Annotated in this window: 103 protein-coding genes and 2 tRNA genes (1 of these 105 running past the window's edge); 34 read left to right on the forward strand and 71 right to left on the reverse strand. The window is 29.9% G+C overall.

Annotated elements, in window-relative coordinates; genetic code table 11:
* Window positions 1-70 precede the first annotated feature (70 nt).
* The gene (locus ACY2RW_RS10810; protein ID WP_490122745.1) at window positions 71-634 is read right to left on the reverse strand and encodes a DNA-3-methyladenine glycosylase I; all 564 of its coding nucleotides are present in this window, start codon (window positions 632-634) and stop codon (window positions 71-73) included.
* On the reverse strand, window positions 635-1,978 hold the full coding sequence (locus ACY2RW_RS10815) for a M24 family metallopeptidase (RefSeq protein ID WP_490122746.1): 1,344 nt from the start codon (window positions 1,976-1,978) through the stop codon (window positions 635-637).
* 190 nt (window positions 1,979-2,168) lie between these two features.
* Between ACY2RW_RS10815 and ACY2RW_RS10820 the strand changes: the two genes are divergently transcribed.
* Complete coding sequence (locus ACY2RW_RS10820; RefSeq protein WP_490122747.1) at window positions 2,169-2,603, forward strand: DUF6146 family protein; 435 nt, start codon at window positions 2,169-2,171, stop codon at window positions 2,601-2,603.
* Here ACY2RW_RS10820 and ACY2RW_RS10825 read toward each other — a convergent pair.
* On the reverse strand, window positions 2,600-3,088 hold the full coding sequence (locus ACY2RW_RS10825) for a dihydrofolate reductase (RefSeq protein WP_490122748.1): 489 nt from the start codon (window positions 3,086-3,088) through the stop codon (window positions 2,600-2,602). The genes ACY2RW_RS10820 and ACY2RW_RS10825 overlap by 4 nt on opposite strands.
* A 302-nt stretch (window positions 3,089-3,390) precedes the next feature.
* Here ACY2RW_RS10825 and ACY2RW_RS10830 point away from each other — a divergent pair, with 302 nt between their 5' ends.
* The gene (locus tag ACY2RW_RS10830) at window positions 3,391-3,687 is read left to right on the forward strand and encodes an isoamylase early set domain-containing protein (RefSeq protein WP_490122749.1); all 297 of its coding nucleotides are present in this window, start codon (window positions 3,391-3,393) and stop codon (window positions 3,685-3,687) included.
* 61 nt (window positions 3,688-3,748) lie between these two features.
* Here the strand turns inward: ACY2RW_RS10830 and ACY2RW_RS10835 are convergent, their stop codons facing one another.
* The 6 genes from ACY2RW_RS10835 to ACY2RW_RS10860 all read right to left on the reverse strand — a co-directional run bounded on the left by ACY2RW_RS10835 (window position 3,749) and on the right by ACY2RW_RS10860 (window position 12,000).
* Window positions 3,749-4,573, reverse strand: coding sequence for a thymidylate synthase (locus ACY2RW_RS10835; protein WP_490122750.1), 825 nt, complete (start codon window positions 4,571-4,573; stop codon window positions 3,749-3,751).
* Window positions 4,574-4,717: 144 nt separating this feature from the next.
* Window positions 4,718-7,906, reverse strand: a complete 3,189-nt coding sequence (locus ACY2RW_RS10840) for a DUF2135 domain-containing protein (protein ID WP_490122751.1) — start codon at window positions 7,904-7,906, stop codon at window positions 4,718-4,720.
* Window positions 7,907-7,983: 77 nt separating this feature from the next.
* The gene (locus ACY2RW_RS10845) at window positions 7,984-9,414 is read right to left on the reverse strand and encodes a NupC/NupG family nucleoside CNT transporter (RefSeq protein WP_490122752.1); all 1,431 of its coding nucleotides are present in this window, start codon (window positions 9,412-9,414) and stop codon (window positions 7,984-7,986) included.
* 13 nt (window positions 9,415-9,427) lie between these two features.
* Window positions 9,428-10,039, reverse strand: coding sequence for a bifunctional nuclease family protein (locus ACY2RW_RS10850; protein ID WP_490122753.1), 612 nt, complete (start codon window positions 10,037-10,039; stop codon window positions 9,428-9,430).
* A gap of 146 nt (window positions 10,040-10,185) precedes the next feature.
* Window positions 10,186-11,142, reverse strand: a complete 957-nt coding sequence (locus ACY2RW_RS10855; protein WP_490122754.1) for an electron transfer flavoprotein subunit alpha/FixB family protein — start codon at window positions 11,140-11,142, stop codon at window positions 10,186-10,188.
* Between the two features lie 111 nt (window positions 11,143-11,253).
* A complete protein-coding gene (locus tag ACY2RW_RS10860; RefSeq protein WP_490122755.1) occupies window positions 11,254-12,000 on the reverse strand; it encodes an electron transfer flavoprotein subunit beta/FixA family protein in 747 nt (248 codons plus the stop codon).
* Between the two features lie 217 nt (window positions 12,001-12,217).
* Between ACY2RW_RS10860 and ACY2RW_RS10865 the strand changes: the two genes are divergently transcribed.
* From ACY2RW_RS10865 to ACY2RW_RS10880, 4 genes are all read left to right on the forward strand, one after another.
* Window positions 12,218-13,195 (forward strand): pyruvate dehydrogenase complex E1 component subunit beta, encoded by a 978-nt coding sequence (locus tag ACY2RW_RS10865; RefSeq protein ID WP_490122756.1) that lies wholly within the window; start codon window positions 12,218-12,220, stop codon window positions 13,193-13,195.
* 157 nt (window positions 13,196-13,352) lie between these two features.
* Complete coding sequence (locus tag ACY2RW_RS10870) at window positions 13,353-13,880, forward strand: inorganic diphosphatase (RefSeq protein ID WP_490122757.1); 528 nt, start codon at window positions 13,353-13,355, stop codon at window positions 13,878-13,880.
* Between the two features lie 285 nt (window positions 13,881-14,165).
* A complete protein-coding gene (locus ACY2RW_RS10875) occupies window positions 14,166-16,553 on the forward strand; it encodes a sodium-translocating pyrophosphatase (protein ID WP_490122758.1) in 2,388 nt (795 codons plus the stop codon).
* A 79-nt stretch (window positions 16,554-16,632) separates the two neighbouring features.
* Window positions 16,633-17,637 (forward strand): App1 family protein phosphatidate phosphatase, encoded by a 1,005-nt coding sequence (locus tag ACY2RW_RS10880; protein WP_490122759.1) that lies wholly within the window; start codon window positions 16,633-16,635, stop codon window positions 17,635-17,637.
* 79 nt (window positions 17,638-17,716) lie between these two features.
* Here the strand turns inward: ACY2RW_RS10880 and ACY2RW_RS10885 are convergent, their stop codons facing one another.
* From ACY2RW_RS10885 to ACY2RW_RS10930, 10 genes are all read right to left on the reverse strand, one after another.
* Window positions 17,717-17,881 carry a DUF1328 family protein gene (locus ACY2RW_RS10885; protein ID WP_490122760.1) on the reverse strand — a complete coding sequence of 55 codons (165 nt, stop codon included), beginning with the start codon at window positions 17,879-17,881 and terminating at the stop codon, window positions 17,717-17,719.
* Window positions 17,882-18,117: 236 nt separating this feature from the next.
* Window positions 18,118-18,318, reverse strand: coding sequence for a hypothetical protein (locus ACY2RW_RS10890; RefSeq protein WP_490122761.1), 201 nt, complete (start codon window positions 18,316-18,318; stop codon window positions 18,118-18,120).
* A gap of 1 nt (window position 18,319) precedes the next feature.
* A complete protein-coding gene (locus ACY2RW_RS10895; protein ID WP_490122762.1) occupies window positions 18,320-18,682 on the reverse strand; it encodes a hypothetical protein in 363 nt (120 codons plus the stop codon).
* Window positions 18,683-18,685: 3 nt separating this feature from the next.
* The gene (locus ACY2RW_RS10900) at window positions 18,686-19,039 is read right to left on the reverse strand and encodes a YtxH domain-containing protein (protein WP_490122763.1); all 354 of its coding nucleotides are present in this window, start codon (window positions 19,037-19,039) and stop codon (window positions 18,686-18,688) included.
* A 115-nt stretch (window positions 19,040-19,154) separates the two neighbouring features.
* Entirely contained in the window at window positions 19,155-20,003 is an 849-nt protein-coding gene (locus ACY2RW_RS10905; RefSeq protein ID WP_490122764.1) for a 5-oxoprolinase subunit C family protein, read from the reverse strand.
* Window positions 19,996-20,727, reverse strand: a complete 732-nt coding sequence (gene pxpB / locus ACY2RW_RS10910) for a 5-oxoprolinase subunit PxpB (RefSeq protein ID WP_490122765.1) — start codon at window positions 20,725-20,727, stop codon at window positions 19,996-19,998. Before pxpB ends, ACY2RW_RS10905 begins: the two co-directional genes overlap by 8 nt.
* The gene (gene pxpA, locus ACY2RW_RS10915) at window positions 20,720-21,451 is read right to left on the reverse strand and encodes a 5-oxoprolinase subunit PxpA (protein ID WP_490122766.1); all 732 of its coding nucleotides are present in this window, start codon (window positions 21,449-21,451) and stop codon (window positions 20,720-20,722) included. Before pxpA ends, pxpB begins: the two co-directional genes overlap by 8 nt.
* A gap of 1 nt (window position 21,452) precedes the next feature.
* On the reverse strand, window positions 21,453-22,679 hold the full coding sequence (locus ACY2RW_RS10920; protein WP_490122767.1) for an Nramp family divalent metal transporter: 1,227 nt from the start codon (window positions 22,677-22,679) through the stop codon (window positions 21,453-21,455).
* A 93-nt stretch (window positions 22,680-22,772) separates the two neighbouring features.
* Window positions 22,773-24,383: a phosphoenolpyruvate carboxykinase (ATP) gene (gene pckA, locus ACY2RW_RS10925; RefSeq protein WP_490122768.1), complete on the reverse strand. Its 1,611-nt coding sequence runs from the start codon at window positions 24,381-24,383 to the stop codon at window positions 22,773-22,775.
* Window positions 24,384-24,468: 85 nt separating this feature from the next.
* On the reverse strand, window positions 24,469-24,849 hold the full coding sequence (locus tag ACY2RW_RS10930; RefSeq protein WP_490122769.1) for a DUF423 domain-containing protein: 381 nt from the start codon (window positions 24,847-24,849) through the stop codon (window positions 24,469-24,471).
* Between the two features lie 71 nt (window positions 24,850-24,920).
* On the opposite strand from ACY2RW_RS10930, the gene ACY2RW_RS10935 reads away from it, so the two are divergent.
* Window positions 24,921-26,291: a saccharopine dehydrogenase family protein gene (locus ACY2RW_RS10935; RefSeq protein ID WP_490122770.1), complete on the forward strand. Its 1,371-nt coding sequence runs from the start codon at window positions 24,921-24,923 to the stop codon at window positions 26,289-26,291.
* Between the two features lie 16 nt (window positions 26,292-26,307).
* Here ACY2RW_RS10935 and ACY2RW_RS10940 read toward each other — a convergent pair whose 3' ends face one another.
* A complete protein-coding gene (locus ACY2RW_RS10940) occupies window positions 26,308-27,030 on the reverse strand; it encodes a tRNA1(Val) (adenine(37)-N6)-methyltransferase (RefSeq protein WP_490122771.1) in 723 nt (240 codons plus the stop codon).
* A 113-nt stretch (window positions 27,031-27,143) separates the two neighbouring features.
* Between ACY2RW_RS10940 and ACY2RW_RS10945 the strand changes: the two genes are divergently transcribed.
* On the forward strand, window positions 27,144-28,709 hold the full coding sequence (locus ACY2RW_RS10945) for a family 16 glycosylhydrolase (RefSeq protein WP_490122772.1): 1,566 nt from the start codon (window positions 27,144-27,146) through the stop codon (window positions 28,707-28,709).
* A 140-nt stretch (window positions 28,710-28,849) separates the two neighbouring features.
* Here ACY2RW_RS10945 and ACY2RW_RS10950 read toward each other — a convergent pair whose 3' ends face one another.
* The 15 genes from ACY2RW_RS10950 to ACY2RW_RS11020 all read right to left on the reverse strand — a co-directional run bounded on the left by ACY2RW_RS10950 (window position 28,850) and on the right by ACY2RW_RS11020 (window position 46,295).
* Complete coding sequence (locus ACY2RW_RS10950; RefSeq protein WP_490122773.1) at window positions 28,850-29,248, reverse strand: heavy-metal-associated domain-containing protein; 399 nt, start codon at window positions 29,246-29,248, stop codon at window positions 28,850-28,852.
* Between the two features lie 34 nt (window positions 29,249-29,282).
* A complete protein-coding gene (locus ACY2RW_RS10955) occupies window positions 29,283-31,055 on the reverse strand; it encodes an efflux RND transporter periplasmic adaptor subunit (RefSeq protein ID WP_490122774.1) in 1,773 nt (590 codons plus the stop codon).
* 61 nt (window positions 31,056-31,116) lie between these two features.
* Complete coding sequence (locus tag ACY2RW_RS10960) at window positions 31,117-31,284, reverse strand: hypothetical protein (RefSeq protein WP_490122874.1); 168 nt, start codon at window positions 31,282-31,284, stop codon at window positions 31,117-31,119.
* A gap of 58 nt (window positions 31,285-31,342) precedes the next feature.
* A complete protein-coding gene (locus ACY2RW_RS10965) occupies window positions 31,343-33,838 on the reverse strand; it encodes a heavy metal translocating P-type ATPase (RefSeq protein ID WP_490122775.1) in 2,496 nt (831 codons plus the stop codon).
* 77 nt (window positions 33,839-33,915) lie between these two features.
* Entirely contained in the window at window positions 33,916-34,503 is a 588-nt protein-coding gene (locus tag ACY2RW_RS10970; RefSeq protein ID WP_490122776.1) for a transposase, read from the reverse strand.
* A gap of 58 nt (window positions 34,504-34,561) precedes the next feature.
* Window positions 34,562-34,774, reverse strand: coding sequence for a hypothetical protein (locus ACY2RW_RS10975; protein ID WP_490122777.1), 213 nt, complete (start codon window positions 34,772-34,774; stop codon window positions 34,562-34,564).
* A gap of 192 nt (window positions 34,775-34,966) precedes the next feature.
* Window positions 34,967-36,319: a TolC family protein gene (locus ACY2RW_RS10980; protein ID WP_490122778.1), complete on the reverse strand. Its 1,353-nt coding sequence runs from the start codon at window positions 36,317-36,319 to the stop codon at window positions 34,967-34,969.
* A gap of 20 nt (window positions 36,320-36,339) precedes the next feature.
* Window positions 36,340-36,693, reverse strand: a complete 354-nt coding sequence (locus ACY2RW_RS10985; RefSeq protein WP_490122779.1) for a four helix bundle protein — start codon at window positions 36,691-36,693, stop codon at window positions 36,340-36,342.
* A gap of 11 nt (window positions 36,694-36,704) precedes the next feature.
* Window positions 36,705-40,508: an efflux RND transporter permease subunit gene (locus tag ACY2RW_RS10990; protein ID WP_490122780.1), complete on the reverse strand. Its 3,804-nt coding sequence runs from the start codon at window positions 40,506-40,508 to the stop codon at window positions 36,705-36,707.
* Between the two features lie 107 nt (window positions 40,509-40,615).
* On the reverse strand, window positions 40,616-41,038 hold the full coding sequence (locus ACY2RW_RS10995) for an HYC_CC_PP family protein (RefSeq protein ID WP_490122781.1): 423 nt from the start codon (window positions 41,036-41,038) through the stop codon (window positions 40,616-40,618).
* 113 nt (window positions 41,039-41,151) lie between these two features.
* Window positions 41,152-41,238: transfer RNA gene (locus ACY2RW_RS11000), tRNA-Ser, on the reverse strand.
* 2 nt (window positions 41,239-41,240) lie between these two features.
* The gene (rimM, locus tag ACY2RW_RS11005; protein ID WP_490122782.1) at window positions 41,241-41,765 is read right to left on the reverse strand and encodes a ribosome maturation factor RimM; all 525 of its coding nucleotides are present in this window, start codon (window positions 41,763-41,765) and stop codon (window positions 41,241-41,243) included.
* A 16-nt stretch (window positions 41,766-41,781) separates the two neighbouring features.
* Window positions 41,782-42,309, reverse strand: a complete 528-nt coding sequence (locus ACY2RW_RS11010) for a 30S ribosomal protein S16 (protein ID WP_490122783.1) — start codon at window positions 42,307-42,309, stop codon at window positions 41,782-41,784.
* A gap of 141 nt (window positions 42,310-42,450) precedes the next feature.
* A complete protein-coding gene (locus tag ACY2RW_RS11015; protein WP_490122784.1) occupies window positions 42,451-45,474 on the reverse strand; it encodes a WD40/YVTN/BNR-like repeat-containing protein in 3,024 nt (1,007 codons plus the stop codon).
* Window positions 45,475-45,542: 68 nt separating this feature from the next.
* Window positions 45,543-46,295 (reverse strand): outer membrane lipoprotein-sorting protein, encoded by a 753-nt coding sequence (locus tag ACY2RW_RS11020; RefSeq protein ID WP_490122785.1) that lies wholly within the window; start codon window positions 46,293-46,295, stop codon window positions 45,543-45,545.
* Window positions 46,296-46,548: 253 nt separating this feature from the next.
* Here ACY2RW_RS11020 and ACY2RW_RS11025 point away from each other — a divergent pair, with 253 nt between their 5' ends.
* Window positions 46,549-46,995: a ferritin-like domain-containing protein gene (locus tag ACY2RW_RS11025; protein ID WP_490122786.1), complete on the forward strand. Its 447-nt coding sequence runs from the start codon at window positions 46,549-46,551 to the stop codon at window positions 46,993-46,995.
* Window positions 46,996-47,154: 159 nt separating this feature from the next.
* Window positions 47,155-51,492: a DNA polymerase III subunit alpha gene (gene dnaE, locus ACY2RW_RS11030; RefSeq protein WP_490122787.1), complete on the forward strand. Its 4,338-nt coding sequence runs from the start codon at window positions 47,155-47,157 to the stop codon at window positions 51,490-51,492.
* A gap of 46 nt (window positions 51,493-51,538) precedes the next feature.
* Here the strand turns inward: dnaE and gldA are convergent, their stop codons facing one another.
* From gldA to ACY2RW_RS11055, 5 genes are all read right to left on the reverse strand, one after another.
* Window positions 51,539-52,432, reverse strand: a complete 894-nt coding sequence (gene gldA, locus ACY2RW_RS11035) for a gliding motility-associated ABC transporter ATP-binding subunit GldA (RefSeq protein WP_490122788.1) — start codon at window positions 52,430-52,432, stop codon at window positions 51,539-51,541.
* A 212-nt stretch (window positions 52,433-52,644) separates the two neighbouring features.
* Window positions 52,645-55,416 carry a carboxypeptidase-like regulatory domain-containing protein gene (locus tag ACY2RW_RS11040; RefSeq protein WP_490122789.1) on the reverse strand — a complete coding sequence of 924 codons (2,772 nt, stop codon included), beginning with the start codon at window positions 55,414-55,416 and terminating at the stop codon, window positions 52,645-52,647.
* Window positions 55,417-55,453: 37 nt separating this feature from the next.
* Window positions 55,454-56,287, reverse strand: coding sequence for a GLPGLI family protein (locus ACY2RW_RS11045; RefSeq protein WP_490122790.1), 834 nt, complete (start codon window positions 56,285-56,287; stop codon window positions 55,454-55,456).
* A 117-nt stretch (window positions 56,288-56,404) separates the two neighbouring features.
* A complete protein-coding gene (locus tag ACY2RW_RS11050) occupies window positions 56,405-57,253 on the reverse strand; it encodes a GLPGLI family protein (protein ID WP_490122791.1) in 849 nt (282 codons plus the stop codon).
* Between the two features lie 4 nt (window positions 57,254-57,257).
* Window positions 57,258-57,623 carry a hypothetical protein gene (locus ACY2RW_RS11055; protein WP_490122792.1) on the reverse strand — a complete coding sequence of 122 codons (366 nt, stop codon included), beginning with the start codon at window positions 57,621-57,623 and terminating at the stop codon, window positions 57,258-57,260.
* Window positions 57,624-57,743: 120 nt separating this feature from the next.
* Here ACY2RW_RS11055 and ACY2RW_RS11060 point away from each other — a divergent pair, with 120 nt between their 5' ends.
* From ACY2RW_RS11060 to ACY2RW_RS11070, 3 genes are all read left to right on the forward strand, one after another.
* Complete coding sequence (locus tag ACY2RW_RS11060; RefSeq protein ID WP_490122793.1) at window positions 57,744-59,333, forward strand: sensor histidine kinase; 1,590 nt, start codon at window positions 57,744-57,746, stop codon at window positions 59,331-59,333.
* Window positions 59,326-60,003, forward strand: coding sequence for a response regulator transcription factor (locus ACY2RW_RS11065; RefSeq protein ID WP_490122794.1), 678 nt, complete (start codon window positions 59,326-59,328; stop codon window positions 60,001-60,003). The genes ACY2RW_RS11060 and ACY2RW_RS11065 overlap by 8 nt, the downstream gene beginning before the upstream one ends.
* Window positions 60,004-60,068: 65 nt before the next feature.
* A complete protein-coding gene (locus ACY2RW_RS11070; protein ID WP_490122795.1) occupies window positions 60,069-60,683 on the forward strand; it encodes a deoxynucleoside kinase in 615 nt (204 codons plus the stop codon).
* A 171-nt stretch (window positions 60,684-60,854) separates the two neighbouring features.
* Here ACY2RW_RS11070 and ACY2RW_RS11075 read toward each other — a convergent pair whose 3' ends face one another.
* Both ACY2RW_RS11075 and ACY2RW_RS11080 read right to left on the reverse strand, forming a co-directional pair.
* On the reverse strand, window positions 60,855-61,694 hold the full coding sequence (locus tag ACY2RW_RS11075) for a mechanosensitive ion channel family protein (protein WP_490122796.1): 840 nt from the start codon (window positions 61,692-61,694) through the stop codon (window positions 60,855-60,857).
* A gap of 190 nt (window positions 61,695-61,884) precedes the next feature.
* Window positions 61,885-62,454 carry an RNA polymerase sigma factor gene (locus ACY2RW_RS11080; RefSeq protein ID WP_490122797.1) on the reverse strand — a complete coding sequence of 190 codons (570 nt, stop codon included), beginning with the start codon at window positions 62,452-62,454 and terminating at the stop codon, window positions 61,885-61,887.
* A gap of 198 nt (window positions 62,455-62,652) precedes the next feature.
* Here ACY2RW_RS11080 and ACY2RW_RS11085 point away from each other — a divergent pair, with 198 nt between their 5' ends.
* From ACY2RW_RS11085 to ACY2RW_RS11110, 6 genes are all read left to right on the forward strand, one after another.
* The gene (locus ACY2RW_RS11085; RefSeq protein WP_018942691.1) at window positions 62,653-63,516 is read left to right on the forward strand and encodes a sigma-70 family RNA polymerase sigma factor; all 864 of its coding nucleotides are present in this window, start codon (window positions 62,653-62,655) and stop codon (window positions 63,514-63,516) included.
* A 254-nt stretch (window positions 63,517-63,770) separates the two neighbouring features.
* Window positions 63,771-64,346: a hypothetical protein gene (locus ACY2RW_RS11090; protein WP_490122798.1), complete on the forward strand. Its 576-nt coding sequence runs from the start codon at window positions 63,771-63,773 to the stop codon at window positions 64,344-64,346.
* Window positions 64,347-65,226: 880 nt separating this feature from the next.
* Window positions 65,227-65,724, forward strand: a complete 498-nt coding sequence (locus ACY2RW_RS11095; RefSeq protein ID WP_490122799.1) for a hypothetical protein — start codon at window positions 65,227-65,229, stop codon at window positions 65,722-65,724.
* Between the two features lie 199 nt (window positions 65,725-65,923).
* Entirely contained in the window at window positions 65,924-66,580 is a 657-nt protein-coding gene (gene rpe, locus ACY2RW_RS11100; RefSeq protein ID WP_490122800.1) for a ribulose-phosphate 3-epimerase, read from the forward strand.
* Complete coding sequence (locus ACY2RW_RS11105) at window positions 66,581-67,966, forward strand: exonuclease domain-containing protein (RefSeq protein ID WP_490122801.1); 1,386 nt, start codon at window positions 66,581-66,583, stop codon at window positions 67,964-67,966. It begins immediately after the preceding gene.
* Window positions 67,947-69,227 carry an FAD-dependent oxidoreductase gene (locus ACY2RW_RS11110; protein WP_490122802.1) on the forward strand — a complete coding sequence of 427 codons (1,281 nt, stop codon included), beginning with the start codon at window positions 67,947-67,949 and terminating at the stop codon, window positions 69,225-69,227. Before ACY2RW_RS11105 ends, ACY2RW_RS11110 begins: the two co-directional genes overlap by 20 nt.
* A gap of 211 nt (window positions 69,228-69,438) precedes the next feature.
* Here the strand turns inward: ACY2RW_RS11110 and ACY2RW_RS11115 are convergent, their stop codons facing one another.
* From ACY2RW_RS11115 to ACY2RW_RS11140, 6 genes are all read right to left on the reverse strand, one after another.
* A complete protein-coding gene (locus ACY2RW_RS11115; RefSeq protein WP_490122803.1) occupies window positions 69,439-69,855 on the reverse strand; it encodes a CBS domain-containing protein in 417 nt (138 codons plus the stop codon).
* 269 nt (window positions 69,856-70,124) lie between these two features.
* Window positions 70,125-70,198: transfer RNA gene (locus tag ACY2RW_RS11120), tRNA-Arg, on the reverse strand.
* Window positions 70,199-70,269: 71 nt separating this feature from the next.
* Window positions 70,270-70,719: a GatB/YqeY domain-containing protein gene (locus tag ACY2RW_RS11125; protein WP_490122804.1), complete on the reverse strand. Its 450-nt coding sequence runs from the start codon at window positions 70,717-70,719 to the stop codon at window positions 70,270-70,272.
* Window positions 70,720-70,739: 20 nt separating this feature from the next.
* Entirely contained in the window at window positions 70,740-71,189 is a 450-nt protein-coding gene (locus tag ACY2RW_RS11130; RefSeq protein WP_490122805.1) for a retropepsin-like aspartic protease, read from the reverse strand.
* Window positions 71,190-71,239: 50 nt separating this feature from the next.
* On the reverse strand, window positions 71,240-71,986 hold the full coding sequence (locus ACY2RW_RS11135) for an alpha/beta hydrolase (RefSeq protein WP_490122806.1): 747 nt from the start codon (window positions 71,984-71,986) through the stop codon (window positions 71,240-71,242).
* A gap of 44 nt (window positions 71,987-72,030) precedes the next feature.
* Window positions 72,031-72,900, reverse strand: a complete 870-nt coding sequence (locus ACY2RW_RS11140; protein WP_490122807.1) for an alpha/beta hydrolase — start codon at window positions 72,898-72,900, stop codon at window positions 72,031-72,033.
* Window positions 72,901-73,001: 101 nt separating this feature from the next.
* Between ACY2RW_RS11140 and ACY2RW_RS11145 the strand changes: the two genes are divergently transcribed.
* Window positions 73,002-73,463, forward strand: coding sequence for a Na(+)-translocating NADH-quinone reductase subunit F (locus ACY2RW_RS11145; RefSeq protein ID WP_490122808.1), 462 nt, complete (start codon window positions 73,002-73,004; stop codon window positions 73,461-73,463).
* Between the two features lie 81 nt (window positions 73,464-73,544).
* On the opposite strand, the gene nqrF is transcribed toward ACY2RW_RS11145, so the two are convergent.
* The 6 genes from nqrF to ACY2RW_RS11175 all read right to left on the reverse strand — a co-directional run bounded on the left by nqrF (window position 73,545) and on the right by ACY2RW_RS11175 (window position 79,633).
* Window positions 73,545-74,852 (reverse strand): NADH:ubiquinone reductase (Na(+)-transporting) subunit F, encoded by a 1,308-nt coding sequence (nqrF, locus tag ACY2RW_RS11150; protein WP_490122809.1) that lies wholly within the window; start codon window positions 74,850-74,852, stop codon window positions 73,545-73,547.
* Window positions 74,853-74,856: 4 nt separating this feature from the next.
* Window positions 74,857-75,582 (reverse strand): NADH:ubiquinone reductase (Na(+)-transporting) subunit E, encoded by a 726-nt coding sequence (gene nqrE / locus ACY2RW_RS11155; protein WP_490122810.1) that lies wholly within the window; start codon window positions 75,580-75,582, stop codon window positions 74,857-74,859.
* Window positions 75,583-75,664: 82 nt separating this feature from the next.
* Window positions 75,665-76,312: an NADH:ubiquinone reductase (Na(+)-transporting) subunit D gene (locus tag ACY2RW_RS11160; RefSeq protein WP_490122811.1), complete on the reverse strand. Its 648-nt coding sequence runs from the start codon at window positions 76,310-76,312 to the stop codon at window positions 75,665-75,667.
* Between the two features lie 3 nt (window positions 76,313-76,315).
* Entirely contained in the window at window positions 76,316-77,062 is a 747-nt protein-coding gene (locus tag ACY2RW_RS11165; protein ID WP_490122812.1) for a Na(+)-translocating NADH-quinone reductase subunit C, read from the reverse strand.
* Between the two features lie 2 nt (window positions 77,063-77,064).
* Complete coding sequence (locus tag ACY2RW_RS11170) at window positions 77,065-78,279, reverse strand: NADH:ubiquinone reductase (Na(+)-transporting) subunit B (protein WP_490122813.1); 1,215 nt, start codon at window positions 78,277-78,279, stop codon at window positions 77,065-77,067.
* Window positions 78,280-78,283: 4 nt separating this feature from the next.
* Complete coding sequence (locus tag ACY2RW_RS11175; RefSeq protein ID WP_490122814.1) at window positions 78,284-79,633, reverse strand: Na(+)-translocating NADH-quinone reductase subunit A; 1,350 nt, start codon at window positions 79,631-79,633, stop codon at window positions 78,284-78,286.
* A gap of 197 nt (window positions 79,634-79,830) precedes the next feature.
* Between ACY2RW_RS11175 and ACY2RW_RS11180 the strand changes: the two genes are divergently transcribed.
* From ACY2RW_RS11180 to ACY2RW_RS11205, 6 genes are all read left to right on the forward strand, one after another.
* Window positions 79,831-81,048, forward strand: a complete 1,218-nt coding sequence (locus ACY2RW_RS11180) for a type IX secretion system plug protein (RefSeq protein WP_490122815.1) — start codon at window positions 79,831-79,833, stop codon at window positions 81,046-81,048.
* Between the two features lie 55 nt (window positions 81,049-81,103).
* Entirely contained in the window at window positions 81,104-82,573 is a 1,470-nt protein-coding gene (locus tag ACY2RW_RS11185) for a tetratricopeptide repeat protein (RefSeq protein ID WP_490122816.1), read from the forward strand.
* Window positions 82,574-82,723: 150 nt separating this feature from the next.
* Window positions 82,724-85,306: a T9SS type A sorting domain-containing protein gene (locus ACY2RW_RS11190; RefSeq protein ID WP_490122817.1), complete on the forward strand. Its 2,583-nt coding sequence runs from the start codon at window positions 82,724-82,726 to the stop codon at window positions 85,304-85,306.
* A gap of 8 nt (window positions 85,307-85,314) precedes the next feature.
* Window positions 85,315-85,734: a hypothetical protein gene (locus ACY2RW_RS11195; RefSeq protein WP_490122818.1), complete on the forward strand. Its 420-nt coding sequence runs from the start codon at window positions 85,315-85,317 to the stop codon at window positions 85,732-85,734.
* 109 nt (window positions 85,735-85,843) lie between these two features.
* Entirely contained in the window at window positions 85,844-86,230 is a 387-nt protein-coding gene (gene apaG, locus ACY2RW_RS11200; RefSeq protein WP_490122819.1) for a Co2+/Mg2+ efflux protein ApaG, read from the forward strand.
* Between the two features lie 137 nt (window positions 86,231-86,367).
* The gene (locus ACY2RW_RS11205) at window positions 86,368-87,351 is read left to right on the forward strand and encodes a DUF3667 domain-containing protein (protein WP_490122869.1); all 984 of its coding nucleotides are present in this window, start codon (window positions 86,368-86,370) and stop codon (window positions 87,349-87,351) included.
* Here the strand turns inward: ACY2RW_RS11205 and ACY2RW_RS11210 are convergent.
* The gene (locus tag ACY2RW_RS11210; protein WP_490122820.1) at window positions 87,317-88,033 is read right to left on the reverse strand and encodes an NRDE family protein; all 717 of its coding nucleotides are present in this window, start codon (window positions 88,031-88,033) and stop codon (window positions 87,317-87,319) included. The genes ACY2RW_RS11205 and ACY2RW_RS11210 overlap by 35 nt on opposite strands.
* 105 nt (window positions 88,034-88,138) lie before the next feature.
* Between ACY2RW_RS11210 and pruA the strand changes: the two genes are divergently transcribed.
* Window positions 88,139-89,764 carry an L-glutamate gamma-semialdehyde dehydrogenase gene (gene pruA, locus ACY2RW_RS11215; RefSeq protein ID WP_490122821.1) on the forward strand — a complete coding sequence of 542 codons (1,626 nt, stop codon included), beginning with the start codon at window positions 88,139-88,141 and terminating at the stop codon, window positions 89,762-89,764.
* Between the two features lie 174 nt (window positions 89,765-89,938).
* Here the strand turns inward: pruA and ACY2RW_RS11220 are convergent, their stop codons facing one another.
* Window positions 89,939-93,262, reverse strand: a complete 3,324-nt coding sequence (locus ACY2RW_RS11220) for a zinc-dependent metalloprotease (protein ID WP_490122822.1) — start codon at window positions 93,260-93,262, stop codon at window positions 89,939-89,941.
* A 70-nt stretch (window positions 93,263-93,332) separates the two neighbouring features.
* Between ACY2RW_RS11220 and lipB the strand changes: the two genes are divergently transcribed.
* Window positions 93,333-94,034, forward strand: a complete 702-nt coding sequence (gene lipB, locus ACY2RW_RS11225) for a lipoyl(octanoyl) transferase LipB (RefSeq protein ID WP_490122823.1) — start codon at window positions 93,333-93,335, stop codon at window positions 94,032-94,034.
* Between the two features lie 53 nt (window positions 94,035-94,087).
* Here lipB and ACY2RW_RS11230 read toward each other — a convergent pair whose 3' ends face one another.
* Together ACY2RW_RS11230 and rnhB are read right to left on the reverse strand one after the other, a co-directional pair.
* A complete protein-coding gene (locus ACY2RW_RS11230; protein WP_490122870.1) occupies window positions 94,088-95,140 on the reverse strand; it encodes a nucleoid-associated protein in 1,053 nt (350 codons plus the stop codon).
* A gap of 214 nt (window positions 95,141-95,354) precedes the next feature.
* Window positions 95,355-95,954: a ribonuclease HII gene (gene rnhB / locus ACY2RW_RS11235; protein ID WP_490122824.1), complete on the reverse strand. Its 600-nt coding sequence runs from the start codon at window positions 95,952-95,954 to the stop codon at window positions 95,355-95,357.
* Between the two features lie 127 nt (window positions 95,955-96,081).
* Here rnhB and ACY2RW_RS11240 point away from each other — a divergent pair, with 127 nt between their 5' ends.
* Both ACY2RW_RS11240 and ACY2RW_RS11245 read left to right on the forward strand, forming a co-directional pair.
* On the forward strand, window positions 96,082-98,040 hold the full coding sequence (locus ACY2RW_RS11240; protein WP_490122825.1) for a putative porin: 1,959 nt from the start codon (window positions 96,082-96,084) through the stop codon (window positions 98,038-98,040).
* 45 nt (window positions 98,041-98,085) lie between these two features.
* Window positions 98,086-98,331, forward strand: a complete 246-nt coding sequence (locus tag ACY2RW_RS11245) for a hypothetical protein (protein WP_490122826.1) — start codon at window positions 98,086-98,088, stop codon at window positions 98,329-98,331.
* Window positions 98,332-98,355: 24 nt separating this feature from the next.
* Here the strand turns inward: ACY2RW_RS11245 and ACY2RW_RS11250 are convergent, their stop codons facing one another.
* The 3 genes from ACY2RW_RS11250 to ACY2RW_RS11260 all read right to left on the reverse strand — a co-directional run bounded on the left by ACY2RW_RS11250 (window position 98,356) and on the right by ACY2RW_RS11260 (window position 101,079).
* Window positions 98,356-99,084, reverse strand: a complete 729-nt coding sequence (locus ACY2RW_RS11250) for a phosphatase PAP2 family protein (protein WP_490122827.1) — start codon at window positions 99,082-99,084, stop codon at window positions 98,356-98,358.
* Window positions 99,085-99,154: 70 nt separating this feature from the next.
* Window positions 99,155-99,613 (reverse strand): GNAT family N-acetyltransferase, encoded by a 459-nt coding sequence (locus tag ACY2RW_RS11255; RefSeq protein ID WP_490122828.1) that lies wholly within the window; start codon window positions 99,611-99,613, stop codon window positions 99,155-99,157.
* Window positions 99,613-101,079 (reverse strand): Na+/H+ antiporter NhaC family protein, encoded by a 1,467-nt coding sequence (locus ACY2RW_RS11260; RefSeq protein WP_490122829.1) that lies wholly within the window; start codon window positions 101,077-101,079, stop codon window positions 99,613-99,615. Before ACY2RW_RS11260 ends, ACY2RW_RS11255 begins: the two co-directional genes overlap by 1 nt.
* A gap of 79 nt (window positions 101,080-101,158) precedes the next feature.
* On the opposite strand from ACY2RW_RS11260, the gene ACY2RW_RS11265 reads away from it, so the two are divergent.
* Window positions 101,159-102,181 (forward strand): metal-dependent hydrolase, encoded by a 1,023-nt coding sequence (locus tag ACY2RW_RS11265; RefSeq protein ID WP_490122830.1) that lies wholly within the window; start codon window positions 101,159-101,161, stop codon window positions 102,179-102,181.
* A 102-nt stretch (window positions 102,182-102,283) separates the two neighbouring features.
* Here ACY2RW_RS11265 and ACY2RW_RS11270 read toward each other — a convergent pair whose 3' ends face one another.
* Window positions 102,284-103,483 carry an aminotransferase class I/II-fold pyridoxal phosphate-dependent enzyme gene (locus ACY2RW_RS11270; protein ID WP_490122831.1) on the reverse strand — a complete coding sequence of 400 codons (1,200 nt, stop codon included), beginning with the start codon at window positions 103,481-103,483 and terminating at the stop codon, window positions 102,284-102,286.
* A gap of 154 nt (window positions 103,484-103,637) precedes the next feature.
* Between ACY2RW_RS11270 and ACY2RW_RS11275 the strand changes: the two genes are divergently transcribed.
* Together ACY2RW_RS11275 and ACY2RW_RS11280 are read left to right on the forward strand one after the other, a co-directional pair.
* Window positions 103,638-104,096 (forward strand): Lrp/AsnC family transcriptional regulator, encoded by a 459-nt coding sequence (locus tag ACY2RW_RS11275; protein WP_490122832.1) that lies wholly within the window; start codon window positions 103,638-103,640, stop codon window positions 104,094-104,096.
* 2 nt (window positions 104,097-104,098) lie between these two features.
* Window positions 104,099-104,725 carry a CPBP family intramembrane glutamic endopeptidase gene (locus ACY2RW_RS11280; protein WP_490122833.1) on the forward strand — a complete coding sequence of 209 codons (627 nt, stop codon included), beginning with the start codon at window positions 104,099-104,101 and terminating at the stop codon, window positions 104,723-104,725.
* Window positions 104,726-104,920: 195 nt separating this feature from the next.
* On the opposite strand, the gene ACY2RW_RS11285 is transcribed toward ACY2RW_RS11280, so the two are convergent.
* The 5 genes from ACY2RW_RS11285 to rsgA form a co-directional block, all read right to left on the reverse strand.
* On the reverse strand, window positions 104,921-106,885 hold the full coding sequence (locus ACY2RW_RS11285; RefSeq protein WP_490122834.1) for a DUF3858 domain-containing protein: 1,965 nt from the start codon (window positions 106,883-106,885) through the stop codon (window positions 104,921-104,923).
* 5 nt (window positions 106,886-106,890) lie between these two features.
* Window positions 106,891-108,804 carry a DUF3857 domain-containing protein gene (locus ACY2RW_RS11290; protein ID WP_490122835.1) on the reverse strand — a complete coding sequence of 638 codons (1,914 nt, stop codon included), beginning with the start codon at window positions 108,802-108,804 and terminating at the stop codon, window positions 106,891-106,893.
* Window positions 108,805-108,889: 85 nt separating this feature from the next.
* Window positions 108,890-109,525, reverse strand: a complete 636-nt coding sequence (locus ACY2RW_RS11295) for a YceI family protein (protein WP_490122836.1) — start codon at window positions 109,523-109,525, stop codon at window positions 108,890-108,892.
* A gap of 100 nt (window positions 109,526-109,625) precedes the next feature.
* Entirely contained in the window at window positions 109,626-110,078 is a 453-nt protein-coding gene (dtd, locus tag ACY2RW_RS11300) for a D-aminoacyl-tRNA deacylase (protein WP_490122837.1), read from the reverse strand.
* 3 nt (window positions 110,079-110,081) lie between these two features.
* Window positions 110,082-111,047 (reverse strand): ribosome small subunit-dependent GTPase A, encoded by a 966-nt coding sequence (rsgA, locus tag ACY2RW_RS11305; protein WP_490122838.1) that lies wholly within the window; start codon window positions 111,045-111,047, stop codon window positions 110,082-110,084.
* Between the two features lie 164 nt (window positions 111,048-111,211).
* On the opposite strand from rsgA, the gene ACY2RW_RS11310 reads away from it, so the two are divergent.
* A complete protein-coding gene (locus ACY2RW_RS11310) occupies window positions 111,212-111,625 on the forward strand; it encodes a hypothetical protein (RefSeq protein ID WP_490122839.1) in 414 nt (137 codons plus the stop codon).
* Between the two features lie 90 nt (window positions 111,626-111,715).
* Here the strand turns inward: ACY2RW_RS11310 and ACY2RW_RS11315 are convergent, their stop codons facing one another.
* The 4 genes from ACY2RW_RS11315 to ACY2RW_RS11330 all read right to left on the reverse strand — a co-directional run.
* Window positions 111,716-112,798: a chorismate mutase gene (locus ACY2RW_RS11315; protein WP_490122840.1), complete on the reverse strand. Its 1,083-nt coding sequence runs from the start codon at window positions 112,796-112,798 to the stop codon at window positions 111,716-111,718.
* Between the two features lie 86 nt (window positions 112,799-112,884).
* A complete protein-coding gene (locus ACY2RW_RS11320; protein WP_490122841.1) occupies window positions 112,885-113,736 on the reverse strand; it encodes a prephenate dehydrogenase in 852 nt (283 codons plus the stop codon).
* 161 nt (window positions 113,737-113,897) lie between these two features.
* The gene (locus ACY2RW_RS11325; RefSeq protein WP_490122842.1) at window positions 113,898-115,040 is read right to left on the reverse strand and encodes a pyridoxal phosphate-dependent aminotransferase; all 1,143 of its coding nucleotides are present in this window, start codon (window positions 115,038-115,040) and stop codon (window positions 113,898-113,900) included.
* A gap of 160 nt (window positions 115,041-115,200) precedes the next feature.
* Window positions 115,201-115,343: the final stretch of a prephenate dehydratase gene (locus ACY2RW_RS11330; RefSeq protein ID WP_490122843.1), read on the reverse strand. It continues 685 nt past the right edge of the window; the window shows 143 of its 828 coding nt (coding positions 686-828); its start codon lies beyond the right edge, outside the window; its stop codon occupies window positions 115,201-115,203.

Genomic DNA, 115,343 nt, shown 5'->3' on the forward strand with positions numbered 1-115,343 from the left:
GTCCTGTTCAAATTAACTTTGGGAATATAACAAATCTTGATGTAAAAATTACCAACCATTTTTTGCCACATTACCAGTTTACAGGATATTTAAAACAATCTGTTGTATGGTCATTTACCAAACCAACAGCTTGCATATAAGCATATATTACTGTTGAACCAACAAACTTAAATCCTCGCTTTTTTAAATCTTTAGAAATTTTATCAGACAAAGGTGTAGTTGCTGGCACTTCTTCTCTTTTATGAAATTGATTTACAATTGGTGTACCATCAACATAACTCCATATAAATTTAGAGAAAGAGCCGAATTCTTTTTGAACTTCTATAAATAATTGTGCGTTGGTAATGGCACTTCTAATCTTTAATTTATTTCTAATAATTCCAGCATCTTGCAATAGAGATTCGTATTTTTTTTCTGGATATTTTGCAATTTTTTTATAGTCGAAATCATCAAAAGCTTTTCTAAAATTTTCTCTTTTATTGAGTATGGTAATCCAACTTAAACCTGCTTGAAAAGTTTCTAAAATTAAAAATTCGAATAAAGTTTTATCATCATAAACTGGTTCTCCCCATTCTTTATCATGATAATCTTGGTATAATTTACTGTCTGTAACCCAAAAACATCTTGTTTTCATTTATTTAATTTGAATTGGTTTTATACTAGTTTGCCTTTCATTTACATATTTAAAAGTTCCATCTCCATAAAAACCTGCCTCTTCTAACATAATTCTAATGTCTTTGTCCCATTCTTTTATATGTACTGTGGTATTTAATTCTATGGCATAAGCTGTATTTTTCTGTAAAGGGTAATCTCCATTAAAAGGAACGCCATTTTGGGAATCCCACATACCAATAGTGGCACCTGCACTGTGCCCATATTTTCCTAAAGGATGTGTGTAAATTGATGGTCTTAAACCTTCAGCTTTTCCTTGTTTTAAAGATGCTGCTAAAATTTGATTTCCTGTATTACCCAATTTCATGTTGGCTGTTAATATATCTTGTACCCTATTTCCTTTTTTGAAAGCATCTTTTAAAAATTTTGGAACTTCGGTTTCATCCTTTTTTAAAACATACGCATGTTGCTGACAGTCTGTATTTAAACCTATGTATGTAATCCCAAAATCGCAATGCAATAAATCTCCAGGCTGAATGACAACTTCTTTTTTAGCTTTCGAAAATGATTCGATATGAGATTTTAACTTTTCTTTACTTCTTTGCACATCAATTGTTGGATGAAACCATGTTTCTAAACCTAAATCTGTAACTTTTTGACGCATAAACCACACTAAATCATCTGTAGTTGTTTTATTTGGAGTAATTGTTTTTTCTGAGAAAGTTTCATCTATAATATCGTGTGTTATTTTTACGAGTTTTTTAAAAAGTTGCATTTCTTTTTCAGTTCTCGTCTCAATCCATTGGATTGCTAACTTTTCTGCGGATACAATTTTTGTTTTCAAATTTTCTGGCAAAGCTTTTAAAAAAGCCTCATAATCTGTTTTTACCAAACCGTCTGCTAATGCAAAATGATCAGAATAATTTAGCCCAATTTTATCTGGGTTTCTTTCTTTAATCAAATCTACTAAGGCTTTCCATTGGTTGGGTTCTTTTTCTTTATTCCAAGCAGATTTTATACTTTTTCCTATATCATATCTTGCTACAGCTAATCTTTCTAAAGTGTTTTTTTCTTTATTTCTATAAAAAACAATAATGGTTCTTCTCCTTGCATTTAACCAAGTTGCTGGTAACATTGTTTTTAAAACTGGGTCTTCATTGTATTCTCTAGAAATAAGAATCCACATATCAATCGTAGATTTATCCATTAATTCTGGTAAAAGATTTGCAAATCTATCTTCTAATAAATTGTCTTTTAATTGGGCTCTATCCTTTTCATCTAAAATAGCATACGTATTATTTTTGATGTTTTCATTGCAGGAAATCAACAAAAAAAGGGACAAAACAAACAATATTTTTTTTGACATAAAAAGTATTTTAACGATTTAAAATTAATGTTAAAAGTGCAAACAATCTATCTATTTTAAAATAATTTTTGTATTTTCTCACTGTTTGCTCATCAAAAGTATGCATTCACTCATTATCTATTTTTAAATTCAGAGAACTGAACTACATTTGATTAGAAATTAAATGAGAAACAAATTAAAATATATAAAGATGAAATTTTTAAAATATACATTGTCAATTACTCTAATTAGCTTTTTTTTATGGGCTTGTGGTTCATCAAAAATACAAAAAGATGATACAGGAAAAGAAGAACCTGTAGTTATTGCTAATGATAGCTTAGAGTATGAAATTATAATAATAGACCCAGGTTTTAATGCTTTTTTGAGTTCTGTGGCACAACCAAGAAATTTTTACTCTCAGAATTATTTAGAGGCAAGAAATAGAATTTGGGTAATCAACTGGAACCAAAGAGTACTAAACCCTAGTCAATTTGATCCTAATATTTATGAAAATAACATTGATTATCAACAAAATATAGACTATGGCTATGAAGTAAACTATATGCTATTTAACTATTTTTTGTTTGCTCAAAGAAAATATAGGATGAATTTAGGTGGTGGTTTTAGAGCCAATAGAATTAATTAAATTTTCTGGTAGCTTAAAAAACTATAATCATAATTATTTTTTTCGTCTGCCTTAAAATCTTCTCTAGCTACTTCTTGCCAAACATTAGCATCTATTTTAGGGAAAAATGCGTCTGCTTCAAACTCTTTATGCACTACAGTAATGTCTAATTGGTCTGCTAAATCTTTTGCTAAAGTTTCTTTATAGATTTGAGCTCCGCCAATTATAAATATTTTATCATCGTTTTCTACTAAATCTATTGCTTCTTCTATGCTATGAGCAATTAAGCAGCCATCTTTAAAATAATTTTTATTTCTAGTAATAATAATTGTAGTTCTATTTGGTAAAGGTTTTCCTATAGATTCAAAAGTATTTCTACCCATTAATATGTGATGACCAGAAGTTATCTTTTTAAATCTTTTTAAATCTGCAGGTAAATGCCATATTAAATCATTATTCTTTCCTAAAGCATTATTTTTTGATATTGCTGCAATAATTGTAATCATAAAACTTCTAAAATTTCTGACAAAATTAAAGCAATTCTTTAGAGATTTGCTTTTTTTAACAACTTTTAAGTATAAAAACACATTAACGAATACGTTTTCGGACTAAAAACACTGAAAATCAAGCCATAAAGAAAAACCATTATTTTTATCTATACCATAATTTTGTACATTCTTTTTTTTGAAATACCAATAATTTTAATACACAAATTATTAAACTCACAATTCTTTAAAATTCTTTAAAAACATTGCTTGTTATCTAATAATTCTTATATAATTTTACCGAAAATTTGAATTAAATAATTATGGCAATTAAAAAACAATTTTTGAAAAGCAAACCAGTTTGTAAAGTAACATTTACTGTACCAGCTGAAGAAGCTAAAAAAGTAGCAGTTGTTGGAAGTTTTAATGAGTGGAATGAAAAAGCTACTCCATTAAAAAAATTAAAAAACGGCTCTTTTAAAGGTACTGTAGACTTAGAGTCTGGAAATTCTTATGAATTTAGATACTTAGTTGATGGTGCATACGTAAATGAACAAGAAGCAGATAGTTTTGCTTGGAACGATTTTGCAGGAGCAGAAAATAGCGTTTTAAGTTTATAAAAAAAAACGCTATTGAAAAAGAAAAAAGCTTTCAAAAAAAATATTTTTTGAAAGCTTTTTTTTACACTGCAACCACTCCTTTAATATGAGGATGTGGATTGTAATCTGTTAACTCAAAATCATCAAAAGTAAAATTGAAAATACTTTTTATTTCTGGGTTAATTTTCATTTTAGGTAAAGGTCTAATTTCTCTAGACAATTGTAATTCTAACTGCTCTTTGTGGTTGTTATAAATATGGGCATCTCCAAAAGTATGGATAAACTCTCCTGCTTCATAACCACAAACCTGTGCAATCATCATTGTAAATAACGCATAAGAAGCAATATTAAAAGGCACTCCTAAAAAAATATCTGCACTTCTTTGATAAAGTTGACAAGACAACTTCCCATCTGCTACATAAAACTGAAAAAAAGCATGGCAAGGAGGTAAAGCCGCTTTTCCGTTAGCAACATTGTCTGAAAAAGATTTTGATGTGTCTGGTAAAACTGAAGGGTTCCAAGCAGAAACTAGCATTCTTCTTGAATTTGGATTGTTTTTAAGAGATTTGATTACTTCTTCTAATTGATCAATTTCATCGCTATTCCAATTACGCCATTGATGCCCATAAACGGGTCCTAAATCTCCATTTTCATCTGCCCATTCATTCCAAATTCTGACACCATTTTCTTGCAAATATTTTACATTTGTATCTCCTTTTATAAACCAAAGTAATTCGTAAACAATCGATTTTAAGTGTAATTTTTTAGTAGTTACCATAGGAAAACCCTCACTCAAATCAAATCTCATTTGATATCCAAAAACACTTTTAGTTCCTGTACCTGTCCTATCTCCTTTTTCATTTCCGTTTTCTAAAACGTGTTTTACTAAATCGTGATATTGTTTCATAAGCCTATCTTCTGTCTTCCAAAAAGGAAGAAACTTTGTCTATTAATTATTTGTAAATTTAAAGAATGAAATTGATTACTTAAAAACCAATTGCATATTTTATTAATAGGTTATTAACTATTTTAAAAATACAAACCATTTCTTTTAAATTTTAATTTTTGAAATAATATCTTCATTATCATTTTTGGTTAATCTAATTACTCTTACTATTTTCTCTTCGTTTTTTCTCCCTTGATTTTTAAAAATAGTTACCTTCATAAATGTTGGTGTTTCTATCTTTTGCTTATTATCTCCAAAATATTTAATTTTTATATAGTAAAATCCTTTTTTAGCTTTTTTTAATACAAAAGATTCTGGTCCAAAACCTTGTGTCATATCATTAGACATTTCTCCACCTTGTTGTGTTCTATTATGGCTGTAATAGCATTCTTCTAAATTAGGATCAATAATATGTAAATCTATGTCTGTGTCATTATGATTCCAATCTACCACAACTCTAAAATCTAAAGGTTCTACTTTTGATAAAAAGTACTCTTTTGGTATTTTTTCTTTGTCTAAATCATCTTTATATTTATGATATAAAAACTTTATTTCTTTTTCTGCTATTTTTTGTAATCCTTCAAAAACACGTCTATGTTTATTTTTTTTATATATATTTTTATTAATAATGTCTAAAAATAAATCGAAGGCTTTTTGGCATAAACCTCTATTTTGATAAGCTAATGCCAAATCTCTATAAGATTGTGCATCTTCTGGGCGTAATTCTAAAATTTTCTTGTATACAAATAATGCTAAATCGCCTCTGTTTCTTTCTTCCAGTTTATATGCAAAAGCTTTTAAAAGCTCATAATTGTCTGCATCTAATTCTGCAACATTAGATAAAATACGGTTTGCATATTTTTCAGATTTAAATTTTCTATAAAAATAATCTGAAACATCAATATAATAATGAAGTACTTCTTTATAACTATTTCTCTGTTTTAAGTAAAATAAATAAGCAGATTCTTCATCTTTAAAAAAGTCTAATGAATTTAAATATGCAGTTTTTGGAATTCTATTATATAATTTTAAGTTTCCCTTGTATGGAGTAAATGATTTTGTCTTTCTTGGTGTTCTTTGGGTGTAATTATTTCTACTATCAAATGTAGTATCAATTTGACCAGATGTATTTATGTTTATAATTATTGGAATTGTATATTTTACGTCTACTGGTTTTCCACTTTGTTTCCCTGGAAGCATTTGTGGTAATAAGTTTATAACCCTTATAATTTCATTTTTTATGGTTTCATGAGGAGCTCTAACATTTACATCTTCTATAAATCCATTCTTTGAAATTTTAAATAGTACAAGAATTCTTTTTCTTCCTGATAATAAACCAAGTTGGTTGATTATCTCAAAGTTTAAATTATTTTGGATATGTTTTTTTATTTCTGAGTTAAAACATTCTTTTTTTTCTTGATTACTTCCTGTACAATATGGGAAAGTTGGCACTTCTTCAATACTCATAAAACTTACATCTTCAGAAATTTCTTCGACATCTTCCAGTTCAACAATTTCATCTACGCTTATAAATTCAGATTCATCTGTTTCTGTAGATTCAATAATTGTCTCTTCTATTTCTTTTTCATCTTCAATAATTTCTATTTTTTCTGCCACAGGAGAAGTTAAAGAATTAGTATTTGAATTAAAAAAAACTAGATTATTTGATTTACTTTTTAAACGATTATACTCTTCTTGCAATTCTTTTGGTGGATTAATATTGTACTTAATATAATCCTTAACATCTTCCAAAACAATTAAAGAAGTAAACTCAGTTACCAAACCATATAAAGTTGCTAAATCAACAATTTGCTCCTTGTTTTCTTTTTTATTTTCGATGAGTGTTTGTAATTTATTTTTTGCCCAAATTCTACCAATCGATTTATCTGTATTTAAGTTTTTTGCTTTTAAAGTAATAGAAACCTCTTCTGTAATTTTATTTCCAAAACCAAAAAAGAACTTTATCTTTTGTCCTTTTTGATAATTTTTACCAGCAACTGAAAAATTAATTACACTTTTTGAAAATTGAGAAGCATAAACTTCTATATTTTTAGTGGTTGATTCATATCCTAAATATTCAAAAGGAATGGTATTAAAATTTTTTAATGATTCTGAGATACTACTGCTATTTAAGTTAACATAAGTTCCTTTTGTCTTTTTTGCAATTTTAAATAAATTGGAATGATTAGCTGTTGTTTTACTATTGATAATAAAAACAGGTTTTTGTAAATTAAAAAAAGTTTCACTTATTGTGGTAATTCCATCAGAAGAAAGAATAACCACATCAGGTTTTTCTTTTATTTTTTTAAAAAAAGAATATGATGTTGCACCATCATAAACAGTATTTTTTAAAATTGCTTTTAAATTTGACCAATTTCCTTTTTTAATTATAAATTTTTCTTTTTTCAAAATCACATTACTAAATGAAATTAGTTGAATGTTTACATCTCTAAGTTCTTTAAAATAAGTATCCAACAATTCAATTTCCTTATCTAAATCTCTGTTTATCATTGATAAAGACGCATCCCATAATAATATTATATTCTTAGGTTTTTTACGTTTTCTAGTGGTCCGTTTTAAAATTTTATTGAAATAAAAATATCCAGGAGAAACAATTAATTTTTCTTCCTTTAATTGAAAAGGTATTTTTACTTGAATACTCTTGTTAGGTATATAATTTTCCTTTTTAAAACTTGTTTTAAAACTATTTTTCCAGTTCGAAAAAGACATTGTTTCTTCTCCTTCAATTAATAAAGGTTCTTTATTTTGATTAACAATCTCTATGCTTACATTAAATTTATCTACCTCTTGCTTAAAACCTAATGGTAAATGATAATAATGTGCATCATCTTTATAAAATAACTCCTGCTCATAAGCTATTACTACTCTTTTATACCCTTTTGCAGGAATAGGATAAACTCTTACTTTGTAAGTTCCATTTCCTTTTTCTAGTAATGCAGGATCTACTCCTTTCCTAACAATTCCTTCAAAAGCAATTCTACCCAATTCTTTTTCTACAACAACTCCTTCTCTCAATTTCCCATTCATTTCTAAAGCTAGTCTAGAAATTTCTTGATTTTCTTCTAATGGAAACCTTAATTCACCTTCCAAAATTTTAAAAGTTGAATTATAAAATATCATATCATAAGTAGTAGTAGCAATTGTACCAACAACATTTGCTTTAATACTTAAAGAAGAAAGTTTTAATTGATTTTTACCAGCAAATAATTCTGGTATTTTTTGACTATACCCAATAGTAGAAATAATGAATATAAATAGTAGTATTTTTTTCATTTTAAGGTTTTCTTAACAAAACCAAAAAGTATGCCACAAAGATTATTTGAGTACCTTAAATCAAAAGCGATATTTCTTTAACCTATAATCATCCCTGCAATGGTTGCAGACATTAAAGAAGCAATTGTACCTCCTATTAAGGCTTTCATTCCAAATTCTGATAAAACTTTACGTTGGCCAGGTGCTAAAGAACCAATACCACCAATTTGGATACCAATAGACGCAAAATTTGCAAAACCACACAACATGTATGTGGCCATAATAACAGATTTATTAAACGTTAAATGCGTTGCATTGGCTACGTTTTTAAGCTCTGCAAGTTGAATATATCCTACAAATTCACTAGCAGCTAATTTAATTCCTAGCAATTGTCCCATCATAGAAATATCTACAGAAGGCACCCCAATTAACCACATTAAAGGTGCAAAAACCGACCCTAAAATAAACTCTAAAGACAATGCTTTATATGAAGTGTTTGATGCGATAGTTTCGTTTAAAGAAGTAAAGTTCCAACCAAAATAATCAATCCCATCAAAACCTCCAATTCCACCCAAAATACCATTTAACATAGCAATAACTGCTACAAAAACTAATAACATTGCTCCTACATTTACTGCTAAACGTAAACCTTCTGTAGTACCATTTGCAATTGCATCTAATATGTTTGAACCTATTTTTTCTTGAGACACAGTTACATCTGTATTTACCTTTTCTGTTTGTGGATACAAAATTTTAGAAATAACAATAGCACCTGGTGCTGCCATAACTGATGCTGCTAAAAGGTGTTTTGCAAATACTAGTTCTAAAACCTTATCTCCACCTCCTAAGAAACCAATATATGCTGCTAATACTGCACCAGCAACTGTTGCCATTCCTCCAATCATTACCAACAGCATTTCTGACTTATTCATTTTTTCTAAATAAGCTTTTATCAAAAGTGGGGCTTCTGTTTGACCTAAAAAAATATTCCCTGCTACAGATAAACTTTCCATACCAGAAATACCTAAAAATTTAGACAAAACAATAGCCAATAACTTTACAATTTTTTGAATAATACCCAGATAAAAGAACAAAGATGTTAGTGCAGAAAAGAAAATAATTGTTGGTAGCACTTGAAATGCAAATATGTATGGAAACTTAGTTAAATCTACCATGTGCCCGAATAAAAAACCACTTCCAGCTTTTGTATACTCTAAAATTTCTATAAAAACTCCCCCTATAAATTCAAATGCTTTTTCAACAAAAGGTACTTTTAAAACACTTATAGCAATTAGTAACTGTAATGCTAGACCAATTCCAATTTTCTTCCAGTCTATTGCTTTTTTGTTTGCACTAAATAAAAAAGCAATAACAATTAAAGAAAACATCCCTAAAACTCCTCTCCATAAACTTCCAAAAGAAAAACCTTGGCTTGGTAAAATTTCTACTGAGGCATTTATATTCTCTGGGTTTTGAGAAAACAAAGAAATAGATAATAGGCAAAAAATAGCAATAAGTACTTTTTTCATAATGGAAATAATTTTAAGAGCGTTTACTTATTTCGTCTCTAATTTTTGCTGCTAATTCGTAGTTCTCGTTAGCAACTGCATTGTTAAGTTGGTTGTTTAGTTCTTTTAATGACAACCCAGAAAAAGCAGTTTTTTCTTTTGTAGATAATTCTTCTAATTCTAAGTTTATTTCTTCTGGTTCTGAAGTTTCTGTAATAGAAAGTTCTTCTTCTATTTTAAGAAAAATGCCAGCTTTTTCTAAAATATTTTCATAGGTATATATAGGTGCCTTAAAACGTACTGCAATTGCTATAGCATCTGAAGTTCTAGTATCTATAGTTTCTTCTATACCATCTCTTTCGCAAATTAAACTCGAAAAGAAAACTCCATCAACCAATTTATGAATTATCACTTCTTTTATCGTAATTAAAAAACGATCAGAAAATGTTTTAAACAAGTCATGTGTTAATGGTCTTGGAGGCTTAATCTCTGTCTCTAAAGCAATTGCTATAGATTGTGCTTCAAAAGCACCAATAATAATAGGTAATGTTCTTGTACCTTCCATTTCACTTAAAACTAAAGCGTAAGCACCACTTTGAGTTTGACTGTAAGAAATACCTTTTATAGTTAATTGTATTAAACTCATAAATTTATTTACATAAGCTAAAAAGTTGTTTGTAAAATTTTGAAGTTATCTTTTAAAACTTTTTAGAGGGCACAATTTAATAAAAATAAAAAACCTATCGACTCTCATTGATAGGTTTTTGTATTCATTTTTTATTGTAGTGGTTTTTAAGAAGCTTTAAAAACTTTTAATTTTTCAATTAATTTTGGTACAACTTCAAAAGCATCACCAACAATTCCGTAATCTGCAGCCTTAAAAAAAGGTGCTTCTGGATCTGTATTAATAACCACTTTTACTTTTGATGCGTTGATACCAGCTAAATGTTGGATGGCTCCAGAAATACCTATAGCAATATACAAATTAGACGCAACTGGTTTTCCTGTTTGCCCAACGTGTTCTGAGTGTGGACGCCAACCTAAATCAGATACTGGCTTAGAACAAGCAGTTGCAGCACCTAAAACATCTGCCAATTCCTCAACCATCCCCCAGTTTTCTGGTCCTTTTAAACCTCTACCAGCAGAAACTACAATATCTGCATCTGCAATTGTAACTTTACCTGTAACTCTTTCTATTTTTTCTGATGAAACTCCAGCATCTAAAATTGTTGCATTAAAACTTTCTGTTGTTCCAGAAACTGGATTTTCGTGAATTCCAAAAGAGTTTTTTGCCAAACCAATTACTTTATGCTCTGTAGAAATTACAGTGTTTGAAAATGCTTTGTTTGAAAATGCTTTTCTTTTTACTGTAAAAGGGTTTGTAGTTGATGGCACATCTACAACGTTTGTAGCACAACCAGCTTCTAAGTTTACAGCAACCAATGGTGTTAAGTATAAACCATCTATACTAGAATCAATAACCACAACATTTGCATTTTCTGCTTTAGCAACTTCTGTAACTACTGCTGCATATTGTTTTGCATTAAAAGTATTTAAAGAATCGTTAGATACCGAAACTACTTTTTCTGCTCCATAAGTATATAATTCTGAAGAATTGTTTGCGTTTATGGTTAGTGCAACAACATTTGTACCTAATTGTTCTGCAACTTTTTTTCCGTATGAAACTACTTCATAAGCAGTTTTTTTAAATTTTCCTTCTGATGAATCAGCAAAAACTAAAACAGACATATTATATAAGTTTTTAGTTGTTAGTAGATGGTTCTTAATATCATCATACTAACAAAATTATTTTATTTTTTTTTATATATTCTGAAACAAGTTCAGAATGATTTAGCTTTGCTAAATCACTTTTGCTTCATTATGCAATAAGCTAATTAGCTCATCTACATTATCTGCATCTACTAATTTTACAGCTCCTTTTGGTGCTGGTTTTTCAAATGATTTAATGTTTGTTGATGCTTCTCCACCAACAGCATCTAAAACTTGTAAAGGTTTTTTACGAGCCATCATAATTCCACGCATATTAGGTATACGTAAATCTTTTTCTTCTACAATTCCTTTTTGTCCACCAACAACTAAAGGTAGACTTGAAGATAGCATTTCATTACCACCATCAATTTCTCTTGTTGCAGAAACACTTGTCCCATCAACTTCTAAACCAACACAACCATTTATAAAATTAAAATCAGTTAATGTTGCCAACATTCCAGGAACCATTTGTCCATTATAATCTGCAGATTCTTTACCAGCTAAAACCAAATCATATCCTCCATTTTTAACTACTGCTGCCAATTCTTTTGCTACCTGAAAACCATCTGTAGGGTTTGCATTTACACGAACTGCATCATCTGCACCAATGGCTAAAGCTTTTCTTAAAGTAGGTTCTGTTTCTGCACCACCAACATTTACAACTGTTACAGAAGCCCCTTGCTTTTCTTTAAACCACATGGCTCTTGTTAAGCAAAATTCATCATAAGGATTAATTACAAACTGAACTCCACTTGTATCAAACTTTGTATCGTTTTCTGTAAAATTAATTTTTGAAGTGGTATCAGGAACGTGACTAATACATACCAATATTTTCATAAATTTTATTTTTATACTTTATTATCTGAGGACGAAATTACGTCTTTTTTTTAAAAAATACTATGCATGCATAATAAATTTTAAATAATTTAACATTTTACGAAATCGATTAAGTGTTTCATCTAAAAAAATAAGGTAGTTTATAGGTATGTTTAAAGAAAATGATAATTATTTCCTTATTTTTGCTTTTCAAAAAATTAACAACAATTAATTATAGATGAAAACAGTTCAATTTAGAGAAGCAATTTGTGAAGCTATGAGTGAAGAAATGCGCAGAGATGAAAGCATTTACTTAATGGGTGAAGAAGTTGCAGAATATAATGGTGCTTACAAAGCATCTAAAGGTATGTTAGATGAATTTGGTGAGAAAAGAGTTATTGACACTCCTATTGCTGAATTGGGTTTTGCTGGTGTTGCAGTAGGTTCTGCAATGAATGGAAATAGACCAATTGTTGAGTATATGACCTTTAACTTCTCTTTAGTTGGAATTGATCAAATTATAAATAATGCTGCAAAAATCAGACAAATGTCTGGTGGTCAATTTAATTGCCCTATTGTATTTAGAGGGCCAACAGCCTCTGCAGGTCAATTAGGTGCAACCCACTCACAAGCTTTCGAAAACTGGTTTGCAAACACTCCTGGTTTAAAAGTTATTGTACCATCTAATCCTTATGACGCAAAAGGCTTATTAAAAGCAGCCATTAGAGATGATGATCCCGTAATTTTTATGGAGTCTGAGCAAATGTATGGTGACAAAATGGAAATTCCTGAAGGAGAATACATCATACCAATTGGAGTTGCAGACATTAAAAGAGAAGGAACAGATGTAACAATCGTTTCTTTTGGTAAAATTATAAAAGAAGCTTACAAAGCTGCTGATGAATTGGCAAAAGAAAATATTTCTGTAGAAATTATTGATTTAAGAACTGTACGTCCAATGGATCATGCAGCTATTATAGAGTCTGTAAAAAAGACCAATAGATTAGTCGTTTTAGAAGAAGCTTGGCCATTTGCAAGTGTTGCTTCAGAAATTACATACAGAATTCAAGATGAAGCTTTTGATTATTTAGATGCTCCAATTAAAAGAATAACTACTGCAGATACTCCTGCACCTTATTCTCCTGTATTGTTAGAGAAATGGATACCTAACCATAAAGATGTTATTAAAGCTGTTAAAGAAGTACTCTATATATAATACTTTTTTAAAATAAACTTTTAAAAATCCTTTTCTAAATATGAAAAGGATTTTTTTTAGTTAGAAAATACTCGAAAACAATTGCGTAATTTTTTATAAAAAACAATTCATAAACTTTATTAAAAACCTATTTTTGCAGCCTAATTTAAAGAGAGAAATGAGTAAAAAAGAAAAATTAACATTTGACGTTTTAATAGAGATTCCTAAAGGGAGTAGAAATAAGTATGAGTACGATTTTACATTAAATAAAATTCGTTTTGACAGAACTCTATTTTCTTCAATGATGTACCCTGGAGATTATGGTTTTATACCAGAAACTTTAGCTTTAGACAAAGACCCTTTAGATGTTTTAGTTTTATCTATAGAACCTACTTACCCAATGGTTGTTATGGAAGTAAGACCAATTGGTGTGTTTCACATGACTGATGAAAAGGGACCAGATGAAAAAATTATATGTGTACCTGTTACAGATCCAGTTTGGAGTAAAAGAAGTGATATTTCCGATTTAAATCCTCATAGACTAAAAGAAATCGAACATTTTTTTCAAGTATATAAAGATTTAGAAAAGAAAAAAGTAGATGTAGGTGGTTGGGGTAATGCAGAAGAAGCTATAAAAATTTACCACGAATGTGTAACACGTTATAATAATAGTGAGCATAAAAAGAAAAGAACATTTACAATATAATTAGTATTGTTACTATAAAAAACATCTTATTTCTAAGATGTTTTTTTTTGGCTTAAAAAGATATATAGTTCCTATTATCAAACATAATTATATCAACATAAATTACCATACTAAAAAACAATAGAACTATTAGATAAAACTGACTTTAGTCATAGTATTAAAAATATAATAATATAAGAGACTTTGAATATAGAATCTTTAATTTATGTATGCTTTTTTTATCACTTTAATTTTACTACTTTTAGCACCGTTTAAAATAATTAATTTAAAATTAACTAACTAAATATGGAATTAATAGTAAAATTTTTACCTCTTTTTGGAGTAGTCGCTTTAATCTTTGTTTTTCTTAAAAGCGGATGGGTTTCAAAACAAGCTGTAGGTAATGAAAAAATGTCTAGAATTGCTAAAAACATTGCAGATGGTGCAATGGCATTTTTAAAAGCTGAATATAAAGTGTTAGCAATTTTTGTAATTGCTGTTGCAATTTTATTATTCTTTAAAGGATCTAATGAAGTAGGTTCTAATGGAATGGTAGCTGCATCTTTTATAATTGGTGCAATCTGTTCTGCTTTAGCAGGCTTTATTGGTATGAAAGTAGCAACCAAAGCTAATGTTAGAACAACAGAAGCAGCTAGAACCTCTTTAGGTAGAGCTTTAGAAGTAGCTTTTGCAGGTGGTGCTGTAATGGGGCTAGGTGTTGTTGGTTTAGGTATTTTAGGTTTAAGTGGTTTATTTGTTTTATATCAAAACATTTGGCCAGGAGCAGAAAATTTATCTATGGTACTTAATGTTCTTTCAGGTTTTTCTTTAGGAGCTTCATCTATTGCATTGTTTGCAAGAGTTGGTGGTGGTATTTATACAAAAGCTGCAGATGTTGGTGCAGATTTGGTAGGTAAAGTAGAAGCAGGTATTCCAGAAGATCATCCTTTAAACCCTGCAACAATTGCAGATAACGTGGGTGATAATGTTGGTGATGTTGCTGGTATGGGAGCAGATTTATTTGAATCTTATGTAGGTTCTATTATTGGTACAATGGTTTTAGGAGCATTTATCTTAACACCAAATTTTGATGGTTTAGGAGCAGTATATTTACCTTTAGTTCTTGGAGCTGTAGGTATTGTAATGTCTATCTTAGGAAGCTTTTTTGTTAAAGTAAAAGATGGTGGAAACCCACAAACAGCATTAAATATTGGTGAGTTTGGTTCTGCAGGTTTAATGGTAGTTGCTTCTTACTTTATTATTAATGCTTTAATCCCAGAATCTGTAGAAGGTTTACCTTATGGAGCTATGGGTGTATTTTGGGCAACAATTGCTGGTTTAGTTGCTGGTTTAGGTGTTGGTAAAATAACAGAATATTATACTGCTACTGGTAAAAAACCTGTAATGTCTATAGTAAAACAATCAGAAACTGGTTCTGCAACAAATATTATTGCTGGTTTAGGTGTTGGTATGATGTCTACAGCAATTCCAATTTTATTAATTGCTGCTGCTATTATTATTTCGCATCATTATGCAGGTTTATATGGTATTGCTATTGCTGCTGTTGGAATGTTGGCAAATACAGGAATCCAGTTAGCTGTAGATGCTTATGGACCAATTTGTGACAATGCTGGTGGTATTGCAGAAATGGCAGAATTACCAAGTGAAGTTAGAGAACGTACAGACAAATTAGATGCTGTAGGTAACACTACTGCAGCTGTTGGTAAAGGTTTTGCAATTGCATCTGCTGCATTAACAGCTTTAGCTTTATTTGCTGCTTTTATGAAAACTGCTGGTGTAATTGCTATTGATGTTTCTCAGCCTAAAATTATGGCTGGTTTATTACTTGGTGGTATGTTGCCATTTGTATTTTCTGCATTATCTATGAATGCTGTAGGTAAAGCTGCAATGGCTATGATAGAAGAAGTTCGTCGTCAATTTAGAGATATCCCTCAATTAAAAGCGGCTTTAGAAGTAATGAGAGCTGTAGATTCTGACATGACAAAAGCAACCAAAGAGCAAAGAGCTATTTTTGATGCTGCTGATGGTATTGCAGAATATGATAAATGTGTAGATATTTCTACAAAAGCATCTATTAGAGAAATGGTATTACCAGGTTTATTGGCTATTGCTGTTCCTGTTGCTGTTGGTTTTTTAGGTGGAGCAGAAATGTTAGGAGGGCTTCTTGCAGGTGTTACAACTTGTGGTGTTTTAATGGCAATTTTCCAATCTAATGCAGGTGGTGCTTGGGATAACGCAAAGAAAACAATTGAAGAAGAAGGAAGAAAAGGTACTGAAGCTCATAAAGCAGCAGTTGTAGGTGATACAGTTGGAGATCCTTTTAAAGATACTTCTGGACCTTCTTTAAACATTTTATTAAAATTAATGTCTGTAGTTGCTCTTGTAATTGCACCAAGTATTGCTATGAATAGTGCTGATGTTTCTGACTACAACACTAAAAAAGAAGTTAAAGTTGAAATTAAACAAACTTCTGGAGAATTAGCAATGGCAACTATTACAACTACTAAAACTATTAATGGTGAAGTTGTAACTGATATCCAGAAGATTGAAGGAACTGTTGCAGAAATAGAGCAAAAAGCTAAAGAAGCTGGAAAAATTATTTCTGTAAAAGCTGGTAAAAATAATGAGACAATAACGGAAAATGTTGAAGTTATTTTAGAAAAAAAGGAGTAATTTTTATATATAATTACTACATCAAAAAACCACACTTTGTGTGGTTTTTTTTGTCTAATGTGTAACTAAAAAAACATATATGGGAATATTTTCAAAAGACTCTTTACAGATTATCACCTTTCAAAGTTATAGCACCAACAATTGTTTTTATGTTAGAGGCAGGGCTTTAGAAGATGAAAAGATAAATTTAGAACGCAAAAACTTTTTTAGTCTCTTAATAAACTCTTGGAAACGTTTTGAAAGTGATGAAATAAGAAACACAGAACTTACAGTAACACTACCAAATAATTACAAAATAAAAACAATTACAGATAATGATGGGTATTTTGTTATTGATGAAAAAATAGATAATTTAAAAGAATTAACAAACGAAGAAGGTTGGTTGCAATACGAAATTGCATATAGCAATGCACACGTAAATAGGACTATAAATAATGGAAATAGATTTCCTGGAGAAGTTTTAATCCCTTCTGAAGATGTTGAGTATGGAGTTGTAAGTGATATTGATGATACTATTTTACATACTGGTGTAGTTTCTAAATTAAAATGGCGAGTTTTGATAAATACTTTTTTTAAATCACCCATAAAAAGAAAAGCTTTAGTAGGGGCTTCAGAATTTTATAGCCTATTGCATTTGGGTATTTCTGGTAAAAATGCAAACCCTATATTTTATGTAAGCCATAGTCCATGGAATTTATATAGATATTTAGAACTATTTTTAAAAAAGAATAATTTTCCTAAAGGTGCTATTTTGCTTAGAAGTGTAAACAATATACTACACAAGAAAAAAGGTGAAAAAGTACAAAAACATAAAGAAATTCTAAATATTTTAAAAACCTATCCAACCATGCAATTTATTTTAATTGGTGATGCTGGTGAATATGATACAGATATTTACATGAATATTACAGAAAATAATCCAAATCGTATAAAAGCAATTTATATTAGAGATGTAAATCATCAAAAAAAATCAAATCGGATTTTAAACTTGATGAAAAATTATAAAACCACACCTGTTTTAATGGTAAAAACCAGTAAAGAAGCTATAAAACATGCCAAAGAAAATGGATTTATAAAAAAATAGTTCTTAGGTTTTTAACCAAAGAACTATTTAGATTTTTCTTTTTAATAACTTTTTTAGTTATATTTTAATTATTTGCAAATTATATTTTTTTTGCTCCACCTTTTATTAAAGAAAGTACAAATAATACTAAAAATACAAAGAAGATTATTTTAGCGATTCCTGCAGCAGCTCCAGCAATTCCTCCGAATCCTAAAACAGCAGCTATTAATGCGATTATAACAAATGTAATTGTCCAACGTAACATAATTTAAAATTTTTAAGGTTAGTGTTGAAATAGTCTTTCTATCTCATAACACTTCAAAGGTAAAAGTATTTAAAGAGTTAACTTAACGCAGACAAAACTGTTATTAACTCAAATAAAAAAGGCTGCCTTAAAAAGACAGCCTCAAATCAACCAACCTAAAAATCTTTAGCAAATATTTTCTAAAGATTTTATTTTTATAACATGTTTCAATTACTTAAATTAAATTACTTCTAATTTTATTTAAATATTTTTTTTACAAGAAGTAGTAAACCGTATTTAGATGCAAATTTTGCAATACTAGCTACTAAACTTAATGGTTTTAACCCTTCTTCAAAATTATTTTTCACAACTTTTAATTCTTCTAAAGCTATTTTTCTTTCAAGATTTAACATTTTTAAATCTTGTTCTATTTGACTAAAGTTTTCATATTTTCTCATCTTAAAAGGGTTTAGAATTTGTGAAAAATTTTTCTGAAAAACTTTTTATAATTTTAGTATCAATATTTTTTCTTATCAAAAACATTATCAATCCAAAAAAGACAAATACAAGTCCTATCAAAAGAAAACCTAATGGCAAACTTTGTAAATATTCTCCTAATAGAATTGCAGAAGAAATTGATAAAAACACAACTCCTAAACTTATCAAACCTCCAACAACTATCAATTTAACAATTGTACTCGTAGACTGTGTTAATAAATGGAAAGCTTTTAGCTTGTAATAATCGTAAGATGTCTTAGCTATTTTCTTACCAACATCTGCAGCGTTTTCAGAAGAATTATTTATGTTATCTATAATGCTCATAAATTATGCAGTTACAGAACCCGCTTTTGAAGATCCACTGTGTTTTTTCTGAAATTCTTTGTTTTTTGCTTTCAACTCGTTTAATTTTTTTTCTAAAGAAGTTATAACATCCTCTGCTTTATAACTAACATTTGTCATTACATTTTCTAACTGAGCATCAAAACTTTCTTTTTTAGAACTTACTGTAGAAGCTATTTTTTCTTTGATTTCTGTTGCGCTTTCGGCAACTTTATCTCTTGCTCCTAATGCTTCTGTTCTAAGTTTTTTTCTTGTATTTTCTCCTTTATCTGGAGCAAATAATATTCCTAATGCAGCTCCTACTGCTGTTCCTAATAATACTGATGATAAATTACTCATTTTATTTATTTTTTATAATTAGACTTAATTTTAATGGTATTTTAAACAAATACACCTCAAAGATAAAGGTATTACAGAGTTTACCTTACCTCAAATAACTTTAAAGTTGACTCTTTTAAGAAAAAACAGAAAAACGAAGTGAGTTATTGGTTGTTTTTTGTGATAATATGGCCATTGCACTTTCTTTGAGTTGCAAAATTCTTGGATAACCACCAGTAACTTGACAATCTCTCATTAAAATAATCATTTTTCCTGATGGTGTTAATTGCAATGTACCAGGTAAAACTGCTGATGTTAGTATTGATGGAAGGTCATTTTCTAAAACTTCATTCAATCGATAACCCATCCTATTATTATCTTTTGAAATTGTAAATAATTGATTAAAAATTTGTTCTTTTTGATAAACGTTTAACAAATCAAATTCAGGTCCTTTAGTACATTCTAAAACATTTGACGTAAAATGGTTTTTATCTAATTTGATTGATGTATTCGAAATTTCTAACCCTTTAAAAGATTGTTTTACAGGTAAAATATCATCTTTATTAATTCGAAAATCTTTAGTAATGTTTAGATATTGACTTCTACTTCCTACTATTTTTGGGGTTTGAAAACCGCCTTTAACAGCCATATAAGATCTTACTCCAAAATTAACTTTCCCAAAAGACAAAACGTCATTTTTAAAAACTTGAATTCTAGTATTTTGTTTTGCGATTTTATTATTAATGCGAATAGTAAAATCTGCACCAGAAATCGCTATAAATGTATCATTTAAAAACTCCAGTTCTGTTCCACCAAAAGTAATTTCTAAAACTGCATCCTCTAAAGAATTCCCTAAAATACTATTCGCAATATTTACAGAATATGAGTCCATAACACCAGAAATAGGAATACCAATTTCTGCGTAACCTGCTCTACCTCTATCTTGAATTGTTGTATAAAAACCAGCTTTTAAAACTTTAATCATTTAATAGAGTTTTAGAAAGTTGATATTTATTTAGGGCAATTTCTTTTTTTAATTGATAATACACATCCAAAGAAATTGACTCAAACTGTATTTTATCTCCAGATTTTGCAAAACAAGGATTTTTATGAGCTACATTAAAAAAACTAATTGGAGTTTTACCAATAATATTCCAGCCTCCAGGAGAATTTACTGGATAAATTCCTGTTTGTTTGCCACCAATTGCAACAGATCCTTTTTCTACTTGCAATCTCGGGTTTGGTTTTCTATTAAAATATAATTGTTCATTCAATCCGCCTAAATATAGAAAACCTGGCAAAAACCCTATAAAGAAAACTGTATATATACTTTTTGTATGTAATTGAATAATTTTTTCAATTTTTAACCCTGATTTTATTGAAATTTCTTCTAAATCAGTCCCAAAATCCAAATCATAACAAACAGGTATTTTCCATATATAATTACTTTGTTTTTTTATTTCTATATCTGATTGATAAATATTTTTTAAAATTAAAACTTGATCAGAAAAGCTTTGATAATGGTTTTCCAATTTTATGGTTAACGAATTGTAACCAACAATAATGTCAGAAAAATGTGCTTTATAATTTTGCTTAATTTTAGTTTTAAAACGTAAAATATCAGCTAGTATTTCTTCACTAATTACAGATTGCCATTCAATTAAAACAGCTTTATCTCCAAAAGGTTTATATGTAATTTTATCAGCCAATATAAATCCCTTTTTTAGCAAATTTTTGAGAAATATATTTTACGATTTCTAATGAGTTTTCATTATCACCATGAATACAAAAAGTATCTGCTTTTATTTCTTTTTCATGGTTAGAAATTGTTTTTACTTTTTTTTCGGAAACCATTTTTAAAATATGATTAAAAACTTCTTTAGGGTTAGAAATTATAGCATTTTCTTTTGTTCTTGAAACCAATGTCAAATTATCATTATAATTCCTATCTGCAAAAGCTTCATATTTAATGCTAACATTATTTTTAATGGCTATTTTTTCTATTACAGAATTAAATGGCACATATAAAAACACATTATTTGTGTATTTTAAAATCGATTCAATAAAATTTGTAGCAGCAATTTCATCTACTGCAATTAAATTGTACAAAGCTCCATGAGGCTTTATGTGATGTAACTTTTGATTGAATTTTGCCAACCTTTCTAAAAATAAATCCAACTGATTTTGGATACTTTTTTGGAGCTCTTGTTTAGAAATTTGCAGCACTTTTCTTCCAAAATTTTTTGTATCAGGAAAAGACGGATGTGCCCCAATCAAAACATTATTTTTAATGGCTAACTGTATGGTTTTATCTATTGAGCTTGCATCACCAAAATGGCCTCCACAAGCAATATTGCAAGAAGAAATATATGGCATTAGTAGATGCTCATTTCTCATTCCTTCACCCACATCACAATTAATATCAACCTTCATTTTATATAAAATTAAATACTTTTAAAATTCCTTTGGCTCCTAAAAATATTGTGATTGCTAAAATGAAAAATCCTAAAAAATTTTGAGTTTTATTATTGATAAATTTCCCTAAAATAGATTTTTTATTCATAATCCATAATAAAATTCCTGCAATTACTGGTAATAACATTCCATTTGCAACTTGCGCAAATTTTATAATTTCGATAGGTTTTATTCCTATAGATGAAAATAAAACACCTAAAAATAAAATAACCATCCAAACAAACCTGAATTTTTTAGATTTTAAACCAACCTTCCAGCCTAAACATCCTTTTGCGACATAAGCTGCAGCTAAAGGTGCTGTTATTGCAGAAGTTATTCCTGCTGCAAATAATCCCAGTCCTAAAAAATATTTTGCAAATTCGCCATACAAAGGTGCTAACCCTTTTGCCAAATCTGCTGCATTGGTAATATTAGTAGTTTGAATTGCTGCTGCAGAAACAATAATTGCCATAGAAACTAAGCCACCTAAAATAATAGAAATTACAGTATCTTTTCTTGCAGCAGATAAGTTTTCTTTTTTATGCCAACGTTCTTTAACTAAAGAAGCATGTAAAAATAAGTTATAAGGCACCACTGTTGTGCCTATTAGACCAATAATTGTTAGCAAACTTTTTTCTGGAAACTTCGGAATAAAAAGTCCGTCTAAAATTTTTAAAATAGCTGGTTTTGTTACAATTGCAGTTATTAAAAATGAAATACTCATTATTAAAACAAGCGTAATTAAGGCTTTTTCTAAAAACTTATAATTACCAATATAGAGCAATATAAAAGCGATAAAACCAATTAATAAACTCATTAAATTAATAGAAACTGAACCAATATTTATAATAGATTTTCCTAAAATAGTTTCTAAACCTAAAATTCCGCCACTAATATTTCCAGCTTCATAAGAAGCATTTCCGACTACAACTGCTGCTAAAATTAAAAAGGTAATAAATTGTTTAAAAAATGGATGCTTAATTTCTTCTCTAATAACTTCAGACAATCCTTTTTGAGAAATAATGCCCAATCTTGCTGCCATTTCTTGTAAAACTATGGTTGCAATCACAGAAAGCAACATTGCCCAAAGTAAATTAAATCCAAAATTTACTCCAGCCAAAGTACACAAAGTTACTGTACCTGGACCAATAAATGCAGCTGCAACCAATGTACCTGGACCAATATTTTGAAACCATTTTTTAATCATAAAAGATGAATTTTAAAATTCTTGACTAAAGATACTTTTTTAAACTAAAAAACACCTCAAAAAGAGGTGTTTTCCTTTAAAAACAAAAAACTACTAAAATGCATAACGTTGTGGACCTCCTCTTCGGATTTCCTCGCTAGCAAACTCTTCGTATTTTTTAAAATTCTTTCTAAAAGCATTAGATAGTTTAAATGCTTCATTATAATAAGCTTCATCATTATTCCAAGTAGCTCTTGGGCTTAAAAGTTCTGTTGGAACTCCAGGACAAGTTCTTGGTTGGGCTACTCCAAATACAGAATGGATATGATAATCTTCGTACGTATAATCGCCCAATTTACCTTCTAAAACAGCAGTAATCATTGCTCTTGTATATTTTAAAGGCATTCTTTTTCCAACTCCATATTTACCTCCAGACCAACCTGTATTAACCAACCAAACATTTACGCCAGCTTCTGTCATTTTTTCACTTAACATTTCTGCGTATCTAGTAGGGTGTAAAGGCATAAAAGGCGCACCAAAACAAGCTGAAAAACTTGGCATTGGCTCTGTAACACCTGCTTCTGTTCCTGCAACTTTTGCTGTATAACCAGATATAAAATGATATGCTGCTTGGCTTGGTGTTAATTTAGAAATAGGAGGCAAAACTCCAAAAGCATCAGCAGTTAAAAAGAAAATATTTTTTGGATTTTTACCTATAGATGGTTTTTTAATGTTATCTATATGATAAATAGGGTAGCTAACTCTTGTATTTTGTGTAATTGAAGTGTTTGCAAAATCTATTACACCTTCTTTATCCATCACCACATTTTCAAGAATTGCTCCTTTTTTAATAGCTCCAAAAATTTCTGGTTCTTGTTCTTTTGATAAATTAATTACTTTCGCATAACAACCCCCTTCAAAATTAAAAACGGTATTCTCTGAGGTCCAACCATGTTCATCATCACCAATTAAACTTCTTTCTGGGTCTGTAGATAAGGTTGTTTTTCCTGTTCCAGACAACCCAAAGAAAATTGCAGTATCTCCATCTTTACCAACGTTTGCAGAACAATGCATTGGTAAAGTATTTTTATACACTGGTAAAATAAAATTTAAAGCAGAAAAAATTCCTTTTTTAATCTCACCTGTATAACCAGTTCCACCAATCAAAGCAATCTTTTTGCTAAAGTTTAATATGGCAAAATTATGTTGACGTGTTCCATCTAATTCTGGATTTGCCATAAAACCTGGAGCGTTAATTACTGTCCATTCTGGAGAAAAAGTTTCCAATTCTTTTGCTGTAGGACGTAAAAACATGTTGTAAGCAAACATATTACTCCATGGATACTCATTAACAACTCTAATATTTAATTTATAATTCTCATCTGCACAAGCATAACTATCTCTAACAAAAATTTCTTTTTCAGAAAGATAATGAACTACTTTATCATACAACAAGTCAAATTTTTCAGACTCAAAAGGGATGTTAATGTCACTCCACCAAACCTCATCTTTGGTTACTTCATCTTTTACAATAAAACGATCTTTTGGAGAACGTCCTGTAAACTGACCAGTATTAACTGCTATTGCACCTAAAGATGATTCTTTTCCTTGTTCTTTTTTTAAAGTTTCGCTGTGTAGTTCGTCTGAAGTTAACTGATAACGAACTGTTGCATTTTTGATTCCTAGACTATTTAACGAAATCGATTTCGTATTTGTATCTACCATATCAATATTTTTGATGTTTTTAGTTGGGACAAAATTAAACAATATTTTAAAACGTACTTAAAGTTGATTAAGAATTATTATTTATTCAACTTTTTTTTAATTTCTTTACGAATACTGTAATCATTATAAACCAACCTAAAATTAAGATCAATCCTCCTAAAGGGGTGATAAACCAAATAGATTTTGCGGTTATAGAGGTTAAATGAATTGCATAGATAGAGCCTGAAAAAAATAGAATGCCTAAGAAAAAAAGATTGCTAATTATATTTTTTTGAGAAGAAGAAAACCCTTGATAAGTATTTACAAAAAGCAAAACAATTACATGATACATTTGATAGCGAACTCCTGTTTCGAAACTCAATAATTCTTGTGGAGTTAAAATTTCTTTTAAAGCATGCGCTCCAAAAGCTCCTAAAACAATAGCTAACAGTCCTAAAAAACAAACAATTACTAAATTTTTAAACATTTTTAATGGTTTTTGTTAAATTTTAAACAAAAATAGTATATTCGTATGATTGCAAAAATACATTAATATCAATGAAAAACATTCTAATTATTGGTGCTGGAAAATCAAGTTCATACTTGATTAAATATTTGTTAGAAAAATCAAATAAAGAAAATCTTTATTTAATGGTTGGAGATATATCAACAGAAAATGCAGACCAACTTATCAAAAATCATAAAAATGCAGAAAGTGTTGTTTTAGATGTTTTTAATACAGATGAACGTCAAAAATTTATCAAAAAATCTGATATTGTTATCTCTATGTTACCAGCAAGATTTCATTTTGAGGTTGCAAAAGACTGTATTGCTTTTAAAAAACACATGGTAACAGCTTCTTATGTTTCTAAAGAGATGAAAACTTTGGACGAAGCTGCAAAAAACAATGGCTTAATTTTAATGAATGAAATTGGGGTTGATCCTGGAATCGATCACATGAGTGCTATGCAAGTAATAGATAGAATCCGAGAAAATAATGCAGAAATATTATTATTTGAGTCCTTTACTGGTGGATTAATAGCGCCTGAAAGTGACAATAATTTATGGAATTATAAATTTACCTGGAATCCTAGAAACGTAGTTTTAGCTGGTCAAGGTGGAGCTGCAATGTTTATTCAAGAAGGCACTTATAAGTACATACCCTATCATAAATTATTTAGAAGAACAGAGTTTTTAAAGATTAACGGAAGTGGCAAATTTGAAGCTTATGCAAATAGAGATTCTTTAAAATACAGAAGTGTTTACGGTTTGGATAATATCCCTACAATGTACAGAGGTACTATTAGAAAAGTAGGTTTTTCTAGAGCTTGGAATATTTTTGTACAACTTGGTATGACTGATGATTCTTACACTATAGAAAATTCAGAAAATATGAGTTATCGTGATTTTGTAAATCTATTTTTAGCTTACTCTCCATCAGATTCTGTAGAATTAAAATTACGTTCTTACTTAAAAATAGATCAAGATGATGTAATGTGGGAAAAATTAATAGAATTAGATATTTTTAATAGCAAAAAGAAAATTGGTATTAAAAACGCAACTCCTGCTCAAGCACTTCAAAAAATATTGTCAGATTCTTGGACTTTGCAAAAAGATGATAAAGATATGATTGTAATGCAACACCTTTTTGGTTATAAAATTGATGGAGAAAAACGACAGATTGAAAGCAGTTTAGTAGTTATTGGTGAAAATCAAACATATACAGCAATGGCAAAAACAGTTGGTTTACCTGTTGGTATTGCTGCTTTAAAAATCTTAAAAGGAGAAATAAAAACACCTGGGGTTCAAATACCTATTTCCAAAGAAGTTTATGAACCCATTTTAAAAGAATTAGAAGAGTATGGAATAAAATTTGTTGAAAGAAAAGTACCTTATTTAGGATACAACCCAAATCATGTTACTGGGTAGTTACCTCTTTTTAATTTTACATTTTTAAATAAAAATCTTTAACCAAATTTATGTAATCTGCTGTGTATTGATGACGCTCTGTTTCTATAATTAAGTGCTCTCCTTCTAATTTTGTTTTACTAAAAGAAAACTCTAATAAACTTCTTTTAATTTCTGATGTTGGATTTCCTTGAACTCGACAAACTCTATTTAAAAACAAACCGTTCTTTTTTGCTAAATAAATAAAACTTTCTTCTTCTTTAAAAGGTATAATGGTTGCAAAAGTCCCGTTTTTAGATAAGATTTTAAAAACACCTTCTATCAATTCTTTAAAAGATAAAGAGGATGTAAAACGTGCTTTATTTCTGCTTTCATTTTTGGTTTCAAAATCATCATTATAAAATGGTGGGTTTGTAATAATTAAATCGTAGGTTTCCTCCTCTTCAGCAATTTGTTGAGCAAATTCTTGAAAAGATGCATTGTAACAATACAGTCTGTCTCCCCAATCAGATTGCTCAAAATTCTCTACAGATTGCTCATACGCATTTTCATCAATCTCTACAGCATCTATAGTCATAGCATCCGAACGTTGAGCAAGCATTAGAGAGATTACTCCTGTTCCAGATCCAATATCTAAAATGGTGTCTGGATAATTATCAACACTACACCAAGCTCCCAACAAAACACCATCTGTACCCACCTTCATAGCCGTTTTATTTTGATGAACTGTAAATTCTTTAAATTGAAATGGTTTATTCATCTTACAAAAATACTCTTAAAAATCATGTTAATTTATTTGATGTATGGTTTTTGTATTGGTATAATTCTAAGTTTTAAAAAATTTGTAGTGTATTTTTGAAAAAAATATTAATAATGACTAAAAGTTACGTTTTAACTATTCTTTCTTTATCTTTTGTATTGATGAGTTTTTCTCAGCAAATGCCAATAGATTTTTCTAACACCAACCATACCTTTTCAACTTTTGGAAATAGCAGCTTTTCTACAAGAAATAATCCTAAAGACAGTAATGATAAAGTTGGTGAGTTTCATAATGATGGGGCTGCTGCCTTTCAAGGTTTTTATATTGATTTAAATCGTTCTATAAACTTAGACAATCAAAAAGAGATTACATTATCATTTTATTCTTTTGATCCTAATTCACATAATATTATTCTAAAATTAGAAAGTGGTACCAATGCTGATGTTGAAGTAAAACAAACTTTTGCTGTACCTTCTCCTTCCGATTGGAAAACAATTACTTTCGATTTCTCTAATGCAAAATTAAGTTCTAATGGAACTACTATAAACGCAACTGGTACTTATAATAGATTAACCATCTTTATTGATGGTGGTTTAACAACTGCTGGTACTTATTTAATTGATGATATTACAGATGGAAGTACACCAACAGACCCAAATGTTTTAGATGTAGTTTATAATGATTTAGTCTGGGCAGATGAATTTGATGCAAATGGTGCTGTAGACAATACGAAATGGTTTCATCAAACTTTTGGACCAAATGGAGGTGGATGGTTTAATGGAGAATTACAACACTACACAAATAGCCAAACAAATTCTTTTGTAGATGGAGGAAATTTAAACATAGTTGCAAAAAAGGAAACTAAAGTTTTAAATGGTGTTTCTAGAAATTATACCTCTGCAAGATTAAACTCTAAATATGCTTTTACTTATGGTAGAGTAGATGTTAGAGCAAAACTGCCTGCAGGAGATGGTACTTGGCCAGCAATTTGGACTCTTGGTAAAAACATTAGTGAAACTGGTGCTTATTGGCAAACCCAAGGTTTTGGGACAACCCCTTGGCCTGCTTGTGGAGAAATTGACATTATGGAACATGGGTTACATGCAACTAATGAGGTTTCAAGTGCATTACATACGCCATCAAGTTCTGGAAATACCATGAATACTGCAAAAAAAATGTTAGCAGATGTTGCTAACAATTTTCATATTTATTCTATGAATTGGTCTCCAAATAAAATTACTTTTTTAATAGACAATGTTGTGTATTATACATACAATCCTGCAGTAAAAAATGATGCTACTTGGCCTTTTGATAAGGAGCAATTTTTATTACTAAATGTAGCTATTGGTGGTTATTCTGGCACACCAGCAGCTAATTTTACACAAAGTAGCATGGTTATAGATTATGTGAGAGTGTATCAAAATAAAAATTTAAGTACAGCGTCTTTTTTTGAAGATAAGTTTGTTACGTATCCTAACCCAGCTTCTGGGTTTATAAAAATTCGTTCTAATGAGAAAATAGATAAGATTGAAATGTATAATGCTCTAGGTCAACTTTCACTTTCTAAAAACAATAATTTAAAAGAGAAAATTAGTACAAGAAATTTGAATGCTGGTTTGTACTTTTTAAAAATTTATTCTGGAGCCAAAATAGCTACAAAGAAAATAATATTAGAATAAAAAAATTAGATACACCGTTTTAAATAAACAATTTATGAACCTAAAAAAAAGCATCATTTGAAATTGAATGATGCTTTTCTATTTTGATATTTTCTTTATAATTCTATTGCAGAGAGGAAAGATTTTTATTTTTACCTTATTTACTGATTCATTTGCATACTATGATCATATTTACAACAACCAGGCAAACTATTATAAGCATCTAAACTGCCGTTTATTTTTTCTGTATCATAACCAGAAGCTGCTATTGCTTTGTGAATAGCCATTACATTTGTCTTACTACTATCAAAAGAAACATCCATTTTCTTTTTATTAACATCCCAACTTGCAGTTGCTACACCTTTAACACTATTGGCTGCTTTTTCAATGGTACTTTTACACATACCACAATTACCTCTCACACCAAAGGACAAGTCTGTCATAGCTATTTCTTTAGACATTTCAGTAGTTGATGATTCAGCTTCTTTTTTGGTTTCGTTTTTACAACTGGTTAAACCTAATGCTGCTATTACAGCTACACTTAAAATTACTTTCTTCATTGTTTAAAATTTAATTGTTATTACTTGATTTTTATTATTCTATAACTTGTTTTACTTCTCCACAGGTTAGCATTGCTTCACCAAAATAGGGATTGATTACTTTTTCTTCTTTACTCAACCAATATGCACCATTGTTGTTATCTGCCATAGGACAAAATTCCACATACACTTTTTCATTAACACCAAACAATTGTACAGCATTTATTAAGTGTGATGATAAATGTTTGAAATGGTCTCTTTGTTCTTTTATATCTGACGTTTTAGAAATGGATGTTGCAGAAGATTGTATTTCTTTTACTAATGACATCCAATGTGCGTGAGCATTATTGTCTGATAATAATTTCATATCAACTTTACCTAAATTTTCTAATAAACTTGTTGCATTAACTGAAGTAATTTTTGAATCTTCTTTTACTAAAACATTTTTTAAATTGATATAATCATTGTAAAAAACTTTTAATTGTTCTTGGAATTTCTCTGATACTATAAATCTTTGGTTCATATTAGTATGGTCACTTTCTTTTATTGATGTCTTATTATCCATTCCTAAATGTCCTTCGTGACCAGTCATTACTTTGCCACCATCTTTATTCATCATTGATTTTTTACCTTGCAATTGAGCTGCTGCATCAACCGTAAAAGTTCCGTTAGTTACGATTTCATTTCCAACAAATAATCCTTCTAAAACTTCATATTCATTACCAATTTGATTACCTAAAACAACTTCACGCATTTCAAAAACGGTTTGGTCAGGATTGGTTTTTAAATAGACAACGGAACGTTCACCTGTCCAAAGTACAGCAGATGCTGGAATTGTTAATACCGCATCATTACTACTTGAAACTCGTTCAATATTTGCGGTTACAAACATTCCTGGTTTAAATACATCGTTTTTGTTATTAAGCACCACACGTAAGGTTACCGTTCTTGTTTTGGTATTTAATATTGGGTCAATGAAATCTACTTTCCCTTTAAATTCCTTATTAGCATAAGCGTTTGTAGTCACTAAAACTTCTTGTCCCTTTTTAAATAAATCGATTTGATTTTCATAGACATCAAAGTTTGCCCAAACTGTAGAAAGATTAGCAATTTTAAATAAGGACTGACCTTGTTTGATGTAATCGCCTTGTTCTACTAATTTCTCGATAACTGTTCCCGAAACGGTTGCATAAATTGGAACGTTTTGTTTTACTTTTCCAGTTTCTTCTATTTGATTAATTTGATTTTCAGAAAGTTTCCACAACTTCAATTTATTACGAACAGCCTTATATAACTCTGGTTGCGATTCCTTTAACGATGAGGCTGTAATCAATTCTTGCTGTGCTGCATACAATTCTGGCGAATAAATGGTTGCTAATAATTGACCTTTTCGAACTTCTTCACCTGTAAAACTAACACTTAATCGTTCTATTCTTCCCGAAAAATAACCGACTTGTACTGCATTTGCTTCTTCATTTTGATCGATTTTACCAGATAATTTAATAGTGTTACCTTCAATATTTCCTTTGCCAACAACAGTTGTTTGAATATTGGCTAATGCCATCGCATTTTTGGTTAACTTGAATTGGTTTGCCAACAAACCATTACTCCCATTTTCAGCAGGAATCAAATCCATACCGCAAATAGGACAATCACCAGGTTCTGCTTGCATAATTTGTGGATGCATTGAGCACGTCCACATTTGATTGGTCTTTACCACTTTATCGTGAGTATGATCTATTTCTTCTTTTGATGAACCACCAAACAGCAACCATCCTAATAGTAACCCAACAGCTAAAATTCCTATGTAAATAATATATTTTTTCATTGTTATTTTGTTTTGTAGACCTAACAGGTTTTTAAAACCTGTTAGGTCTAGTTAGGCTTTTTTATATTTTTATTGTTCTTAATCGTAATGCATTTGCAATTACTGAAACTGAGCTAAAACTTATTGCCAAAGCTGCTATCATGGTCGATAAAAATATTCCAAAAAATGGAAATAACACACCTGCTGCTATAGGCTCAAAAATTCCAGTGTAAATAATGTGTTTTTTCATTGTTACTTGTTTTAAACCTAACAGATTTTAAAAACCTATTAGGTCTGGTTAGGCTTTTTTATATTTTTATTGTTCTTAATCGTAATGCATTTGCAATTACTGAAACTGAGCTAAAACTCATTGCCAAAGCTGCTATCATTGGAGACAATAGTATTCCAAAAAATGGAAATAACACACCCGCTGCTATAGGCACACCCAAAGTGTTGTAAATTAGAGCAAAAAATAGATTTTGCTTAATATTTTTCATTACGGAATGACTTAAATTTTTAGCCTTTACAATGCCGTGTAAATCACCTTTTACCAAGGTTATCATTGCACTTTCTATAGCCACATCTGTTCCTGTACCCATAGCAATTCCAACGTCACTTTTTGCCAATGCTGGCGCATCATTAATACCATCACCTGCCATTGCAACTACTTTTCCCTTTTCTTGCAGTTTCTCTACTTCTTTAAGTTTATCTTCTGGCAACATACTGGCTTTAAAATCTGCGAGGTTCAATTCTGATGCTACGGCTTGTGCTGTATCATAATTATCCCCTGTAAGCATTACAACATCAATACCTTTAGCTTGTAGTATTTTGATAGCTTTGGCACTCGTTTCTTTAATTTTATCGCCTATAACCACATACCCAACAACCGCTTTATCTATTGACAAATAAGAAACGGTTTTGCCTTGTTTTTGATACGTTTTAGCTTCGTCTTTCATTTTAGATGTAATAGCTGCACTTGCATATTCCATCATTTTTGGGTTCCCTAATGCTACTTTTTTATCGTTTATTATAGCTTCAACCCCTTTTCCTGTAACAGCACTAAAGTTTTCAGATTTTATTATTTCAGTGTTATGTTCTTTTCCATATTTAACTGTCGCTTCTGCCAGAGGATGTTCACTATTGGTGTTTAATGAAACGATGTATTGTAGGAGCTCTTTTTTATTTAAAATATCACTAAAAACACCTACCGAATCTACTGTTGGTTTCCCTTCGGTAATTGTACCTGTTTTATCAACTATAAGTGTATTTACCTTATCCATTTTTTCAAGCGCTTCGGCATTTTTTATCAATACACCATTTTGAGCCCCTTTACCCACACCAACCATTACAGACATTGGTGTTGCTAAGCCTAAAGCACAAGGACACGCAATTATTAATACTGCAATTGCATTTACCAATGCATATACATACGCTGGCTCTGGCCCCCAAATAGCCCAAACCACAAATGTGATAATAGATATAAGAACTACAACTGGCACAAAATAACCCGAAACGGTATCTGCTAGTTTTTGAATTGGCGCACGACTACGACTCGCATCGTTAACCATGTGAATAATTTGAGAAAGCAACGTGTCACCCCCTACTTTTTCGGCTTTCATTAAAAAAGATTGGTTGCCATTAATTGTTCCGCTACTTACTTTATCATCTTGAGATTTGTTTACAGGAATAGGTTCTCCTGAAATCATTGATTCGTCAATGGTAGTTTCGCCCTCTATTATTACGCCATCCACAGGAATTTTATCGCCAGGTTTTACCCGCAATGTATCGTCCAGTTTAATTTGGTCGATTGAAACCTCTTCTTCGTTTTCCCCAACGACACGTACCGCCTTATTAGGTGCTAATTTTAATAGCTCTTTTACTGCAGAATTGGTTTTACTATGTGCTCTTGCTTCTAGAACTTGCCCCATTAAAACCAAGGTAAGGATAACGCTTGCGGCTTCAAAATAAACGTGTACTGCACCAGATTCGGTTTTGAATTGTGCTGGAAAAAAATCTGGAAACAACATGCCAAACACACTAAACAACCAAGAAATCCCTGCTCCAATCCCGATAAGGGTAAACATGTTAAGTTTCCACGTTTTTAAACTTCTATAAGCACGTTCAAAAAACAGCCACGTGGCATAGAATACCACAGGAATAGAAAGCACAAACTGAACCCAATTCCACCATTTTTGCGACATAACTTTGTAGAGTGGATTGTTAGGAATCATTTCGCTCATTGCAATTACAAATATTGGTAATGTAAAACTAAGGGCTATCCAAAATTTCTTCAAAAGTTTCCTGTAACTCTTCTCTTCTGCAGAGAGATCTGGTTGTATTGGCACCAAGTCCATTCCGCAAATAGGGCACGAACCTGCTTCGTCTTTTATTACTTCTGGATGCATAGGGCAGGTCCATTTTTCTGATGATGTTGCAGAAAGATTTTGTTCTTCAACTAAATCCATTCCGCAAACAGGACAATCGCCAGATTTATCATAAGTTTTATCACCTTCGCAATGCATTGGACAATAAAATGTACCTGTACCTTTTGGAGTTTTTTCTGTTTTAGGTTTTACATGATGATGATGATCGCCTTGATTATGGATACTGTATCTTCCACCATCATCTTTTAAAGCGTCTTGAAATGTTTCTAACGGAATATGCTGTTCCATTTCTATTGTAGCTTCAGACTTTTCTAAATTAACCGATGCCTTTGAAACACCTTTTATTTTTGAAAGTGTTTGTTCTACGTGACTGCGGCAACCGTTACAGGTCATCCCGTGTATGTGATAAGTGTGTTTCATTTCTTCTTGTTTAAATCTAATAGTTTTTTTACTTAGACCTTATAGATCTTAGAAACCTGTTAAATCTGTCTGGTTTGCTATTCAAATGTTAATTCCTTTATAGCCTCTAAATTTATTTTTTTAGATTCTAATACGTACTTAAAATTTGCAACACCATCAAATATTTCTAAAACCTCTTCTCGTTTCAGTAAGGTCTTTTGTTCACTTATCAACGCCTTGTAGGACGAGTGAACGTATGTTTTATAATCCTCGATTTGATGATGTGTTGGATTCGTGTTAATATATATAATTAGATTTTTTAAGTAGGCTTCATCACTAATTTTTATACGCTTTAAATGTTCCTGGAACAAGCTTCCACTTCTATTATACCTTTTATTGATTGCTTTAGTGTAAGCGTTCAACATATTTGAAATAGGTTGGTGTAAAGTAATATTTCTATTTTCTTTATCTGCTACCTGTTGCAACTCTTCTTTAAATTTTAGAATAAAATGAAAATGGTTAGGCAGTAAACAATAACTATAAACGTCTGCCACTTCTAAGACATACTTTTTCACTAACCTTAAGAAATAAATGTAATTTTCTGGCTCCATAAATATGTTTTCATGGTTATTTCCTCTATTGTATAAATGGAAAAAATATCCTGATTCAAACGGTTGATATTTCATATCTTTTTATGTTTCATTTAAACCTAACAGGTTTTGAAAACCTGTTAGGTTTGTTTAATTAATGCTTATGTCCGTATGCGTTATGGCTTTCATTTTTAACATAAGTCATTCCGTATTTTGGGCATTCGCCTTCATTATCGCTTCCACTTCCTTCGCAATGCATTGGACAAACATAAGCAGAGGTATATTCTTTTTCTTTATCTTCAGTCTCCTCTGTTTTGGTTGTCGCATCAACTTTTTTAGCATCTTTACAGGATACTGTTGTAAGCATTAATGTTAATACTAAAATGCTTAAAATTATTTTTACTGTTTTACTTGTAATGTTTACATTTTTTTAATTCGTGATTTTCTAAGAAAAACTCTTTTTCATTGAGCTTAAAGGTTAATATAATTTAAATTCGATAACGTATAATACTTATCTAGACTTTCTAGATTTCTAGACCTAACAGGTTTTAAAAACCTGTTAGGTCTTAGTTAAATAATTAATAATCGTTTGTTGTAAATAATACGTTTTAACAGACTCAATTTGGTTCATTTGAAACTTTAGTTGTAATTCCTGAATATCTAAAACATCAATAAAATCTATTGTTCCTGTTTCATAGCTTTTCACTAATATGGTTTCTGCATCTTTGGCCCGTTTTAAATTCTTGGTTTGAGTCTCGTAACTTATTCTTGCTGAAATTCGTTCAATAATTGCCTTGCTTAAAAGCGTTTCCAAAGTCTTTAAGCGTTCTTGCTTTTGAGCTGCTATTTCCTGTTGTTGCAATTCGTTTTGCTTCGTTTTTGATTTATATTTTTTGTTGAATATTGGTATGGACACCGAAACCATTGGCATAACAATGTCTTTTCCGTTATCGCTAAAATTCATATTTGGTCTTTCGGAAACATTGATATAGTCCAAACCAAAACCAATCATAGGACTGCTTTCTTTTTGATTTAGTAATTCTGATTGTTCTATGGATTGAAATAGTTTATCATACTTCAACAATTCGGGATGTAATGCTAAATTTTTAGTAGTGATTTCAAAGTCTTCTGAAGGCATCAGTAAACCATCTACCACAGTAACAGCAACATCATTTTCTCTGTTCAAAAGGTTATTTAAATTTGTTTGTTCTGCTAAAAACTGTTGACTTAAAACCTCTTTTAGTTGTTGCATTTCATTTTGACGCATTTGTAATCGCAACACATCTACTGCTGATGCTTTCCCAACCTCAACAGATGTTAGTGCTAATGTTTCATAGGTCTTCAATAGTTTAATGTTTTCTGTTAGCACCTTTTGTTTCGCTTTGTTGGCGTATAACTTATAATAAGATTGTGATACAGAAGCCATCAATTTTCGCTTTGCAATAACAATGTCTTCGTATTTTGCATCAGCTAATGAACTCACATAATTTTCTCGTGAAGTAATTGTACCAAACCAAGGCAACATTTGTTTTACTGATACCTTAAAACGCTGCGCTCCTGTGCGTGTTTCTGGTTCGCTTACAAAGTAACCTACGCCAAATTCGGTATTGGGAATAGTATTGACCTCGTTCACTTTTTCGGAAGCTCTTTTGTATTGTAATTCGAATTTTTGGATTTCTGGATTGTTTGCAAGCGCGAATTCTGTTAATTTTTCTAAATTCTGACTGCTTGCAAAGTGAAAAATGAATAATGAAAAGCTAAAAATAACGGTGTTTTTGAAACTAAAAGTGAAAAATAAAAAGTCAATACCACATATTGCAAAAAAAGTAAATTGCGTTTTGTTATTTTTCATTTTTTGTACACTTTTATTTATCAAGTTATTATAATCCGCTTTTAGTTTTACACTTTTCATTTTTAGTTTATAAATCTTCATTATAATCTTGATTTTGTGGTTTTAATTGAACTAACCAACATTGCAACCAATTCCTTATTTAAGTTGTGATGAATTGTATGTGCCTCTTCGGTTACGTAATCTGTGTCTTTTAATAAATCTAGCCAATACAAAGTTTCATTTGCTTCTTTTAGAGAAATACTCATTTTATTGATAAAGTCAGCTTTACTTTGAGCAAATTCAGCTTCGCGAATTAATTCTCCAACTGCAGTTCCGCTTCTTAAAAGTTGTTTGCTTAAAACATATTCTTTTTTCTCTTTGACTAACAATTGAGATAGCTTTACTATTAAGATTGCAAAATCATAACTCTTATCTTTTAAAAAACTTTTACTCATAATTTTTACTTTTAGTTTTTCACTTTCAACTCTGCTTTCCAGCTATATAGTACTGGCACCACAAATAAGGTTATTAAGGCGATGAGCATTCCACCAAAACTTGGTATTGCCATAGGAATCATAATATCGCTTCCGCGACCTGTAGATGTGAGTACTGGTAAGAGTGCTAAAATGGTTGTTGCGGTAGTCATTAAACAGGGTCTAATCCGTTTTTCTCCTGCTTCAACAATAGAGGCTCTTATTTCCTTTTTTGTTTCTGGTGAATTTCTATCGAATGTTTGCGTTAAGTAGGTTGCCATAACTACACCATCGTCGGTGGCAATACCAAAAAGTGCAATAAAGCCTACCCAAACCGCTACACTTAAATTAATGGAATGCATCTGGAATACCTCTCTCATATTTTCGCCAGCGAAATTAAAATTTAAAAACCAATCTTGACCATAGAGCCATATCATTATAAAGCCACCTGCAAAAGCTACTGCGATACCAGTAAACACCATTAATGAGGTTGCCACAGAGCGGAATTGAAAATAGAGGATTAAAAAAATGATTGCCAATGCTAATGGCACAACAACAGATAGCGTTTTTTCTGCTCGTAACTGATTTTCATAAGTTCCTGTAAATGCGTAGTTAATGCCTTTTGGAACGACTAATTCACCTGAGTCTATTTTTTGCTGAATTAATGCTTGTGCGTTTTCAACCACACTGACTTCTGCAAAACCATCTAATTTATCAAACAACACATAACCAACTAAAAAGGTGTCTTCACTTTTAATAACTTGTGGTCCTTGTTCGTAGCGAATGGTTGCCAATTCGCTCAATGGTACTGGGCTGCCTGTTGAAACTGGCACATAAATATGGTGTAAGTCTGTTGGATTTGCTCGTAATTCTCTTGGGTATCGCACACGAACGCCATAGCGCTCTCGACCTTCAACCGTTTGTGTTAATACCATACCACCAACGGCAACTTGTAATACATTTTGTACATCTTGTATAGAAATGCCATAACGTGCAATTTTCTCTCTATCAATATCAATTAACAAATAGGGTTTACCAACAATACGGTCTGCAAAAACAGCTTCTTTTTTTACACCTTTTGCTTCCTTGATGATGTTTTCTAATTGCACTCCAAAGGCTTCAATCTGCTTTAAGTCTTGACCTTTAACCTTAATTCCCATTGGTGCTCGCATTCCTGTTTGAAGCATTACCAAACGGGTTTCAATGGGCTGTAGCTTTGGTGCTGAAGTCACTCCTGGTAGCTTGGTGACTTTCACGATTTCCTTCCAAATATCGTTTGGTGATTTAATTTCAGGTCGCCAGTTTCTGAAAAATTCGCCATCCTCGTCTGGAATCAGGTTTGAGACCTCACAGGTTTTAAAAACCTGTGAGGTCTGTGAGGTCGCTTTTTGATTATTATTTAAGCAAACACCTCCACTCTTCAACACAAACAAACCATCAGCGTTAACTTTAAAGCGTTGACGCTCGCCGTGTTTGTTCAGTTTATATTCTGGTTTATACTGAATGATGTTTTCATACATTGATAGTGGTGCTGGGTCTAACGCTGATTCTGTTCTTCCTGCCTTACCAACTACCGTTTCAATTTCAGGAATACTGGCAACTGCCATGTCCAATTGCTGTAAAACCCGTTTGTTTTCTTCTACGCCAGAATGAGGCATAGAGGTTGGCATTAATAGAAATGAACCTTCGTTTAATGATGGCATAAACTCTTTACCAGTATTCTTCATAATAAAAAACCCAGCAATGATGATTACTGTTGGTACAGATAAAAACAATAATTTATTATCTAAACACCATCTTAAAATACGTGTGTAGTATTTAATGAATAATGAAAAGATACCTAATAAACCAAAACATATAACACTTACAAAAATGAGATTCCAGAAGATACTTTTATTAACACCTAATGGTCGCCAATATTCGGCTAACAGAAATACGATTGCTGATGCTGAAATAATGATATTGAAAAGGTTGGCTTGTTTTTCTGATACTATTTCTTGTTGCTTTATAAGTGCGACAAATCCAAAACCAATCAATATTAATCCTAACCAATACCCATAAACTATTGCTAGGATACCTAAAACTATTAAAACACCATTTAAAATAGTTTTAACAGTATTTTTAACGCTTTTCTTTCTAAATAAAAATGCGGCAAAAGGCGGAATTAAAAATAGTGCGACAATAATAGATGCTGTTAGTGCAAAGGTTTTTGTAAAAGCTAATGGTCTAAATAGCTTACCTTCGGCACCAATCATTGTAAAAACCGGAATAAAACTAATTATTGTTGTCATTACTGCGGTTACGATAGCACCAGATACTTCGGTTGTGGCATTATAAACGATTTGATTAATGGATAATCTGTCTTTTTGAATAGCGGAAAGACTTTTGTTATGAGATTCCTCGTCTCTCGTGCCTCGATCTGTCAGGATTATATTTTCATTTTCACCTTCTAACTTTTCACTTTCGTCCAAATGCCTTATGATATTTTCTGAAAGTATGACACCTACATCTACCATTGTACCAATAGCAATTGCTATACCCGATAAAGCGACAATATTGGCATCGACTCCAAAGAACTTCATGGCTATAAAAACCATTAAAACCGCAACAGGTAATAGTCCAGATATAAGCACGGATGCTCGGAGATTAAATACCATAATGATTATAACCAAAATGGTAATTAGTATTTCTAATGTTAAGGCTTCATTGAGCGTACCTAATGTTTCTTGAATTAAAACAGTTCTATCATAAAATGGAACTATGGTTACTTGAGACGTTCGTCCATCTGCCAAGACTTTTGAAGGTAAGCCTGAACTTAACTCGTTAATTTTTTCTTTGACGTTATTAATAACTTCCATTGGGTTTGCACCATAACGTGCCACTACAACAGCACCAACAACTTCTGCACCTTCTTTATCCAACATGCCGCGTCGTGTTGCGGGACCTAAGGATACTTTACCAATATCTTTAATTCGAATGGCTGTATAATTTTTGGAAGTAACGACTGCGTTTTCAATGTCTGAAATGGATTTCACATAACCTAAACCACGTACTAAATATTCTGCATTATTAATTTCAATAGTTTGCGCACCAATGTCTTTATTGCTTTCTTTTACAGCTTTTACAATATGATGTAATCCAATATTATATTGACGTATCAATTCAGGATTTACATCGACTTGGTATTCCTGAACGTAACCGCCAATAGATGCGACTTCTGATACGCCGCTTGCAGAAGATAATGCGTATTTTACATAGTAATCCTGAATACTACGCAACTCCTGTAAATCCCAACCACCAGTAACGTTTCCGTTTTCATCACGTCCTTCAAGTGTGTACCAAAATATTTGCCCTAATCCTGTGGCATCAGGACCCAAAGCGGGATTAACACCTTCGGGTAATAAACCACTTGGTAATGAATTTAGTTTTTCGAGAATACGACTTCTACTCCAGTAAAACTCGACATCTTCTTCAAAAATGATATAGATACTTGAAAAGCCAAACATAGACGAACTACGAATGGTTTTTACGCCAGGAATCCCTAATAAGGATGTGGTTAATGGATAGGTAATTTGATCTTCTATATCTTGTGGTGAACGACCATTCCACTTCGTAAAAACAATTTGTTGGTTTTCTCCTATATCTGGAATGGCATCTACAGCAACAGGATTGCTTGGTAAAAAACCGGTGTCCCAATTAAAAGGAGCATTAACTGTGCCCCAACCTACAAAAAGAACGAGTAGTAGTACTGCAACGAGTTTATTCTCGATAAGAAATTTGATTGCTTTATTAAGCATATATTTTGATTATTAAACAGTTAGACATTGGTGTTAAAAAACACCGAATACAACAAATTATCCACATAGCATAAAGCCATAGGATAACACAGTCTATTGTTTAAAAATCAAATTAAATACGTCTCGTCAATCTTGAAGATTTCTTTAATAACGAGTGGCGGTTTGTAGCCTTTGTAAGAAGATACATTTTTTTCTAAACCTTCGAAAAGGTTGATGTAAGTGTAAACAAATGAAGCAATGAATAGTTGTTGTTCTAATGAAATTTTATCAACTTGTAATTGCAGTTGGTCTTGACCTTCAATTAATATTTGAACATCAGTACAACAATCTTTCTTAACTATAGAACAACTAGAAATAGTTACAGAAGTATCTTTCTGACTTTCCATACCACAAGTCGAAGCTTTGCTAAAAATAGAAGTATCTACAAGAGTTTCCCCACAAAAATGTTTTGTGATAGCAAATGAAGTTGTAGAAAATAAAACTACAAAAGACATTAAAACAGCTAATATTTTATGAGAAATCTTTGTCATTACACACAAAGGTACAAAAACGAACTAAAATAGATTAAATAGTATGTTAAAAAATCAAAAAAACTACAAATATAGTGTTTGTAGGATTTTAGTTTAATTTAGCGTTTCTTTCGCAGAGAGGAAGGGATTCGAACCCTCGATACAGTTACCCATATACTACCTTTCCAGGGTAGCTCTTTCGACCACTCAGACACCTCTCTTTTTACAAATAAAGATCTATTAATCCATCTGGGGTTTCGACTTGTATTTGCTTGTTTGTTCTATCTACTTTTTTAATGAAATCATCTATCATAGGAATAAAAATTTCTTTTCCATCTCTATCGATTTCAAAAAGTGGTTGTGCAGCTTTGTCATTAATATGTACAATCTTGCCAACTTCACCAAAATTAGCATCAACAACTGTAAAACCAATAACCTCATGAAAATAAAATTTATTTCCCTCTAATTTTGGTAATAAATCTAAAGGTAAATAAATACCACATTTTAAGATAGCATCTGCTTCTTCTTCAGAATAAACATCTTCAAATTGAACACGCAACTGGTTTCCTTTGTGTAGCAAGCTTTTTTCAATAAAAAATGGAACCAGGTTTGTGCCAAACTCGACATAAACTGATTCCATATTTTTATACAATTCAGGTTCGTCTGTATCTAATTTGATAACGACTTCCCCTTTAAAACTATACTTTGTTACGATTTTGCCTAAATAAAAACATTCTTCTTTACGCATTATCGAAAAGATATAATTATTCTGCTGCTTTTTCTTCTGTAGTTTCAGCTGCTGCTTCAACTTCTTCAGTTGCTTCTTCTGCAACTTCTTCTACAACAGGTTTTGCTGCTTCTATTCTTGCCTCGTTTACCGCTTTTTCAGCTGCTAAAGCTTTTGCTTTTGCTTCTAATTCTGCTTTAGATAAACCAGCTTCTTTATCAGCAATTTTAGCTGCTTTCTCTTCTACCCAAGCATCAAATTTTGCATCTGCTTGTTCTTGAGTTAAAGCTCCTTTTCTTACACCACCAGCTAAATGATTTTTTAACATTGCACCTTTGTAAGACAAAATGTTTTTTGCAGTATCAGTTGGTTGTGCACCATTTTGCAACCATGTTACAGCTTTATCAACATCTAAGTCGATAATTGCTGGGTTTACATTTGGATTGTAAGTACCAATTTTTTCTAAGTATTTACCATCTCTTTTTGCACGAGCGTCAGCAGCAACTATCCAATAGAATGGCTTCCCCTTTTTTCCGTGTCTTTGTAATCTGATTTTTACAGACATAATTTGTTAATTTTTTGAGGTTCTCGACCTCGATTATTAAAAATCCTATCATCTCGTGATAAGTGGGCGCAAAAATACTAACTTTTTTTGATTATAAACTACTAATATTCTATAAATTAAATAATTTTATAACAAGCTAATTTATTTTACAAACTCTTCAAAAGTTTTTAATTTTAATTCATCTATAAATTTTACTTTCTTTTTAATTTTTGCATAGTCTTTTTTAGCTTTTTGAAATCTTTCTTCTATCAACCCCAAACTCTCTAACTCAGAATTAGAAGGTTTATCATAACTTGTTGCAATTTTACTATACAAATCTGTCATTTTTTCTCTTAATTGTGGTTCTGCAGAACCTACATAATTGTCTCCAGTAGTAATTACTAAAGTCTCTTTTAACTTTGTTAATCGATCTACAATTTTTCGTTTTTTAAGTTCATTTGCTTTTTCTAAAATAGCATCTAATTCATATACCATATATGCCAGTTCTTCTGTCATACCATACATTTTCATGGTAGTATTGTGCTTAAAAGCTCTGTCTGCCATTGTTAGGTTAGACTTTGGATCGTAAATTAGTTCGATTTCTTGTGTAAAAGTATCTTTCCCTTTCTTTAGCACTACATTGTAAGTACCTGCTTCTACTAATGGCGAAGTAAAACCTCCAAAACTAAATGTTTTTCCTTTAGCTACTTTAGGATTTTTTAATCTATAATTCCAATTTACAATGTTTATTCCTTTAGATTTCCCAGGGCCTAACTTGCTGATAGTTTTTCCATTTTTATCTTGAATTTCTAAAGTCATTTTCCCAAATGTATGACGTCTGCTTAAATGATATTTAATTTGAGCGGATCTGCTTGGATTTGCTCCTACAAACTGTGTTTCTGCACCAAAACTTCCAGAAAAACTACCTTCTTCGAAAATTACAGTGGGTTTTGTTTTAAAGAAATGTACTTTTTTCTTTAACATTTCTGGATTTATTTCTCTTAATGGAGAAATATTATCTATAATAATCACTCCTCTACCATGAGTTCCCATAACCAAATCATTTGTTTTCTTTTGCAAATCAATAAAATGAACTGCTACTGCTGGCATATTGTTGGTAAATTTTTTCCAATTTTTCCCACCATCTATAGTAATGTATAATCCGAATTCTGTTCCTAAAAACAATAAGTCTGGGTTTACGTAGTCTTCTTGTATGTTTCTTACAAAACCGACAACATCATCAGTTATGATACTTTTCCAAGTTTTACCAAAATCTGTGGTTTTATAAGCATAAGGAGTCATATCGTTCATTGTGTGTCCATCAAAAACTGCATAAGCAGTTCCTTTGTCAAAAACACTTGCTTCTATATGATAAACCCATGTATTTTTTGGTAAGTTAGGAATATTCATAGCTGTATTTGTCCAAGTTTTCCCTCCATTTTGAGTTACCTGTACATTTCCATCATCTGTACCTACCCAAATAACGTTTTGGTCTAAGGTAGATTCTGCAATCGTAAAAATAGTAGTATGATTTTCTGCGCCAGAATTGTCTTTAGATAAACCTCCAGAACTATCTTGATCTTGTTTTGTTTTATCATTTGTAGTTAAATCTGGCGAAATAATTTGCCAAGTATCACCCATATCTTCAGATTTATGTAAGAATTGACTTCCCATATAAAAACGATTAGGTTGGTGTGTACTAATTGCCATTGGTGCATTCCAATTAAAACGCAATTTAGGATACCCTTTTTGTGGTAAAGGTTGGATGGTTTTTACTCTTTTTGCATCTACATCATACCTCCAAACATTTTCTGCACCTTGCATTTCTGAATAAATGATATTTTTTGTTGGATGTTTTAAAACTCTAAAACCATCTCCACCACCAATAGAATTCCAGTCTCTTGCCTGAATTCCTCCTGGAGATGATGATGGTCCATACCAAGAACCATTATCTTGTAATCCTCCATAAATATTATAAGGCTCAGCATCATCTACACTTATATGATAAAATTGAGATAAAGGTAAATTCTCTACAATTTCCATTGTTGTACCACCATTTAAAGAACGATATACACCACCATCTGTACCTGCATACATTCTATCTGAATTATGAATATCAAAAGTAATATCATGAATATCACTATGCATATTACCCAAGTTTTTAAATGTTTTCCCTCCATCTCTAGAAATAGAGCCACTTAAACCACCTTTTACAACCACATCAGGATTTTTAGGATCTACCACAATTCTAGAAAAGTAAAAAGGACGTACTGTAATCCCAAAATCATTATTTAGTTGTTTCCAACTTTTACCAGCATCATCACTTCTATACAATCCTTTTCTCTCGTTTTTTTCTGCTTCGATTACTGTGTATAAAATATTTGAATTAGAAGGTGCAACTGCGATTGCTAATCTACCTAAACTACCTTCAGGAAAACCATTGTGAATTTTATTCCAAGTTGCTCCACCATCTTCAGATTTATATAAAGCACTATTTTTTCCACCAGATTCAAAAGACCAACCTGTTCTTCTAAATTCCCACATAGAAGCATATAAAATATTTGGGTTATTTGGATCCATAGTTAAATCTGCACAACCCGTTTTTTGATTTGTATATAAAATTTTATTCCAAGTTTTTCCAGCGTCTGTAGATTTGTAAACACCTCTCTCTTCACTATCGCCCCATAAAGCACCTAAAACACCTACGTAGATTTCATTAGAATTTTTAGGATTTACAATGATATTTGCAATATGTTCAGATTTTTCGAAACCAATTTTATTCCACGTAGATCCACCATCTATAGATTTGTACATACCATCTCCAACAGAAATACTATTTCTTGTCCAAGTTTCTCCTGTACCCACATAAATGGTATTATCTGGGTCATTAGGATCTACTTCTACTGCCCCAATTGACTGACAATAATCATCAAAAATAGAGTTAAAAGTTACACCACCATCATTAGATTTCCAAACACCACCTCCAGCAGTACCTGCGTAAATAATTCTATTATTAGTTGGATGGTTTTCTAAATCGTTAATTCTACCACTCATTAGAGCAGGTCCAATTTGTCTTGCAGATAAATCTCCAAATAACTGTTTTCCTTTTGAGTTTTTGTTTTGTGCATTTATTTCTATAGACATAGACAATAGCACAAGAGCTATTAAAAAAAGTTGTTTTTTCATAAAGTTTGGGTTTATTGATTAAAAAAATCCTCAAAAATTAATTTGAGGATTTTTTATAAAATTTTTATTTATTTTTTTTCTTCTTCTGGAAAAGTAAATGCAGCAGCATCTACTTTAGGGCTTAATTCAATTTTAGTAATTGTAATCGGTTGTCCTCCTGGTTGTCCTTTTACTCCTTGAGTCATAGAAAATGGAAAATACAAACCATCTACTTCTTGATAATCACTCATGGTAATTTGTTGTGTCATCCCTTTTGCAGGTCCAGATTTAATTTCATTTTGTACTGCTATTGGTACATAGTTTTCAGTATCAAAAAAGTAAAAACTAACATCGTCTTCTTTTTTACCATCTACTGTAACTGGTTCTTTAGTCAACTTTATTTTAAAAGTCTCTGCTCCGTCAATGGTTTCTTTACCTAACAACTCAACTTTATATCCCTTCTTTTTATAATCCACAAAAGCATCAGGAAAATCATTCATATTCAATTTCATATTTGCAGTAGCTTCTGCATCACTTTTTTCAGCTTTCATTGTCATAAAGTTATGACTCCATAATGTTTCTCCATCAAAAACACCTTGTTTTATCTCTTTTCCTTGAAAGTTGATAACTGTCATTTGTTTTCCATCAGCCATTTGATAAATTTCTAATGGAATTTCCATTCCTTGTTGATTTACTTTAGCTGTCATTTTAACACCTGTAATTTTTTTAAGGTTTTCTAAACCTCCAATATTTTCGTAATAAGTAGATAAAATTTCATCTACAGTTTGTGCATTACTTAAAACACTTACAAACATCAAAGCAACTAATACTATTTTTTTCATTTTATAAATTTTAATGATAATTCTATTAATATGTATGCCAATTTACGAAATTGTTACATCATAATTAAAAAAAAACTAAATATTAAGGTTTTTATTGAAATTCTTAAAAAAATATTAAAATTCAAATGAGTCAAGAATCAAACCTTTTGAACCAATCCAAACTCTAAATCTTCTTTATGTTTGTAGTGTTATAAGATGTGAAACAATACGCATCTCAAAATAATTTATTGGAATTTAAAATGAAAATGATATTATGAAGTACACAGAAAAAATTTCTAACAAATTAAATGAGTTATTAGAAAAAAATTATGATGCAGAAAAAGGATACTTAAATGCCGCAGAAAATGTAGATAGCCCAAGGTTAAAAATTTTCTTTAAAAACAGAGCATCAGAAAGAAGCCAATTTGCAAAAGATTTAAGAACCGAAATTTTATCTTATGGACAAATTCCAGAAGATGATGGATCTTTTAAAGGTGCAATGCATAGAAATTGGATGTCTTTAAAATCTTTATTTAGTTCTAATGATGAAGAATCAATTCTAGAAGAAGCCTTAAGAGGTGAAAGAGCAAGTTTAGAAGAATATAAAGAAATCTTGAAAGAAGACTGTTTTGCACCATCAACTAAAATGATGTTAGAAAAACAAGAATTACAAATACAAAACGCCATTAATTCTTTAATGGTAGAAGAAGAGTTAGCTTAATTTTAAGAAATTAAATTAATTAATTTTTAATAATAGAAAAGTCAATCCTTAATTGGATTGACTTTTTTTGTTGATAAGTCAAGATAAATTAACAGCATAAAATCTATACTGTTTTTGTATTTTTAACTCTCTAAATTTTCTACTGAAAACAACTCATCTATGTACTTAATTTTTGATACAGAAACCACAGGTTTACCTAAAAGTTGGAATGCTCCAATAACGGATACAGACAACTGGCCAAGGTGTGTGCAAATTGCCTGGCAATTGCATGATGAAATGGGAAATGTATTAGAACACAATAACTTTTTAATAAAGCCAGAAGGCTACAATATTCCTTTTGATGCAGAAAGAATTCATGGAGTTTCTACAGAATTAGCAGAAGAAAATGGAATTGATTTAGAAGAAGGCTTGCAATTGTTTAACAAAGCTTTAGAAAAAACTAAATTTATTGTTGGGCAAAATTTACAGTTCGATGTTAATATTATGGGATGTGAGTTCCATAGATTAGGAGTTGAAAACAACCTGACTTCCCTGCCAGTTTTAGACACTTGTACAGAAAAAACGGCTTTAATGTGTCAAATTCCTGGTGGTCGAGGAGGAAAATTTAAACTACCGACTTTAACAGAATTGCACAATCATTTATTTGGTGTTGGTTTTGGAGAAGCACACAATGCAACTGCAGATGTAGAGGCAACAACACGTTGTTTTTTAGAGTTAATTCGTTTAAGAGAATTTACAAAAGAAGAATTAGATGTAGATGAAGATTATTTCAAAAATTTCTCAGAAGCAAACCCAAAACCAATTCAAGTAATTGGCTTAAAACACATCAACCTTAAAAAAGAAAGTGATAAAATTCGTCAACGTCTAGAAAAACTAAAAGACGTAGAAGAAACCAAATCTACATCAGAAGGTTTAGCAGAATTAAAAGATGTAAAATTTGCGCATTTACACAATCATACACAATTTTCTGTTTTGCAATCTACCATGCAAATTGGCAACATTGTAAAAGCTGCTGCCAAAGACAACATGCCAGCCATTGCAATGACAGATACTGCAAATATGATGGCGTCTTTCCATTTTGTAAGTGCCATTTTAAATCATAATAAAAATGCAGAAAACCCTATAAAACCAATTATTGGGTGCGAATTTAATGTTTGCGAAGACCATAAAAATAAATCTGTAAAAGACAATGGTTATCAAGTTGTTTTGTTGGCAAAAAACAAAAACGGATATCATAATTTAGCAAAAATGTCTTCCATTGCTTTTGTAGATGGTTTTTATTACATACCAAGAATTGATAGAGAAATCATCAAAAAATATAGTGATGATATTATAGTTTTAACAGGAAATTTATATGGAGAAGTGCCAAGTAAAATTCTAAATCTTGGAGAAAAACAAGCAGAAGAAGCATTGCTTTGGTGGAAAGAACAATTTCAAGACGATTTATATATTGAGTTGATGCGTCATAATCAGCAAGATGAAACCATTGTAAATGAAACGTTATTAAAATTCTCTAAGAAACATAACATTAAAGTTGTTGCTACCAATAACACCTTTTATTTAGAGAAAAAAGATGCAAATGCGCACGATATTTTATTGTGTGTAAAAGATGGCGAAAAACAAGCAACACCTAAAGGAAAAGGACGTGGCTATAGATATGGTTTGCCAAATGAGGAATATTATTTTAAATCTACGGATGAAATGAAAACCTTATTTGCAGATTTGCCTGAAGCCATTATCAACATTCAAGAAATTGTTGATAAAATTGAAATCTTTACCTTAGCAAGAGACGTTTTATTACCTGCTTTTGACATTCCAGAAGAATTCATTTCTGAAGAAGATAAAAAAGACGGAGGAAAACGTGGAGAGAATAATTTCTTACGTCATTTAACTTACGAAGGTGCCAAAAAAAGATATGGAGAAATCACAGAATCTATCAAAGAACGTTTAGATTTTGAGCTTTCTGTAATTGAAAAAACAGGTTATCCTGGTTATTTCTTAATTGTAGAAGATTTTATTAGAGAAGCCAGAAATATGGATGTTGCAGTAGGTCCAGGACGTGGTTCTGCTGCAGGATCTGTAGTTGCCTATTGTTTGTGGATTACTAATATTGATCCAATTAAATACGATTTACTTTTTGAGCGTTTCTTAAATCCTGAAAGGGTTTCTATGCCAGATATTGATATTGATTTTGATGATGAAGGGCGTGGACGAGTTATGGATTACGTAATTGACAAATATGGTGCAAATCAAGTTGCACAGATTATTACGTATGGAACCATGGCTGCAAAATCATCTATTAGAGATACTGCTAGAGTTTTAGATTTACCACTTTTTGAGGCTGATAGAATTGCTAAATTAATTCCGGGAATTAAATTAAAAAATATTTTTGGTGATGATGCTAAAAGCAAAGGAAAAGTTGCTGGGTTAAGAGCCGAAGAAAAACAACTTGTAGAAGAGTTAAGACAGATGTCTTTTGGTAGTGATTTGGTTTCTGAAACTATTAACAAAGCTACTATTTTAGAAGGTTCTGTAAGAAATACTGGAATCCATGCTTGTGGTGTAATTATTACGCCTGGAGATATTACAAACTACGTTCCTGTAGCTTTGGCTAAGGATTCAGATATGTATGTTACCCAATTTGACAACTCTGTAGTTGAGTCTGCTGGTTTGTTAAAAATGGACTTTTTAGGTTTAAAAACGTTGACATTAATTAAAGACACCGTTAAAATTGTAAAAGCAAGACATAATGTAGATTTAGATCCAGAAAATTTTCCTTTGGATGATGAAAAAACCTACGAACTCTTTCAAAGAGGAGAAACAGTTGGAATTTTTCAATACGAATCTCCAGGAATGCAAAAACACATGCGCTCTTTAAAACCAACCGTTTTTGCTGATTTAATTGCTATGAATGCATTATACAGACCTGGACCCATGGAATATATTCCGTCTTTTATCAATAGAAAACACGGAACAGAAGATATTGAATACGATTTACCTGCCATGGAAGAGTATTTGGCAGAAACTTACGGAATTACAGTTTACCAAGAGCAAGTAATGTTACTCTCTCAAAAGTTGGCAGATTTCACTAAAGGTGAAGCCGATGTTTTACGTAAAGCAATGGGTAAAAAGCAAATTGCGGTTTTAGATAAGATGAAACCAAAATTTGTAGAACAAGCTGCTGCCAATGGACATGATGCAGAAAAATTAGAAAAAATCTGGAAAGATTGGGAAGCTTTTGCTAGTTATGCTTTTAACAAATCACACTCTACTTGTTATGCTTGGATTGCTTACCAAACTGCCTATTTAAAAGCACATTATCCTGCAGAATATATGGCTTCTGTACTTTCTAATAACATGAAAGATATTAAAGCTGTTTCGTTTTTTATGGAAGAATGCAAACGAATGGGATTAGAGGTTTTAGGTCCAGATATTAACGAATCTTATTTAAAATTCTCTGTAAATAAAGAAGGCGCAGTTCGTTTTGGAATGGCAGCTGTAAAAGGTGTTGGTGAGTCTGCTGTAAAAGCAATCATTAAAGAAAGAGAAGAAAACGGAAATTACACCTCTATTTTTGATTTAGCAAAACGTGTAGATTTACGTGCTGCTAATAAAAAATCTTTTGATAGTTTGATAAAAGCAGGTGGTTTTGATTCTTTTTCTGATACACATAGAGCGCAATATTTTGCCACAGACGAAAAAGGTGTAACTTTTTTAGAACGTGCAATGAAATTTGGAAGTAAATTTCAAGAAAACGAAAATTCTGCACAAGTTTCTATGTTTGGAGAAGCATCTACAGTGCAATTTCCAGAACCAGATATTCCTGAATGTGAAACTTGGGGAAATATGGAATTATTAAAACAAGAGAAAGAAGTTATTGGAATTTATATTTCTGCACATCCTTTAGATGATTTTAAAAATGAAATGGTTTTTTGCAATGCCGCTTTAAAACATTTTAAAGGAGATATTGCAAAATATGTGGGAATGAATTTGGCTTTTGCAGGAATTATTTCTGATGTGCAACACAGAGTGTCTAAAGCTGGAAAAGGTTGGGCTATGTTTACTATTGAGGATTATGCAGATACTCACGAATTTCGAATTTTTGGAGAAGATTATTTAAAAATGCAACATTTCTTAACCTTAAACTCGTTTTTGTTTATTCGCTGTACAGTTCAACCAGGTTGGACCAATAAAGAAGGAGTAACTGGTGAACCAAGATTAAAGTTTACAGAAATGAAATTGTTGCATGATATTATGGATAATTTATGTAAAAAAATTACTATTAAATTACCCTTATCTGATGTAAACGCAAAAACAATTTTAAATTTAGAAACTATTTTAAAAAATACTCCAGGTAAACAAAGTTTAAATTTTACAGTTTGGGACGAAAAAGAAAAAATAGAAGTGAGTTTACCAAGTAGAAACACAAAAATTCACATTACCAATGAGTTGTTAGCAACTTTAGAAAGTCAGCAGATTAAATTTAAGTTGAATTAGAAAAATAGATTCCTGTTTTCAAAGGAAAGACCTATTAAAAAAAAACTTAATTAGTAACCTCCCTAAACAGAGTTTCTAAATTTTTAGTATTTGTATTTAATCCAAGGATTTTTAATCCATTTTCTTGCGCAAAATCAAAAATTACAGGACGCATATCTTCTGTACTTTCAAAAGTAATATGCCAAGTAGTATCGTAACTATTTTTGTAATTAGTTATGTTTGGCAGTTTTTTAATAATTTGTTCTTCTATATTAGAATCAAAAGTAACTTCTATGTTTTGCAAGTTATCTTTTTTAAGCTCTTTAAGAGGTTTATCAACAAGAATTTCTCCTTTTTTTATGATGATAACTCTATCGCAAACAGCTTCTACTTCTTGCATAATGTGTGTAGAAAACAACACTGTCTTGTCTTTTCCTAATGCTTTGATTAGTTCTCTAATTTCTACCAATTGATTTGGGTCTAAACCTGTAGTTGGTTCATCTAAAATTAAAACTTTTGGATTATGCAAAATAGCAGCAGCCAAACCAACTCTTTGTTGATATCCTTTAGAAAGTTGATGTATTTTTTTATGAGCTTCTGCAGATAAACCTACTTTTTCTATACAAGTTTCTATTTGGCTTTTATCAACTTTAAAAATACTCGTCTGGAACTGCAAATATTCTCGCACATACATATCTGCATATAAAGGATTGTGTTCTGGTAAATAACCAATTGTTTTTTGTGCTTCTAATGGATTTTGTAACACATCTATTTCATCTACAAAAACTTCACCTTCATTGGGTTTTATAAAACCCGTTAAGATTTTCATCATGGTCGATTTCCCTGCTCCATTTGGACCTAAAAAACCTATAATCTGTCCTTTATCAGCAGAAAAAGAGACTTCATTTAGTGCTTTTTGAGAAGCATACGTTTTTGAGACTGTAGTTACTTTAATAGACATAATTACAAATGTAATCGGATTTGAAATGATAACGAAATGAATCGATATTTAGTTTAAATAAAAAAGCTATCTAAAACCACATTTGGAAATCGTTTCAATTTTGTGAAAAAATTTTTATTACTAATCTCAAAAATCAAGATTTCTCCACAAGGTCGTAATAACAACTTAAACACTTCTTAAACTGCTTCTTTATAAAAATATGTAGTGTATAATTACAATTGATATCTAACTCTTAAACTTACAAATCTTGGTAAAATAAATCTTTCATTAATCGTAAAAGACAATAACCCATCTTTTACACTCGTTTCTGAGTTTGTTCCTAATAAATTATTTCCTACCAATTCATATTCCCATTTTGCATCTCTATTTTTTCTATAAGCCAATTTTGCATTCCAAATATTAAAAGAACTTTGTTTAGCCCCTCCTTGTCTTACTTCGTTATAAGCAAAATCTGAAGTTACTGTTAAAGAGTTCCAAACATAAGCGTCAAAATTTATAGAAGGTCTGTGTGTTACAGATTTTATAACCTGCGACCTTGCACTGTTATCTTGATTTACAAAAGAAACATTATAACGTAAACTTACGTTTGGTGCTTTTGTAAAGTTAGTTCCAAATCTGGTATTGAACCCTCTAACAATACTTTTATTTGTATTTGCATTAGAATTGATAAACTGATATGTTTTGTTATAATTAAAATTACCACCTATACCCAATCTAAACTTTTTTATAGATTTTCCAGCAAATAAAACAGCACTAAAACTTTCGTTATCTAAAGGTGAGTTTAAACTTGTTGCAGTAAAAACTACAGACTGTGGTTGCAAAATTGTATTTCTATTGACTTGATTAGCTGTTTTTCTATAGTTTAATCTGGTAAATAAGTTGCTGTTATTAAACAAGTTAAAACTAGAATATCTTAAACTTAAATTATGAAAAGTAGCGTTTATTAATGATGCATTTCCAGCAAAGAAAGAATTGTAATTATTAGCAACAATACCTCTTGCTATTTGATTTACATCTGTAAAACTTACTTGTTTCCTGTAGTTGAATTGTAAACTTTCGCTTCTTTTAAACTGTGCAATAAGTTCAAATTCTGGTAAAAACTCTGTAAATGTATCTTTAAAAGTTTCTGTACCATATTGTGTATTGTTAGAGTTATAAGCATGCAGAGTAAACCCTGGCATAAAAGTAAAAATACCAGATTTTAAACGATATCTTAATCCACCATAAATATCTGTAAAATTATATTCTGTATCATTTGTAATTTGTGGATCGTTAATTCCAGGAATTGTTGGGCTAGGATTAAATTCTGAACCATTATCTAAAATCTGAAAAAACCTTGAATCAAAATTCTGGTTACTTACAATAGTTCCAGCCACAAAATTTAAATTACTTTTCGCATTTAAAATATAATAGTAATCTAACTTAGCATCTAATTGATTGGTTTTTACACGTCTGTCTTGCTCTAAATTGTAAAACAAATTGGTTCTATCTAAACCTAATGTTTTTGCTGCATCATCAAAACCATCTTCAAATTGTTCTAAAGCAGGATTGTCTGTTGGGTTATTATTATTAGGATCATTTTCTAAAGAAGCTACATAAAAAGGATCTTCATCTTGCAATAAATGTTTTACCTCTAAAGCAAAAATACTATTTTCACTTGCTGTATAAAAATAACTCAAATCTTGATTTATAGTAAAAGGTGTGGCTCTTTCTCTCTCAGAAATATCACTTAATACTCGAGAGTTCACAGCCTCGTTTTTAAATTCGTTAGAAAAACGACCTGCTATATTATAGTTTAATTGATTGTTAAAATCTTTTTTGTAAATAGTACTAAATCTAAATAAACCTGTGTTACTGGTTTGGTTTGTAGTATTATCTACAAAATCGTCTGGTGTACTTGGGTCTACATAGTCTATCGTGTTTATATTTCTTTGTCCATTATCATTACCAGACCAAATTAAAAAGGCAGATAAATCTAATTTTTTGTTAGGTGAGTAACTAAAATTTAAGGCAGTTAATTTTGTTTCTATTCTGTTGGCATTTCTTGCTCCCACATTTAAAAACCCAATTCCTGCATCTGCAATGTTTATATTTGTTCCATTAGAAGGGCTTTGACTTCTAAATCCACCTCCAAAACTTCTTAAATCTCTTCTACTTAATACTACATCTCCTAAATTATTAATATCTCCAATAACATTTAAGGTATATTTAGGTGTGTAATAAAATAGTTTGGGTTGAAAAAGATACAAACCTCCTGTTGTAGAGTTTCCAGCTCCTGCAGTAATATCTCCAAACCAAAAATTCTTTTTTCCTTCTTTTAACTTAATATTCATAGCAACTCTATCTTGGTTATTCTGAACACCTCTTAATTGGTTTACCTCTCCAAAATTTCTTAATACTTGAATTTTATCTACAGCATTAGAGGGTATATTTTTTAAAGCTAATTTTGTATCTCCGCTAAAAAAATCTTTCCCATCAATGGTAATTTTTTCTACAACCTTACCTTCTACTTCTATTTGGCCAGCATCGTTAATTTCTACACCTGGTAATTTCTTTACAATATCTTCTAACTTTCTTTCTGTTCCGTTTTGGAAAGAATCTGCATTGTAAATAATGGTATCTCCTTTAATAACTACAGGCATTTTAGAAACAATTTCTATACCTTCTAACTGGTTATCTTCTAGCATTGTAAAGTTTTTTACAATATCTTTAGTACCAGTCTTTATAGTTTCACTAATGGTTTTAAAACCAATGTAGCTTATTTTAACATTATATTCTTTATTGGCTTTTAAATCTAATTTATAATTACCCTTTGCATCAGAAAAACCATAAGAAGCAATTGTTTTTGCTTCATTATCTACAGCAATAACATTAGCCATTTCTAAAGGAACTCCAATAGAGTCTTTAACTACTCCTGTAAATTTAATTTGAGCAGTAGTAGCTCCTGCCATTAAAAAAATGGCTAATAGTAAAAGTTTTTTCATTGTATTTTATTTGATTTAGTTGGATTAGGGTTTTGTGTTAGAATCTTCTTCCACTTCCTCTTCTTCTATTTTGGAAACGTTCTCTAAGTTCTTGAGATTTTACCTTCATAATTTCGTTAAATTCTTCTCTAGTAACTTCTTCTCCCTTTTTTGGTTCTTTTATTTCTATGACTTCATCTGTATTTATAGCTACTTCTGTGCATAACATTGTTGTTCTACCTGCATTTAACTCTAAGATTAGACCAGGCAAACCCCAATAATCTGCAGGCCCTGCACTAACTGGTATTTGAGGTGTATACCATGCAGTAACTATTAATGTTTTTACTTCTTTCTTTTTATCATCTGTAGATGTAGAATCTTTCTTTTTACTACCTCTTCTACTAAAAATACTTCCCCAATCTATAGATTTATCAATTTTAACATAAGTAGCTTTGTAACAAGTAAACTGCCCCACTTTTTTAGTTTCTGTACCTAATTGCCATTTAGGTTGCTCCATATCTTCTTTAATTAGAAAACGCTTACTAAACTGCTCAGTATCTTCTATCATTTTTCTAGTTTTAAGGTTTTTGTAAATAGAACCTTGCCCATTACTTCTACCCCAACTTCTTCCTGAAGAAGCACCAGGTGCATCTAATTTTACATCTTCTTTAAAAGATGATTCTGTTTTGTTAAAGCTTAATGTGTACGTTTTTTCTAAAAAATTTTTAAAACGAGCCATCATTTGTTTTTTCTGCTGCTCAGACATTTTATTTCCAAACCTACTCATATCTATTGTAGTTTTAGACATGTAAGTAGCTTTACCTTGAAAACTTTTTTGAGCAAAAGTAACAACTGTAAATAATGATACTAAAAGAGTAAATACTGATTTCATATTTTTTTGTTTTAATTTTTTCAAAAGTAATCTTAAATACTTCTTGTTAGACTTAAAAAAAACTTAAAAGTTTAATCTTGTAATAAAAAAATTAAACAAAAAAAATGGATTTTATGGTTAGCCTCCTATTTTTATATTTACTCCATTTCCAATATCTACTCCTTTTCTGCTCTTAAACCTCTCCATCATTTCTTCAGTTTTCTTCTTTTGAATTTTTGTAAATTCTTTTTGAGATACAACTTTTCCTTTTTTAGGCTCTTCAATTTTCTTAGATTCTGACTTGTTTAAAACTATTTCTGTACATACAATTGTGTTTGTACCATCATTAATTTCTAAAATTAAACCTGGTAAACCTTGGTAATTCTTAGGCCCATTACTTACTGGTATTTGTGGTGTATACCAAGCTGTGGTTACTACAGTTTTTGTTTGTTTATCCTCTACAGTTTCTCCATCTTTAAAAGAAATGTTTTTACTTTCTACCTCCTTTGTATAAGTAGCTTTGTAACACGTATACATACCAATGTTTTTTGTTTCAGAAGATAATTCCCACTCAAAACTTGGTAAAGAATCTTTTATTAAAAAACGTTTTCCTTGAATTTCTGTTTGGTTTGCAAATCTTTTTTCTTTGGTGTTTTTGTAATAAATACTTCCATTTCCAGAACCTCCTAGAGACACAATTTTTAAGCCTACTCCTCCATTAGCTTTTGGATTTGGGGCATTTAGTTTTACTTCTTCTTTATAGGTTGATGCATATTTATTAAAGTCTAAAATAAATGTTTTTTGATTCATTTTACTCATTCTAGCTTTTATCTTTTCTACCATTTCATCACTCATTTGCGAGTTTTTTCCACCTCCAATTTTAAAATTAGATTTTCTACTGGTTTTGTAAACCGCTTTTCCTTGAAATTTTTGAGCACTTAGAGAAAGCGTACATAAAACTGTAATTACTGTAATAAAAGTTTTCATAATTTTAATTGTTTTTATAATTCTTAGACATCTTTATAAGTCCTTTTAATATTTTTTTTGATTTAATTATTAAAGAATCTATATTTTTAGTTTCTCCAGAAACTAAGACAGAACCTTTAAATTTATTCTTAGATTCTTTTAAGTCCAATTCAAAACTTAATTCAATATTTTCTTCGGGGTTATTTACCTCGAAAATACTTTTAACGTTTTTCCAGTTTATACTTTCTAATTCTTGAATTGAATTTGAAGAATATTTTAATGAAGTAACTTTTGTTGCATCACCCTCATTATATACTACATCTGTTTTTTGCTCTTGCCCATAACTTAAAATGGAACTAGCTAGTAATAAAAAAGTAACTATTTTTTTCATAAAATTTGGTTTTATATTTAACAACACAAAGATGCAAAGCTAAAATGTATTGTAAGGTTAACGAATGTTAACGTGTGTTAACCGACTAATTTTATATTTTTTAGAACTTATATTTGTACCATGAATACTAAAAAACATCAATGGATTTTATACCTAATTGCATTAACAATTGTAACAACAATTGGTATACAGTTTTATTGGAATTATAAAAATTATGAAGAAAATAAAAGGCAAGTAGCTAATGATGTTCAATTAAGTTTAGACAATGCTGTAGAAGAATATTATTCTTCTTTAGCAAAAAGTAATTTTATAACAATTATTGATAATGAGTTTAAAACAAAAAATAATTCATCAAGAAAAAAAGCATTCGCTAAAATTTTTAAAAACTTAAAGAAAGATAGTAGTACCATCAAAAAACCAAAAATTACAATTAGTAATCTTACCATTTCTTCTGATGAGAAAATGTCACAAGAAAAAATAGACTCTATGATGAATTCTACCAAAGAATTTGTGACAAAGTTTAATTTAAAGAACGATACTAATCATCATAAAAGAAAAGTTCTCACTCAATTTACAAGTAAGAAAAAAGGAGTTACATTAAATGCTGATGGGTCTATTAAAGAAGTTAAATTCTTTACAGGAAAAAAAGCAGCAGATAGTTTAAAACTAGTTCGTAATTTAAAACCAATTTTTATCTCATTTTTAGACCAATCTGTAAATTATAAAAAAATAGATTCTCTAATAGAAAACCAACTGAATCAGAAAAAAATAGATTTAAAAACAAGTTTTTTACATTTTAAAAAAGACACTCTTTTTCACCAAACAAAAGATACACTATTAACTGTAGATTTTTCTACCATAAAATCTAAATCTACTTTTGTAAAAGATGGAGAAGTTTTCGAATTACAATACAGCAACCCAAATTTTGAGGCTTTAAAAAGAAGTTTTACAGGAATATTGTTATCTTTATTTTTATCACTAGCAGTAATATCTAGCTTGTTTTACATGCTTAAAATCATAAATCAGCAAAAAGAATTAGCTACCATAAAAAATGATTTGATTAGCAATATTACTCACGAATTTAAAACACCAATTGCTACTGTTTCTACTGCTATAGAAGCTATCGAAAATTTTAATGTTTTAGACAATAAAGAAAAGACCAAAAAATACTTATCTATGTCTTCTGTTCAGTTAAAAAAACTACATCAAATGGTAGAAAAGTTGTTAGAAACTGCCACTTTAGATAGCGAGCAACTTATTCTTAAAAAAGAAAAAGTTGATGTTGTTGAAATTATAGAAAAAATTGTACAAAAACATCAAGTATTTAAATCTGATATAAAGATTCATTTTTCATCAAATCAAAAACCAATATATTTAAATGTAGATGTTTTCCATTTTGAAAACTGTATTTCTAATTTAGTTGATAATGCTATAAAATATGGAGGAAACATTATCGAAGTAAACATAAATGCTATCCTAAATTCTGTAGAAATTTCTGTTGCTGATAATGGTAATGGCATTGAAAAAAATCAACAAGAAAAGATTTTTGATAAGTTTTATAGAGTACCTAAAGGAAACACACACAACGTAAAAGGTTTTGGAATTGGTTTGTATTATTGCAAAAAAATTATTGAAAAGCATTTAGGAAACATCGTTTTATCATCAACTAAAAATAGCACCATTTTTAAAATAAATTTACCAAATGTCTAAAACAAAAGTACTTTTAGCAGAAGATGAAGCTAGCTTAGGAATGATTGTGAAAGAAAGCTTAGAATCTAGAGATTTTATTGTTTTCTTGGCAAAAAACGGACAAGAAGCTTTTGAAATATATCAAAAACAACAGCCAGATATTTTAGTTTTAGATGTAATGATGCCTATAAAAGATGGATTTACTTTAGCTAAAGAAATACGTCAAGAAAATAAAGCAATCCCTATTATTTTTTTAACAGCAAAATCTCAAACAAGTGATGTTTTAGAAGGATTTAGTCATGGAGGAAATGATTATTTAAAGAAGCCCTTTTCTATGGAAGAGTTAATTGTAAGAATTAAATCTTTGTTAAATAGAATCCAAATAAAACCAAATTTAGAAAACATTAAAATAGGTGCATATTCTTTTAATCAAACCAAACAAATCTTAATATTTTCTGAACAAACCCAACAGTTAACACACAGAGAATCTCAATTACTGTATCATCTTTATGAGAAGAAAAATCAAATTTTAGATAGAACCTTTATTTTAAATAAACTTTGGGGAAATGACGATTTTTTTAATGCAAGAAGTATGGATGTTTTTATTAGTAAATTACGTAAAAAACTAAATAAAGACAATACTATTCAAATCATAAATATTCGTGGTTTTGGTTATAAATTGATTTGTTAACCTACTTTCTGTTCTACTTTTTTTATTACCTTTAGCATCCCATTTAATCTTTTTAAAATTAAAATATGCACGTTGCAATTGCAGGAAATATTGGTGCTGGTAAAACCACACTAACCAAGTTATTAGCTAAACATTACAAATGGAAACCGCATTTTGAGTCTGTTGATGAGAATCCTTATTTAGATGATTTTTACACAGAAATGGAACGTTGGTCTTTTAATTTACAAGTCTATTTTTTAAACAGTCGTTTTCGTCAAATTTTAGAATTAAGAGAATCTGGAAAAAACATTATTCAAGATAGAACCATTTATGAAGATGCGCACATTTTTGCACCAAACTTACATGCAATGGGTTTAATGACGAATAGAGATTATAGCAATTATAGTTCTTTATTTGAGCTGATGGAAAACTTAGTAACACCTCCAGATTTATTAATTTATTTACGTGCAGACATATCTACTTTAGTAGGACAAATTCATAAAAGAGGTAGAGATTACGAAAACTCTATAAGTATAGATTATTTAAGCAGATTAAATGAACGTTATGAAGCTTGGATATCTACTTACACAAAAGGTAAATTATTAATTATTGATGTTGATAATTTAGATTTTGTTGCCAACCAAGAAGATTTAGGTTATATTATAGATAGGATAGATGCTCAAATAAATGGTTTATTTTAAAGCATTTAGTTAGTTTTCTGTTTTGCAGGAATTATAGTTTAAAAAAACACAAGAAATTTTTTATAAAAGTATTGTAAATTAAAAGAGACCATTTTCATGGTCTCTTTCTTTTTGTGAAATACATCACCATTGATAATTTGTCCCCCAACTCATTATCAAATAATTTTTATTTTAATTAATTATTTCTATTGTAGAATCTGCAATATTTTTTATTGGTAAGACAAACCTACCTTTTTCTGTTCTTAAAATTAAACATATATTATCAATAGATTCTATTGTACCAATAATAGAATCTATTTTGATTGTTTTTCCTATTTGTAAATTCTTTCTAGAATAATAACCAAATAATAGTCTTTGAATTACATCTCTTGAGCCTAAGCCGAAAGCAATGGTAAATGATGCTAAAATAGCACCCAAAATAATTGATAAATTATTGGTAATTAAATCTGTATTTATTCCTGCTTGATTTAAAGCTGTTACTATAACAATAATTGCAATTATATAAAAAGCGATATTTCCAACTAAATTACCTCCTGTTAATTCTAAAGATTTAAACATAGAAGTTAAGGCTTTTTTAACCATGTTAGCAACATATATACCAACTGCAAAAATTACAAGTGCGCTAACTAATTTTGGTAGATAAGCAATTAAATTACTTAGTTGCTCAGAAACCATTCTCAGTCCTAATAATTCAGACCCAACAATAATAAAAATTAAAATTAACACCCATTTAATTGCAGTGATAATAATTTTTGTTGGTTGAATTTTTACTGATGATTCTCCAAAAATTTCATCAACATTTAATTTTTCTGGTAAACTATCTATATTGGTAAATCCCAATGCTTTTTTTACCAAGAATAAGATAAATTTTATAAGTAACCAACCAATTATTAAAAAGGCAACACCTTTTAATAATTGTGGTAAAAAGTCTACAAAATTAGTCCATAAATTTTGTAAAAAACTAAAATCTAAATCAGTTTGTAGCTTAAGTAATTGTAGTTTGGTGGTCATTTTTAGTTTTTGTTTTTCGAATTATTTTTACTCCCAAAAATATCTCCAATAGTGTTTGGATATTTTACTAAAAACAAATCAGCAACATCTAAGGTAAGTTTAATCATACCAATATCGCTTAACACTTTTTTTTTGAGAACATCAGGAACTTTGTGATGGTGTATAATTCTCTTAAAGGGATTGCTCATAATTATAACTCTTCATAGGTTCTTACAACTTTCTGTTTGGCTCTTTTAATTCGCATTTTAACAGCACTTTCACCAACTTCTAAAACTTGCTGAATCTCTTTAATACTCATATCATCTTGATATTTCATTAAAAGAATCATCTTGTCTGCTGGTTCAATTAAAGATAATGCTTTTGCTAATTTTTCTGATTTTAACTCAAAAAGAGTAGCATCATCAATCTCTTGCAAAAGATCATCATCTTTTATATTATCTGTAACAACCGTAACTTTTTCTTTCTTTTTGTGTGCGTTTCTTTGTACATAATTTACACAGAAATTATAGGTAAAAGAATACAACCAAGTAGAAAACTTAGAGTTACCTTTAAAGGTTTTTAATTTTACAAATAACCTGATAAAAACATCATGTGTTAAATCTTCTGCTTCTTCCTTACTTTTAGAAAAACCATAGCACTTGTTGTAAACAACTTTAGAAAATCGGTCGTATAAAACAGCAAACAAATGGGTATTATTTGTGGCTACTATTTTAAAGACTAAATCTTCGTCGCTTATAGTTTTAACATCAATTGTTTTCAATTCAGTTATTGTTTTGACACAAATTAACTTGATAAGTCACACATAAATTAAAAAAAAAGTTTAGTTGTTATTTTAAATCGATGAGTGGTAAAAAAATCACTTTTAAAAAAAATAAAACTTTTTGTAACATTAACATACATTCTTACGTATAATTAAATGTAGCAATACATTAATCCTTTAAAATTCACATAGAATTAGATGAGACAACTTAAAATTACAAAGCAGGTTACTAACAGAGAAACTGCATCGTTAGACAAATACTTACAAGAAATTGGAAAAGTAGACTTAATTACAGCTGATGAAGAAGTAGAATTAGCGCAGCTTATAAAAGCGGGCGATCAAAGAGCATTAGAAAAATTAACGAAAGCCAATTTAAGATTTGTTGTATCCGTTGCAAAACAGTATCAAAATCAAGGATTAACTTTACCAGACCTAATTAACGAAGGAAACTTAGGTTTAATTAAAGCAGCAAAACGTTTTGATGAAACTAGAGGTTTTAAATTTATATCTTATGCTGTATGGTGGATTCGTCAATCTATCTTACAAGCTTTAGCAGAACAATCTCGTATTGTACGTTTGCCATTGAATAAAATTGGTTCTATTAATAAAATCAATAAAATGTACGCTTTCTTAGAGCAAGAAAATGAGCGCCCACCAAGTGCAGAAGAAATTGCTAAGAAATTAGATATGACTGTGAATGACGTAAAAGAATCTATGAAAAATTCTGGACGTCATGTATCTATGGATGCTCCTTTAATTGAAGGTGAAGATTCTAATTTATACGATGTATTAAACTCTGGAGAATCTCCAAATCCTGATCGTGTTTTATTACATGAATCTTTAAGAATAGAAATTAACAGAGCCTTAGAAACATTAACTCCAAGAGAAGCAGATGTTGTAAAGCTTTACTTTGGTTTAGGAGAGCACCAACCAATGACTTTAGAAGAAATTGGTGAAACTTTCGATTTAACTCGTGAGCGTGTTCGTCAAATTAAAGAAAAAGCAATCAGAAGATTAAAACATACTTCTAGAAGTAAAATTTTAATGACTTACCTAGGCTAGAGGTCTTAGACCTCTTTTGGTATATCACTCGAACTTATAAAAGTTTGAAAATATTTAAAAACTCTCAAAATTTATTTTTGGGAGTTTTTTTATATATCTAGATTATTAAATTTAAAAAAACGCGTTTTTGATACTACAACAAATAAATTATCTTTACAAGATAACAGTATTATAAAAAGTTTCCATATTCCAACTAATTTACTGAATATCGACAATAAAACTTTATATATAACACGTTGTGTAACATTTGAGAAATGAACAAAATTTTAACCTTTACATTGATATTTCTGACTTTAAGTTGCTCTGACTCAAAGAAAGAAAAGAAATCTGAAAAACTACAGATTGAAAAACAAGAAGTGGTAATTTCTGAACCTGAACATACCGAAAAATCGCTTTTTGATATAGTTTTTAGGAAAATTGAAGATGTTGAATATTTTAAAGATTTTGAAAAAAATTCTGGAACGGTTATAAATTATGAAAATAGCAAATGGAAATATGCTTTTGTTGAAATGCAGAACCAAAATAATCGGATAATAATACTTGAGAAAATTATTGAGACTGGAGAACCTAAAAAGAAATATCAAATTTTAGATACTATACAAATCAATAATGTTAAAGAAAACGAATTTACGTCAATCGGAATTTGTCAAAATAACGAAAAAGTAGATTCTCGGATTTTAGCAATAATTGAGAGAACTGAAAATGATTTTGATTTAGAATATTATTCCAAAATTAAAAGAGCGTGGAAAGCTAACCTTGAAACAAAAAAAATTGAAAAAATGACCGAGATAAATGGAATTACGTGTATGAATGAAGGTTATGGAATATAAAAAACGTTACACAAAAACGTGTATAATTAATGGCTTGTTCTCGCCTATTTACGAAAATCCTCGCGGATTTTCTATCTGTGTTTATTTGCTAACTTTAGTGCTTAAACACGCCACAAATCATACACAAACACGTTAGCTTTAATGCTAGAGCAAGTTTTCGGATTGAAAAAAGCCTAGTTTTATTTTTTGATTTTTTTTTTAGAATTTTAAGGTAGATAAATCAGAAAAATTGTGCGCGGAATTGCTCACTCATACTCTGAATTGAATTACGTCTGACTTTTTAACTCGTTTGCGCAATCAGAATTGGAAAAAAAAAGTGGGAATTGCTCACTCAAACCTGAATTAAAAAATGTCGGAATTTGAGCAAGTTCACAAAATTGAATTAATTTAAAAACTAGATTTAAGTAAGTTTATGGAATTAAAAGCCTTAATAATAAATGCATTGGGAAATTTGAAAGGATATATTTTCATTTTCATCTTATTTACTTATGTTTTTTTTATTGGTTATTTACACAACTATAGATTTATGAAATCAAAGTTTTATCTACAAAAAATTAAACCTCGTTCATATTTTTTTGAACTAGGATTTTACCTATTATTAACTTTCATATTTGTAATATCACTTTTACTTTTATCATTCATTTTAATAAAGGCTATAGGAATTCCAACTGAATAGAAAAGAATGAACAAAAACGAATTGAATTATAAAACGGAAAAAAGCACTAAAAGCTAACACCGTGTATAATTAATTGCTTTGGCAAGTGCTTATTTGGAAAATTCCTTCAGAATTTTCTCGCGTTCGTTTTTATTTGCTAAATTTAGTACTTAAACCACGCAACAAACCATATACAAACACGTTAGCCACAATTAAAACGAACGAATGTCAGCAATAGCAGATTTTAGAATTATAATAACTGATAAACTTGAATCACTGAAAGAATCAGCAGAAATAAAAATCAAAAAAGGATTTTTAAAAAAAACCATAATAGATAATTATTGGGACTTTTTGGATGAGAATGCATCAAAATTGAAAAACTTTGAATGGTCTGGTTATATATTTGGTAATCTTCTGATATATCTACAAGAAAATAAGGGAATTGATTTATTAACAAGTGAGTTTGATTCTACTGCAAATTGGATTTCTGAAAAGCGAAATGCTTCAGTTATGATTTTCACTCTGAATCACAAAAAATTATATTTGGATAAATTAGAACTCGAAAATTTTAATGAAACTGAATTAATTGCCTTTAATAAGGAGTTTTCAGAAGACGATAGTCCTGAATTAGCAAAAACCGAAATGGAAGGAATAGAGGCTATTCAAAATAGTTTGTTGGAATTGAAAAGCGAAAATGAAATTGTAATACTAACAGTAGGATAAAAAACGTATAGTAATATTCGTATATAACAAATAAAAAACCTGCAAATAATTCTTAAGTCAAATATAATATCATTTAAAATCGCTAAAATTATTAGTGATTTTTTTTGTTTAAATTTTAAACTCTTTTAAAATCATAGTTTGTTATAAAAGTATTGCTTTCTTCCTATCTTTGTAAAACACAAACTACACAATATATAAAATGAGTAATTTAATTGCACCTTCAATTTTAGCAGCAGACTTTGCTAACTTACAAAGAGACATAGAAATGGTAAACAATAGTGAAGCAGATTGGTTTCATATTGATATTATGGATGGTGTTTTTGTACCCAACATTTCTTTTGGAATGCCCGTTTTAAAGGCAATTACAAAGCACGCAAAAAAAACAATTGATGTGCATTTAATGATTGTAAATCCTGACCAATACATACAACCATTTGCAGATTTAGGTGCTGATGTTTTAACTGTACATTATGAAGCTTGTACACATTTACACAGAACAGTACAAGCAATAAAAGCTGCAGGAATGAAAGCTGGTGTTGCACTAAACCCACATACACCAATTGCAGTTTTAGAAGACATTATTGCAGATTTAGATTTGGTTTGTATTATGAGTGTAAATCCTGGTTTTGGTGGACAATCTTTTATTGAAAATACTTACAAAAAAGTAAATCAATTAAAACATTTAATCGAATTTTCTAACTCAGATTGCCAAATAGAAATTGATGGTGGAGTTACCAATAAAAACGCCAATCAATTAATAGAAGCTGGTGCCAATGTTTTAGTTGCAGGAAGTTATGTTTTTGGTGCTAAAAATCCGACTGAAACAATTGCAGATTTAAAAAGTATTGTTGGATAATTGTACACTGTTGTAGACATAGAAACCACAGGAAATGGATACAAAGGTTCTAAAATAACAGAAATATCTATTTTTGTTTTTGATGGAAAAAAAATTATAGATGAATTTACTACACTAGTAAACCCAGAACAAAACATTCCGCCTTTTATTACCAATTTAACTGGCATTACAAATGCCATGGTTAGAAATGCACCAAAGTTTTATGAAATTGCAAAAAGGGTTGCAGAAATTACCAAAGACACCATTTTTGTTGCTCACAATGTAAATTTTGATTACAATATAATTCAAGCAGAATTTAAAAGTTTAGGTTTTGATTTTAAACGTAAAAAACTCTGTACTGTTCGTTTATCAAGAAAATTAATTCCAGGTTTAAATTCCTATAGTTTAGGTAATATTTGCACACACGAAAACATTCCTATTAATGGAAGACACAGAGCTAAAGGAGATGCAGAAGCAACTACAGAATTATTTAAAAGATTAATAGAAAGAGATGATAATTTTACCATTAATTCCTTTTTAAACCCAAAATCTAGACAAGCAACTTTACCTCCACTTTTAGATAAAAAAATTGTAGATAATTTACCTGAAACTTTTGGCGTTTATTATTTTAAAAATGTAGCCAAAGAAATTATTTATGTTGGTAAAGCCAATAATATAAAGCAAAGAGTTATTAGTCATTTTTACGATAAAAAGAAAAAAGAACAAGAAATGTGCATGGAAACTGCATCGATTTCTTTTACAGAAACAGGTAGTGAGTTATTGGCTTTGTTGTTAGAATCTTCAGAAATAAAACACAGATACCCAAAATACAACCGCTCTCAAAAAAATAACAATGCAGCAATTGGTTTATTTTCTTATGAAGACCAAAAAGGAATTCTTCATCTAGCTTTTAACAAGTTAAAATTAGTTCCAAATCCATTAATGACTTTTTATTCTTTGGCAGAATGTAGATTTTTTTTAGAAAAATTATGCAAAGAGTTTACCCTTTGTCCTAAATATTGTCACTTACAAACCAATGTTAAGCAGTGTTTTCATCATCAATTAAAAGAATGTAAAGGTATTTGTTGTGATAAAGAAAAGGTAGTAGATTATAATAAACGAGTTAAAGCAGCCATAATATCTGTTGGTATTGGGTCAGAAAATTTAGTTATTAAAGAAAAAGGAAGAACCAAGAATGAAGTTGGTTTTGCATTAATTTTAGGAGGTACTTATCTAGGTTTTGGGTATATTGATAAAAATCTAGATACAACATTAAATATTCCTGAAGATTATCAATTATTTATAGAGCCTAAAAGAGATAATAGAGATGTTCAACGAATTTTAAGCTCTTATTTAAGAAAGAAACAAACTTTAGAAAACTCAAAAAATGGAAAAATCAGCATATAAAATTCACATTATTGGAGCTGGGATTAGTGGTTTAATTGCTGCTCAGGTTTTAGAGAATCATGGATATCAGCCAATAATTTTAGAGGCTTCTTGTTCTGTTGGTGGTAGAGTAAAATCTGACATTGAAAAAGGCTATACTTTAGATCATGGTTTTCAAGTTTTGTTAACATCTTATCCAGCTGCGAAAAAATATTTAAATTATAAGGCTTTAGAATTGCAAGAATTTTTACCTGGAGCTGCTATTTTTAAAAATGGAAAACAGGAAGTTATTGGAGATCCTTTAAGAAACTTATCTCTCTTATTTCCAACCTTATTTTCTGCTACTGGTAATTTTTCTGATAAAATAAAAATTTTAAAATTAAACACACTTTTAAAGAAAAAGAAAGTTGCTCAAATCTTTGCTACAAAAGAAAAAACTACTTTAAAATATTTACAAGACTTTGGTTTTTCATCAGCAATTATAAATAATTTTTTTAGACCTTTTTTTAGTGGAATTTTTTTAGAACCCAATTTAGAAACATCTAGTAGAATGTTTGAGTTTGTGTATAAAATGTTTGGTGATGGTTTGGCTGTTTTACCCAAAAAAGGAATCCAAGAAATTCCTAATCAACTAAAATCTAATTTAAAAAACACTAACTTTAAGTTTAATTCTAAAGTAAAAGAAGTTAAAGATAATAGTATTCTTTTAGAAAACGATAAAGTTTTAAAAAGCCATATTACCATTATTGCAACTGAAGCTAGTTCTTTAATTTCTAACTTAAAAAACCAAGAAACTACTTGGAAAAGTTGTGATACTCTTTACTTTGAAACTAATTCTAGAGTTATTAAAAAACCTTTAATTGGTTTAATTGCAGATGAAAAAGCATTGATAAATAATATATTTTATCACACAAGTTTAGAAACATCAACAAAAAACAATAAGGACTTACTTTCTGTAACTGTGGTAAAAAATCATAATTTAAAAGATTTAGATTTGATTTTAAAAGTTACTGAAGATTTAAAAATATTATGTGGCATAGATGTAAAAAAGTTTATAAAACATTATAAAATTAAAAAAGCATTGCCCAAATTAGACAATCTACAATATGAAATTTCTAGCTCTGAAACTAAGTTAAAATCTACTATATTTTTAGCTGGAGATCAATTATTAAATGGCTCTTTAAATGCTGCAATGATTTCTGGAGAAAGAGCGGCTTTAGGAGTAATACAAACTTTGGAAGATGGTTTAATTGTAGATGAGTTGACTTCTGAATATCAATAAAAAACACAAAGCATTCTCCATGCAAAGAATTTTAAAGAGGCTGTCTGAAAAGTTAATTTAGCTGTCATTTTGAGCCTTTCGTCTTCGCCCAAGACAGGCTTTTCGAAAAATCTATGTAATTGATTTTGAATGAATAAGATTTCTCCATTACAGTCGAAAAATGACAAATTTTAATACTTTTCAGGCAGTTTCTTAAAAAACTAACATAAAACTATAATTGTTCTACTAGAAAATTAATAAGATCTGTAGTTGTAACAATACCTACTAACTCACCATCTGCTTCTACTGGCAATGCATGAAACTCTCTTTTAGATAAAACCATACCAACCTCTTTTATGGTATCTTCTGGTTTTACAACTACAACATTTTTTGCCATAACTTGTTTTATACTAAACATATCATACACAAAACTGTCTACATTGTTTTCATCATCAGAAATATCTGCAAAACTAATTCTTAAAATATCTGTATAACTTAACATTCCCAATATTTTTTTATTCTGAACCACTGGAATATGCCTAATTTTATTTTTTTTAAATAGTTTTTCTGCTTTTTCTAAAGTATCAGAAACGTTTACAGTAATAACTTCTGTTGTCATTATTTCTGAAATTGGTGTTCTTTTTTTCATGATATTTCTTTTAGAATTATATCAAATTTCGAAAAAATTATACTTAAAAAAGATGATTTTTATCACACTTAAAAAATAATATCTGTACGTTTTAATAGAAGTTAAAAAAACTCAATGACAAAGAAGTATATCTTTATCTTGAGTTATATTTTATAGTGATTTTAGCAGGATTATTGAAGATTATCCAGACAAAATTATGTTTTAAAAATAAAAATAGATTAAAAAAATCGAGTAAACTCAATTTCTCTCAATCTATTTTCATCCGTTTGTGACTCCAGCAGGATTCAAACCTGCAACCCTCAGAGCCGAAATCTGATATTCTATTCAGTTGAACTATGGAGCCCTTTTTTTAGTATGCAGTCACTGCTTTCAAAAACAATAGACAGTATTTATACTATTAAATTTATTAAAAAATTACACCAAGTGCTTTTTTACCAACATAGAAATTGTCTTTCCATCTGCTTGTCCTGCCAATTCTTTAGAAACGATTCCCATTACTTTACCCATATCTTTCATACCTGAAGCCCCAACTTTTTGAATAGTTGCTACCACAACTTTTTCAATTTCTTCTTCAGACAATGCCTCTGGCAAAAATTGTTCTAAAATTGCAACTTCTGCTAATTCTGGTTCAGCCAAATCTGGTCTATCTTGTTTTACAAAAATTGCTGCACTATCTTTTCTTTGTTTTACTTGCTTTTGGATGATTTTAATTTCTTGATCTTCAGTTAATTCAGCCTGAACACCAGTCTCTGTTTTTGCTAATAAAAATGCAGATTTTACAGCCCTTAAAGCTTGTAAAGCAACTGTATCTTTTGCTTTCATAGCTTCTTTCATTTTATCCATTACTTGTTTTTGCAAACTCATTCTTTAATATTTTAAATTAATTATTTCTTAGTTTTCTTTAAATACAAAACGTATTTATTATAGTCTATAAATGCTTTTCCTTTTTGTAAAATATCTGCACCAATTATGCCATGTACTTCTTTAGCATTGTGTTGCGTTAACGCAGTATTTACATGTGATAAATCAAACAACACTAAATGACATTTTTTTGTTTTCCAATCACCTATTTTTAAGGAATTATTTTCAGATTGCTGGGTTTCCATATCTGTTGCTCCTGCACCTGCAGCCTTTGTTTCACTTTCTTGTGCATCTAAATTAAAATGTGCAATTAAATCTAAACTTACACAAGAATTTGAGGCTCCAGTATCTAAGATAAAGCGTCCTTTTACATCATTTATTGTCGCTTTTAACTCTAAATGATTTGTTGCTATTTTCTTTAATTTAATCTTAATGTATTTCTTCTTCTTTAAAATCTTTTCTAAACGCTTCATGTACTATTTTTCTGAACTTCAAAAATACAACTTATAATAGCAAGAGTAAACTAACGTTCTAAAATTTCTTTTAGCTTTTGCTGATATTTATCAAACGATCTAATATTATGATGAGTTCCTTTATCTATTTCTACAAATTGATTTTCTTGATTTTTATTGAGCTTTAAAAGTTCTTTTGATTGTTTAAAAGAAGTTGTTTTATCTTCATTTCCGTGAAAAATAGTGATTGGCGAAGCTACTTGTGGAATATCTAAATCAGACCTAAATTGATACTTCAACAAAAAAGTTGGAGCTAATTTTGAGTAACATTGTAGTGCTTTTTTTAAGTTGTAAAAAGGTGCCTCTAAAATAAGTTCTTTAGGTTTGTTTTTAGCTGCAATTCTTGTAGCAAAAGTACTTCCTAAAGAAAAGCCATAAACCACAATTTGTGTTTCTTTATATTCCTTTTTTAAATAATTATAAACTACTAAACCATCATTATACATTGCTTTTTCATCAAAGTTCCCTGTACTTTTTCCGTAATTTCTATAATCAAAAACTAAAACTTCGTAATTGTATTTTAAAAAATAAGTAACTCTGTTTCCCCAACGTGTTAAATTACCTTTATTGCCATGACAAAAAAGCACAACTCCTTTTGGGTTTGGAAGTTTAAAATGTAGTGCATTAATTTCGTTATTGGCATCCGTTTTTATAAAAACTTCTTCAAATTGGTTTGAAAAATCATATTGATAATTTCTGTCTAATTTTTTCCAATTGATAAAAATGAATTTTTCTTGAAAGAAGTAAAAAAATACCATTCCAACTATCAACAAAAAACTAACAGACGCTAAAATTCTCTTAATCACTTTTTGTTACTTTTCTTTGTTCTTATAAAATCGATACTCGTTTTCTCTCTGTTTATTTCCATTTCTTTATCTGAAGTTAATATTTCTCTTAACGCTTTGTGGTAACTTTCAAAATTATGTAAATCTTTATGGCCTCCACCAATTATTGGAAATAACTTTGTAAGATTTGGCTTCATTTTTGAAAGCCGAATACTAGATGCAAATTTAATAACCTTATCATTTGTACCATGAATAATTTTAATAGGACATTTTACATATTTAATCCATTTATAAGTTGGCATAGAATAACGCATTACCAAACCTAAAGGAACAAAAGGCAGGTATCTTTTTACATTTTTTTTCATACTAAAATATGGGCAAGCCAACACCAACATTTTAGGGTTATTCATAGAAGCCACTTTGGTTGCCAAACCTGTGCCTAAAGAACGTCCATAAACAATAATATTCTCTTCTTTAACCACTTCTTTTAATTTGTCATAAACATATAAAGCATCTTGCTTCATACTTTCTTGACTCATTTTTCCTGTACTTTTTCCAAAACCACGATAATCAATCATAATTACATCATAATTATGTAAAGTAAAATCTACTGCAAATTTACCCCAACCTTTAATGCTTTTAGAATTGCCTTTTAAATAATAAACCAATCCTTTAGAGTTTTCTGCTTTAAAATGCAATCCGTTTATGGTAACTCCGTCTTTAATTTTTAAATTATATTCTTTAACTTCTTGATTTTCGTACTGAAACTGAAAATCTTTTGGTAATTTTTCTGGATGAAATAAAAACCTTTCTTGAAAGAAATACAGAAACAAACTAACTGCTGCAACAACGCAAATAAAGATTATGAGATAATTTGTCCAGTCCATTTATATGGTTTTAGGCTTACTAAACTACTGAATTTTAAGGAAAAAACACATTTTGAAAAATATCTATTTTTTTATATCTTTAAAAAGATAATATTTTGATTATGAAAACTTCAAGAAGATTAGAACAAGCTTTAATTAAACTATATAACGCTTTTCATAACAATAGGTTGAATCCTGAAGATTGTAAAGCGTGCGCAGTTGGTAATATTTTAGATAATTTTGATAGTTGGAAACATCTTTCTAACGAGCATGGTTCTTTAAATTTAAGTTATGTAGGTAGAATACATCAAAATTTAGGGAGAAAGTTTAACGGATATACTCCTTTAGAAATCTTGCAAATAGAAAAGACTTTTTTAGAAGCCTGTGGTTTTAAAACACCTTTATGTCATTATAATCCCAAACCTATTAATCCTACTTCTAAAGATACTTTGTTTAACGGACTTTCTGCGGTTGTAAAAGAACTTTGTAAATTAGACAAAGTAGATAATATTATGGATTACTCTAAACTTTTTGAGCATGAAAATGGAGAACCAGTATATCATGTAGAAACTTTTTTGGCTTAAAAAAAACCAATTCATTTCTGAATCGGTTTTATAACTTATTTGTTTTATGAGATTCTGAAACAAGTCCAGAATACATTTTGCTTATCCTCCAAAGTCATCAAAACGAATGTTCTCATCTGGAATTCCAAAATCTTCTCCCATTTTTTGAACTGCTTTATTCATTAATGGCGGTCCACAGAAATACAATTCAATATCTTCTGGAGAATCATGATGATTTAAGTAGTTCTCGATTACACAATTGTGAATAAAACCAACAAAACCATCTCCAGGAGCATCAATATTTTCTTTTACTTTCCAATTATCTTCTGGTAAAGGTTCAGACAATGCTAAGTAAAATTTAAAGTTAGGGAAGTCTTTTTCTAATTGATAAAAATGATCTAAATAGAATAACTCTCTTTTAGAACGCCCACCATACCAATAGGTAACTTTTCTTCCTGTTTTTAATGTTTTGAATAAATGATATAAATGAGAACGCATTGGTGCCATACCTGCTCCACCACCTACATACAGCATTTCAGCATCAGACTCGTTGATAAAGAATTCTCCATAAGGACCAGAAATTACACACTTATCCCCTTTTTTTAAATTAAAAATATATGACGAGGCAACACCTGGATTTACATCCATCCAACCGTTTTTGGCTCTATCCCAAGGTGGAGTTGCAATACGTACATTTAACATAATTTCTCTACCTTCTGCTGGGTAAGAAGCCATAGAATAAGCACGCTCTACAGTTTCATCATTTTTCATTACTAATGGCCATAAACCAAACTTATCCCACTCTGCTTGAAACTTATCTGGAGTTTCGTGCTCTTCTGGGTGAGCTGTAATATCCATATCTGAATATTTAATCTCACAAGGAGGAATTTCAATTTGAATATACCCACCAGCTTTGTATCCCATATCTTCTGGAATCTCTACAACAAACTCCTTAATAAAAGAAGCTACATTGTAATTTCTTACAACTACTGCATCCCATTTTTTAATTCCGAAAACTTCTTCTGGAATTGTAATATTCATGTCTTGTTTTACTTTAACTTGACATGCTAAACGAATTCCCGATTTTAATTCTTTTTTGGTAAAATGTGGGGTTTCTGTTGGCAATGCTTCTCCTCCACCTTCTAAAACGTGGCATTCACATTGTACACAAGATCCTCCACCACCACAAGCAGATGGCAAAAATATTTTTTCGTTTCCTAATGTGGTTAAAAGTGTGCTACCAGAACCTACTTCTATTTTCTTTTCTCCATTAATTGTAATTGTTACTGGACCTGAAGGAGATAATTTTTGTTTTACAAACAATAACAATGTTACTAATAACAGTGTTACTAATAAAAAAGCTGCTACTGTTGCAATTATGGTTCCTGTTGTACCTGCTGCTAATATCATTCTTCTACTCGTTTATAGTTGTGTTTTCTGCTACAATTTCTTTAGCTTCTTTTTTTACTTCTTCTTTCTTGATTTTTGCTTCTACTTTTGGTTTTTCTTCTTTCTTCTCATCTCCTCCTGTTAACATTCCACCAAAACTCATAAAACCAATTGCCATTAAACCTGTAATTATAAAAGTAATTCCTAAACCTCTTAAGGCTGGTGGAACACTTGAATATCTAATTTTTTCACGAATGGCAGCGATTGCTAAAATGGCTAAAAACCATCCTATTCCAGAACCAACACCATAGGTTAATGATAATCCTAATGTTGGTATTTCTCTTGATTGCATAAATAAACTTCCTCCTAAAATTGCACAGTTTACAGCAATTAATGGTAAGAAAATACCTAAAGAGTTGTATAATGAAGGTGAAAATTTCTCAACAATTATTTCTACCAATTGCACCATAGTTGCTATGGTTGCAATAAACATAATAAATGATAAGAAACTTAGGTCATAATTTGCATATTCTGGTCCTAACCAAGCTAATGCTCCATCTTGTAAAATATATTGGTCTAACAACCAGTTTAAAGGTACAGTTACAGCTAATACAAAAATAACTGCTGCTCCTAAACCTACTGCTGTAGATACTTTTTTAGATACAGCTAAGTAAGAACACATCCCTAAAAAGGTTGCGAATACCATGTTATCTATAAATATCGATTTGAAAAATAATTCTATATGTTCCATATTTTTTAGTATGCAGTTTGCAGTATGCAGTTTTCAGTTAGCTATTGACTGCTTACTGAATACTGATTTACTACCAACTTTTTTAATTCTCTTCTATTAATGCTTTGTTCTTAGTTCTTTGTACCCAGATAATAATACCAACTACTATTAATGCCATTGGTGATAATAGCATAAAACCATTGTTTTCATACCCAATTGCATATAATCCTGTTTTTTCGATTGGATCTCCTAAAACTTTAAATCCTAACAAAGTACCAGATCCTAATAACTCTCTAAAAAAACCTACTGCAATTAAAATTACACCATAACCTACTGCATTTCCAATTCCGTCTAAGAAAGAACGCCAAGGTGCATTTCCTAAAGCAAAAGCTTCAAAACGTCCCATAATAATACAGTTTGTTATAATTAGTCCTACAAAAACAGATAGTGTTTTACTTAATTCGTAAGCAAAAGCTTTTAACACCAAATCAACAATAATTACTAAAGTAGCAACAACAATTAGTTGTACGATAATTCTAATTTTTGATGGTATAATATTTCTCATTAATGAGATAACTACGTTACCAATTCCTAGTACAAAAAGTACAGAAATAGACATTACAATAGAAGCTTTTAATTCTGCTGTAATTGCTAATGCAGAACAAATACCTAATACTTGAATTGTTATTGGGTTGTTATCTAATAATGGGTCTGTAATTAATGCTGCGTCTTTTTTTGATAAAAGTCCCATAAATTATTTTTTTAATGTTTTAAAATAAGGCACGTACAATGCTAAGTCTTTTTTTATCATTGCAGAAACTCCATCACCTGTAATAGTTGCACCAGCAATGGCATCTACTTCGTAATCTGTTTTGTTTTCGTTTTTAGGATCATTATTTCCTTTGGCAACTGTAATACCTTTAAAAACTCCAGCTTCTGTTAGCAAATGTTCTTCATAAAAATCGTCCATAAAATAACGTTGTTTTATGTTTGCTCCTAAACCAGGTGTTTCTCCTTTATGATCAAAATATGCCCCTTGTACAACCATATTTTCATCCATAGAAACATAACCCCAAATTGCATCCCATAATCCTTTTCCGTAGATTGGAGCTACGTAAAAAGTTTTACCATCTTTCTCTCCTATAAACAAAGGTAGTTTTCTGGTTTTACCAGCTTTTGCATTTGCTTGTTGCTTTTTAACATCAATTAAATAAGCATCATCACTTTCAGAAATTTTATCTCCTTCTATTACAATTTGTTTTTTGATGTATTTATTAAACTCATCACCTGCAACTGCTGTTGATACAAAAGTGGCACTAGATTCGTCATTTTCATTTACACCCATAGCATACAAAATATTTTGCTGCTTTTCTATACGTTCGTTTTCTTTAATAGTTGGTTTTAAAGACGATGCTAAAAAGGCCAACAAAGAACCAACAACTAACACCATAATTACAGCGAAAATCATTGTATAACCATTACTATCTGTTCTCTTACTCATAATTAGGCAGTTTTAACTTTAGTACGTTTTAATCTTTTCTTTACGTTTCCTTGAACCACATAATGGTCTATTGTTGGAGCAAATACATTCATTAATAAAATGGCTAAAAATACTCCTTCTGGATATGCTGGATTAAATACTCGAATCATAATTGAGATAAAACCAATTAAGAAACCGTAAATCCATTTTCCTTTATTTGTTTGTGATGCTGTAACAGGATCTGTAGCCATATAAACTGCTCCGAATGCCAAACCACCAATCATTAAGTGTTCCCACCAATCTGTACTCATTAAACCATAGAATTTACTTGATTCTGTAATAACTCCTGTATCTATAATTGCATAATTGAAAATCATACCCATTACTGCAGCTCCAATAAATGTTGAAACGATTATTCTCCAACTTCCAATTTTTGTAAAAATTAAAAATGCTGCTCCTAATAATATTAATAAAGTTGAAGTTTCTCCAATAGAACCTGGGATGAATCCCATAAACTTGTCCCAATTAGTATAAATTACTTCTTGATTCTGTGCGTAACTTCCTAAAATGGTTTCTCCAGAAATTGCATCAGCAGTACCTGTTCTGTTTACTGCATCATATACCCAAACTTTATCTCCAGACATCCAAGTTGGATATGCAAAAAATAAAAATGCTCTAATAGTTAAAGCTGGGTTTAAAATATTCATTCCTGTACCACCAAAAACTTCTTTACCAATTACAACTCCAAATACTACAGCTACAGCCAACATCCATAAAGGAGTATCTATTGGAACAATTAAAGGGACTAACATACCTGTTACCAAATACCCTTCTTCTACTTCATGCCCTTTTATTACTGCAAAAATAAATTCTACTAAAAGACCAACTCCATAAGAAACAATAACTAATGGTAGTACTTTAATAATACCAATCCATAGGTTATCCCAAGTTAAAAAAGAACCTAATACAGAAAAATCTGAAGTTATTCCTTGAGCTCTTTCTATAGCTGTATAGTGTTGATAACCTGCATTGAACATTCCAAAAATTAAACAAGGAATTAAAGCCATGATTACAATATTCATTGTACGCTTTAAATCATCTGCTGCTTTTATATGGGTTCCTCCGTGAGTAACCTCATTTGGTAAATATAAAAAGGTATGGATTGCGTTAAACGCAGGTGCCATTTTGGTTCCTTTATATTTTTCTTTTAAATTATGTAAATTTTGTTTTAAGCCCATAATCTTATCCTAATTCTTCTCTCATTAAATCTAAACCTTCTCGAATTATCTTCTGATGAGGTTGCTTTGACACACAAATAAATTCTGTTAATGCAAAATCTTCTGGTGCTATTTCATACCCTCCTAAAGCTTCCATTTCATCTAAATCTTTATACATAAATGCTTTTAATAATTGCATTGGATAAATGTCTAAAGGAAAAACCTGCTCATAAGCTCCTGTTACAACAAATGCTCTATGTTCGCCATTTGTGTTTGTATTTAAATCGAACTTTTTGTTTGGTGTTAACCAAGAAAAAGTCAAAGCTCTTGAAGTTGAAATTTTATTAAAAACTGGTTTGTTCCAACCAAAAAACTCATAATCATCTCCTTCTGGGATAGCTGTTATTTGATTGTCATAATAACCCAAAAACTCATCTTCTTTTACTTCCTTTCCAGAAAGCACATTTCCGCTAATGATTCTTGTATTGTCATCATTCAAATTATTTGCAGTAACATCTGCAATAGTTGCTCCTGCAATAGCAGTTACATATTGTGGCTTGTTAAATTGAGAACCAGTTAAAGCAACAGTTCTAGTTACATTTAATTTTCCTGTTAATAACAACTCACCAATAACGACTAAATCTTGTGGTGTAACAGTCCAAACAACCTCACCTTTATTAATAGGGTTTATTCTTGCAATTTGAGTACTTACGTTTCCTGAAGGATGTGGTCCAGAAACTTTATGCAATTCAACACCATTTAATTTTGATAAAGGAGAATTTGAATTTGCTCCAACAGAAACATGTACTTTTCCTTCAGTTAATTTAGAAATTGCATCTATGGCAGCTTGTAATTCTATTTCTTTACCAGCTAAAGTATAATCTAAATCTGCTGCTAAAGGTGCACTTGCATAACCAGAAATAAAAATTGCTTTTGGAGCTTGATTAGGACTTGCAACTACGTCATAAGGACGTTGTTTTACAAATGGCCAACAACCAGAAGTAAATAAATGATTTTTAACTTCTTCTGCAGACATTGAAGCTGCATTTTTAGTCCCAAAATCTTTATGAACTTGATTGGTGTCTGCAGCAATTTTGACTGCTAATACTTTTCTTCTTGCTCCACGAATTACCTCTGTAACTTTACCAGAAACAGGACTTGTAAATAAAATACGTTCGTCACTTTTAGAATAAAAAAGTGTGTCTCCCGCTTTTACTTCAGCTCCTTCTTTGGCAACAAGTTTAGGTGTAATTCCGTGAAAATCTTCTGGTTTTACAGCGTAAACACTACTTAAAGTACTGTTAGTAGTCGTTTTTTCTGCTTCGCCAACAAGCTTAATGTCTAAGCCTTTTTTAATACGAATGTCTTTTGACATAGTAATTTGGAATTGTTAGTTATCTAAAAAAATCATGCAAATTTACGGATTTTAGCAATTATTCTAAACATAAAAGTTCGTTAAAGATTATTATTTATAATGACTCTAAATAATGAAATTCAATGAAAACGTTTTAGTACTAAATAATTTGGCTTACATTTTGATAAAGTCTAAGAAATGAATCTTATTTTTGTAAAATGATAAAAAAAATATCTCTGTTATTTTTTGTTTTTATTGGTTTTATAGCTTCTTCTCAGAATATTAAATCAATTCAATTAAGACCTTTACAACAAAATAGCTTTACTTCTATAGTTCCTTTAGGCACTGTTTTAGAGTTGTCTTTTGATGATTTGGATGCAGATAGCAAAGATTATCAATATAAAATAGAGCACATGACACATGATTGGCAATCTAGCAGATTATCATCAAGTCAATATATAGATGGTTTTGACCAGAATACAATTATAGATGTTACCAACTCATTTAATACTTTTCAAAACTATACACATTATTCAGTTAAAATTCCGAATGTAAATACTGTCATTACAAAAACTGGAAACTATCTTTTATCTGTTTTAAATTATGATGATGAAGTTGTTTTTACCAGACGTTTTGTGCTCTACGAAAACTCTGCTGTGATTGGGGTAAATGTTATTAGAAGTAGAAATGCAAAAACACTTAACACCCAGCAAACTGTTCAGTTTTCTGTAAATCATCCAAAAATTAAAATTAATAATCCACAACAAGAAATAAATGTAGTTGTATTAAAAAACAATAATTGGAATGAAAAAATAACCAATTTGCAACCTACTTTTTTCAAACCCAACCAACTTTTATATACCTACACAAATAAAACAAATTTTTGGGGTGGTAATGAATATTTAAATTTAGACACAAAAATTATTAGAAATAATAGTTTAAATATAGTTAAAGTAGAGAAAAAAGATATTTTTCATCATTATGTATATCCTTTTACTTACAACCCCTACAGAGAGTATAAATTTAGTCCAGATATAAACGGACAGTTTATTATTAGAACCATAGAAGCAAATGACTCTAGCACTGAAGCAGATTATGCAATGATGCATTTCTCTATTTTAAAAGACAAACCCTTTACTGATAAAGATATTTATATTTATGGTGCTTTTAATGATTTTTCTATCTCAGAAGATAATAAAATGACTTACAACAAAGAAGAAAAAGCATACTTAGGCAATATTTTATTAAAACAAGGTTTTTACAACTATACTTTTGCTACTGTAGATAAAAATGGAAAAGTAGATACAAACCAAATAAATGGTTCTTTTTTTGAAACAGAAAATGAATATACTGTTATTGCATACTACAAACCTTTTGGTAGTTTTTATGAACGTGTAATTGGTGTGGGTACAGGTTCTTTTAATCAAAATAGGTAATTAAAAAAATTGTTACATTAAAGTAAACTTGTATTTTAGTTTTTCTAAACTAGAAATGGACATTTTACAAATGAAACTCTCCTATCATTTATTTTTTATTCTTTTTTTCTCTTTAAACGTATTTAGTCAAAATTTTGAAGAATTGTATACAAAAGCAAGTCAGGACTATGAAAATAATGTATTTAATAGCCCTTATTATGATGATGCTTTAAATGCTTGCAAAGATGTTAGACAATATCCAAATTTATTAGTTTTTAAAGGAACAGATCTTTTTTTATCTAAACAGAACATTTTAGCCATTAAATATTTAGAGTTAGCTCAATTATACCTTGTTGATGAAGAAACTCGTTTAAATAACACTTTTAACCTTGCTTTGATTTATGCAGAATTAGGGCAACACGAAAAAGCAAACCAATACTTTAAGAAAAATTTAGAAGAGGCTAAGAGAGTTAATAATCACTTTTACATTACAGAAAGTAAATTTAATATTTTAATAGAAGAGTTTTTGAACACAAGTAAAAAACCGTCTCTTAAAAAATTTTGGGATTTTTATAAAACGCTTGACCACAAATCTATCAATGATAAATTTTTGTATCTAAACAGTTTTTACGAAGTACTTAATGAAAAAGAACTATTTTCTGAATCAGAGAAAATTAAAAAATACATTTATAAAAGCTTTAACAAAGACTCTATTCAAGAGGGTAATCTAAGTTTTTTCTATTCTAATAATGCCATACTAGCTCTAGCCTTAAACAATTTTAGCACAGCAATAAAATACAATGACAGCTCTTATGTAATTTCAAAAAAACTAGGTACGAATGATCTTTTAGCAGGTTTAGAAATCTACGAAGAGATATATATGAAAAACAACAAATTAGATATTTCTTTGAAGTATTCTGATTCAATTTACAAAATTGAATCAGAACTAAATGAAAAAAACATTAAAACTAGTCTAGAGATAATAGATGAAAACATATTGTTTAATAAAACAAAGCTTAGCACACAAACTAAAATAAATGATTACAAAACAATCATAATCATTATTTCTTTATTTTCAATTCTATTTTTAATACTTTTTTTTCTTTGGAATAAAAAAAACAAAGAAAAGTTAAAAATTTTAAATACTGAATTAAAGATAAATAAAGGCAAGTATAATAAATCTATAAAAAATAACATTGAATTTAAGAAACAGTTTAAAGAGCTTTTAAATGCTAAAAAATTTGATGAACTGTCAAAGTTTCAGAAAAAAAATGAAACTTTTGATTTTAATAATGAAACTTATTTAGAATACCTAATAGCAGATCTAGACCCTAACTTTATTCATAAAATAAAAAAACAAAATATTAATTTTACAGATTTAGAAAAAATAATTCTTTACTACAGAAAAAATAAGCACACCTATAAAGAAATCTCTCTAATAACCAATAGAACTACTAGAGCTATACAAGGTTTATTTTATCGGTTAAATAAAAAAATCCTTTCTAAAACAAATCAAGATTTGACTACTTTTTTAAAAAAATTGTAATGAGTAGTTATTTGAGTACCCCGTTTTTTCTACAATTCAAATTTAAATTGTTTCTTTACAATAAGATACAAACTAAACATTAGAAATATTATGCCAAAAATTACACAAAAAAATCATTTTATTAATAAAAGTATTTTTGCTTTTATTTTTATGAGTACTTTTCTAATAACAAGTACTTTTTCTCAACAAAAAGAAAGGTTTAATTATAAAACTGCTTTTAAAAAAAGTAAAACTAACTACTTTAAAATTGTTGAAAAGAAAAAAGAAGAAATGAAGTCTTATGACTTAAAAAACATTAGCGATTTAAAGGAATACAAACACTTTAATAGGTGGGCAGAATATTGGCGTTTAAGAGTTAACAAAGACGGTTCTTTTACAGATGAAAATTTAGCTTTTTACAATGCTGGTATTTTAGATGCTAATGGAAAAATTTTAAGAAAAAGCAAAAAATCTAATTCACAACCAACTTGGGCTAATATTGGCACACAAGATGTGCCAGATCCAAATGGCTACTCTAATTTTCCGCAGATGGGAAGATTAAATGCCTTTTTAAGAATTGCACACCCAACAGACATGTCTAAAGACGTTCTATTTGTAGGCGCACCAAATGGAGGTGTGTGGAAATCTACAAACGGTGGTGCTACTTGGTCTCCAAAATTAGACATGGTAGCTGGTATAGGAGTTACAGACATTAAAACTGCAAGTACAACCAACTTTAATAATTACACAACCAAACCTATTTATATATCTACTGGAGATTATGATGGTGAACACGCAAAATCTATTGGAGTTTTAAAATCTACAGATGGTGGAGAATCCTTTACATCAACTGGTTTATCTTTTACTTTAAACCAAGACAAACTAACAGGAGATTTGGTTGTTATAGATGATAATACTGTTTTTGTAGGCACACCAACTGGTATTAGCAAAACTATTAATGGTGGTACAAGTTGGTCTCAAGTTTTTGATGGACAATCAGGAAACGCAAATTTTGGTAGAGTTGCTGTTTCTGGAACAAAAATAATGTATACTGGTAATTTTGAAATTGCTTACACCAATGATTATACTACAGATAGCAATTGGAAATTTACTCAAGGTAGTTCTGGTAATTTTGATAAAAAAGCTGTAACTGTTGGAGAAGATAATTCTTTCTATATCCAAGATACAAATGGGCAAGTAAAAAAATACAATGAAACAAATAACAATTTTACAAATGTAGGAACTATACCAGCAGAATATAATTCTCAAGGTGGTTATAACCAAGCCTTAATTGTAAAAAATAATATAATGATTTCTGGTGAGTTTAACGCAAGTCACTCTTCAAATAATGGTACAACTTGGTATCGCTCTTTAAATGGCTACTGGGCAGGAAGTTCTGATGAGGGAAATTACATTCACTCAGACCATCATAGATTAGGACAGTTAGATGGTAATTTAAAATTTTGGAGTGTAAATGATGGTGGTTTAAATTACATGACTTACGCTTCTAATACAGATCAAAAACCAACAATAGAGTATAAGTCTTCTAAAACAATTGTAACACAGCATTATTCTGTAGCAATCAACCCAAATGCAAACGGAGATGACTATGTAGTAGGAAATCAAGATAATGATGGTTTTTCTAAAATAGATGGTGTTTGGTATGCAATTGTTTTAGGAGATGGTATAGAGTCTGCCATTAACTATAATAACCCTAATATTAGATACGCTACAAGTCAAGGAGGTGCTATTTCAAAGTCTGATAATGGCTTTAAAGGAGAATTAAATGGAGATTATTCTGCTGCTCCAGAGCATGTATCTTTTGTTCATTATATGGAGTTAGATAGAAAAAACCCTAATATCATCTATTTAAACGCTGATAAAGGAGGTACAGATGACAATGGAAATCCAAATCCAACAGGTATTTATAAAATTACAGATGATGGGACAGCATTAACAACAGAAATGTTAGATACTGGAAATCCAATACACAAATTTAATACACATGGCGATTTTATACTTGGTATTACAGATGGTAATATTATTAGAAAAATACCTACAAATGGATCTACTCCAACAGCAATTTCTGGAGCTAACAATATTGGCAATAATGTACAAATAGAATCTATAGATTTTAGTGCATCTAATAATAACTTAATTTATGTAACCTCTAATGGTTACAATAGTGGAAACAAAATATACAAATCTACAGATGGAGGTGCAACTTTTTCTAATATCACAAATAATTTTCCTGATGTAGTAATTAATAAAATTCTATATCAACAAGCCGCAAACTCTACAACACTTTTTGTTGCTACAAATGTGGGTGTTTATTACTCAATTAACGATGGTACAAATTGGGTAAAACTTGGGCAAGGAATGCCAAACGTAGATGTAAAAGATATCGAAATTAATTACACTGCAGAAAAATTAGTAGCTGCTACTTTTGGTAGAGGTTTATGGAGTATAGATATTTCTAATGCAGCTTTGGGTGTTGATAATATAGGAAGTGCAGATATTGCTTTAAGTCTTTATCCAAACCCAGTTACAAAAGGAGTTTTAAAAGTTTCAACAAAAGAAAATTTAACCAATTTAAACTACGAAATTTACAATGTTGTAGGTGGTATTGTTAAAAAAGGTGCTTTAAGCGCATCCAAAGAAATTAATACAGATAATTTAGTAAATAACGTTTATTTAATTAGAGTGTTTAATAATAAATATAGTACTACCAAAAAGTTTGTATTGGCTAAATAATATATATAATGAAAAATATAAATAATTACTTTTTACTTTTTAGCTTGTTTTTATTTTCTAGTTGTTCTCAATATGTTTCTATAAAAGAAGCTACAAAAACAATGAATATTTCTGGGCTATCTACTGGAAAAAACTATATAGATTATAAGCTAACTTTAGATGTTTTAAAAGACGTTACCTTTAACAATATTCTTTTAAATAATATAGAAATTAAAGAAAGTTTATATTTAAAAGATTTAACTACAGGGTTAAGTACTACTAAAATTAAACCAACATTATCAAAGGGTAAATACTTATTTGGTTTTAGAAGCTTTTCTACACAAAATGATACAAAAAAAGATATTATAACTTTTACTTTTAAGGTAGATGACAAGTTGTTTACTTTACAGAAAGAAGTTGTATTAAAAAAACAGAAAGTGAATAGATAAATTCATTTTTATAGTTAATATAAGGCAATTTAAAGGTTATTTAAATTGCCTTTTTTCTTGTAAAAAAAAGTTTGTTCATAAAAAACAAAAAAGCTACATTTACCTTACTATGTTTCAACAAATAACAAAAGGTATTAAGATTTCTGTAAAAACCAAAAACAATGGCACTAGCCATAGAAATAATAGGTTATACTATGTATTTAGTTATTTTATTACAATAGAAAACAAATCTACAGAAACCGTTAAATTAACAGATAGGTTTTGGGAAATTTACGACTCTTTAAACAAAACAGAAATTGTTAGTGGAGAAGGTGTAGTTGGGCAAACCCCAATTTTAAAACCAAATGATTCTTATACATATAGTTCTGGTTGTTTTTTAGAGTCTAATATGGGAGCAATGAAAGGATTTTACACAATGATTAACATGGATACTTTTGAGCAATTTAAAGTAACTATACCTACTTTTCAACTAACAACCAAACTACTATTAAACTAACAAAATCCAAAAAGAAGTTAGCTAAAATTAAAGACCCAGAATGTTTAAATTGCGGTCATCCATTTGTTGGACAGGAAAAATATTGTCCAGATTGTGGGCAAGCTAATAAAGGAAGTAGAATTACTTTTAAAAATTTTATTCAAGAAGTTTTTAATGGGCTTTTTAATTTCGAAGCAAAGTTTTGGAACACAATAATACCTCTATTATTAAAACCTGGTTTAGTATCTAAAAATTATATTAACGGAAAAAGACAACGTTATTCCAATCCTTTCAGGTTTTATCTAACAGTTTCTATTCTCTTTTTTTTAATATTAGGTCTAAGTAATAGTATAGAAAAATTCAAATCCTTAGCTAAACAAGATACAGAAAAAATTATAGATTCTATTAAAGCGAAAACACCAAAAAAGAAGAGTATAAAAACTCAGAAAGAAATAGATTCTATTAAAAATGAGTTAGACCAAACACTTAAAAAATCTTATGTCCCCAAAAAAGCAAGAGAAAAAATTTTAGAAGAAGTAGAAAATGAAGCAAAAGACACCATTAAAAAAAATAAAGATTTAAATATAAACATTGGGGGTTCTGATAAACTAAATTCTTTTATTAAGTATCAAAAAAAATATCCCGATTCTAAAATAGACGTTGCTTTAGATTCTTTAGGTTATGAAAAGAATTTTACCAACAGATTTTTATATACCAGAGCCAAAACTGTAAATGAATTTTCTAAAAGCGAAAAGAGTAGACAAGATTTTTTTAGTGAACTTTTATCTTATGGTTCTGTAGCACTCTTTGTGTTTTTACCAATTTTCACTTTATTTTTAAAACTATTTTACATCAGAAGAAAGTATACGTATGTAGATCATCTAATTTTTGTTTTTCATACGCAAACTGTATTTTTTATGCTTTTAACTATTTATTATATTATAGAATTATTTGGCATAGACCCACAACTATGGATATTTACTTTGCTCTTTTTAATCTATTTATTTATTGCAATGCGAAAATTTTATCAGCAAGGATATTTTAAAACATTTCTAAAATTTTGTATGCTTAATATTGCTTATTTAATCATTTCTGGAATTGGAACCACTATTGTACTTTTAATATCTTTTGCATTTTATTAGAAGCATTTACAAAATCTAAATATTTCATTTTTACCTCTAAACCTTTTTTAATTACAGAAGTAATACTTACAGTTTCTACAAAAGAACGTTTCATTTTAGGTGTAATTTCAGAGTTTCCTAAGTTTTCTTTTTGATGAAAAGCTAAAATATTTTCTTGGTTATAATTTTTATTATTACTTAACCAACTCAAAAACCAATCTTTACGTAATAGCTTCATTTCTTGTGTATATAAAGTTGATGATGACCAAATTTTAGGCTCTTGAGCTAGTTTTGAAAAATGTTTTGTTTCTCCATCCCAAACTAATTCATAAGTTTCTAAACCAATACTCCAATCTACCAAAATTAATGTGAAGGGTTCTATATTGTAAAAATCAAAATTATGAATGTGTGCAACAGCATCTACAGCAGACAAAATATTTTTTACAATAACACCCCTACTCATTTTATATGGGGTTGTTCTTGTATGATTTTCAAATGCGCCATTTAACAAACACACCAATCTTCTTTTATCACTCAGCCCAATCCAAGTTCCTCCTGCTAATGCATCTTTTGGGTATGTTAATTCCACTTCATTTTCTAAATACGTTTTTGGCGAAATTGTTTTTCTTAATGGAGTTTCATCTCTATTAGAAGTTAAAATAAAATCATTATTTCCTAACGGAAGATAGGTTACTGTACACATTTATTGTTTTTAAATTTTGAATTTCAAAACTACGAAATCGATTGATAAAAATTGTAACTTTGCAACTTTAAAAATTTAGTCGATTCAAATTTAAAAACATACAAAATGGCAAGAGGATTTTTTAATGTTCCAGTGGCAGTTAACGAGCCTGTTAAAGGTTATGCTCCAGGATCTCCAGAAAGAGAAGAATTATTAGCAACCTACAAAAAAATGTTTAACAGCAATATTGATGTGCCTATGCATATTAATGGAGAAGAAGTTAGGACAGGTAATACTAAAAACATTACACCTCCTCATGACCATAAACATATTGTTGGTCAATACCATACTGCTGACAAAAGCCATGTAAATGAAGCAATTTCTACTGCTTTAGCTGCAAGAGAAGCTTGGTCTTCTGTTTCTTGGATGGAACGTGCTTCTATCTTTTTAAAAGCTGCAGAATTATTAGCAGGTCCTTACAGAGCAAAAATGAATGCTGCTACAATGATTGCACAATCTAAAAATGTACATCAAGCAGAAATTGATGCTGCTTGCGAAATGATTGACTTTTTTAGATTTAACGTGCAATATATGACTGATATTTTTAAAGATCAACCAGCATCTGCACCAGGAATTTGGAACAGAGTTGAGTACAGACCTTTAGAAGGTTTTGTATATGCAATTTCTCCTTTTAACTTTACTTCTATTGCTGCAAATTTACCAGCATCTGCTGCTTTAATGGGCAATGTTGTTGTTTGGAAACCTTCTGATCATCAAGCATATTCTGCACAAGTAATTGTAGATCTATTTAAAGAAGCTGGTTTACCAGATGGAGTTATAAATGTGGTTTACGGAGATCCAGTAATGATTTCTGATACAGTTTTAGCATCACCAGATTTCTCTGGATTGCATTTTACAGGTTCTACTCACGTTTTCAAAAACTTATGGAAACAAATAGGAAACAACATACACAATTACAAAACATACCCAAGAATTGTTGGAGAAACTGGTGGAAAAGATTTTATCTGGGCTCACAACTCTGCAAACCCATTACAAGTTGCTACAGCAATAACAAGAGGTGCTTTTGAATATCAAGGTCAGAAATGTTCTGCTGCATCTCGTTCTTATATTCCTAAATCTATTTGGGCAGATGTTAGAAAACATTTAGAAAAGCAAACATCAGAATTAAAAATGGGTTCTCCAGAAGATCCAAGTAACTTTGTAAATGCGGTTATTCATGAAGGTTCTTTTGATAAAATTGCAAAATATATTGATGCTGCTAAAGCTGATAAAGATGCAGAAATAATTATTGGTGGTAATCACGACAAATCTGTTGGATATTTTATTGAACCAACAGTTATTCTTAGTAATTCTCCTAAATATGCAACTATGTGCACAGAGTTATTTGGTCCAGTTATGACTGTTTATGTCTACGAAGATGCAGAATGGGAAGCTTCATTAAAATTAGTAGACGAATCTACTGAATATGCTTTAACTGGAGCTATTTTTTCTACAGATAGATATATTGTAGAAAAAGCTTCTAAAGCTTTAGAAAACGCAGCAGGAAACTTTTATATTAATGATAAACCAACAGGAGCAGTTGTTGGCCAGCAACCATTTGGAGGAGCTAGAGCTTCTGGAACAAATGACAAAGCTGGTTCTGCGCAAAACTTATTAAGATGGACATCTGTTAGGTTAATTAAAGAAACTTTTGTAACTCCACAAGATTATAAATATCCTTTTTTAGGATAAGATTATAGTTCTTATTTCATAAAAAAAGGCTGTCTAAAAAGTAGTTAAGTATGTCAAACTGAGCTTGTCGAAGTTTTATAATTCATTGATTATCAATCATATTTCGACAAGCTCAATATGACAAATAGTTAATTTCTTGACTTTTCAGACAGCCTCTTTTATTTATAAAAACTTTTACTTTAAAATTAATTTTCTGGTAACTTGTTTTCCATCATTATTAATCTTTAAAAGATATAAACCTGCAGAAGCTTTATCAAAAAAGATTTTTTCTGAGAAATTTACTTTTGTGTTATTATATTTTTTTTCGTCAATTAATCTTCCTCTAACATCAAATAACTGAACTGTAACTTTATCTGTATTTTTTACTTGTAAACTTAGTGTAAATTCTCCTTTAGTAGGGTTTGGATATAAGTTAAAACCATCAAAAGCGACATCTTTAATAGATGCAGGATTGTCTACTACAATTGTATAATCTTCAGTCTCCCCCCATTCAGATTGGTGATCTGTATCACAAGGACCTGTTCCATTTGGAGCTCCATCACCATAATACTCTATAATAACTCTCATTCCTGTACTACCAAATTTAGCATCTGTTGGTATGGGTATGGTTAAAGTAGAAGTAGCAACTTCTGTTACTCCATTAGCTGGATTACTATCAACTTTATTTCCTAAATCATACCTTTCATTGGTGGTATTAAATACCAAATCTTGATTCCAATCTATAAACACATAGCAATGGTCTCTGTAATCTCCAGTATTGAAACTAACGCTAATTTGATGAGAATCTCCTCTTTTAACGTTGGTACTAATTGATGAAAAATTTTGATATCCATCTACAGTATCATTTCCAGAATTATTATTTATTGTGTTAAAAGTAACATTTGTAATATGTTCTGTACCATTTGCTTCATCTGTAAATGTTGATGTACAATAAGGTGCACTTGTGCTAAAACTAAAAGTGTTAGAAAAAGTACCTTCTCCACAACTATTTTTTGGTTTTACATGCCAAAAATAGGTTTTATTTCCTTGAAGCGAAATAATGCTATATGCGTTTGTAGTTACATTACCATTCGAAACAATATTTGTAAAATTAAAATCTGTTGCAACTTCTACATCATAAGAAGATGCATTCGCATCTAAAACCCATTCCAAATTATTTTTTAAACTGTAACCTGTACTACCATTTGTAGGTGCTGTTAACACAACCTGATTAAAAGTATTGTTGGTAATATTTAAATTTACATCTATATTACTATTGATTGATGCTGAAGTTCCTTTTACATTTATTGTGTAAGCTTTTGAAGTTTTTCCATTAAAATTACTCACTTTCATGGTTACATTTCCATCAGCATTTAAAGAAGTTGGACTAAAGGTAACATTGGCTCCATTTAGTTCATTTGGTAAAGTTGCAGAAAGTGTTACATTTTCTGAAAAACCGTTTACAAAATCTAAATTTAACATAAAATTTGCTTCTTCATTTCCAGAATTACAAGCAAACTGTGTGCCACTTGTATTTGATAAAACAAAGGTTGGTGATGTAGATTGTATTGTAAAATTACCTGAATTAACGTTGTAAAATATATTATCTGCAGCTTCTACCATAACTCTAGCTTGTGCAGATATATTATTTGGAACTATAAAAGATTCGCTTCCATCATTTGGTGTATTCGATTTTAAAATAATGGGAAATGTAAGCCCTCCATCTAAAGATAATTTTAAATTTACATTTGCACAATTTATTGGTGCAGTGTCTGTTGTTCCTTTATTCCAAGAAATTGTTTGTGTTGTTCCTACATTCCAAATTACAGCAGTATTAGGTGAAGATACTGTAAAAGGAGTTGCATCTACTACAGTAACACGCATATCATCTCTTGAGGTTGCTCCTCCATTAACATTATTATCTCTAACTGTTAATGCAAAATCCATATTTCTAGCAATAGATGGTAATACCTCCCAAGTTGTAGCAGTATTTCCTCCTACAACAGTAGCTAAGGTAGGCATGTATCTATCTGAAACTGTTTTTGATGGTAAAGACCTAAACATTGGCCCACCTGTATTTGTAGCTAATGGCGCCATTGTAGCTATTTCTGTATCTACTTGCTCCCAATTATAAGTTAACGAGTTAGGATTATTAGTGTCTGTAGCTACACCTTTTAATACAAATGGAGTAGATTTAGGAATGGTATAATCTGAACCTGCATTTACAACTGGAGCAGGATTTACAGCTCCTGTTAAACTAACACAAGTAGCAAAATTAGTTACATAATTTTTTATTTGTGTAATACTAACTGTATGAAAATAATCATCACTATTACTTTGAACATTTGGTGAGCAAATTCCTGCATAAGCCATAATTGTAGAACCACTACCTGGCTCTACTGCTGTAGAATTTGTTCTTTGCCCTCCACAAGAATTATTATAGGTATGTGTTGCTCCAAATTGATGCCCAATTTCATGTGCAACAAAATCAATATCAAAAGCATCACCCACTGGCACTACTCTACCTGTTACTCCTCTTGCTTTTTGTGACGTTCTACAAACTGATTCAAAAATGGCAACCCCAGCATTGTCTCCTGTACTAAAAACATGACCAATATCGTAATTTGCAGTACCAATTTTAGTGTCTATAACAGATTGAATTTCGTCTATTAAAGTTCCTTCATTGCTATTGGTTAAATTATCTGTTGTACCATCTAAAAAAATAATCTTGTCATTTGTGGCAATAATCTTTAATTTTATTGACAAATCTTTTTCAAAAACTTTATTTACCCTTGTAATTGAGGTATTCATTGCAGATAATACAGCCGCTTTTTTTACTGCATCAGTAGCAGAATTAGAAACTCCTTGTCTTGTTAAATGAAACTGTGCATACTCTCCTGTACATGCTAATGCTAAATCAAATTCTCTTAATTGCACATCGTCTGCTGCTGCATTTTTAAATTGAGGAAGTCTCGAAGCTGTTTTTGCTTCATTAACCATACACTCAAAATCCTTATTTTGCGAATCTAAATCTGATCTTTTATAAGCTATATATTCTTTTTTATCTTTTGTATATGGGTCTATATAGAGTGTTCCATTTTTAGCTGTTTGTACTACTGCATGAAAACCATCTGTACCAATACTTATCCTTGCAGAAGAGTTTGGGTTATCTACACCAACTGCTGCATAAGATTTAATCATCGGAAATTTTTTTGCCAATTCTTTATCTAAAGTAAATATTTCTTTAAGTTGATATTTTAGAAAATTACCATTGCCATCTGGTAACTCTATAATTGCCTCTCGCTTTGTAAATTGTAAATTAATAGATTTTTGTAAAGATTGATTGTTTAATGTTAAAACATCATATTTCTTAGCAGTAATTTTGTTAACTAACTTCTTCTTACTTTGAAATTGAACAGTTCTTTCATCAACCTGTTTCCAAATTTTTTGACCAAATGAACTCTTGATGTTTATAAAAAACAATACAAGAACTAAAGCAAGGGGTAATTTAATTTTCATTATAGTATAATTTAAAATAGCTTTTTAATATCCAAATATAAGGAAATAATTATCTTTGTAATCACATATTATGAATAGAAAAATATTCTTAAAAGACTTATCTGTAAAAGATTACAAAGAAACCTGGGATTATCAAACCCAATTACTTCAAGAAACTGTTGATGTAAAAATTGATAATCGAAGAAACAACAACAAAAAAGATACCAAAAATCATTTTTTATTTGTAGAGCATCCTCATGTATATACTTTAGGAAAAAGTGGTGATTTGAGTAATTTATTGTTAAGTGAAAAACAACTTGCAGAAAAAGGTGCTACTTTTTATAAAATAAATCGTGGTGGAGACATTACTTATCATGGACCTGGACAAATTGTGGGGTATCCAATTTTAGATTTAGAAAATTTCTTTACAGACATTCATAAATACTTACGTTTGCTAGAAGAAACCATTATTTTAACCATTGCTGAATACGGAATTAAAGGCACAAGAAGCGAAGGTGAAACTGGTGTTTGGTTAGATGTTGGTACACCTTTTGCTCGTAAAATTTGTGCTATGGGAATTCGTTCTTCACGTTGGGTAACTATGCATGGTTTTGCTTTAAATGCTAATGTAGATTTAGGGTATTTTGACAATATTATTCCTTGTGGAATTCGTGGAAAAGCTGTAACTTCTATGGAAGCTGAATTGAATCAAAAAGTTGATTTAGAGGAAGTGAAAGGTAAAATATTAAAGCATTTTAAGGTTTTGTTTGAGGTTGATGAGTTTTTAAAATAGAGATTTCTCGACTTCATTTCATTCCCCTCGAAATGACAAAATAATATTTTTAATTACTTCTCTTCATTAAAATACACTTTGTAGTATTTCATTTTCTTTTCTTCATCATAACCTCTTTCTAAATATTCTGAAGCAGCTTCTGGAGCATCTACATCTAATTTTATATTGATGTTGGTATCTAACTTTATTTCTGTTTTTAGTTTGCTTTTTTCTTTCTTTAGAACTACCCCAGAAACATCAAAATTATTTCTGATTAAAACATCATTTAAAGTTTCGTAATGTTTTTTGTAATCATCAAAAAGTGCTTTGTGTTTATCTTCTTCAAAAACCTCATCTTTAAAATTATGATAATCTACTGCTTCATGTTCTTTAAAATAATCTACAGTATTGGCTAAAAAATTACCTTGTTGTTGCATGCCTAATTCTGGCTTAATTACTTCTTCAGAGAATTCTTTACACATTTCTAAATAACTCTGAGTGTGCGAATTATAATCATCAGCTAATTTTACAGAAAGGAAATTTTTAATCCAATATTGTGCATCGTAATTGTTATTATCTACAGAAAAAACAACTGTGCCTTCTGTGTCTGAAGTATTTAAAATTAAACAGCCTTTGTCTATTTTTTTAGTTGATATCCCTTTTTGAACTACAACATCCCAACTTTCATTATCGTCTAAATAAGTTTGGAAAAAATCTACTTTATTTTCTATTTTAAAAACACCTATTGCTTCTGTTAAAACATCTTTATACTCTAAACCTTCTATAAAAACCACAATTACATCACCTGTTTTTATTTGTGCAGAATTAGATTGTTCATACAAATGATTGACAATGTTTTTAGAGTATTCTATAAACGTAGCTTCTTCTTTAAAAACTTCTGATGCATAATTGTTAAGTTCATTTAAACGAACATCTGCATGATGAGAAAAACGATAACTTTGGGTTAAATTGCCAAATGGTTTTAACAAAAAGTTTTTCATTAAATCGTAACTTTCTTGGTCAAAACGAATTAAATCTTCAGAAAAAACATTTTGTCCGCTATTGAATTTATTGGCAACTTTGTGTAGAATACATTTGGTAATTTCTGCTCTTGTCTTTTTAATCATCATTTAGAATTTTGGAGCGTAAAAATAGTTGAAGTTTTTAAATAAACGAATTAGTTTATAAAATTAAAATGCTAAAAGTTCATAAAAAAGTTTAGCCCTGATTGAACGACCTGTTTGAGCTCTTTTTTATGCTGAAATAAATTCAGCATAAAAAAAGCGAGTACGATACTGAAACAAGTTCTGCACAAGAAGCAGGAAATAGCTTCTAAAAAAATTACAAATTCAATTTTAATTGTTCTGGTAAAAGCTTAAATGTTTTCCTATGGTATTTTGTTGCACCAAATTGTCTAATTCCATTTCTGTGTTCTTTGGTTGGATAGCCTTTGTTTTTAAGCCAATTATACATAGGAAATTCTTTATGAATCTGAGCCATATACTCATCTCTGTAAGTTTTTGCTAAAACAGATGCTGCTGCTATACTTAGGTATTTTGCATCTCCTTTTACAATGGTTTCGTGCGGAATTTCTTTATAATTTTTAAATTTATTACCATCTACAATAATAAATTCTGGTGGTATTCTTAGTTTTTCTATAGAACGATGCATTCCTGTAATAGAAGCTTGTAAAACGTTTATTTGATCTACTTCTTCTTGCCACACAAAAGACACACCAAATGCAATTGCATTTTCTTCTATATAGGGTCTTAACTCATCTCTTCTCTTTTTTGAGAGTTGCTTAGAATCATTTAAAAAAGGGTGCGAAAAATCTTTGGGCAAAATTACTGCTGCAGCAACAACTGGCCCAGATAAACAACCTCTACCAGCTTCATCTGTACCTGCTTCTAAAAGAAAGCCACTATAATTAGATGCTAACATTTTACAAAGAAAAGAAATCTTTTTCTTTTTGATTAATAATCATATTTTATAATTAACAATTTTCAGCATAATTATTAACAACAATTTTCGTTTAATTATTTTACATTTGCCTTTGTAGAAATCTACTATGAATAAACAAGTATTTTTATTTTTAATTCTTTTTCTTACAGGAATACACACCATATTTTCTCAAAGAATTACGGGTCAAGGAGATGTAGAGACATTATCTGGAATTAAAAATGATTCTCTAGGAAATTCTGGAGAAATTAATGTAAAATTATCTGGTAAGACCAAATATACAGATTATAAAGTATTTTCTCATAAAAGAGATACAAGCTATATAGACACTACACTTACTTTAAAAAAAGATTACAAATTTAATTACTTAAGAAAAGATAATTTTGAGCTTTTACCTTTCCACAATCAAGGACAAACCTTTAATAATTTAGGATATAGCTTTGATAACCTTCATATTTTACCTGAATTTGGTTTTACTGCAAAGCAAGTTAGTTATTTGGATGTAGAAGATATAAAGTATTTTGAAGTACCTACACCAACCACAGAAATTTTATACAGAACTGGTTTGCAACAAGGCCAAGTTTTAGATGCTATATTTACCTTGAATTTTTCAAGAAGGTTTAATGTATCTTTATCATACAAAGGAATTCGATCTTTGGGTGCTTACAGAAGATCTTTAGTAAGTAATGGTAATTTTAGAGGTACTTTTACCTATAGAACTAAAGAAAACCAATATGAAATTCGTGGTCATTTAACCACACAAGATTTCTTTCATCAAGAAAGTGGTGGTTTGGATGCAAATTCTTTAAATAATTTTATTTCTGATGATAGCAACTTTCAAAACAGAGCACGTTTAGATGTTAATTTAACGGATGCAGAAAATCAGTTTGATGGTACTAGAGTTTATGTAGAACACAGTTACAAGCTCTTGTCTAGTAAAGATAGCACCAATGCAAAAGATTTTTCTAATTTAAAAATTGGACATGTACTTACTAATGAGAACAAATCTTACAATTTTACACAACCTAGTAACTCTACTTTTTTTGGAACTGCAAATGACTCTGGTGCAAGCAATACAGATGCAATCTATAAGATTACAAATAACGAAGTAAATCTTGAATTTAACTCTAAATATGTTTTAGGTAAATTTAAAGCTAAAATGAATTTGACTAGTTATTCTTATGGTTATGATACTATTTTGAATAGTAATAGTAGCATTAATAAAATTAAGTTAGAAGGAAATGCAATTTCTTTGGGTGCAGATTGGAACGCAAAAATTAAAAACTTTCAACTAAATGCCACAGGAAATTTAACGCCTGGAAGTAGCAGACTTTCTGGTAACTTTTTAAAAGGTGAAGCTAAATATGAAAAAGACAGTATTTTCTCTGTAAAGAGTAGCTTGTTAATTAGCTCTAAATCTGCAAATTTCAATACAGTGTTACATCAAAGTAAATTTGATAATTATAATTGGCAAAACGATTCTTTTAGCAATGTAAACACAAGAGATTTAGGTTTTGCACTTGAATCTAAATGGTTAAATGGTTCTCTAAATTTCACCAATATAGATAATTACACGTATTTTGATGAAAACAGCAAACCCCAGCAATTTGCAAATCAAATTACCTATTTAAAGGTAAAAGCAAATCGTGAGTTTCGTTATAAAAAATTTGCTTTAGACAATACACTAATGTACCAAAATGTAAGTAGTGGAAGTTCTGTTTTTAGAGTTCCAGAATTTGTAACTAGAAATACATTGTATTACACAGATTATTGGTTTAAAGGAAAACCAATGCTGGTAAATATTGGGATTACATTTAAGTATTTTACAAAATACAATGCCAATGCTTACGACCCTTTACTGTCTGAATTTAGAATACAAAACACAGAACAAATTGGGTTTCCAACTTTTGATGTTTTTTTTAATGCACAAGTGCGAAGAACACGTTTATATTTAAAAGTTGATAATGCTACTTCTAGTTTTTCTAAAAAGAACTATTTTTCTGCACCCAACTATCCTTATAGAGATTTTACAGTAAGATTTGGTTTGGTTTGGAATTGGTTTATTTAGCCAAAATATGGTAAGTAAATAAGTGTTTTTATTTTAACAGAAATAATGAAAAATCAACTTAAAAAGAATTGGAAACTTTTTTTAATAGCCAGTTTAACTTTAGGTTTAGCGCCTTTTAATCCACCACATATTGTTGGTAAAATAAAATGGATTTTAGGCGGAAACGCTTTCGCAACCGAAAATGGAATGAAATCTGCAGATTGGTTTGATGTCTTTCTGCATGGAACTCCTTGGATATTATTTTTAGTCTCTCTTATATTAAATCTTTTTCCTTCTAAAATAAAAAAGTAAAACTTACTAATCTTAATTTATAAGTTAGGTATTTGGATCGCTTTTAAACACTTTAAAAAGATTTAATAATAAAACACAAAAAATTACCCAAACAAAGCCAGCAATAAATCCTCCTAAAATATCGGATGGAAAATGTACCCCTAAGTAAATTCTACTTATACCAATACTTAAAATTAAAAAAACTAAAAATGTTATTAAAGCCAATTTAAAAAGTTTACGCATTTTAAAAGTAGCAATTAAATAGATTAGAAAGCCATAAAAAGCCATTGCTGTCATTGCATGTCCACTTGGATAACTTAATGTTTCTACTGTTACCAAATGCTCTAAATTGGGTCTAGCTCTATTCACAATTTGTTTTAGTATTAAGTTAGAACTTAATGCCAAAAGCAATATTAGTGTTAATTGTCCAGCATATTTCCATCTCTTAAAAATTAAATAAAATAGCACTGAACAAAAAGAAAATACAATAAGGTAACCCAAAGCATCTCCAACTTCTGTTACAAAAGTAAAGTAGTTGGTTAAAGAAGAGTTTCTATAAGAAATAATATATTCTGAAACAGTTGTATCAAAACTTGCTAATATATCTGTTTGAAGACTTTCTGTAAGCTCTACAAAAATCTTTACACCAGAAATAACAACAACTACAGCAATAACAATTGCTATAATGTATGGCAATTTATAATCATATTTGTTGAGTTTTTTAGACAGAAAACCTCTAAATCCGTCAATAATTAGTTTAACTTCTTTTTCCATAGTCTAATAAATATTGAAAAAATGAAATATAATTTGATAGAAATTTCTTGTAAACCATTAAAAGCTATAACTACATATTTTCAACAATTTCAAACTCCATTTCTGGTAAAAATCTTCCTTTAACAGAACTTTCTCTTCTTCCTATAACTTTAAAACCATGTTTTGCGTAAAATGCCTCTGCATTTGGGTCTGACAATACATTTAGAATTGCAGAAGAGCCTTCAGTACAATACTCTATTGCATGATTTAATAATTGTTTTCCAATTCCTTTTTTTATGAATTTAGGAGACACAAACAAGAATTCTAAAAAACTGGTTCTAATATTGGCTCTATTTAAAATGTAAAATCCAGCAATTTCTGAGTCTACAATATATTTATAAATATTCCAGTCTTCGAACATTTTTGGTGTAATGGTTAAATCTTCTCGCCAATTTTCTAGTTGTGCATCAGAATAACCCCAAAAAGCTTTCGATTTTATTGCAATTTCTGTGAGTACTTTATTATCAGGTATTTGTGCTTTAACAATCATTACTTTTTTACCAATTCTCTTATTTTAATTCTAAAGGCCGCAAAAAGTAATGTTGTAAATGGGGATAACCAATTAAAAATGGCATACAAAAAATATTCTCCTACACCAACACCTAAAACTCCAGATTGGTAGGCTCCACAAGTATTCCAAGGAATTAAAACCGAAGTTACTGTACCAGAATCTTCTAAGGTCCTACTTAAATTTTCTGGTGCTAAACCTCTATCTTCATAAGCTTTTTTAAACATTTTTCCAGGAATAACCAATGCCAAATACTGGTCTGAAGCAATTACATTTAACCCTAAGCAACTAACAACAGTACTTGCAAATAAACCGAATATAGAAGTTGCAATAGACAATAACGCTTTTGTTATTTTTGCTAATGCACCTATTGCATCCATAACACCTCCAAAAACCATTGCACAGACTATTAAAAAGATGGTCCAGAGCATTCCCAAAATTCCACCAGAACTAAATAGTTCTGTTAACTTATCATTATCTGTTTGAATTTGTGTGTCTGTCCAAACTGAGGTTAAAACAGACCCAAATTTAGAATCTGACAGCGCATTTAATACATCCGCCTGAAAAATAAAAGCAAAAATCGCTGCTAAAACAACTCCAGTTCCTAAAGCAATTAATGGTTTAGTTTTTAACAATATCATAGCAATTACAACTCCTGGGACTAAAAATAACCAAGGAGAAATATGAAATGTACCTTTTATAGAGGTTAATAAATTACTTACATCTGCACTACCAGTTGTATCTATTGTTCCACTTAAAATTGAAAAAACAATTAATGTTACTAAAATTGTGGGCACAGTTGTATAAGCCATATATTTTATATGCGTAAACAAATCTGTACCAGCCATTGCTGGTGCCAAATTTGTGGTATCTGAAAGTGGTGACATTTTATCTCCAAAATAGGCTCCAGAAATTACTGCTCCTGCAATCATTCCTGTTGGTATTCCTAAAGCGCTACCTATACCAACTAAAGCAATACCCACAGTTGCAGAAGTGGTCCAAGAACTTCCTGTTGCAATCGAAATTATGGCAGCAATAATTACTGATGCTGGTAAAAATATTTCTGGACTTAATACTTGCAATCCATAATAAACCATTGCTGGAATAATACCACTAACTAGCCAAGTTCCTGCTAAAGCACCAACCAATAATAAAATCATAATAGGTACAAAAACACTTTTCCAGTTTTCCCAAACTTCTGCAATCATAGATCCTAAAGAAACTTTATTAAAAAAACCTACAGCTGCTGCAGCTACACCTCCAATTAATAAGATATATTGATTTGAATAATCTCCTAACCAAGCACCATCAGCATAAAAAATATTATAAGCTAATAGTCCCATTAAAAGTATAACAGGAATCATTGCTTCCCAAATATTTAACTCTTTATTGTCTATAATTTTTTGATCTTCTATTTGTATTTCCGAAAGATTTTTTTCGTCTTGCATTCTTTATATTTTGGTCTTGTAATGTTACGATTTTACAAGAAGTTATGCAAATTGATTTGGTTACACTATTTTTACGTTTATGGATTCATTAACGCAAATTGTTTTAGGTGCTGCTTGTGGCGAAATTGTTCTTGGTAAAAAAATAGGGAATAAGGCTTTATTATTTGGTGCAATTGGAGGAACAATACCAGATTTAGATGTTTTTATCGGACGTTTTTTATACAGTAATGAAATACAAGCAATGGCTTTTCATAGAGGTTTTATGCACTCAATTCTCTTTGCAATTCTTGGAGCTTTTCTCTTTGGATGGATTACTTATAAACTTTATAATTCTGGAAAGAGAAAAGATACCACATCTCAAAAAGATTGGATTTGGCTCTACTTTTTATCCATATTTACACATCCTTTATTAGATTGTTTTACACCTTATGGAACGCAATTATTTGCTCCTTTTTCGGATTACAGAGTTGCTTTTAATAACATTTCTGTAGCTGACCCTTTTTACACAGTTCCGTTTTTAGTGTGTTTGATTATTCTGATGTTTTTTAACAGAAAAAGAACCCAAAGAACTTGGTGGTTAAAAGCAGGAATTTACATCAGTTCTGCATATATGGTTTTTACAATTGTAAATAAAATCTATATGGATGCTGTATTTAAAAAATCTTTTGAAAAAGCAAATATTGCTTATCAACGGTTTTCTGCACAACCTACAATTCTAAACAATATTTTGTGGTATGCAGTTGCAGAAACAGAAATACAATATCATTTAACTTTTTACTCTCTTTTTGATAAAAGCGCTACAGCAAATAAAATTATTACCATTGATAAAAATCACGATTTGATTGATATGAGTGATAAAAATTTACAAACGCTTACTTGGTTTAGCAATAACTATTTCAATATCTCTAAAAAAGAAAAAGTGGGTACATATAAATACACGGATTTGCGTTACCCAATGTTAAATCCTGAAGATGCAAATACATCTGTTTTTAACTTTACTATTTTCTTTGAAAATAATGAATGGGACATTTTACCTTTTGATGGAAATCCGCCAAATAAAGAAGATTTTGGGAAGTTTATTGAGCGTTTAAAAGGGATTTAGTAAGTATGTCATTTCGACCTTGTGGAGAAATCTAAAAAAGAGATTTTTCGACTCCATTTCATTTCGCTCAAAATGACAAACTCCTAGCTTCAAGCTTTTAAACTATAAAACTCCAACCTCAATCATACATTTTCTCATCATTTGATAAGTTCGTTTAATATCGTTATCTAAACCTATTGAAAATCTGATTAATCCATCACTTAAACCCATTTCCTTTTGTTCATCTTCTGGAATTTCTGATGATGTAGAACTTCCAGGAGCAGAAAATAATGTCTTGTAAAAACCTAAGCTAACTGCTAAATAACCCAAATTTTTGTGTTGCATTAACTCCATTAATTCGTTGGCTTTTTCTAAAGAACCTACATCAATGGTTAACATTCCTCCAAAACCATATTCTGTATTCATCATACTTTTAAAAAGCTCGTGAGAAGGATGAGAAGTCAAACCTGGATAGACAGTTTTTAATCCATCAGCTTCAAATTTATCAGCTAAAAAAGCAGCGTTAAAACTATGTTGTTTCATTCTAATATGCAATGTTCTCATATTTTTTAAAACAGAGGCTGCTCTTAAACTATCCATTGTAGAACCTAATAACATACTTGCTCCATCATTTACATTTCGTAAATCGTTTATGAATTCTTGTGTGCCACAAACCACACCTCCAACAGTATCTGAAGAACCATTAATGAATTTTGTTAAACTATGACAAACAACATCTGCTCCTAATTTTGCTGGCGAAATTGACAATGGGGAAAAGGTATTATCTACCACTAATTTTAAATTGTGTTTTTTTGCTAACGCTGATAAACCAGCAATATCTGCAACTTCTAACAATGGATTACTTACTGACTCACAATATAAAATTTTGGTGTTTTCTGTGATTGCAGCTTCTACAACATCCAAATTTGTAATATCAACAAACGTAGTTTCTATACCTATTCTTGGAGTGAAATTTTTTAAGAAAGCATAGGTACCTCCATAAATAGTTCTGCTAGAAACGATATGATCTCCTGCACCACAAATTTGTAATAAAACTGGTGTAATTGCTCCCATTCCTGATGCTGCAACATTGGCGGTTTCTGTACCTTCCATAGCTGCCAAAGCTTCTCCTAAATATAAGTTTGATGGTGATGAATGACGAGAATATAAATAGCAGCCATCTGCATTCCCCTCAAAAGTATCGAACATTGTTTTTGCTGATAAAAAAGTATACGTAGATGAATCTGAAATGGATGGATTTACGCCTCCAAATTCGCCAAAATATTGTAAATCTTGAATTGCATCTGCTGGATTGAATTTCATAATAGTAGTTTTTAACTTTGTACAAAGTGACAATTATTTAGAAAATATATCAATACAAATATTCTTATTTAGTTTATTTTTCTAAATTTGATTTTATATTTAGTTTTTAAAACTAATAAAAGTAATTTGAAATCCAATTTTTAGAAAATTTACAATGTTAGATTCTACAGACAAAAAACTCATCAATTTATTGCAAAATGACAGCAAACAAACCACCAAACAACTTTCGTTACAACTCAATTTATCTGTTACTGCTGTTTATGAGCGAATTAAAAAATTGGAAAATCAAAAAGTGATAGAGAAGTATGTGGCTATCATCAACAAAAATAAAATTGAGAAATCTTTTCTGGTTTTTTGTCATATAAAACTGATTCAACATTCTAAAGAATATGTTTCTACATTTGAGAGAGAAATCTTAAAACTAGAAGAAGTTTCTGAGTGTTTTCATGTAAGTGGAGACTACGATTATATCTTAAAAATCTATGTGAAAGATATGGATGAATATCGAGATTTTATGGTAACAAAATTAACAGCTATAAAATATATTGGTAGCACACATAGCACATTTGCTATTGAAGAAGTTAAAAATACAACAGCAATAAATTTATTTTAATAATGCAATCTACCAAATATAAACTTCTTGAACTTTTTGTTATTTTTATACTGATTCCTTTTAGTTTTTATTTCGAGTACGCTCCTATTGCTAAATTGATTATTGGAGTGCTGGGTTTTAACTATATTTTGTATATTTTATTAAAAATTGAAAAAGTAAAATTTATAATCAAAAAAGATATTGATTGGAAATATTTTTGGAAATCTACTCTTTTAAAACTACTTTTTATTGCCATTATAACCATTATTTTTGTTTGGTTTTCTGATAAAGAAAGTCTTTTTAATGTGGTTTTAAACAATCCTAAAAAATGGATTCTAATTCTACTGTTTTATTCGCTTTTTTCTGTATATCCACAAGAAATTATCTATAGAACTTTTTTCTTTAAACGATATGAAAATATTATTAACAATAAACAAGTTTTTGTATTTATAAATGCACTTTTATTTTCTTTAGCTCATTTGCTTTTTAAAAATACAATGGTGTTATTTCTTACATTTATTGGTGGGATTTTATTTGCGATTACCTATACCAAAACAAAATCTACTTTTTTAGTTTCTGTAGAACATGCTATTTATGGTTGCTGGTTATTTACAGTTGGTATGGGAAATATGTTAGGTTTTCCTTCTTAAAAATGTAAAAAAGAAGAGGCTGTCTAAAAAGTAGTTAAGTATGTCAAACTGAGCCTTTCGTCTTCGCTCAAGACAGGCTTTGTCAAAGTCTTATAACTCATTGATTATCAATTAAATTTCAACAAAATCAATATAACTAATAGTTAATTTTTTGACTTTTTAGACAACCTCTATGTATTTTTTGTTTAAAAAAAATTAAATTTTTACTAAAACAACTTTCTCTGATTCTTTTTTTACTCTTTTACTGTAAAAATCTTTAAGTGCAGCATAATATTGCGACCCTATAATTGCTTCATTGAATTCTATTACACAAGCTGTTCTAATTGTATTTCCTTGATGTGTAACTTGGTATTTAAAAACCCCCAAATTATCAGGCAAACCAATTGCCATACTTTCTGGCAAAGATTCTATTTTATAACCTTCTGGTATTTGAATTGAAACAGTGTGTCTATCTTTCCAAGGAGAAGTAAAGTCTACAGGAAATTTTCTTTCTTCTAATTTAAATGGGTTTGTATGATGTGCTAAAAACAATAAAGGTTCTATGTATAATTTTCCATTAATACTTTCTATCAAGTCTTCACTTAAAAATTTAATATTTCTAGAAACTGGCTTTCCTAAATTTCTTTGATTTGTAATTTTAAAATTTTCTATTTCTATATTTTTATTTTCTTCAAAAGTCTTAATAAGACTTTCTTCTTTAATATGATTGGTAGATTTTCTAAAATTTAATGCGTTTAAATTATCATATTTTGTTCTATACAAACCTTCTACCATTAAGTCATCTGTAATTTTAACCATTACAATATTTTCTTCTATTGCTGGTTTATTAGAAATTAAACTTACCCAAGAAGAAGTTCCTCCTTTGTTTATCTTTCTACCATTCCAATTTAAAGCTCTTGTTGGTAAAACGTTTGGTGTACTATAAGGTTCTGTAGCGTCTAATAAAGCATAAGTATTATTTGGAAATTCTACCATAGAAACAACATAATCAAAACCATCTATAGTTGGAAAAATCGGCACTCCATTTCCTTTAGAACTTACTAAAACTGGACTTGCATTTAAACCTGCATATTTAAGCATAGAAGTAAGCATTAGATTAATATCTGCTACATTACCCACTTGTTCTTTATAGGCTTTTCGAACTCCTTTTTCTGTATTAAAACCATAAAAACCATTCCATTTCATTTTATTTTTTACAAATTGAAAAATAGCATTTACTTTATCATAATCTGTTTTAGCAGTGGTTAATAGATTGTTGATATCATCTTTATAGTAACTCTCTTTTTCTAATTCATTTCCAAAACTAGAAGATCTATAGATTTGCTTACTTACATCTTCCCATGAGTTAGAAAAAGTTTTTACCTCACCACCAACACTCAAAAAATTAAGTTGTGTTAACTCAAAAGACATACCCCCTCTATAGCTTCGAATACTTCCCACATAAGGTTCGTTGTCTTTTAGAGCTGGTATATTATTATCATCAAATTTAAAAACATCTGAAGTGTACGTAGTAGACCCTTCAATTGTCTGGCTTTTAGAGGATTTTTTCATATCCACTAAATAGTAACCCGTATTTCTCTTATTAAATATGAAAAATTCAGGTATTTCTACAGAACATTCAAATTTTCTTACAGGTATTCCATACTGAAACTTTACATCTCTAATATATCCTGGACGTGGTGAAATTATTTTATATTTTAACTCTAAAACAGAGCCTTCTTTTACAGATGGCATAACCATTTTATGCATAACTCTGTATTTATTTTTTCTTTCTTTAAATATACTCTTTTTAGATAGTTTTTCTTTTACAACTTTACCATTTTCAAGATTAAAAGTATATCCTTTTACAGAACTTACATAATCTGGATCTCCTCCTCCAGATTCTGGATTGTAACATAAAACTGATTTTGTTGCCAAATCAAAAGCATCTTTGTTGTATACCTTTATTCTTTCCGATATTTCTGTAACTAATTGCCAACCTCTTCTAGAATAATTATAATATGTTCTTCTATTTTTGTATAAATAAGCTGCATCAGCAGTAGAATCTAATGGATAAAATTTTTCTTCTAGTTCTTCTTTAGACACTTTACCGAATTTATAATTTTGGGCAAAAAATGTGCTAGTACACATTAAGAATAATAAGCTTAATACTCTTTTCATTTTTTTTATTTTTTGGTGATTGCGATTCTTAAATTTTCATATTTAGCGATACTTCTTCTAAAACTTCTATAGGCTTTATAATCTTCTTTTGGATACACTCCTTCTTTTATTATTATAGATTTATAGTAGGTAAAAGTTGTTTCATCAATTTTTTTAAAACTTACTTTATAAGTACCAAATTTGGTCGTTATTTCTTTTTCTGGGGGTAACACATCTAAGACATATCCTTTAGGTAATGTAAACTTATACTCATCTACATCTTTATAACCTGTGGGTACTTTTAGTGGTAATTTTCTTTTTCTATATCTTTTTGGGACGAAATTTTCTCGATTAAAAACATTTACTCTAAATAAAAACTCGTTTGCGTTTACAGTACCATAGTTTTTAATAGCAACCTCTATATCTTCTGTAAAAACAATATTTTCTCTATCATTTTTTAATTTTACAGACGTTATCTCTAAGTTGTTATTATAATCCCAGACATCTGACTTATAATTTTTTATCAACTCCTCTTCAGTTAACGTTTCATAACCAAATTTGTCATCATATTGCAACCCTTGGGAAACTCTTTTTAATGAAGCTTTTACATCTCCGTTTTCTAAAAGTTTAATAGTGCCTTTTATAGTCTGTAAGTTATTTTCATCTTTATAGGAAGCTGTTCTTTTTATAATTCCTCCTTCTGGAGTAACAACAAGTACATTTCTATCGTGTGTAAAACTTCCTAAAAAACCAAAAGGCATTGTTTGGCTTGTACACTCTAACCAAATGTCTTCTCCATTTTTATTCGGAATATTTAATATGACATGATTACCTTGTATAGAAGAAAAGTCTTTGTCTATATCTCTTTTTTCACTTGCATAAACAACAGTATAGTAAGAGGTTACATCTGCTACATCCAGTAACGCTTTTGTATAGTTTGTTAGCCCTTTACAATCTCCATAACCTACTTCATCTACTCTATTTGCTGCTATTGGTTCCCAGCCACCAATACCAACTTGCACACTTATATAGCGTGTTTTGTCTTGCATAAATTTGTAAACAATTTTTGCTCTTTTTATTGGGTCAGATTCGTCTTTAACCAGTTCTTTTACTTTTGCAATGGTAGTTTCATCTAGTTGATCTCTACCTAACAAAAGTTTTTCATACATCCATTTTCCAAAATCTTTCCAATTAGAATAAGTGCCAGCTACGCCTTTTAATTCAAAATTATCTAAAGCAATGACAACTTTCGGTAGAATATCTCTATATGGAATTGTATTTCTTTCGTATTCGTAAGCTGGCTGTTTTTTTATAGAATAACTTAAAAGAGTTTCAGATTCATTAACTTGTATGTCAAAACCATCAAAATTTGTTTTTTTAAAACGCCAAGGAATGGCATTAGGATTGTTTATTTTATAATTACTTTCTTCAACTGAAACGTAATACCCATTTACAGGGTACCACCATGGAATGAAACCAGTTGTAGACGTTTTATATTCTGATTCAAAAACAACTGTATATGGATAAGATATAGGTGTATAATCTACATATTTTACTCTTGCATCAGAGTAAAGAGTACCTCCATCTACTGCACTTATATCTAAAAAATCTCTTTCTTTATATTTTTTAATTTCTTTACCAAAACTGTTATAAATGCGAGCAGATAGTTCTGTAATTTTGGTATCATTATCATAGCTTTCTCCTATTTTAGCATCTACATTCCCTAATTTATTTAGAACAGTGACTACCTTTTTTTTACGAACGACCATTTTGTTTAAATCTTCTATAGTTATTTCTATAGAATTATTTCTAATAACAGCATTTGCATCTTCTTTTAGTTCTGAAGGTATGGAAAAAAAGGAATATTCTAATTCTTGACTTTGTAAATGTAAAAAGTTAACACAAAATGTTAAAAGGGTAAGGTAAATAAGCTTTTTCATGCAATAATTAATAGTAGCAAACAAAAGTAAAAAAAAAATGCCTAAAACATAATGTTTTAGGCATTTTTAAGCAATATGCTTAGTTTTATGATTTTGTTTTGACCATAAATGATAACTCCATATTATCATCAATAAACTTATCTTTTAAGTTATCAAAGAAAGATTTTGAACCATATTTTACATTAAAATCTGCTCTATTCACAACAAAAGTTTCACTTTTTAAAGTTGTAATTCCATTTTCTGTAGTTACAGTTGCTGGTATTGTAATGCTTTTAGTAACATCTTTAATGTTTAAATTTCCTGTTATATGAACATTATCTCCTTTGTCTTCTACACTTGTAATTACAAATTTTGAAGTTGGATATACAGCAACATCAAAGAAATCTGCAGATTTTAAATGCCCTTCTAATTTTCCTGCTCCTTCAGAGCCTTTCATATCTAAATTAGCAATTGAAGTCATATCTATAATAAACATTCCTTGGGTTAATTTACCATCTTCTACTAAAAGACCTCCGCTTTTTAAAGCTACTGTTCCATTATGAGCCCCAGTTGGTTTTGTTCCTTTCCAGTTTAATACAGATGCAGCAGTATCTACATTGTTTAATTCTGCTACATTAACTTCTACTTTTACAGCTTCTTTTGTTTCTACTTTTTCTTTTTTCTCTTTACAACTTGTTAAAACTGTTGCAACTATAGCTAGTGATAAAATTACTTTTTTCATTTTTTTTGATATTTTAAATTATTTTACATTTATTTCCCTAGGCAAATATACATTTAATTTATTTCCCTAGGCAAATATTTTTGATGTTTTTTTTAAAAGATTACTCCTTATGCTTAGAATCTATAATAATGGTTACTGGACCATCATTTAACAATTTAACTTTCATATCTGCTCCAAAAATTCCTGTTTGTACTTTTTTATTGATTTCTTTTTCTAAAACTGATACAAAACTTTCATATAAAGGAATTGCAATAGCTGGTTTTGCAGCTTTTATATAACTGGGTCTGTTTCCTTTTTTGGTAGACGCTTGTAAGGTAAATTGACTTACTACAATTACTTCTCCATTAATCTCTAGAAGAGATTTATTCATCACTCCATTTTCATCATTAAAAACTCTAAGATTTGCTACCTTTCTAACCAACCAGTTGATATCTTCTTCTGTATCTTCTTCCACAATCCCTAAAAGAATTAGTAAACCATTTTTAATATTGGCAACTTTTTCAGAATGAATAGTAACACTTGCCTTTGAAACTCTTTGAATTACAATTTTCATAATTTACTCATTATCATCTTCATTCCAAACATCGGTTCTAAAATGTTCTGTTTCTTCTTCTCCTTCTAAAATTTGAAGATAACTTCTGTATCTAGACCAAGACACTTTTTCTTCTTCTAATGCTTCTTTTACAGCACATTGTGGTTCTTTTAGATGCAAACAATCATTAAACTTACAATCTTGCTTTAAAGCAAAAAATTCTGGAAAATAATCTCCTAGTTCATATTTATCCATATCAACTACACCAAAACCTTTAATTCCTGGAGTATCTATTATTCTGGCATCAAAGCCTAAATCGAACATTTCTGCAAATGTTGTGGTATGTTGCCCTTGTTTATGCTGATCTGATATTTCTTTGGTTTTTAAATCTAAAGTGGGTTCTATAGCATTGACTAATGTTGTTTTCCCAACACCTGAATGACCAACAAACATAGATGTCTTGCCCAACATCATTTCTTTTACTTGGTCTACATTTTTGTTTTGAGTTGCAGAAACTTCTACACACCTATAACCAATAGCTTCGTAAATATCTTTTAAATATAGGATTTCTGCTCTTTCTTCTATTTCATAAGAATCTATCTTATTAAAAACTAAAACTACATCTATCCTATAAGCTCTTGCTGTAACCAAAAAACGATCTATAAAAGCAGTAAATGTTGGAGGGTTATTTATAGTAATTAATAAGAAAACCTGATCTATATTCGCAGCAATAATGTGCGTTTGCTTAGATAGGTTTACCGATTTTCTGACAATAAAATTATCTCTATCTAAAATGGTTTTGATGACACCTGTTTCTTCATCTCCTTTTTTTTCTAAATCAAATACCACTTTATCTCCAACTGCAATTGGATTGGTACTTTTTATACCTTTTATTCTGAATTTCCCCTTAATTCTACACTCATGAAAATTTCCATCTTCCGATTTTACTAGATACCAACTTCCTGTAGATTTATAAACTGTTCCTGTCATTATTACAAAGATGATATTTTTAATTCAAAAAAACTCTAAAAATGAGAGCAAGACTTATTTTTTTTAATACTTTAGCCTTAGAATGGAGACCAGAAACCATTAAAAACGGGGTGTATCTGAAAAACCTTACGAGTAGGACAAAACTTAATAATTTAAAAAAAATTATGAAAATTAAAAATTTATTTATTTTAACATTAATGACTTTAGCACTTTCAAGTTGCTCAATCAGATTAGTAGATTTTACAGTAATTAGTTCAAAAAATGTAAATCTTGATATAGATAGAGCTCAAGGAGTAAAAGTAAAAGGAGAAAAAACTTACTTTTTAGGAATTGGTTGGAATATTAAAGACGCTATGGATGTGGCACTTGAAAAAGCAGGAAAAGAATATGATTTACTAGTTGATGGAGTTGTAAGATATGGAAGTTATCCTTTTATTGCTACTGTTTCTGTAGAAGGAACAGCTGTTAGCTCTAGAGCAATGAAAAACAAATTAGGTGAAGCTGGTTTCAAAGATTGGTTAAATGGAAAAAAAGTAACCTATAATAAAGAAAGTAATACAGAAATAGCAAAAAAATAATCTGATACTTTTAACAATATGAACCGCCATTTCTGGCGGTTTTTTTTTACTTGAAAATACCAACAAGGTTTTAAAAACCTTGCAGGATATTTATCCTTTAATAATTTTTTCTTGATGATTGATAGATTCTTGGTGAATTGCTTTAAACATTTTTAAAACAAATTCTTCACTTAATCCTTTATTCTCTCCTTCTAAAACCATGTTACCAAGAATTTCGTTCCAACGTCTAGATTGTAAAATAGCAACATTCTTTTCTTTTTTTAACTCGCCAATTTTATCAGCTACTTCCATACGTTTTCCTAAAAGACTTATTAATTGGTCATCTACCACATTAATTTGTGCTCTTAAATTGTCTAAAGATTCTCTATAATCTGGAGCAGTTTCAGTTTCTTTTCTAATTTTTAAATCATCCATAATCTGCTTTAAAGTTGTTGGTGTAACTTGTTGTGCAGCATCACTCCAAGCATTATCTGGATCGAAATGCGTTTCTATCATCAAACCATCAAAATTTAAATCTAGTGCAACTTGAGAAACATCAAAAATCATTTCTCTGTTTCCTGTAATATGAGATGGGTCACAAATTAATGGTAAATCTGGAAATTTATTTTGGAACTCAATGGCTAATTGCCAATTTGGATTATTTCTATACTTAGATTTATCATAAGTAGAGAAACCTCTATGAATAGCTCCTAAATTTTTGATTCCTGCAGTGTATAATCTTTCAATACCTCCTAACCATAAAGCCAAATCTGGATTTACAGGATTTTTAACCAATACAATTTTATCTGTTCCTTGCAAGGCATCTGCAATTTCTTGCATAATAAAAGGTGAAACTGTAGAACGTGCTCCAATCCAAAGTAAATCTACATCATTTTCTATAGCTAGTTTACAATGAGCTGCATTTGCAACTTCTGTACAGGTTTTCATACCTGTTTCTTCTTTCACTTTTTTTAACCAACCTAAACCTAAGGCACCAACACCTTCAAAATTTCCTGGTCTTGTTCTTGGTTTCCAAATTCCTGCTCTATAATAGTTTACATCAGAATCTTTTAATTCGTGTGCAATTTTTAAAACCTGTTCTTCGGTTTCTGCACTACAAGGCCCTGCTATTACTAGTGGGTGATCTAATTTCATATCATCCAACCATGTTCTTAATGCTGCTGTATTCTTCATTTTACTAATTAATTTGTGTTGAGATTCTTCGACAAGCTCAGAATGACAAACGCAGTCTTAACTTGATACTCAACGATTTTGGCTTCTTATTTTATGCCGTTTAAAATTTGTTTTATATAATTTGTATTCTCCATTTCGTTAAAAATTTCAGAGAAATTATCTTGTTGCATCAACTTTTTAAAATGTTGTAAATTATTGATGTATTCTTCTAATGTTTCTATTACATTTTCTTTATTCTGCTCAAAAATTGGTGTCCACATTGCTGGACTACTTTTTGCCAAACGCACTGTAGATTCAAAACCTGAACCTGCCATATCAAAAATATCGCGTTCGTTTTTTTCTTTATTGATGACTGTTTTGCCTAACATAAATGCGCTTATGTGAGATAAGTGCGAAACATACGCAATATGTTTGTCGTGCGAAACTGGATCCATATATCTAATACGCATTCCAATGGCTCTAAAAAGGTCTAAAGCTTTTTCTTGCAACTTAAAAGTTGTTTTTTCTACTTCGCAAATAATATTCGTTTTCCCTTTATATAAACCAGAAATAGCTGCTGTTGGTCCAGATTTTTCTGTTCCTGCAATTGGATGACAAGCCAAAAAGTTTCTTCTATTTTTATGATGTTCAACAGATTTACAAATGGCTTCTTTTGTAGAACCTGCATCAATTACCAAAGTAGTATCAGCTATTTTATCTAAAATAGTGGGTAGTAATTTTACAGTGGCATCAACTGGAATTGATACAATTACCAAATCTGCATTTTCTAAATCGTCTAAAGTTGCTTTTTTATCAATTAAACCTAACTCTAATGCTTTCTCTAAAGTTGCATCTTTTCTACTAATTCCGTGGATGATTACTTCTGGATTGTGCTGTTTAATATCGATAGCAAAACTACCTCCTATTAAACCAATACCTATGCAAAATATATTTTTCATTTTTCCTATTCTTAATCCTGCAAGGTTTCTTTTTGACCTTGTAGGTATTGTGTATTAGCTAATGATAGTTATAAGGTTTGAAACCTAATTAATTATTTATTTTTAAAATACCTACAAGGTTTTTGAAACCTTGCAGGATGTTTTTGAAACCTTACAGGATACTAAAATCTACTAATCGCTTCTTTAATAATTTCTGATGTTACACATAAAGAAAACCTGATATATCCTTCTCCTTGAGAACCAAAAATTGTTCCTGGAGTTATAAAAATATCTTTCTCGTATAAAACTGCGTCTGTTACTTCTTCAGATTTTTTTCCTTCAGGAATTTTTGCCCAAACAAATAATCCTGTTGCATTTTTACTATATGTAGCCTTTAATTTATCTGCCAATTGCCAGATTAAATTTCTACGTTCTTCGTAAATTTTATTTTGTTCTAAAAACCAGCTATCAGACAATTTTAAAGCTTCAATCGCTCCTTTTTGAATTCCGTAAAACATTCCAGAATCCATGTTGGATTTTACTTTTAAAATCTCGTTGATATAGGTTGTATTTCCTAAAACCATTCCAACTCGCCAACCTGCCATATTAAAGGTTTTGCTTAAAGAATTTAATTCTAAAGCAATGTCTTTTGCGCCTTTAACTTGTAAAATACTAATAGGATTATCATTTAAAATAAAACTATAAGGATTGTCATTGATGATTAAAATATTGTGTTTTTTACCAAAAGCAATTAACTTTTCGAATGTTTGTAAAGTGGCATCTGTTCCTGTTGGCATGTGTGGATAATTGACCCACATAATTTTTACTTCTGATAAATCTTCTTTTTCTAATTCATCAAAATTGGGTTGCCAATTTGTTGCATCACTTAAATTATAAAAAAGTGGTGCTGCACCTACTAATTTTGTTACTGATGTGTAGGTTGGATACCCTGGATTTGGAATTAACACTTTATCACCTTCATTTAAAAAAGCCATAGAAATATGCATAATTCCTTCTTTGCTTCCCATTAAAGGCAATACTTCACTTTCTGGGTTTGACTCTACAGAAAACTTGTTCTTATAAAACATAGAAATAGCATTTCTTAATTCTGGTAAACCTTGATATGACTGATATTTATGCGCAGAAGCATCACCCAAACTATTAGAAATTGCTTCTAAAACTTGTGTTGGCGGTTGCAAATCTGGAGAACCAATTCCCATATTTATAATTGGTTTTCCTGCAGCAACTAAGCCTCTAACTTCTCTTAATTTTTTAGAGAAATAGTATTCTTGAACGGTGTCTAATCTTTTTGCTGGTTGTATCATAATTTATGCTATACAAAAGTTATTTAATTTGTCATTTCGAAAGAAACCAGTGAAATTGAGAGATCTAAAACATTAAAAGGAAATGTAGAGATTTTTCGACTCCATTGCATTTCGCTCAAAATGACATTGCTCTGGACTTTGTAAATACGTTTATTAGACATTATTTTCTTCCGTTTTTGTAGGTTCCTAAAATTTTGAATTCTTCTGCCATAATTTCTATGATAGCTTTTGCCTTTTCATAATCTTTATAATCATCAAAAGTTACATCTACAAAAAAAGAATATTTCCAAGGTGTTTCTATAA

It is taken from the genome of Polaribacter sp. 2305UL8-11, assembly GCF_058147165.1.

What these genes read in the sequence shown, in the direction of transcription:
- ACY2RW_RS10905 (WP_490122764.1), bottom strand. Translation starts at nt 20,003, where the DNA reads ATGATTAAAGTTTTAAAAGCTGGTTTTTATACAACAATTCAAGATAGA.
- ACY2RW_RS11170 (WP_490122813.1), bottom strand. Translation starts at nt 78,279, where the DNA reads ATGGGCTTAAAACAAAATTTACATAATTTAAAAGAAAAATATAAAGGA.
- ACY2RW_RS10950 (WP_490122773.1), bottom strand. Translation starts at nt 29,248, where the DNA reads ATGAAGAAAGTAATTTTAAGTGTAGCTGTAATAGCAGCATTAGGTTTA.
- ACY2RW_RS10930 (WP_490122769.1), bottom strand. Translation starts at nt 24,849, where the DNA reads ATGTTTAAAAATTTAGTAATTGTTTGTTTTTTAGGACTGTTAGCTATT.
- ACY2RW_RS10965 (WP_490122775.1), bottom strand. Translation starts at nt 33,838, where the DNA reads ATGAAACACACTTATCACATACACGGGATGACCTGTAACGGTTGCCGC.
- apaG (WP_490122819.1), top strand. Translation starts at nt 85,844, where the DNA reads ATGTTTCAACAAATAACAAAAGGTATTAAGATTTCTGTAAAAACCAAA.
- ACY2RW_RS10895 (WP_490122762.1), bottom strand. Translation starts at nt 18,682, where the DNA reads ATGAGCATTATAGATAACATAAATAATTCTTCTGAAAACGCTGCAGAT.
- lipB (WP_490122823.1), top strand. Translation starts at nt 93,333, where the DNA reads ATGAATAGAAAAATATTCTTAAAAGACTTATCTGTAAAAGATTACAAA.
- ACY2RW_RS11255 (WP_490122828.1), bottom strand. Translation starts at nt 99,613, where the DNA reads ATGATTGTTAAAGCACAAATACCTGATAATAAAGTACTCACAGAAATT.
- ACY2RW_RS10970 (WP_490122776.1), bottom strand. Translation starts at nt 34,503, where the DNA reads ATGAAATATCAACCGTTTGAATCAGGATATTTTTTCCATTTATACAAT.
- ACY2RW_RS10855 (WP_490122754.1), bottom strand. Translation starts at nt 11,142, where the DNA reads ATGTCTGTTTTAGTTTTTGCTGATTCATCAGAAGGAAAATTTAAAAAA.
- ACY2RW_RS11110 (WP_490122802.1), top strand. Translation starts at nt 67,947, where the DNA reads ATGGAAAAATCAGCATATAAAATTCACATTATTGGAGCTGGGATTAGT.
- ACY2RW_RS11175 (WP_490122814.1), bottom strand. Translation starts at nt 79,633, where the DNA reads ATGTCAAAAGACATTCGTATTAAAAAAGGCTTAGACATTAAGCTTGTT.
- ACY2RW_RS10900 (WP_490122763.1), bottom strand. Translation starts at nt 19,039, where the DNA reads ATGAGTAATTTATCATCAGTATTATTAGGAACAGCAGTAGGAGCTGCA.
- ACY2RW_RS11220 (WP_490122822.1), bottom strand. Translation starts at nt 93,262, where the DNA reads ATGAAAATTAAATTACCCCTTGCTTTAGTTCTTGTATTGTTTTTTATA.
- ACY2RW_RS10935 (WP_490122770.1), top strand. Translation starts at nt 24,921, where the DNA reads ATGAAAAACATTCTAATTATTGGTGCTGGAAAATCAAGTTCATACTTG.
- ACY2RW_RS10845 (WP_490122752.1), bottom strand. Translation starts at nt 9,414, where the DNA reads ATGAAAAAAGTACTTATTGCTATTTTTTGCCTATTATCTATTTCTTTG.
- ACY2RW_RS11010 (WP_490122783.1), bottom strand. Translation starts at nt 42,309, where the DNA reads ATGTCTGTAAAAATCAGATTACAAAGACACGGAAAAAAGGGGAAGCCA.
- ACY2RW_RS11085 (WP_018942691.1), top strand. Translation starts at nt 62,653, where the DNA reads ATGAGACAACTTAAAATTACAAAGCAGGTTACTAACAGAGAAACTGCA.
- rnhB (WP_490122824.1), bottom strand. Translation starts at nt 95,954, where the DNA reads ATGTTAGCATCTAATTATAGTGGCTTTCTTTTAGAAGCAGGTACAGAT.
- ACY2RW_RS10995 (WP_490122781.1), bottom strand. Translation starts at nt 41,038, where the DNA reads ATGACAAAGATTTCTCATAAAATATTAGCTGTTTTAATGTCTTTTGTA.
- ACY2RW_RS11165 (WP_490122812.1), bottom strand. Translation starts at nt 77,062, where the DNA reads ATGAGTAAGAGAACAGATAGTAATGGTTATACAATGATTTTCGCTGTA.
- ACY2RW_RS11045 (WP_490122790.1), bottom strand. Translation starts at nt 56,287, where the DNA reads ATGAAATCAGTATTTACTCTTTTAGTATCATTATTTACAGTTGTTACT.
- ACY2RW_RS11265 (WP_490122830.1), top strand. Translation starts at nt 101,159, where the DNA reads ATGGATTCATTAACGCAAATTGTTTTAGGTGCTGCTTGTGGCGAAATT.
- ACY2RW_RS11270 (WP_490122831.1), bottom strand. Translation starts at nt 103,483, where the DNA reads ATGAAATTCAATCCAGCAGATGCAATTCAAGATTTACAATATTTTGGC.
- ACY2RW_RS11075 (WP_490122796.1), bottom strand. Translation starts at nt 61,694, where the DNA reads ATGACCACCAAACTACAATTACTTAAGCTACAAACTGATTTAGATTTT.
- ACY2RW_RS10830 (WP_490122749.1), top strand. Translation starts at nt 3,391, where the DNA reads ATGGCAATTAAAAAACAATTTTTGAAAAGCAAACCAGTTTGTAAAGTA.
- ACY2RW_RS10890 (WP_490122761.1), bottom strand. Translation starts at nt 18,318, where the DNA reads ATGAGAAAATATGAAAACTTTAGTCAAATAGAACAAGATTTAAAAATG.
- ACY2RW_RS10985 (WP_490122779.1), bottom strand. Translation starts at nt 36,693, where the DNA reads ATGAGTAAAAGTTTTTTAAAAGATAAGAGTTATGATTTTGCAATCTTA.
- ACY2RW_RS11230 (WP_490122870.1), bottom strand. Translation starts at nt 95,140, where the DNA reads ATGATTAAAAAGACAAGAGCAGAAATTACCAAATGTATTCTACACAAA.
- ACY2RW_RS11315 (WP_490122840.1), bottom strand. Translation starts at nt 112,798, where the DNA reads ATGAAGAATACAGCAGCATTAAGAACATGGTTGGATGATATGAAATTA.
- ACY2RW_RS11040 (WP_490122789.1), bottom strand. Translation starts at nt 55,416, where the DNA reads ATGAAAAAACTTTTACTATTAGCCATTTTTTTAATGGCAGGAGCTACT.
- ACY2RW_RS10810 (WP_490122745.1), bottom strand. Translation starts at nt 634, where the DNA reads ATGAAAACAAGATGTTTTTGGGTTACAGACAGTAAATTATACCAAGAT.
- ACY2RW_RS11090 (WP_490122798.1), top strand. Translation starts at nt 63,771, where the DNA reads ATGAACAAAATTTTAACCTTTACATTGATATTTCTGACTTTAAGTTGC.
- ACY2RW_RS11095 (WP_490122799.1), top strand. Translation starts at nt 65,227, where the DNA reads ATGTCAGCAATAGCAGATTTTAGAATTATAATAACTGATAAACTTGAA.
- pruA (WP_490122821.1), top strand. Translation starts at nt 88,139, where the DNA reads ATGGCAAGAGGATTTTTTAATGTTCCAGTGGCAGTTAACGAGCCTGTT.
- ACY2RW_RS11190 (WP_490122817.1), top strand. Translation starts at nt 82,724, where the DNA reads ATGAGTACTTTTCTAATAACAAGTACTTTTTCTCAACAAAAAGAAAGG.
- ACY2RW_RS10850 (WP_490122753.1), bottom strand. Translation starts at nt 10,039, where the DNA reads ATGAGTTTAATACAATTAACTATAAAAGGTATTTCTTACAGTCAAACT.
- ACY2RW_RS11325 (WP_490122842.1), bottom strand. Translation starts at nt 115,040, where the DNA reads ATGATACAACCAGCAAAAAGATTAGACACCGTTCAAGAATACTATTTC.
- ACY2RW_RS11250 (WP_490122827.1), bottom strand. Translation starts at nt 99,084, where the DNA reads ATGGAAAAAGAAGTTAAACTAATTATTGACGGATTTAGAGGTTTTCTG.
- dtd (WP_490122837.1), bottom strand. Translation starts at nt 110,078, where the DNA reads ATGAAAATTGTAATTCAAAGAGTTTCAAAGGCAAGTGTTACTATTCAT.
- rimM (WP_490122782.1), bottom strand. Translation starts at nt 41,765, where the DNA reads ATGCGTAAAGAAGAATGTTTTTATTTAGGCAAAATCGTAACAAAGTAT.
- ACY2RW_RS11050 (WP_490122791.1), bottom strand. Translation starts at nt 57,253, where the DNA reads ATGAAAACTTTTATTACAGTAATTACAGTTTTATGTACGCTTTCTCTA.
- ACY2RW_RS11065 (WP_490122794.1), top strand. Translation starts at nt 59,326, where the DNA reads ATGTCTAAAACAAAAGTACTTTTAGCAGAAGATGAAGCTAGCTTAGGA.
- ACY2RW_RS11195 (WP_490122818.1), top strand. Translation starts at nt 85,315, where the DNA reads ATGAAAAATATAAATAATTACTTTTTACTTTTTAGCTTGTTTTTATTT.
- rpe (WP_490122800.1), top strand. Translation starts at nt 65,924, where the DNA reads ATGAGTAATTTAATTGCACCTTCAATTTTAGCAGCAGACTTTGCTAAC.
- ACY2RW_RS11245 (WP_490122826.1), top strand. Translation starts at nt 98,086, where the DNA reads ATGAAAAATCAACTTAAAAAGAATTGGAAACTTTTTTTAATAGCCAGT.
- ACY2RW_RS11070 (WP_490122795.1), top strand. Translation starts at nt 60,069, where the DNA reads ATGCACGTTGCAATTGCAGGAAATATTGGTGCTGGTAAAACCACACTA.
- nqrF (WP_490122809.1), bottom strand. Translation starts at nt 74,852, where the DNA reads ATGATATTAGCAGCAGGTACAACAGGAACCATAATTGCAACAGTAGCA.
- ACY2RW_RS10835 (WP_490122750.1), bottom strand. Translation starts at nt 4,573, where the DNA reads ATGAAACAATATCACGATTTAGTAAAACACGTTTTAGAAAACGGAAAT.
- ACY2RW_RS10975 (WP_490122777.1), bottom strand. Translation starts at nt 34,774, where the DNA reads ATGCTTACAACAGTATCCTGTAAAGATGCTAAAAAAGTTGATGCGACA.
- ACY2RW_RS11260 (WP_490122829.1), bottom strand. Translation starts at nt 101,079, where the DNA reads ATGCAAGACGAAAAAAATCTTTCGGAAATACAAATAGAAGATCAAAAA.
- ACY2RW_RS11060 (WP_490122793.1), top strand. Translation starts at nt 57,744, where the DNA reads ATGAATACTAAAAAACATCAATGGATTTTATACCTAATTGCATTAACA.
- ACY2RW_RS10945 (WP_490122772.1), top strand. Translation starts at nt 27,144, where the DNA reads ATGACTAAAAGTTACGTTTTAACTATTCTTTCTTTATCTTTTGTATTG.
- ACY2RW_RS10980 (WP_490122778.1), bottom strand. Translation starts at nt 36,319, where the DNA reads ATGAAAAGTGTAAAACTAAAAGCGGATTATAATAACTTGATAAATAAA.
- ACY2RW_RS10885 (WP_490122760.1), bottom strand. Translation starts at nt 17,881, where the DNA reads ATGTTACGTTGGACAATTACATTTGTTATAATCGCATTAATAGCTGCT.
- ACY2RW_RS10990 (WP_490122780.1), bottom strand. Translation starts at nt 40,508, where the DNA reads ATGCTTAATAAAGCAATCAAATTTCTTATCGAGAATAAACTCGTTGCA.
- ACY2RW_RS11055 (WP_490122792.1), bottom strand. Translation starts at nt 57,623, where the DNA reads ATGAAAAAAATAGTTACTTTTTTATTACTAGCTAGTTCCATTTTAAGT.
- nqrE (WP_490122810.1), bottom strand. Translation starts at nt 75,582, where the DNA reads ATGGAACATATAGAATTATTTTTCAAATCGATATTTATAGATAACATG.
- ACY2RW_RS11320 (WP_490122841.1), bottom strand. Translation starts at nt 113,736, where the DNA reads ATGAAAAATATATTTTGCATAGGTATTGGTTTAATAGGAGGTAGTTTT.
- ACY2RW_RS10875 (WP_490122758.1), top strand. Translation starts at nt 14,166, where the DNA reads ATGGAATTAATAGTAAAATTTTTACCTCTTTTTGGAGTAGTCGCTTTA.
- ACY2RW_RS11130 (WP_490122805.1), bottom strand. Translation starts at nt 71,189, where the DNA reads ATGAAGCGTTTAGAAAAGATTTTAAAGAAGAAGAAATACATTAAGATT.
- ACY2RW_RS10880 (WP_490122759.1), top strand. Translation starts at nt 16,633, where the DNA reads ATGGGAATATTTTCAAAAGACTCTTTACAGATTATCACCTTTCAAAGT.
- ACY2RW_RS11125 (WP_490122804.1), bottom strand. Translation starts at nt 70,719, where the DNA reads ATGAGTTTGCAAAAACAAGTAATGGATAAAATGAAAGAAGCTATGAAA.
- ACY2RW_RS10955 (WP_490122774.1), bottom strand. Translation starts at nt 31,055, where the DNA reads ATGAAAAAATATATTATTTACATAGGAATTTTAGCTGTTGGGTTACTA.
- dnaE (WP_490122787.1), top strand. Translation starts at nt 47,155, where the DNA reads ATGTACTTAATTTTTGATACAGAAACCACAGGTTTACCTAAAAGTTGG.
- ACY2RW_RS11135 (WP_490122806.1), bottom strand. Translation starts at nt 71,986, where the DNA reads ATGGTATTTTTTTACTTCTTTCAAGAAAAATTCATTTTTATCAATTGG.
- ACY2RW_RS11025 (WP_490122786.1), top strand. Translation starts at nt 46,549, where the DNA reads ATGAAGTACACAGAAAAAATTTCTAACAAATTAAATGAGTTATTAGAA.
- ACY2RW_RS11145 (WP_490122808.1), top strand. Translation starts at nt 73,002, where the DNA reads ATGAAAACTTCAAGAAGATTAGAACAAGCTTTAATTAAACTATATAAC.
- ACY2RW_RS11310 (WP_490122839.1), top strand. Translation starts at nt 111,212, where the DNA reads ATGAAAATTAAAAATTTATTTATTTTAACATTAATGACTTTAGCACTT.
- ACY2RW_RS11115 (WP_490122803.1), bottom strand. Translation starts at nt 69,855, where the DNA reads ATGAAAAAAAGAACACCAATTTCAGAAATAATGACAACAGAAGTTATT.
- ACY2RW_RS11280 (WP_490122833.1), top strand. Translation starts at nt 104,099, where the DNA reads ATGCAATCTACCAAATATAAACTTCTTGAACTTTTTGTTATTTTTATA.
- pxpA (WP_490122766.1), bottom strand. Translation starts at nt 21,451, where the DNA reads ATGAAGGTTGATATTAATTGTGATGTGGGTGAAGGAATGAGAAATGAG.
- ACY2RW_RS11140 (WP_490122807.1), bottom strand. Translation starts at nt 72,900, where the DNA reads ATGGACTGGACAAATTATCTCATAATCTTTATTTGCGTTGTTGCAGCA.
- ACY2RW_RS10820 (WP_490122747.1), top strand. Translation starts at nt 2,169, where the DNA reads ATGAAATTTTTAAAATATACATTGTCAATTACTCTAATTAGCTTTTTT.
- ACY2RW_RS11180 (WP_490122815.1), top strand. Translation starts at nt 79,831, where the DNA reads ATGATAAAAAAAATATCTCTGTTATTTTTTGTTTTTATTGGTTTTATA.
- ACY2RW_RS11185 (WP_490122816.1), top strand. Translation starts at nt 81,104, where the DNA reads ATGGACATTTTACAAATGAAACTCTCCTATCATTTATTTTTTATTCTT.
- ACY2RW_RS11290 (WP_490122835.1), bottom strand. Translation starts at nt 108,804, where the DNA reads ATGAAAAAGCTTATTTACCTTACCCTTTTAACATTTTGTGTTAACTTT.
- ACY2RW_RS10860 (WP_490122755.1), bottom strand. Translation starts at nt 12,000, where the DNA reads ATGAAAATATTGGTATGTATTAGTCACGTTCCTGATACCACTTCAAAA.
- ACY2RW_RS10940 (WP_490122771.1), bottom strand. Translation starts at nt 27,030, where the DNA reads ATGAATAAACCATTTCAATTTAAAGAATTTACAGTTCATCAAAATAAA.
- ACY2RW_RS10920 (WP_490122767.1), bottom strand. Translation starts at nt 22,679, where the DNA reads ATGATTAAAAAATGGTTTCAAAATATTGGTCCAGGTACATTGGTTGCA.
- gldA (WP_490122788.1), bottom strand. Translation starts at nt 52,432, where the DNA reads ATGTCTATTAAAGTAACTACAGTCTCAAAAACGTATGCTTCTCAAAAA.
- ACY2RW_RS10840 (WP_490122751.1), bottom strand. Translation starts at nt 7,906, where the DNA reads ATGAAAAAAATACTACTATTTATATTCATTATTTCTACTATTGGGTAT.
- ACY2RW_RS11020 (WP_490122785.1), bottom strand. Translation starts at nt 46,295, where the DNA reads ATGAAAAAAATAGTATTAGTTGCTTTGATGTTTGTAAGTGTTTTAAGT.
- ACY2RW_RS10815 (WP_490122746.1), bottom strand. Translation starts at nt 1,978, where the DNA reads ATGTCAAAAAAAATATTGTTTGTTTTGTCCCTTTTTTTGTTGATTTCC.
- ACY2RW_RS11285 (WP_490122834.1), bottom strand. Translation starts at nt 106,885, where the DNA reads ATGAAAAGAGTATTAAGCTTATTATTCTTAATGTGTACTAGCACATTT.
- ACY2RW_RS10825 (WP_490122748.1), bottom strand. Translation starts at nt 3,088, where the DNA reads ATGATTACAATTATTGCAGCAATATCAAAAAATAATGCTTTAGGAAAG.
- ACY2RW_RS10960 (WP_490122874.1), bottom strand. Translation starts at nt 31,284, where the DNA reads ATGAAAAAACACATTATTTACACTGGAATTTTTGAGCCTATAGCAGCA.
- ACY2RW_RS11160 (WP_490122811.1), bottom strand. Translation starts at nt 76,312, where the DNA reads ATGGGACTTTTATCAAAAAAAGACGCAGCATTAATTACAGACCCATTA.
- ACY2RW_RS11015 (WP_490122784.1), bottom strand. Translation starts at nt 45,474, where the DNA reads ATGAAAAAACAACTTTTTTTAATAGCTCTTGTGCTATTGTCTATGTCT.
- rsgA (WP_490122838.1), bottom strand. Translation starts at nt 111,047, where the DNA reads ATGACAGGAACAGTTTATAAATCTACAGGAAGTTGGTATCTAGTAAAA.
- ACY2RW_RS10865 (WP_490122756.1), top strand. Translation starts at nt 12,218, where the DNA reads ATGAAAACAGTTCAATTTAGAGAAGCAATTTGTGAAGCTATGAGTGAA.
- ACY2RW_RS11295 (WP_490122836.1), bottom strand. Translation starts at nt 109,525, where the DNA reads ATGAAAAAAGTAATTTTATCACTAGCTATAGTTGCAACAGTTTTAACA.
- ACY2RW_RS10870 (WP_490122757.1), top strand. Translation starts at nt 13,353, where the DNA reads ATGAGTAAAAAAGAAAAATTAACATTTGACGTTTTAATAGAGATTCCT.
- pckA (WP_490122768.1), bottom strand. Translation starts at nt 24,383, where the DNA reads ATGGTAGATACAAATACGAAATCGATTTCGTTAAATAGTCTAGGAATC.
- ACY2RW_RS11275 (WP_490122832.1), top strand. Translation starts at nt 103,638, where the DNA reads ATGTTAGATTCTACAGACAAAAAACTCATCAATTTATTGCAAAATGAC.
- ACY2RW_RS11210 (WP_490122820.1), bottom strand. Translation starts at nt 88,033, where the DNA reads ATGTGTACAGTAACCTATCTTCCGTTAGGAAATAATGATTTTATTTTA.
- ACY2RW_RS11240 (WP_490122825.1), top strand. Translation starts at nt 96,082, where the DNA reads ATGAATAAACAAGTATTTTTATTTTTAATTCTTTTTCTTACAGGAATA.